This window comes from Streptomyces sp. NPDC045022 (genome assembly GCF_056432605.1).
The window spans coordinates 70,869-183,663 of the sequence record NZ_JBWKIR010000012.1 but is presented as its reverse complement, the minus strand read 5'-3'; the positions used below and the strand labels follow the sequence as shown (position 1 = coordinate 183,663).

General features: G+C 72.3%; 105 protein-coding genes and 3 pseudogenes (1 of these 108 running past the window's edge). 49 read left to right on the top strand and 59 right to left on the bottom strand.

The genetic code is table 11. The features are described 5' to 3' along the window. Positions 1–348: the final stretch of a LacI family DNA-binding transcriptional regulator gene (locus tag AC07C1_RS22815; RefSeq protein WP_478941600.1), read on the top strand. 714 nt of this gene lie to the left of the window's left edge; only the last 348 of its 1,062 coding nucleotides appear in the window; its start codon lies beyond the left edge, outside the window; its stop codon occupies positions 346–348. 180 nt (positions 349–528) lie between these two features. Then, positions 529–1,443 (top strand): NAD-dependent epimerase/dehydratase family protein, encoded by a 915-nt coding sequence (locus AC07C1_RS22810; RefSeq protein WP_478941598.1) that lies wholly within the window; start codon positions 529–531, stop codon positions 1,441–1,443. A 77-nt stretch (positions 1,444–1,520) separates the two neighbouring features. Here AC07C1_RS22810 and AC07C1_RS22805 read toward each other — a convergent pair whose 3' ends face one another. Continuing rightward, entirely contained in the window at positions 1,521–2,408 is an 888-nt protein-coding gene (locus AC07C1_RS22805; RefSeq protein WP_478941596.1) for an SDR family NAD(P)-dependent oxidoreductase, read from the bottom strand. Between the two features lie 42 nt (positions 2,409–2,450). On the opposite strand from AC07C1_RS22805, the gene AC07C1_RS22800 reads away from it, so the two are divergent. Then, positions 2,451–2,963: a MarR family winged helix-turn-helix transcriptional regulator gene (locus AC07C1_RS22800; RefSeq protein ID WP_478941594.1), complete on the top strand. Its 513-nt coding sequence runs from the start codon at positions 2,451–2,453 to the stop codon at positions 2,961–2,963. 99 nt (positions 2,964–3,062) lie between these two features. On the opposite strand, the gene AC07C1_RS22795 is transcribed toward AC07C1_RS22800, so the two are convergent. The 4 genes from AC07C1_RS22795 to AC07C1_RS22780 form a co-directional block, all read right to left on the bottom strand. Beyond that, the gene (locus AC07C1_RS22795; protein WP_478941592.1) at positions 3,063–3,209 is read right to left on the bottom strand and encodes a hypothetical protein; all 147 of its coding nucleotides are present in this window, start codon (positions 3,207–3,209) and stop codon (positions 3,063–3,065) included. Positions 3,210–3,392: 183 nt separating this feature from the next. Continuing rightward, a complete protein-coding gene (locus tag AC07C1_RS22790; protein ID WP_478941590.1) occupies positions 3,393–5,228 on the bottom strand; it encodes a GMC family oxidoreductase in 1,836 nt (611 codons plus the stop codon). After that, on the bottom strand, positions 5,225–6,661 hold the full coding sequence (locus AC07C1_RS22785) for a hypothetical protein (RefSeq protein WP_478941588.1): 1,437 nt from the start codon (positions 6,659–6,661) through the stop codon (positions 5,225–5,227). Before AC07C1_RS22785 ends, AC07C1_RS22790 begins: the two co-directional genes overlap by 4 nt. Continuing rightward, entirely contained in the window at positions 6,658–7,344 is a 687-nt protein-coding gene (locus tag AC07C1_RS22780; protein WP_478941587.1) for a FadR/GntR family transcriptional regulator, read from the bottom strand. Before AC07C1_RS22780 ends, AC07C1_RS22785 begins: the two co-directional genes overlap by 4 nt. A 478-nt stretch (positions 7,345–7,822) precedes the next feature. Here AC07C1_RS22780 and AC07C1_RS22775 point away from each other — a divergent pair, with 478 nt between their 5' ends. Beyond that, positions 7,823–8,563, top strand: coding sequence for an SDR family oxidoreductase (locus tag AC07C1_RS22775; protein ID WP_478941585.1), 741 nt, complete (start codon positions 7,823–7,825; stop codon positions 8,561–8,563). A gap of 253 nt (positions 8,564–8,816) precedes the next feature. On the opposite strand, the gene AC07C1_RS22770 is transcribed toward AC07C1_RS22775, so the two are convergent. Continuing rightward, positions 8,817–11,264, bottom strand: coding sequence for an ATP-binding protein (locus AC07C1_RS22770; protein WP_478941583.1), 2,448 nt, complete (start codon positions 11,262–11,264; stop codon positions 8,817–8,819). 187 nt (positions 11,265–11,451) lie between these two features. Between AC07C1_RS22770 and AC07C1_RS22765 the strand changes: the two genes are divergently transcribed. The 4 genes from AC07C1_RS22765 to AC07C1_RS22750 all read left to right on the top strand — a co-directional run bounded on the left by AC07C1_RS22765 (position 11,452) and on the right by AC07C1_RS22750 (position 14,568). Further along, a complete protein-coding gene (locus tag AC07C1_RS22765) occupies positions 11,452–11,907 on the top strand; it encodes a carboxymuconolactone decarboxylase family protein (protein WP_478941582.1) in 456 nt (151 codons plus the stop codon). A 187-nt stretch (positions 11,908–12,094) separates the two neighbouring features. After that, the gene (locus AC07C1_RS22760) at positions 12,095–12,490 is read left to right on the top strand and encodes an iron chaperone (RefSeq protein WP_478941734.1); all 396 of its coding nucleotides are present in this window, start codon (positions 12,095–12,097) and stop codon (positions 12,488–12,490) included. Between the two features lie 556 nt (positions 12,491–13,046). Next, entirely contained in the window at positions 13,047–13,286 is a 240-nt protein-coding gene (locus AC07C1_RS22755) for a hypothetical protein (protein ID WP_478941581.1), read from the top strand. Between the two features lie 202 nt (positions 13,287–13,488). Beyond that, the gene (locus AC07C1_RS22750) at positions 13,489–14,568 is read left to right on the top strand and encodes a protein kinase family protein (RefSeq protein WP_478941580.1); all 1,080 of its coding nucleotides are present in this window, start codon (positions 13,489–13,491) and stop codon (positions 14,566–14,568) included. 540 nt (positions 14,569–15,108) lie between these two features. Here AC07C1_RS22750 and AC07C1_RS22745 read toward each other — a convergent pair. Next, positions 15,109–17,229, bottom strand: coding sequence for a SpoIIE family protein phosphatase (locus AC07C1_RS22745; RefSeq protein ID WP_478941578.1), 2,121 nt, complete (start codon positions 17,227–17,229; stop codon positions 15,109–15,111). 431 nt (positions 17,230–17,660) lie between these two features. Here AC07C1_RS22745 and AC07C1_RS22740 point away from each other — a divergent pair, with 431 nt between their 5' ends. Together AC07C1_RS22740 and AC07C1_RS22735 are read left to right on the top strand one after the other, a co-directional pair. Further along, positions 17,661–18,476, top strand: a complete 816-nt coding sequence (locus AC07C1_RS22740; protein ID WP_478941576.1) for a DUF427 domain-containing protein — start codon at positions 17,661–17,663, stop codon at positions 18,474–18,476. Between the two features lie 120 nt (positions 18,477–18,596). Next, complete coding sequence (locus AC07C1_RS22735; RefSeq protein WP_478941574.1) at positions 18,597–19,088, top strand: hypothetical protein; 492 nt, start codon at positions 18,597–18,599, stop codon at positions 19,086–19,088. 9 nt (positions 19,089–19,097) lie between these two features. Here the strand turns inward: AC07C1_RS22735 and AC07C1_RS22730 are convergent, their stop codons facing one another. Next, positions 19,098–19,697: a TetR/AcrR family transcriptional regulator gene (locus AC07C1_RS22730; protein WP_478941572.1), complete on the bottom strand. Its 600-nt coding sequence runs from the start codon at positions 19,695–19,697 to the stop codon at positions 19,098–19,100. A 123-nt stretch (positions 19,698–19,820) separates the two neighbouring features. Here AC07C1_RS22730 and AC07C1_RS22725 point away from each other — a divergent pair, with 123 nt between their 5' ends. From AC07C1_RS22725 to AC07C1_RS22715, 3 genes are all read left to right on the top strand, one after another. Further along, a complete protein-coding gene (locus AC07C1_RS22725) occupies positions 19,821–20,612 on the top strand; it encodes an SDR family NAD(P)-dependent oxidoreductase (RefSeq protein ID WP_478941571.1) in 792 nt (263 codons plus the stop codon). 135 nt (positions 20,613–20,747) lie between these two features. Continuing rightward, a complete protein-coding gene (locus tag AC07C1_RS22720; RefSeq protein ID WP_478941569.1) occupies positions 20,748–24,557 on the top strand; it encodes a WD40 repeat domain-containing serine/threonine protein kinase in 3,810 nt (1,269 codons plus the stop codon). Then, a complete protein-coding gene (locus tag AC07C1_RS22715; RefSeq protein ID WP_478941567.1) occupies positions 24,554–25,798 on the top strand; it encodes an FHA domain-containing serine/threonine-protein kinase in 1,245 nt (414 codons plus the stop codon). The genes AC07C1_RS22720 and AC07C1_RS22715 overlap by 4 nt, the downstream gene beginning before the upstream one ends. Before the next feature lie 41 nt (positions 25,799–25,839). Here AC07C1_RS22715 and AC07C1_RS22710 read toward each other — a convergent pair whose 3' ends face one another. From AC07C1_RS22710 to AC07C1_RS22700, 3 genes are all read right to left on the bottom strand, one after another. Beyond that, positions 25,840–26,505 carry a hypothetical protein gene (locus AC07C1_RS22710; RefSeq protein WP_478941566.1) on the bottom strand — a complete coding sequence of 222 codons (666 nt, stop codon included), beginning with the start codon at positions 26,503–26,505 and terminating at the stop codon, positions 25,840–25,842. Positions 26,506–26,579: 74 nt separating this feature from the next. Next, positions 26,580–27,218 carry a DUF7019 family protein gene (locus AC07C1_RS22705; RefSeq protein ID WP_478941564.1) on the bottom strand — a complete coding sequence of 213 codons (639 nt, stop codon included), beginning with the start codon at positions 27,216–27,218 and terminating at the stop codon, positions 26,580–26,582. Between the two features lie 50 nt (positions 27,219–27,268). Continuing rightward, positions 27,269–27,601, bottom strand: a complete 333-nt coding sequence (locus AC07C1_RS22700; protein ID WP_478941733.1) for a LysR substrate-binding domain-containing protein — start codon at positions 27,599–27,601, stop codon at positions 27,269–27,271. Between AC07C1_RS22700 and AC07C1_RS22695 the strand changes: the two are divergent. Next, a pseudogene (locus AC07C1_RS22695) lies at positions 27,563–27,720 on the top strand (helix-turn-helix domain-containing protein); the annotation flags it as partial. The gene AC07C1_RS22700 and the pseudogene AC07C1_RS22695 sit on opposite strands and share 39 nt — an antisense overlap. Before the next feature lie 170 nt (positions 27,721–27,890). Here AC07C1_RS22695 and AC07C1_RS22690 read toward each other — a convergent pair. The 4 genes from AC07C1_RS22690 to AC07C1_RS22675 all read right to left on the bottom strand — a co-directional run bounded on the left by AC07C1_RS22690 (position 27,891) and on the right by AC07C1_RS22675 (position 31,392). Further along, entirely contained in the window at positions 27,891–28,559 is a 669-nt protein-coding gene (locus tag AC07C1_RS22690; RefSeq protein ID WP_478941562.1) for a hypothetical protein, read from the bottom strand. A 10-nt stretch (positions 28,560–28,569) separates the two neighbouring features. Next, positions 28,570–29,535 (bottom strand): GNAT family N-acetyltransferase, encoded by a 966-nt coding sequence (locus AC07C1_RS22685; RefSeq protein WP_478941560.1) that lies wholly within the window; start codon positions 29,533–29,535, stop codon positions 28,570–28,572. A 488-nt stretch (positions 29,536–30,023) separates the two neighbouring features. After that, positions 30,024–30,446, bottom strand: a complete 423-nt coding sequence (locus tag AC07C1_RS22680; protein WP_478941558.1) for a DUF6003 family protein — start codon at positions 30,444–30,446, stop codon at positions 30,024–30,026. Positions 30,447–30,534: 88 nt separating this feature from the next. Then, a complete protein-coding gene (locus tag AC07C1_RS22675; protein WP_478941557.1) occupies positions 30,535–31,392 on the bottom strand; it encodes an MBL fold metallo-hydrolase in 858 nt (285 codons plus the stop codon). Positions 31,393–31,545: 153 nt separating this feature from the next. On the opposite strand from AC07C1_RS22675, the gene AC07C1_RS22670 reads away from it, so the two are divergent. The 4 genes from AC07C1_RS22670 to AC07C1_RS22655 all read left to right on the top strand — a co-directional run bounded on the left by AC07C1_RS22670 (position 31,546) and on the right by AC07C1_RS22655 (position 34,811). Beyond that, entirely contained in the window at positions 31,546–32,412 is an 867-nt protein-coding gene (locus AC07C1_RS22670; protein ID WP_478941555.1) for an alpha/beta fold hydrolase, read from the top strand. A gap of 104 nt (positions 32,413–32,516) precedes the next feature. Beyond that, positions 32,517–33,077, top strand: coding sequence for a DUF2243 domain-containing protein (locus AC07C1_RS22665; RefSeq protein ID WP_478941553.1), 561 nt, complete (start codon positions 32,517–32,519; stop codon positions 33,075–33,077). Beyond that, complete coding sequence (locus tag AC07C1_RS22660) at positions 33,077–33,907, top strand: cytochrome c oxidase assembly protein (RefSeq protein WP_478941551.1); 831 nt, start codon at positions 33,077–33,079, stop codon at positions 33,905–33,907. Before AC07C1_RS22665 ends, AC07C1_RS22660 begins: the two co-directional genes overlap by 1 nt. A gap of 505 nt (positions 33,908–34,412) precedes the next feature. Then, positions 34,413–34,811 carry an ACT domain-containing protein gene (locus AC07C1_RS22655; protein ID WP_478941549.1) on the top strand — a complete coding sequence of 133 codons (399 nt, stop codon included), beginning with the start codon at positions 34,413–34,415 and terminating at the stop codon, positions 34,809–34,811. A gap of 132 nt (positions 34,812–34,943) precedes the next feature. On the opposite strand, the gene AC07C1_RS22650 is transcribed toward AC07C1_RS22655, so the two are convergent. Continuing rightward, on the bottom strand, positions 34,944–35,792 hold the full coding sequence (locus AC07C1_RS22650; protein ID WP_478941547.1) for an RNA polymerase sigma factor SigF: 849 nt from the start codon (positions 35,790–35,792) through the stop codon (positions 34,944–34,946). A 530-nt stretch (positions 35,793–36,322) separates the two neighbouring features. On the opposite strand from AC07C1_RS22650, the gene AC07C1_RS22645 reads away from it, so the two are divergent. The 3 genes from AC07C1_RS22645 (at position 36,323) to AC07C1_RS22635 (ending at position 38,512) form a co-directional block, all read left to right on the top strand. Next, entirely contained in the window at positions 36,323–37,192 is an 870-nt protein-coding gene (locus AC07C1_RS22645; RefSeq protein WP_478941545.1) for a class II glutamine amidotransferase, read from the top strand. Between the two features lie 133 nt (positions 37,193–37,325). Then, positions 37,326–38,105, top strand: coding sequence for a DUF1206 domain-containing protein (locus AC07C1_RS22640; protein WP_478941543.1), 780 nt, complete (start codon positions 37,326–37,328; stop codon positions 38,103–38,105). A gap of 173 nt (positions 38,106–38,278) precedes the next feature. Further along, entirely contained in the window at positions 38,279–38,512 is a 234-nt protein-coding gene (locus tag AC07C1_RS22635; RefSeq protein ID WP_478941541.1) for a hypothetical protein, read from the top strand. Positions 38,513–38,559: 47 nt separating this feature from the next. Here AC07C1_RS22635 and AC07C1_RS22630 read toward each other — a convergent pair whose 3' ends face one another. The 4 genes from AC07C1_RS22630 to AC07C1_RS22615 form a co-directional block, all read right to left on the bottom strand. Next, positions 38,560–40,269, bottom strand: a complete 1,710-nt coding sequence (locus AC07C1_RS22630; protein ID WP_478941540.1) for an LCP family protein — start codon at positions 40,267–40,269, stop codon at positions 38,560–38,562. A gap of 206 nt (positions 40,270–40,475) precedes the next feature. Next, on the bottom strand, positions 40,476–40,838 hold the full coding sequence (locus AC07C1_RS22625; RefSeq protein ID WP_478941538.1) for an ArsR/SmtB family transcription factor: 363 nt from the start codon (positions 40,836–40,838) through the stop codon (positions 40,476–40,478). Between the two features lie 171 nt (positions 40,839–41,009). Continuing rightward, positions 41,010–41,669 carry a formylglycine-generating enzyme family protein gene (locus AC07C1_RS22620; RefSeq protein WP_478941731.1) on the bottom strand — a complete coding sequence of 220 codons (660 nt, stop codon included), beginning with the start codon at positions 41,667–41,669 and terminating at the stop codon, positions 41,010–41,012. Positions 41,670–41,742: 73 nt separating this feature from the next. Continuing rightward, positions 41,743–42,192, bottom strand: a complete 450-nt coding sequence (locus tag AC07C1_RS22615; protein ID WP_478941536.1) for a hypothetical protein — start codon at positions 42,190–42,192, stop codon at positions 41,743–41,745. 165 nt (positions 42,193–42,357) lie between these two features. Here AC07C1_RS22615 and AC07C1_RS22610 point away from each other — a divergent pair, with 165 nt between their 5' ends. Continuing rightward, positions 42,358–42,621 carry a GlsB/YeaQ/YmgE family stress response membrane protein gene (locus AC07C1_RS22610; protein WP_478941534.1) on the top strand — a complete coding sequence of 88 codons (264 nt, stop codon included), beginning with the start codon at positions 42,358–42,360 and terminating at the stop codon, positions 42,619–42,621. A gap of 176 nt (positions 42,622–42,797) precedes the next feature. Here AC07C1_RS22610 and AC07C1_RS22605 read toward each other — a convergent pair whose 3' ends face one another. Together AC07C1_RS22605 and AC07C1_RS22600 are read right to left on the bottom strand one after the other, a co-directional pair. After that, positions 42,798–43,670, bottom strand: a complete 873-nt coding sequence (locus AC07C1_RS22605) for a trypsin-like serine protease (RefSeq protein WP_478941532.1) — start codon at positions 43,668–43,670, stop codon at positions 42,798–42,800. 284 nt (positions 43,671–43,954) lie between these two features. After that, entirely contained in the window at positions 43,955–44,464 is a 510-nt protein-coding gene (locus AC07C1_RS22600; RefSeq protein WP_478941530.1) for an ATP-binding protein, read from the bottom strand. Between the two features lie 182 nt (positions 44,465–44,646). Between AC07C1_RS22600 and AC07C1_RS22595 the strand changes: the two genes are divergently transcribed. Then, positions 44,647–45,018 (top strand): STAS domain-containing protein, encoded by a 372-nt coding sequence (locus AC07C1_RS22595; RefSeq protein WP_478941528.1) that lies wholly within the window; start codon positions 44,647–44,649, stop codon positions 45,016–45,018. A 19-nt stretch (positions 45,019–45,037) separates the two neighbouring features. Here AC07C1_RS22595 and AC07C1_RS22590 read toward each other — a convergent pair whose 3' ends face one another. From AC07C1_RS22590 to AC07C1_RS22570, 5 genes and pseudogenes are all read right to left on the bottom strand, one after another. Beyond that, on the bottom strand, positions 45,038–45,823 hold the full coding sequence (locus AC07C1_RS22590; RefSeq protein WP_478941527.1) for a LamG domain-containing protein: 786 nt from the start codon (positions 45,821–45,823) through the stop codon (positions 45,038–45,040). Positions 45,824–46,215: 392 nt separating this feature from the next. Further along, the gene (locus AC07C1_RS22585; protein ID WP_478941526.1) at positions 46,216–46,812 is read right to left on the bottom strand and encodes an Rv1733c family protein; all 597 of its coding nucleotides are present in this window, start codon (positions 46,810–46,812) and stop codon (positions 46,216–46,218) included. Between the two features lie 2 nt (positions 46,813–46,814). Continuing rightward, a pseudogene (locus AC07C1_RS22580) lies at positions 46,815–47,063 on the bottom strand (BON domain-containing protein); the annotation flags it as partial. A gap of 494 nt (positions 47,064–47,557) precedes the next feature. Then, positions 47,558–48,292: a TIGR03943 family putative permease subunit gene (locus AC07C1_RS22575; protein ID WP_478941524.1), complete on the bottom strand. Its 735-nt coding sequence runs from the start codon at positions 48,290–48,292 to the stop codon at positions 47,558–47,560. Beyond that, positions 48,289–49,326 carry a permease gene (locus tag AC07C1_RS22570; protein ID WP_478941523.1) on the bottom strand — a complete coding sequence of 346 codons (1,038 nt, stop codon included), beginning with the start codon at positions 49,324–49,326 and terminating at the stop codon, positions 48,289–48,291. The genes AC07C1_RS22575 and AC07C1_RS22570 overlap by 4 nt, the downstream gene beginning before the upstream one ends. Positions 49,327–49,520: 194 nt before the next feature. Here AC07C1_RS22570 and AC07C1_RS22565 point away from each other — a divergent pair, with 194 nt between their 5' ends. From AC07C1_RS22565 to AC07C1_RS22555, 3 genes are all read left to right on the top strand, one after another. Continuing rightward, a complete protein-coding gene (locus AC07C1_RS22565; RefSeq protein WP_478941522.1) occupies positions 49,521–50,339 on the top strand; it encodes a serine hydrolase in 819 nt (272 codons plus the stop codon). Between the two features lie 146 nt (positions 50,340–50,485). Beyond that, on the top strand, positions 50,486–50,947 hold the full coding sequence (locus tag AC07C1_RS22560) for a HEAT repeat domain-containing protein (protein WP_478941520.1): 462 nt from the start codon (positions 50,486–50,488) through the stop codon (positions 50,945–50,947). 151 nt (positions 50,948–51,098) lie between these two features. Next, positions 51,099–51,512 (top strand): SRPBCC family protein, encoded by a 414-nt coding sequence (locus tag AC07C1_RS22555; protein ID WP_478941518.1) that lies wholly within the window; start codon positions 51,099–51,101, stop codon positions 51,510–51,512. Between the two features lie 30 nt (positions 51,513–51,542). Here AC07C1_RS22555 and AC07C1_RS22550 read toward each other — a convergent pair whose 3' ends face one another. From AC07C1_RS22550 to AC07C1_RS22535, 4 genes and pseudogenes are all read right to left on the bottom strand, one after another. After that, a complete protein-coding gene (locus AC07C1_RS22550) occupies positions 51,543–55,634 on the bottom strand; it encodes a molybdopterin-dependent oxidoreductase (protein WP_478941516.1) in 4,092 nt (1,363 codons plus the stop codon). Positions 55,635–56,037: 403 nt separating this feature from the next. Further along, positions 56,038–56,211: pseudogene (locus AC07C1_RS22545) on the bottom strand (sugar phosphate isomerase/epimerase); the annotation flags it as partial. A 179-nt stretch (positions 56,212–56,390) separates the two neighbouring features. Beyond that, entirely contained in the window at positions 56,391–57,965 is a 1,575-nt protein-coding gene (locus tag AC07C1_RS22540) for a hypothetical protein (protein ID WP_478941515.1), read from the bottom strand. A gap of 417 nt (positions 57,966–58,382) precedes the next feature. After that, a complete protein-coding gene (locus AC07C1_RS22535; RefSeq protein ID WP_478941514.1) occupies positions 58,383–58,757 on the bottom strand; it encodes a VOC family protein in 375 nt (124 codons plus the stop codon). Between AC07C1_RS22535 and AC07C1_RS22530 the strand changes: the two genes are divergently transcribed. The 9 genes from AC07C1_RS22530 to hypA all read left to right on the top strand — a co-directional run bounded on the left by AC07C1_RS22530 (position 58,747) and on the right by hypA (position 65,790). Beyond that, positions 58,747–58,905 carry a hypothetical protein gene (locus AC07C1_RS22530; protein WP_478941513.1) on the top strand — a complete coding sequence of 53 codons (159 nt, stop codon included), beginning with the start codon at positions 58,747–58,749 and terminating at the stop codon, positions 58,903–58,905. The two genes, AC07C1_RS22535 and AC07C1_RS22530, sit on opposite strands and share 11 nt — an antisense overlap. A 270-nt stretch (positions 58,906–59,175) precedes the next feature. Further along, entirely contained in the window at positions 59,176–60,720 is a 1,545-nt protein-coding gene (locus tag AC07C1_RS22525; protein ID WP_478941511.1) for a hypothetical protein, read from the top strand. Positions 60,721–60,888: 168 nt separating this feature from the next. Next, positions 60,889–61,977, top strand: coding sequence for an NADH-quinone oxidoreductase subunit B family protein (locus tag AC07C1_RS22520; protein ID WP_478941509.1), 1,089 nt, complete (start codon positions 60,889–60,891; stop codon positions 61,975–61,977). Between the two features lie 63 nt (positions 61,978–62,040). After that, positions 62,041–63,834 (top strand): nickel-dependent hydrogenase large subunit, encoded by a 1,794-nt coding sequence (locus AC07C1_RS22515; RefSeq protein ID WP_478941507.1) that lies wholly within the window; start codon positions 62,041–62,043, stop codon positions 63,832–63,834. Continuing rightward, positions 63,827–64,396 (top strand): NifU family protein, encoded by a 570-nt coding sequence (locus tag AC07C1_RS22510; RefSeq protein ID WP_478941505.1) that lies wholly within the window; start codon positions 63,827–63,829, stop codon positions 64,394–64,396. Before AC07C1_RS22515 ends, AC07C1_RS22510 begins: the two co-directional genes overlap by 8 nt. Then, positions 64,393–64,989 carry a DUF5947 family protein gene (locus tag AC07C1_RS22505; protein WP_478941504.1) on the top strand — a complete coding sequence of 199 codons (597 nt, stop codon included), beginning with the start codon at positions 64,393–64,395 and terminating at the stop codon, positions 64,987–64,989. The genes AC07C1_RS22510 and AC07C1_RS22505 overlap by 4 nt, the downstream gene beginning before the upstream one ends. A 20-nt stretch (positions 64,990–65,009) precedes the next feature. Continuing rightward, positions 65,010–65,216, top strand: a complete 207-nt coding sequence (locus tag AC07C1_RS22500; protein WP_478941502.1) for a hypothetical protein — start codon at positions 65,010–65,012, stop codon at positions 65,214–65,216. Positions 65,217–65,233: 17 nt separating this feature from the next. Then, on the top strand, positions 65,234–65,425 hold the full coding sequence (locus tag AC07C1_RS22495) for a hypothetical protein (RefSeq protein ID WP_478941729.1): 192 nt from the start codon (positions 65,234–65,236) through the stop codon (positions 65,423–65,425). Between the two features lie 8 nt (positions 65,426–65,433). Then, positions 65,434–65,790, top strand: a complete 357-nt coding sequence (gene hypA / locus AC07C1_RS22490; protein WP_478941500.1) for a hydrogenase maturation nickel metallochaperone HypA — start codon at positions 65,434–65,436, stop codon at positions 65,788–65,790. 23 nt (positions 65,791–65,813) lie between these two features. On the opposite strand, the gene hypE is transcribed toward hypA, so the two are convergent. The 9 genes from hypE to AC07C1_RS22445 form a co-directional block, all read right to left on the bottom strand. Then, positions 65,814–66,803, bottom strand: coding sequence for a hydrogenase expression/formation protein HypE (gene hypE / locus AC07C1_RS22485; protein WP_478941727.1), 990 nt, complete (start codon positions 66,801–66,803; stop codon positions 65,814–65,816). A gap of 139 nt (positions 66,804–66,942) precedes the next feature. Continuing rightward, positions 66,943–68,085 (bottom strand): hydrogenase formation protein HypD, encoded by a 1,143-nt coding sequence (gene hypD, locus AC07C1_RS22480; protein ID WP_478941498.1) that lies wholly within the window; start codon positions 68,083–68,085, stop codon positions 66,943–66,945. Then, a complete protein-coding gene (locus AC07C1_RS22475; RefSeq protein ID WP_468605840.1) occupies positions 68,082–68,372 on the bottom strand; it encodes a HypC/HybG/HupF family hydrogenase formation chaperone in 291 nt (96 codons plus the stop codon). Before AC07C1_RS22475 ends, hypD begins: the two co-directional genes overlap by 4 nt. 3 nt (positions 68,373–68,375) lie before the next feature. Beyond that, entirely contained in the window at positions 68,376–70,721 is a 2,346-nt protein-coding gene (gene hypF, locus AC07C1_RS22470) for a carbamoyltransferase HypF (protein ID WP_478941496.1), read from the bottom strand. After that, on the bottom strand, positions 70,718–71,443 hold the full coding sequence (gene hypB, locus AC07C1_RS22465) for a hydrogenase nickel incorporation protein HypB (RefSeq protein WP_478941494.1): 726 nt from the start codon (positions 71,441–71,443) through the stop codon (positions 70,718–70,720). The genes hypF and hypB overlap by 4 nt, the downstream gene beginning before the upstream one ends. A gap of 57 nt (positions 71,444–71,500) precedes the next feature. Next, the gene (locus AC07C1_RS22460) at positions 71,501–72,082 is read right to left on the bottom strand and encodes a hydrogenase maturation protease (protein ID WP_478941493.1); all 582 of its coding nucleotides are present in this window, start codon (positions 72,080–72,082) and stop codon (positions 71,501–71,503) included. Further along, positions 72,079–73,794 (bottom strand): enoyl-CoA hydratase-related protein, encoded by a 1,716-nt coding sequence (locus AC07C1_RS22455; RefSeq protein WP_478941491.1) that lies wholly within the window; start codon positions 73,792–73,794, stop codon positions 72,079–72,081. Before AC07C1_RS22455 ends, AC07C1_RS22460 begins: the two co-directional genes overlap by 4 nt. 66 nt (positions 73,795–73,860) lie before the next feature. Continuing rightward, entirely contained in the window at positions 73,861–74,229 is a 369-nt protein-coding gene (locus AC07C1_RS22450; RefSeq protein ID WP_478941489.1) for a hypothetical protein, read from the bottom strand. 446 nt (positions 74,230–74,675) lie between these two features. Next, a complete protein-coding gene (locus AC07C1_RS22445; RefSeq protein WP_478941487.1) occupies positions 74,676–75,203 on the bottom strand; it encodes a hypothetical protein in 528 nt (175 codons plus the stop codon). A gap of 230 nt (positions 75,204–75,433) precedes the next feature. On the opposite strand from AC07C1_RS22445, the gene AC07C1_RS22440 reads away from it, so the two are divergent. From AC07C1_RS22440 to AC07C1_RS22415, 6 genes are all read left to right on the top strand, one after another. Next, positions 75,434–75,925, top strand: a complete 492-nt coding sequence (locus AC07C1_RS22440) for a DUF1360 domain-containing protein (RefSeq protein WP_478941485.1) — start codon at positions 75,434–75,436, stop codon at positions 75,923–75,925. Positions 75,926–76,148: 223 nt separating this feature from the next. After that, positions 76,149–76,580, top strand: coding sequence for a DUF2267 domain-containing protein (locus tag AC07C1_RS22435; RefSeq protein WP_478941484.1), 432 nt, complete (start codon positions 76,149–76,151; stop codon positions 76,578–76,580). A 135-nt stretch (positions 76,581–76,715) separates the two neighbouring features. Continuing rightward, the gene (locus tag AC07C1_RS22430) at positions 76,716–77,081 is read left to right on the top strand and encodes an ANTAR domain-containing protein (protein ID WP_478941482.1); all 366 of its coding nucleotides are present in this window, start codon (positions 76,716–76,718) and stop codon (positions 77,079–77,081) included. A gap of 289 nt (positions 77,082–77,370) precedes the next feature. After that, entirely contained in the window at positions 77,371–78,483 is a 1,113-nt protein-coding gene (locus tag AC07C1_RS22425; protein ID WP_478941480.1) for an AI-2E family transporter, read from the top strand. Positions 78,484–78,568: 85 nt separating this feature from the next. Next, a complete protein-coding gene (locus tag AC07C1_RS22420; RefSeq protein ID WP_478941478.1) occupies positions 78,569–79,051 on the top strand; it encodes a GNAT family N-acetyltransferase in 483 nt (160 codons plus the stop codon). 99 nt (positions 79,052–79,150) lie between these two features. After that, on the top strand, positions 79,151–80,290 hold the full coding sequence (locus AC07C1_RS22415) for an FUSC family protein (RefSeq protein ID WP_478941725.1): 1,140 nt from the start codon (positions 79,151–79,153) through the stop codon (positions 80,288–80,290). A gap of 10 nt (positions 80,291–80,300) precedes the next feature. On the opposite strand, the gene AC07C1_RS22410 is transcribed toward AC07C1_RS22415, so the two are convergent. The 13 genes from AC07C1_RS22410 to AC07C1_RS22350 all read right to left on the bottom strand — a co-directional run bounded on the left by AC07C1_RS22410 (position 80,301) and on the right by AC07C1_RS22350 (position 95,229). Then, a complete protein-coding gene (locus tag AC07C1_RS22410) occupies positions 80,301–80,855 on the bottom strand; it encodes a hypothetical protein (protein WP_478941476.1) in 555 nt (184 codons plus the stop codon). A 166-nt stretch (positions 80,856–81,021) separates the two neighbouring features. Next, a complete protein-coding gene (locus tag AC07C1_RS22405; protein ID WP_478941474.1) occupies positions 81,022–81,525 on the bottom strand; it encodes a molybdenum cofactor biosysynthesis protein in 504 nt (167 codons plus the stop codon). A 373-nt stretch (positions 81,526–81,898) separates the two neighbouring features. After that, the gene (locus tag AC07C1_RS22400) at positions 81,899–82,747 is read right to left on the bottom strand and encodes a lysozyme (protein ID WP_478941472.1); all 849 of its coding nucleotides are present in this window, start codon (positions 82,745–82,747) and stop codon (positions 81,899–81,901) included. Between the two features lie 135 nt (positions 82,748–82,882). Then, a complete protein-coding gene (locus tag AC07C1_RS22395; protein ID WP_478941471.1) occupies positions 82,883–84,739 on the bottom strand; it encodes a M1 family metallopeptidase in 1,857 nt (618 codons plus the stop codon). 250 nt (positions 84,740–84,989) lie between these two features. Beyond that, the gene (locus AC07C1_RS22390; RefSeq protein ID WP_478941470.1) at positions 84,990–85,643 is read right to left on the bottom strand and encodes a maltokinase N-terminal cap-like domain-containing protein; all 654 of its coding nucleotides are present in this window, start codon (positions 85,641–85,643) and stop codon (positions 84,990–84,992) included. A gap of 37 nt (positions 85,644–85,680) precedes the next feature. After that, complete coding sequence (locus AC07C1_RS22385; protein ID WP_478941469.1) at positions 85,681–86,352, bottom strand: spherulation-specific family 4 protein; 672 nt, start codon at positions 86,350–86,352, stop codon at positions 85,681–85,683. Next, complete coding sequence (locus AC07C1_RS22380; protein WP_478941467.1) at positions 86,349–87,257, bottom strand: NAD-dependent epimerase/dehydratase family protein; 909 nt, start codon at positions 87,255–87,257, stop codon at positions 86,349–86,351. Before AC07C1_RS22380 ends, AC07C1_RS22385 begins: the two co-directional genes overlap by 4 nt. A gap of 7 nt (positions 87,258–87,264) precedes the next feature. Continuing rightward, the gene (locus AC07C1_RS22375) at positions 87,265–87,978 is read right to left on the bottom strand and encodes a nucleotidyltransferase family protein (protein WP_478941465.1); all 714 of its coding nucleotides are present in this window, start codon (positions 87,976–87,978) and stop codon (positions 87,265–87,267) included. A gap of 39 nt (positions 87,979–88,017) precedes the next feature. After that, positions 88,018–89,019, bottom strand: coding sequence for a GDP-mannose 4,6-dehydratase (locus AC07C1_RS22370; protein ID WP_478941463.1), 1,002 nt, complete (start codon positions 89,017–89,019; stop codon positions 88,018–88,020). Positions 89,020–89,062: 43 nt separating this feature from the next. Then, positions 89,063–90,457, bottom strand: coding sequence for a hypothetical protein (locus tag AC07C1_RS22365; RefSeq protein ID WP_478941462.1), 1,395 nt, complete (start codon positions 90,455–90,457; stop codon positions 89,063–89,065). Continuing rightward, positions 90,454–91,965, bottom strand: a complete 1,512-nt coding sequence (gene pelF, locus AC07C1_RS22360; RefSeq protein WP_478941460.1) for a GT4 family glycosyltransferase PelF — start codon at positions 91,963–91,965, stop codon at positions 90,454–90,456. The genes AC07C1_RS22365 and pelF overlap by 4 nt, the downstream gene beginning before the upstream one ends. A gap of 141 nt (positions 91,966–92,106) precedes the next feature. Beyond that, entirely contained in the window at positions 92,107–94,317 is a 2,211-nt protein-coding gene (locus AC07C1_RS22355) for a hypothetical protein (protein ID WP_478941458.1), read from the bottom strand. 399 nt (positions 94,318–94,716) lie between these two features. After that, positions 94,717–95,229, bottom strand: coding sequence for a hypothetical protein (locus AC07C1_RS22350; RefSeq protein ID WP_478941457.1), 513 nt, complete (start codon positions 95,227–95,229; stop codon positions 94,717–94,719). 524 nt (positions 95,230–95,753) lie between these two features. Here AC07C1_RS22350 and AC07C1_RS22345 point away from each other — a divergent pair. Both AC07C1_RS22345 and AC07C1_RS22340 read left to right on the top strand, forming a co-directional pair. Then, positions 95,754–96,011, top strand: coding sequence for a DUF5133 domain-containing protein (locus AC07C1_RS22345; RefSeq protein WP_478941455.1), 258 nt, complete (start codon positions 95,754–95,756; stop codon positions 96,009–96,011). 172 nt (positions 96,012–96,183) lie between these two features. Next, on the top strand, positions 96,184–97,101 hold the full coding sequence (locus AC07C1_RS22340) for an SGNH/GDSL hydrolase family protein (protein ID WP_478941454.1): 918 nt from the start codon (positions 96,184–96,186) through the stop codon (positions 97,099–97,101). Between the two features lie 57 nt (positions 97,102–97,158). Here the strand turns inward: AC07C1_RS22340 and pgm are convergent, their stop codons facing one another. The 3 genes from pgm to AC07C1_RS22325 all read right to left on the bottom strand — a co-directional run bounded on the left by pgm (position 97,159) and on the right by AC07C1_RS22325 (position 101,551). Further along, positions 97,159–98,799, bottom strand: coding sequence for a phosphoglucomutase (alpha-D-glucose-1,6-bisphosphate-dependent) (pgm, locus tag AC07C1_RS22335; RefSeq protein WP_478941452.1), 1,641 nt, complete (start codon positions 98,797–98,799; stop codon positions 97,159–97,161). A 218-nt stretch (positions 98,800–99,017) separates the two neighbouring features. Continuing rightward, positions 99,018–99,857, bottom strand: coding sequence for a chitosanase (locus tag AC07C1_RS22330; RefSeq protein WP_478941450.1), 840 nt, complete (start codon positions 99,855–99,857; stop codon positions 99,018–99,020). Between the two features lie 149 nt (positions 99,858–100,006). Beyond that, positions 100,007–101,551, bottom strand: a complete 1,545-nt coding sequence (locus tag AC07C1_RS22325; protein ID WP_478941449.1) for an MFS transporter — start codon at positions 101,549–101,551, stop codon at positions 100,007–100,009. Between the two features lie 178 nt (positions 101,552–101,729). Between AC07C1_RS22325 and mgrA the strand changes: the two genes are divergently transcribed. The 4 genes from mgrA to sph all read left to right on the top strand — a co-directional run bounded on the left by mgrA (position 101,730) and on the right by sph (position 105,412). After that, complete coding sequence (gene mgrA / locus AC07C1_RS22320; RefSeq protein WP_478941447.1) at positions 101,730–102,770, top strand: L-glyceraldehyde 3-phosphate reductase; 1,041 nt, start codon at positions 101,730–101,732, stop codon at positions 102,768–102,770. A gap of 163 nt (positions 102,771–102,933) precedes the next feature. Beyond that, entirely contained in the window at positions 102,934–103,116 is a 183-nt protein-coding gene (locus AC07C1_RS22315; RefSeq protein WP_478941446.1) for a hypothetical protein, read from the top strand. Positions 103,117–103,640: 524 nt separating this feature from the next. Beyond that, positions 103,641–104,261, top strand: coding sequence for a DedA family protein (locus tag AC07C1_RS22310; RefSeq protein WP_478941444.1), 621 nt, complete (start codon positions 103,641–103,643; stop codon positions 104,259–104,261). A 164-nt stretch (positions 104,262–104,425) separates the two neighbouring features. Next, positions 104,426–105,412: a sphingomyelin phosphodiesterase gene (gene sph, locus AC07C1_RS22305; protein ID WP_478941442.1), complete on the top strand. Its 987-nt coding sequence runs from the start codon at positions 104,426–104,428 to the stop codon at positions 105,410–105,412. A gap of 78 nt (positions 105,413–105,490) precedes the next feature. On the opposite strand, the gene AC07C1_RS22300 is transcribed toward sph, so the two are convergent. Next, entirely contained in the window at positions 105,491–105,661 is a 171-nt protein-coding gene (locus AC07C1_RS22300; protein WP_478941440.1) for a hydrophobic protein, read from the bottom strand. 157 nt (positions 105,662–105,818) lie between these two features. On the opposite strand from AC07C1_RS22300, the gene AC07C1_RS22295 reads away from it, so the two are divergent. Then, entirely contained in the window at positions 105,819–105,992 is a 174-nt protein-coding gene (locus tag AC07C1_RS22295; protein WP_478941438.1) for a CsbD family protein, read from the top strand. A 243-nt stretch (positions 105,993–106,235) separates the two neighbouring features. Continuing rightward, the gene (locus AC07C1_RS22290; RefSeq protein ID WP_478941437.1) at positions 106,236–106,685 is read left to right on the top strand and encodes an ATP-binding protein; all 450 of its coding nucleotides are present in this window, start codon (positions 106,236–106,238) and stop codon (positions 106,683–106,685) included. A 13-nt stretch (positions 106,686–106,698) separates the two neighbouring features. Here AC07C1_RS22290 and AC07C1_RS22285 read toward each other — a convergent pair whose 3' ends face one another. Next, positions 106,699–109,050 (bottom strand): PP2C family protein-serine/threonine phosphatase, encoded by a 2,352-nt coding sequence (locus AC07C1_RS22285; RefSeq protein ID WP_478941723.1) that lies wholly within the window; start codon positions 109,048–109,050, stop codon positions 106,699–106,701. A 181-nt stretch (positions 109,051–109,231) separates the two neighbouring features. After that, positions 109,232–112,795, bottom strand: a 3,564-nt coding sequence (locus AC07C1_RS22280; protein ID WP_478941436.1) for a HAMP domain-containing protein, incomplete at its 5' end; no start/stop codon positions are given.

Genomic DNA, 112,795 nt, shown 5'->3' with positions numbered 1-112,795 from the left:
TTGCTGAGTCTGCGGGAGCCGCCCACCGCTCTCTTCGCCGAGCAGGACGAGCTGGCCGTGGCCGTCATCCACACCCTGCGCCGGGCCCGGATCGAGGTGCCGGAGCGGATGTCCGTCATCGGCTTCGACGACCACCAGGTGGCCGAGTGGTTCGATCTGTCCACGGTGGCCCAGTCACCGTCGGACATGGGCCGGCTGGCAGGAGAACTGGCTCTGCGGCTCATCGACGACTCCGAGGCGGAGGACACGAGGCACATCGTCCTGCCCACCCAGCTGATCCCGCGGGGCACCACCGCCCCGCGGGCAGCACCCCAGGAGGACGACGAGACCCCGCGCCCACCCGCGTGAGTGCCTTCACCCTGCCTCGAGCCGCCCACGGCGCTCGCGCGGAGCACCGGGGGGATCCAGCCAGGTGCCCGATCATGCCGACGCCCTTCCCACCTGCGTCTTCCCTCCCATGTCACAGGGGGCCGGGCCGTCTCGTCCCAGGTCTCGGAGACAGACTTCGGGATCAGGAAGGTGATGGTCATGCGGGTGTTCGTGGCAGGCGGGAGCGGGGTCCTGGGGCGGCGGCTGGTGGCGCAGCTGGTGGCGCGGGGCCATCAGGTGACGGCCACGACGACGAGTCCGGCCAAGCTGGACCTGCTGACGCAGCTGGGCGCCGAAGGGGTCGTGATGGACGGGCTGGACGCGGTGTCGGTCGGCGAGGCGGTGGCCGGGGCCCGGCCGGACGCGATCGTGAACCAGATGACGGGCCTTTCCGAGGCACACGCCGGCAAGCCCAACCCGAGGAAGGCCGACCGCTTCTTCGCCGCCACCAACCGGCTCCGCAGCGAGGGGGTCGACCATCTGCTGGCCGCCGCCGAGGCGACCGGCGTCTCCCACGTCGTGACGCAGAGCCACGCCAGCTTCAATGGAATCCGCGAGGGTGGATGGGTCAAGACCGAGGAGGACCCGCTGGAGGTGGTGGAGGGGACGAAGGCGATCAGCCATCTCGAGGAGGCGGTCGTCATGGCTGGTGGCGCGGCTCTGCGCTACGGCGCGTTCTACGGGGCCGGTGCCACCGACGATCAGATCGGGCTGGTGCGCAAGCGGTTCTTCCCACTCGTCGGGGGCGGCACCGGCTACTCCTCGTGGGTGCATGTCGACGACGCGGCGAGCGCCACGGTCCTGGCCGTGGAGCAGAAGGCCCGGGGAGTGTTCAACATCGTCGACGACGAACCGGCACCGGTCAGTGAGTGGCTTCCCTACCTCGCGGAGTGCGCCGGGGCCAAACCGCCGCGGCGGGTCCCGGTGTGGCTGGCCCGGCTGCTGGCCGGCGAGATGGTGGCGGGCATGATGACCGAGGGCCGTGGCTTCTCCAACGCCAAGGCCAGGCGGGAGCTGGGCTGGGAACCGCGGTTCCCGTCCTGGCGCCAGGGCTTCCGGGAGGAACTGTCCTGACCCGCCGCGGCCGCCGCCGCTCGCCATGATCCAGGGCGTCGGGCGGTCCCGCCCCGGAGCAAGCGGTTCCGGGGCGGTCAGCCGACCCAGGCAGCGGTGAGTCCCTGGACCGCGGAGCCGTCGACATCGGCCAGCTTGGTGCCGACGAAGGTACGGGCCCAGTCGGAGGTCTGGATCCGGAACCCGGGCCGGTCGGCGTCGAGAGCCTCCATGACCGCCTCCGCCGCCGCGGCCGGGGTCTGCGCACTACCGTCCAGGAACTGTTCCACGGTGCGGTCGATGTAGTGGCGCAGCGCGCCGGAGTACGGGCCGGCGGCGATGTCGGCTTCGATGTCGAAGCCGAGGTTGTTCACGAACTCCGTGGCCACGGCGCCGGGTTCCACCACGGACACGCTCACGCCGAGCGTCCGGGCGACGGGGGCCAGGCTCTCCATGTAACCCTCGACGGCGAACTTGGCCGCGCAGTACGCCTCGTTGAACGGCTGGCCGATGACGCCGCCGACGCTGGTGACGGTGATCAAACGGCCGCCGGTGGCGCGCAGGTGCGGGAGGGCGGCCTTGGAGACGTTCAGTACGCCGAAGAAGTTGACCTCCATCACCTTCCGCACGTCCGCGACGGTGTCGTTCTCCAGGGTGCCCAGATGACCGGCGCCGGCGTTGTTGACGACGGCGTCCAGACGGCCGTAGTCGGCTGTCACGCCGTCGACGGCGGTGGCGACGGACGCCTCGTCGGTCACGTCGAGCTGACGGATGTCGAGTTCGACGCCCGCTTCGGCGGCGGCCTTGCGCAGCGCGTCGGCGCGGGTGGTGTCACGGAGGGTGGCGACCGTGCGCCAGCCGCTCTTGGCGGCGGCGATGGCGGCGGCGAGGCCGATACCGGAGGAGGTTCCGGTGATGAGGACGGTGCGAGGGGTGGCAGACATGACAGAGCCTTTCGAGCATTTATGTGCGTGCACACACAACATAGCTTTATGTGTGTGCGCACGCAACCCGCCTATACTCGAACCATGCCGAAGAAGCTGACCCAGGCCGAGATGCCCGCCACCGATTACGCCTTCTACGGGCTGGTGTGGGCCGGCACCGTGATGACGGAGCGCGTCGACCGGGCCCTCACCAAGGCGCACGACCTCCCTGTCTCCTGGTTCGAGGTCATGCTGTGGCTGGCCTCCAGCCCCGAGCCGGTTCCCGCCTCCGTCCTGGGCAACAGCACCATGCTCAGCCGCAGCCAGGTCTCACGTGTCGTGGACGCCCTCCGGGCACGGGGCCTGGTGACCCGGACCCCGTCCACCCGCGACGCGCGGTCGGTCGAGGTCTCGCTCACCGCCGAGGGCCGCCACGTCTTCGAGCAGGCCGACGCCACACGCCGCGAGGCGCTGGCGCCGGTCTTCACCGACCTCCTCGACGAGCAGGACATCGAGGCCCTCGGCACGGTGTGGCGCAAGCTCAAGGCCGAGAAGGAACGACTGGCACACGAACCGGCGGCCACGTCCCACCCGGCCACGCCCGAAAGCCATGGGTGACGTGGGTGTTCACCCGCGCCGGCGAAGCCCACGATCGATCTCCTCGGCTCCCCCGGTCCCGTGACCTGCCGCCTGTTCGGTACGGCGGGACCCGGGCGGTCACCGGCGGGCGCGCCACCGCGCGACGAGCTGCTGAGCCTGAGCACGGCGGCGTGGGTCGGACGCGGTACGGCGCACCTGATCGATCGTGCGCCGTCCCTGAGGGCTCCTGGCGAACTGCTTGATCCGCTCCAGTACTCCGGACACGGCACTCCTTCCCGTCGGGGCTGTCCCCGGCTCGATACCGGGGCTCCGTCCAGTTCCGGCTACCCGGTGGCCGGGGGTCCAGACCGGCAACGAGAGAGGCCGTCCGGACCCTACGCGGCCTCGTCGCCGCCCACGCACCCTGGCTGCGCATCCGGTACGCCTTCTGAATTCCGGGGTCCGCTCTCATGCCCGAAGGTGTGTCCTGGTGATCGTCAGGGCCGCCGCCATGATGGTCAGTTGTGGGTTCACCTCGGGGCAGCCGGGGAGTACCGAGGCGTCGGTGATCAGTACTCCGCGGACTCCGCGCAGACGTCCCAGCGGGTCGGCCGGGAAGCGCTGGGGGTCTGCGCCCGCGGCGACCGTCCCGGTGGGGTGGTAGGCCGACAGGTGGAGCTGGCGTGCGCTGGTGCGCGCGAGGACGGTGTCCAGTTCCGTGAGGCTGCGGACACGGGGCGCGCGGGGGACGCCGGTAAGTACTTCCTCGGCGCCGGCGGCGAACAGGAGCCTGCCCATGGCACGGACCGCCCGCATCAGACGGTCTGCGTCCCGGGGATGCAACTGGTAATACGGCAGCGTACGGTCGCGGCCCAGGACACGGCCGGAGGGCCGGTCGGCGATCATCGCGCCGAGTGTGGCGAGCCGGTCGGCGTTCTCCAGTTCGTGGCGCAGTTCGGCGCCCGCCCCGGGGAGGATGAACGAGCCCATGCCCGGCGGGGTGGCGGTGGCCTCGATGAGGATCCCCGCATCCTGGTGGTGCTCGACACCGACGCTCTGCAGCACGCCCTCCCAGGCCGTGACCGGTTCGGCGAAGCGACCGGCGACGCTCGTGGCCGGGTGGACGCTGAGGTTGCGGCCGAGACGCGGGTGGCCGCCGAGGCCGGAGCGGCGCAGGAGGGCCGGCGACTGCAGCGCACCCGCGGCGACGACGATCAGGGGCGAGAGGATTTCGAACGCACCGCCCTCCTCCCGTCGTACCCGTACCCCGGCGGCGCGTGGCCCTCCGGGGCGGTCCGGATCGACGAGGATGCGCTCGACCCGGGCTTCGGTGACGATGCGGGCGCCGGCGGAGCAGGCGTCGGGCAGTACGGACAGCTGCACACTCTGTTTGGCACCCGTCGGACAGCCCACGACGCACTGGCAGGAGCCCGCACAGCCGGGCGCGTTTCGGCGCAGGGGCGCGGCCTGCCAGCCGAGTTCGCGGGCGCCGGCGAGCGCGATCCGGCCGTTGGTACCGAGGACGTCGAGGGGTTGGGTGGCCACCCGCAGGATGCGTTCGACCTCGTCCAGGTGACGGTCGAGGCCGTCGGCGAGCGTGAGACCGAACTGCTTGCTCCAGCGTGCGATGACGTGGTCCGGAGTCCGGTAGCAGGTACCGGAGTTGACGACCGTGGTACCGCCGACGGCTCGGCCCACCGGCAGGAGCAGTGGCGGGTTGCCGACCGCGACGGTCGCCCCGCCGTCCCGGTAGAGCTGGGTGAACCGGTCGAGGGGCGGGCGCCGGCCGAATGACTCGGTGGAGTGGTGCTGTCCTTCTTCGAGGACGACGACGTCGAGCCCGGCACGGGCCAGGGTCTTGGCGGCCAGCGCTCCGCCCGCCCCCGAGCCGATGACCACGGCGTCGGCGGTGGAGCGAGCGGGCCAGGCGCGGGCCGGCGTCAGGTCGAGCGGCGGATCCTGGCGCGCCAGGCCGCGTGGTACGCGGCCGTGGTGCAGCATGCGTTCTGTTCCGGCCGACAGCAGGACCGGGACCTTGAGCAGGTCCAGGAGCGGGGCGAGTGCGGGGCGTGCGGCCAGTTCGGCGACCAGGGACTGCCGTTCGCGTGTGTCGAGAGCTGCCAGGGTGCGTCCGGTACGGGCCATGGCGTAGGCGTCCGCTCCGTGCGCCACCGCCCGGATGCCCGCCCGGGCGGCGAGCGGCATCGTGGACAGCACCTTCTCGAGTCGGGCGGGCACGCGGCGGGGCCAGTCGGTGGTGCCGTCGTCGGCGATGAGTGCGGCTACGAGACCGGTGAGGCTCATCGTGTGCCCACCTCCGCGTGGGCCGTGCCGTCGAGCGTCCACTCTGCCTCCGTGCGCCAGCCGCCCAACCACCAGCGCTCCAGCAGGACGTGCACGTCAGCGCGTTCGCTGTTGCGGCACGTCGCGTGGCCGCCGTCGGGGTCGGTGTAGTCGAGGGTGAGGGTGCGGTCGGCGGGCTGGGTGACCTCGACCCGGATCCGGCGCAGGCCGCTGCGGCCGGTGACCGTCCATGTGGGCAGGGCGATGTCCGCGTGGAAGCGTCCCGCTCCGGCCCAGCCGACGGCCGGGCGCTCGGGGCGGCGGGGCCAGCTGCGGCCGCGCCGGCGCAGCCGGAGGAAGACCACGGGGGGCAGGCTGCGCAGACCCGGGCGGGTGGAGACGGCGGCGACGATCTCCAGGACGTCTCCGCCGCCGAGGTCGGCGTGCAGCCAGGACCAACGGCGCGCGTTGCCGTGCCCGTAGATCCGGGCCGACGCCCCTGGGGCCGCGGTGAACGACAAGGTCCTGCCGTCATGGGTGAAGGTGCCGTCGTAGACGGCCCGCGCGGCGGGGAGCATCTGGGCGGCCGGCAGCAGGGGACGGCGCCACGCCCAGCGGGGGAAGGTGAACAGCGGCTCGTCGACGGGTCGTTCGGCGATGTCCCAGTGCAAGGCACCGCCCGCCGCCGTTCCGGACAGGCGTCCGGGGCGGACCGTGACCCCGTCGGCGCTGAAGCCCGGCTGCCGGGGAGTCCACGGGGCGGGGCCGAAGCGGGCGTGCCGCACCGGGCCGTCGTGCGGGAACACCGCGGCCCAGCCGTGTGCGAACGGCTCGGATCCGTCGGCCGGTGAGGTCAGTTCGTGGTGCAGCCACAGTCCGCTGCCGGTGTCCGGGTCGGTGACGGTGGTGTACCAGACTTCGGTACGGCCCGGCTCGCCACGCCAGCGGGGCGTGAGGTACGCGGCGGGGTCCTCCCGTCGTGGGAAACGGAAACCGGCGAGGAACGGCAGGAGTTGCGTGCCGAGCGGGAAGCGAAGGGTGCCGGTTCCGATCCGTGCGCCGTCCTCGCAGAGGGTGTACGGCAGTACGGTCATCGAGGCAACGGGCCCGCGCGGGGTGATGGACTTCCAGCCGTCGAGGGTGAGTCGGCGGCCGTCGGCGGTGAACGTGACGCGGTAGCGGACACGGCGTCGGGCGAGCGGTGAGATCTCCAACTCGCCCTCGGCGTCGGGGTCGTCGGCCCAGCCGGTGATCCGTAACCGGCCGGTGGCCCGGGCTTCGGTCGTGCCGAGCAGCCGCAGGACGCGGTCGGCCGAGACCGTCAGATCGAGGCGGACCCGGCGGGTGCGGTCCTCGTCGTCCAGCCGCAGAGTGCCATACATCGTCTCGCTGAAGACGGTGCCGCGTCCCGAACCGCTGCTCGGAGCCGGGCGCGTGGTCGTCACGGCGTTCATGCGAGGCCCTCCAGCATGATCCGTTCGGTCACGGTCAGATACCGCTCGGCCGCCCGCCGGGCTCCGGGCTCGTCACCGGCCTCCACCGCGTCGACCACCGGCGCCAGGCGTTCTCGGGCCGCCTGAGCGTCCGTGAACGGTCCCCTGAGTGCGGCGCGCACGGGCAGGTAGGCGTTGAAGAGGGTGTTGGTCAGCAGGACGTAGACACGGTTGCCGGTGGCGCGGGCCAGGGCCCGGTGAACCTCGATGTCCGCGAGTTGTACGGCATCGGCGTCCGCCGCGTCGCCCACGGCTGTCAGCAGCGAGCGCAGCTCGGCGCGTTGCCGGTCGGTCGCTCGGGCCGCCGCGCGTTCGGCGATCAAGGCTCCGATGGCGCGCCGTACTTCGAAGACCTCACCGATCCAGTCGGGGCTGTGCCGTACGAGCATGGGCAGCAGGTCGGCGCCGCCCAGCCGCAGGTAGTCCCGGACGCGGGTGCCGACGCCGTGCCGGGTCTCCAGCAGTCCGGCCTGCATGAGACGCCCGAATGCGTGCTTGAGGGTGGTGCGGGTGACGCCGTAGCCGTCGGCGAGCGTGCGTTCGGGGGGCAGGTAACTGCCCGCCGGGCGGCGCCCGGTGAGGATGTCCTCACGCAGACGGGTCTCCAGGACATCGACGATGGTTTCGCGGGGCAGTGCCTCCACGCCGTACCTCCCAGTGGCTCAGTGGATGAGCCACTCAACCAATGTGCTGTCGTGGAGTCAATGGGCATGGACGGGCAAGTCGAGCGGATCGGAGCCCCGATCGTTGGTGGCAGCCGGGCTCGCCGCCGGTGCCGCGGGTTGCGGGGCGGCGGCGAGTCGGTGCACGGATGAGACGGGTGCGGGGCTGCGGCGTGGCACAGCCGATCGAGCCGAGCGGAGACCTGCGAGGCGCGTACCGCCTGCCGGGCCAGGGACCGGTGCGCGGCCGACCCCACCGTCGCGGTGTAGGAGCGGTCGGTCAACGGCCTCCCGAACAAGGACGTCGACCGGGCCATCGACCTGTCCACGCTCTGACGAGCGCGGGTCGGCTGTCACAAACCCGGATGCTGCCCTGTCCTGCTGATGTGCGTGTCGACGCACGGGTCCGGCGGGATCGCCGGTATCCCTTGACAAGGGGAATCAGCGAACGGAGACAGTGATGAAGATCGTGGTCGTCGGCGGTACCGGACTCATCGGATCACAGGTGGTGGCGCTTCTGCGCGACCGTGGTCACGAAGCTGTGGCGGCCTCTCCCTCCACGGGCGTCGACACCCTCACCGGCGAGGGACTGGCACCAGCTCTGGACGGCGCCGACGCGGTCGTGGACGTGTCGAACTCCCCGTCCTTCGAGACGGAGGCGGCGCTGGACTTCTTCACCCGCTCCGCGCAGAACATGATCGCGGCCGAGCGGGAGGCGGGCGTCCGCCACCACGTCACGCTCTCGATCGTCGGTGCCGACCAGGTACCCGACTACGGCTACTACCGCGCCAAGGTCGCCCAGGAGGACGCCGTCCGGAGCGGCGGCGTCCCCTACAGCATCGTGCGCGCCACCCAGTTCTTCGAGTTCATCGCCCCGGTGATGGACATGTCGACCGAGGGCACGGAGGTGCGCCTGCCGTCCACGCGACTGCGTCCGATCGCGTCCGCCGATGTCGCCGCGGCCGTCGCCGACGCGGCGCAGGGGGAACCGTCGTACGGCGTGCGCGACATCGCGGGCCCCGAGGTCCAGCGGCTCGACCGGCTCGGTGAGATCACCCTGGCGGCTGAGCCGGACGGCCGCTCCGTCGTCACCGACGAGGCCGCCGGCCCGTTCGCGGGCATGCCCGACGGGGTTCTCCTCGGGGACGACACGGTGCAGGTGGCAGCCACACGTTACGAGGACTGGCTCGCGCGGCACTGACCGGAGTCCCGTGGCCGGATCGTGCGCGCGTGTCCCGCGTGTGTCACGGACGGCCGGCGAGCCTGTGTGCCGACCGCTCGTGCGCCCTCAGCTTCCCGGGGGCCAGCACCCAGTGGAGCCCGTCGATACCGTCCGGTCCCCCGGTGACGCTCGCCAGGCCGACGGCGGCCCCGTCCTGGTACGGCCCGCCGGCTGTGATCCTACGGCGGCCACGCCGGGACACCGGGTACGCCCGCCCCGTGGCCGACTCGGGTCAACTCCGGGCGTCGAGCTTCTGCAGGACGGCCTGCCCCGCCGCACGATGCCGGGCGGCCCCGGCCGGATCCGTCTCGGCGAGCACGGTCGCGATGCCTTCGTGGGCCAGCGCTTCCTCGTACCGGTTTCCGAGCCGGGGGGCCAGCTCGAGGGCCTGCCGGTGGAGCTTCAGGGCCTCGCCGGGGAGGCCGGCAAGCCGGCAGGTCTCGCCATAGCCGTTGAGAAAATGGATCTTCCAGTGCTCCTCGAACAGCTCCTCGAGCAGCGCGAACGCCTCCCGGTGGCTGGCCAGCGCCTCCTCGTACCGGCCCATCTCCCGCAGTGCGACGCCCTGGCAGTTGAGGCACCACGCCTGGTTGTGCAGGTGTCCGTCGCCGCGGGCCAGCTCCAGCGCCTGGTACAGGTGATCCGCCGCCTCGTCGGGTTCCTCCCGGGCGATGGCCACGCCGAGCGTGATCCGCGCCGTCAGGGCGGGCGGCCACGCGGGGTCGGTGTGGGGGACGCCCAGCACCTCCCGGGCCCGGTGCGCCGCCTCCTCACGGTGCCCGAGCTGCAGCATCGCCCAGGCCTCCGAGGCGGCCGCGTGGGCCGCGCCCGTCGGGCAATCGGCCTTCTCGTACAGCTTCCCCGCCTGCCGGAAGAGTTCGAGCGGCTCCTCGACGTGGCCCGCGTCCCAGCTCAGATAGCCGCGGCGCATGACAAGCTCGGCTTCCGCCCGCGTATCCCCCGCGTGGGCCAGCCGGAGTCCGGCCGCCTCGTACGCGGCGGCGGCCTCGGCCATCCGGCCCGCGTTGTAGCGCGCGAAGCCCAGATCGCTGTGCGCCTCGGCCAGTCGCAGCGGATCGCCCAGGCGCTCGGCGGCGGCAAGCGACCGCTCGAAGAGGACGTTGAGATGCGTCGTGCCGCAGCGCCGCGCGAAGTAGGCCCGCAGGAAGCGCGGAAGCTCGCACACGTGCGCGTCGGCCCGGACGGCGGCCGCCGTCTCGAACGCGGCCATGAGATTGCCGTACTCGGTGACGAGCCAGGCGAAGCCCGCGTTCCTGTCCGCGAACCCGGGCAGCTCGGCCGGGGGCGGCCCCGCCGAGGCCGCCCGGCTGGGCGACACGAACGGCATCGCGGCGTCGGCGGCGGCCGCCGCGTGCACGTAGTAGTCGAGCACCCGGCCCAGTGCCCGCTCCCGCTCGGCCGCCGGGTCCTGTTCCACCGCGGCCCGGCGTGCGTGCTGGTGCACCAGGTCGTGCAGCCGGTAACGGCCCGCCGTCGGCTGCTGGACGAGGTGCGCGTCGAGCAGGTCCTCCAGCATCGCCTGGGCGCTGCGCAGCGGCACGTCCGCCAGCGCCGCCACCACGTACTCGTCGAAGGACGCCCCGGGGAGCAGGCCCAGCATCCGGAACAGGCGGGCCTGGGACCGGTTCAGCTGCCGTACGGACATGGCGAACGCGGTGTCGAACTCGCTCGCGCCCTGTGCCAGCCGCTCCACGAGGATGCCCACCGTCCAGCCCGGCCGGTGCCGCAGCCGTGCCGCGGCCAGCCGCACGGCCAGCGGCAGATGACCGCACAGCCGCAGCACCTCGGCGGCGGACTCCGGATCGCGGGCCAGCCTGCTGTCGGGGCCGCGGGGGTCACCGCTGGCACGGGCCAGCAACTCGGCGCTCTCCTGCGGGCTCAGCACGTCGAGCGAGACCGGCGGGACCTCGTCCAGGCCGAGGAGCCGGTTGCGGCTCGTGATCAGGGCGACTGCGGGGCCGGCGCCGGGCAGCAGCGGGCGCACCTGGTCGGCGTCGGCGGCGTTGTCGAGGACCACGACGACGCGTCGGCGGGCCAGTTCCGACCGCCAGCAGGCGGCCAGTTGTTCGAGACCCTCCTGCGGGACCTTCTCGGACGGGACGTCGAGTGCGCCGAGCAGCATCCGCAGCGCGGAGTCGGGGTCGAGCGGGGGCCGGCCCTCGGTGAAGCCGTGCAGGTCCACGTAGAGCTGGGCGTCCGGGAAGCCGGTGGCGAGCCGGTGCGCGGCGTGCACCGCCAGACAGGTCTTGCCGACGCCCGCCATGCCGTCGACGGAGACCACCCGGTGGCTGTCGATCGCGGCGAGCACGGCGGCGAGCTGCTCCTCCCGTCCGGTGAAGTCGGGGGCGTCGCGCGGCAGGTCGTTGCGGGGCAGCGGCCGGACCTGGCGGCTGCTCTTCGGAGGCGCCGGCAAGGGGTTCGAGATCCGTTCCCACAGGAGGCGCAGGGGGCGTGGGTCGCGCTTGACGAGGCGGCAGAGGGCGACCACCGCGGGCCAGGGGGGCACGGTCTGCCCGTTGAGGTAGCGCGACAGCGACGAGGAGCTGAGGCCGGTGTCCCGCGCGAGGGCCCGTACGCCGAGCCCGGACAGTTCCTGGAGCCTGCGTAGCCGGGCCGCCAGCTCGTCCTGCGGGTCGCCCTGTGCCGTCCGTTCGTGCATGTCCACCGTTCCCCCGTCTTCGCGTCCCGCTGCGGCAGCAGTCTCCCGAGCCAAGTAGCCGCTGGTCAAGGCCGTTTCAGCTGTCCCACGGTGTCCCATCGCCGTGGTGGTGGCGGGCCGGCCCGGCTGTCATGGAGTCACGCCCCGAGGAAAACGGGGCACCGACCGGGAAGAGGAGCGGACCGAGATGCAGTCCCGCATGCAGAACCCCGCCGTCGTGCTGTCCGGCGCGATGCAGCCCATTCAGGAGATCCTCAAGGCCGTGCACTCCGGTGGCGTGGACGGGCAGACGCTGGAGCTGGTGCATCTGCGCGTCAGCCAGATCAACGGTTGCAGTGCCTGCGTCGACGGCGGTGCCAAGGCGGCCCGCAAGGCCGGAGTCGGCGACGAGCGGCTGGCCACGGTCGCCGCATGGCGGGAGGCCCCGTACTTCACCGAGGAGGAGCGGGCGGCCCTCGCGCTGGCCGAGGCCGCGACCCGGCTGGCCGACCGGCCCGACCCGGTGAGGGACGAGGTGTGGGACACGGCCGCCACCTACTTCGACGAGAAGCAGCTGGCCGCGATCGTCATGATGATCGGCGTCACCAACCTGTTCAACCGGCTCAACGCCACGACCCGGCAGATCGCCGGCGCGTGGGGATGACGTCCGCCGGCTCCCGCCGGCGGGGACTGATCCGCCGGCCGGGGCCGTTCCTGCCCAGCTACCCGTAGACCCGGAGGAAACCGCTGTGAAAGCCGCGCACAAGCCCGCCGAGACCGCCACCGCGAACGACTGGACGGCTGAGGGAGACAAGACGTCCGAGGGCTTCACGGACGAGGAGCGAGCCGCGATGAAGGAGCGCGCCCGGGAGCTGAAGGCCTCGGCGCGCCGCGGATCGCCTACCGGCAAGGCGGCGCAGGACGAGGCCGCCGTGCTCGCGAAGATCGCCGAGATGCAGGAATCGGACCGGATCATGGCCGAACGGCTGCACGCCGTCATCAAGGAAAGCGCGCCGGACCTCGCGCCGAAGCTCTGGTACGGCATGCCCGCGTACGCCAAGGACGGCAAGGTCGTCTGTTTCTTCCAGAGCGCCCAGAAGTTCAACGCGAGGTACGCGACGTTCGGCTTCAGTGACAGGGCGAACCTCGACGAAGGCACCATGTGGCCGGCTTCCTACGCGCTGAAGGAACTGACCGCCGCCGACGAGGCGATGATCGGGTCGCTCGTGAGGAAGGCTGTGGACTGAGACCCGTGTGACGCCGGTCGCGACGGCCGGGAGACGGTGCGCATGCAGCTCCCGTCCGAGCCGGCCACGCAGTTCTTCGGCGCGGAGAGCCCGCCCCCGTCGCCGCCCGAGCCACCACTCAGCGCTCAGGCCCTACCGGCACAGCAGAGCACTCAGGCGACACGTCCCCGCGGGACAGTGGTGCGGCGCCTGAGCCGGCAGGCAGCACTTCGTGCGGTGCGTGCGGTGGGCGCGGTGGGCGCGGTGGCGCACTGGACAAGGCCTCCCTCCCAGGCCGGGGCCCTCCCTCCCAGGCCGGGGCCCTTGCGGTCCGAGATGCTGGGTGGCCGAAGGGCGGCTAGCGTGGAAGGAAAGGGCCGCGCTCCGGGGGTACGCCCGCCGCCGCAGGCCAGGGCCCTGTGCATCGGGTCCGACAGCCCGCCTGACGCGAGCCGTACCTCTCGTCCCGACGCGGCAACATCCGTGGCCGCGTCTTCCCACCGCGGCCCCGGCCAAGCCCCTCGTCCCGGAACCCCACGAGGGGTGGAAAGAAGGTAGGCCCATGAAAGGTCAACGCGTGAGGCGTCTCTTCGCAACGTCTGCGGTCGGCGTTCTCCTGGCCGGTGGCGCCGCCGTCGGCCTGGCAGGCACGGCCTCGGCATCCACCCCGGCGAACGCCCCCACGAACAACGGCTGCTTCTACCGCGCCGACTGGTGGTCCGGCCACTGCGACGGCTTCGGTGACCGAGGCGACCGTGGAGACTTCTTCCGCAGCGGCGTCTTCAACCCAGGCGTCGTGGTGATCGTGGTGGGCTGAGCCGGTAGGAAGGAACAGCAGCAGCAGTGATACGACCGCCCTCCCCGCGCCGCCCGGTCACTACCGGCGGGCCCGGCGAGGGCGGCCGTCTTCGTGGTTCCGCACGGCGTCCTCAGCGCCCCGCTGACGGCAACTTCCCTGGGCGGGCCGGGACTTCTGGCATGATCGTCAGCGTCTGCTCCCCTGTCTGCCGGAGTCGCCGATGGATGAGACCGAGCCATTGCCTGCCACGCGCAGGGCTGCTCACGCGACCGTGGGAGCACGGCTCGCCCTGTTCGGCGACCGCAGGCTCGGCGATGCGGTGGCCGCCGCGCCGGCGCTCGGTTCGGGCATCGGTGGCAGGAGGGCGGAGATCGAGATCGAGGGGACACCCGTCTTCGTCAAGCGGGTCCCGCTGACGGACATCGAGTTGCGGCCGGGACACGTGCGCTCGACCGGCAACCTGTTCGGCCTCCCCCTCTTCTACCAGTACGGGGTGGGATCCGCCGGATTCGGGGCCTGGCGTGAACTGGCCGCGCACATCATGACGACCTCGTGGGCCCTGGGGAACGAATACGCGGGTTTCCCGCTGCTGTATCACTGGCGGGTCCTGCCGGATCGTCCTCCTACCGACTTCGCCGACGCGTTCGGAGGCGTCGACGGGGCCGTCGCGCACTGGGAGGGATCGCCCGCCGTGCGCCGTCGGCTGGAGGCCATCGGCACGTCCTCCCACAGCCTGGTGCTCTTCCTGGAGCACGTTCCCCGGACACTCGGTGCCTGGCTCAGCGACACCCGAGAGGCGGCCTGGGCGGAGCCGGGAGGCGACTCGTCCTACCGCTGGGTGGAGGACGCGGTGCTGCGCGGGACCGCGTTCATGAGTTCACGCGGGCTGGTCCACTTCGACACGCACTTCGCCAACCTGCTCACCGACGGCCGGCAGGTGTACTTCGCGGACTTCGGGCTCGCGCTGAGCCGCGACTTCGAACTCTCGGCGCAGGAGGCCGCGTTCCTCACCGACCACCTGGTGTACGACCGCAGCTACGCGCCCGGCCATCTGCTGCGCCACCACCTGCCCGAGGCCGTGCGCGGCGGCACGGAACACGGGACCTTTCTCCACGACTGGGTCGCCGGCCGCCGCCCCGACGGCGTTCCCTCCGGGATCAGCGCGATCATCGACCGGCACGCCCCGCACGCCGTCGTCCTGGACGACTTCCACCGCCGACTGCTCACGGAGAGCAAACGCACACCGTTCCCCGCGGCCGAGATCCGGCAGGCCCTGGCCGGCCCCTCGGCGGCGGAGTGAGCAGAGGCCGCCGCTCCCGTCCGGTCCGCGGACCGCGACGCGTTCGGCCTGCGCGCGAGCACGGGTTCCGCTGCGACACGTCCGCCGACAGGATCGCCCTGCGACCCGGGGAAGGTGCCGGGCCACCGGTGCAGCTCGACCGACACACCCGCCCCAGCGGGCGTCGCCCATCGGTGATGTCGACGTCACGGTGCGGACAGAACTACGCGGTGGCGATGGGGGCGCGGGCGGACCGGACCGATCGGTGGCGCGCGCCGGTGCGGCGTACGGCGTGCCGGGCGCGGAGCCCAAGTGGTGCCGCCACGCTGCGACCACATGGTCCCGGGCTCCGCCGAGCGTCCCGGCGAACTGCGCGGGCCACCATGTCTCTTGCCGGTCGTCCAGCCCGGGCCGATTGAGCAAACGGCAGTGGATCGGCGGCACCTGTTCGTCGCGCCCCCGCAACGCCATCGCGGCGATCCGGTCGGTGATCGCGGGAAGGCCTGATCCCCACCGTCTGCCGGACATCTCCTCGCTCAAGCCCCCGCAGCCTGTCCGTTGTCAGTGGCGCGCCGCGTGGTGCAGTACGAGCAGTGCGATGTCGTCGGTGCGCTGGCCGCCCGGACCCGCCTTCCCCACGAGGGTGTCGATCAGCACGTCCAGGTCCTGGTCGTCGGCGTGGGCGAGGTGGTGTGCGAGGGCGGCGATGGAGTCGTCGAGGTCGACTCCCGGCGTTTCGATGAGGCCGTCGGTGTAGAAGGTGAGCATGAGCCCGGGAGTGAGCGGCAGCTCGGTCACCGGGAAGACGGCGTGGGGGTCGATGCCCAGGAGCGGCCCGGGCGTCACGGCGAGGGGTCCGGTGACCCGGCTGGGCAGACGGACGATCGGTGGTGGGTGACCGGCGCTGGCCAGGGTCACACGGCCGCCGGCGAGGTCGAGGTGGGCGTAGAGGCAGCTGGTGAACAGGTCGGTGCCGAGATCGATGAGGAGCCGGTTGGTCCCGGAGAGGACCTGGTCGGGGGGCGTGCCCAGCGCTGAGTGGGCGTGGACGGCGGTACGGACCTGCCCCATGAGGGCGGCGGCGGCCGTGTCGTGCCCCTGGACGTCGCCGATGACGGCCGCGACGACCGTGTCGCCGAGCGGGATGAGGTCGTAGAAGTCGCCGCCGATGTCCATGCCCCGGGTGGCGGGCAGATAGCGGGCGGCGACCCGCAGGCCGGTGACCGTGGGCAGGGCACGCGGCAGCAGCGCCTGCTGCAGGCCGTGCGCGAGGTCGTGTTTGGTGTCGTACAGGCGGGCACGGTCGAGGGCCTGGGCGATGAGGCCGGCGAGCGAGGTCAGGACGGCGCGGTCCTCGGCCGGGAACTCGTGGGGCCGGTCGTAGGACAGGATGCAGCAGCCGACAGGACGGCCCGAGACGATCAGTGGCAGGAAGGCCCAGGCCTCCTTGTCGCTGACCAGCGAGGCGTCGGGGTAGACGCGCCGCATCTCGTCCGGGTCGTCGAAGAACGCCGGGATCCCGCTGCTGAGGACCTGCCCGGCCGGGGTGAAGGCGGTGTCGATGGGCAGGCCGTCGAGACGCTCGATGGTGAGGGGGTCGTAACCGCGATACCCGGTGATCCGCAGGCGGCCCTCCTCGGCGCTGGACAGGACCAGGGCCTGGGCACCGAATGCCGGCATGAACTGGTCGGCGACCAGATCGATGACGTCCCGGACGCTGACCACCTCGGTCAGCGCGGCGGCCAGGTGCGTGAGCTGGTACAGCCGGCCCGCGCGGGCCGCTGGGGCGGTGCGGCTGGTATGCCGGGAGGCCGGTGTGGGCGGCCCTTGCGCTCCGCTGCGGACGATCCGGACGCTGATGCCGCTGGCGTCCGGGTACATGTGGAAGTCCAGCCAGCAGTCCGGCGGGCGGCAAACCGTGAACGCGACGGACTCGCGGCTGATCACCGCCGCCCGGTAACGGTCCTCGTAGACCGGGTCGTCGAGCCAGCGCAGGGACTGCCACGGAAGGGTGCCCAGCAGCTCGCCGGCGTCTCGGCCCAGCAGCTCGCCGGCACCTGCGCTGACGTAGGAGAAGCGCCCTTCGAGGTCCAGCGCGCAGCTGCCGCCGGGCAGCCGCTCGACGAAGTCGGCGGCGGCCATCACCGGGCTCGCGGAGCGGTGACCCGTTCCCACGGGGAGCACGCGCGGCTGGGCGCCGGGGGAAGGGAACGTTCCGTTCTCCACGGCCTCCTCGAGCAGCCTGGCGAGCTGTCCGCAGCTGGACGTGATGTGCCCTCGCTCCCGCTGGGTCATGTACGGCGGACGGGTGGCCGGCCACATCAGCAGCAGGGCTCCCCACCGCCGGACGCCGGTGACCGGTGCTGCGACCAGCGCCAACGGGTACGGCAGCGCCATCGCGGTGCGTGGATAGGTGCGGGCCAGCTCCTCCTGGCTGCCGACCCAGACCATGCGGTCCTCCCGTACCGCCTCGGCCACCGGCGCCGGAGCGGTCAGCGGAATCGTCGCCCACGGCGCAGCGAAGTCGGCCGGGGCCCCGCACATCACGTCCAGCATCAGCTGCCGCTCGTCGGGTGCGAGAACGTACAGAGCGCCGATGGAAGCGCCCGTCCGGCGCATCGTCTCGGCGAACGCGGCATCCCGCGCCTCCGCGTCCGTGGCCGCATCACCCGCTCCGGTCACGCGGCACCTCCAGCCTGGCGTGGGCGGCTCCCGGCACCCTCATTCGAGTCTTCTGCCCGCGCCGCCCGCTGCGGCCGCGCCCGGCGCAGCCCGACCTCGCTCATATCGGGACGCTACGCCCCTGCGCAGCGGACGGCACGCGGTCTGCTCCGGCGTGCCCCGGCAGGGGGGACGTACCCTCTCGTCCGATCGGACGGGGGAGGCAGAACCGGCTCCGCGGCGTGGCCGCCTCTCATGCGTGCCCCGGTTCGGCGGTGCCCGGCGATCGACCGATCCGGCCCCACGACGCTCACGTGGCTCACCTGGCTCAGGAGGAGCACCGTCGAGGAGTATGTGAGGGTGTTGGGACGCCCGGCCGGCTCGTGGCCCGGCCCAAGAGACGTCCTTCGCCGGTGAAGTCACTTCTGACCGAGGAAGAGGGAGAACCGGACATGACCACACTGAGCACGGCCGAGTCTCTTCGCGGCACCCCGGAAGGCCTCCGGTGGGAACCCAGCGAACGCTGGGTACGCGGCCGCAAGGGCGAGGTCACGGTCGTCGACAGCCGTCATCCCGTCCTCGTGTGGGAGCCGGGCGTCCCCGTGCCGCTGTATGCCTTCCCGCGCCAGGAGGTCCGCGAGGATCTGCTGCGCCCTGCGCGGAACCCGCTCACCGGCGCCCACACCGGCTCGACGGTCTTCTACGATCTCGAGGCCGACGGCGAGCTGCTGGAGAACGCGGCCTGGACGTTCCCCGCCGCCGAGCTGGCCGGACACATCGCCTTCGAGTGGTTCCAGCGCACCGGCAAGGGCCTCGACCACTGGTACGAGGAGGAGGAAGAGATCTTCGTCCACCCTCGTGACCCGCACAAACGGGTCGACGCGATCCCCAGCAGCCGGCACGTCCAGGTCGGGATCGACGGCACAGCCGTCGCCGACACCCGCCGCCCGGTGCTCCTCTTCGAGACGGGGCTGCCCACCCGCTACTACATCCCCCGCGGGGACGTCCGTCTCGACCTGCTCACCCCTACCGACCACCACACCCGCTGCCCCTACAAGGGCATCGCCGAGTACTGGTCCTGGGACGGTGAGGCGGACGTCCCGCCCGGCATCCTGTGGAGCTACCCCGATCCGCTGCCCGCGGTGGCCGCCGTCAAAGGACTGCTCGCCTTCTACAACGAGGCGGTCGACATCACGGTGGACGGCGAACGCCTTGCGCGTCCGGTCACGCACTTCAACGAGGCGCTGTCCTCGCCCTCGAGGCGCTGACGACCACGATCCCGGCCACGGCCGGTCCGGGGCGTCCGAGCCTCTGGCCTGCGGCGCCACCGGGTCGGGCGAGGGATATCGGCGTGCGGATCACACGCGAAGGATGCGACAGTCACCGACGTGACGTTGACAGATCTGCTCGTCGAGTTCGCCCGAAGCGGTCGGGTCGGTCCGCTCCACTGCGGGATGCCCTTGGCCGAGGCCGAGGATCTCCTCGGTCCGGGGTGGCCCCATCCTGCCATCCGGATGAAGGGGCCGGACATCGACGGCTATCCGTATTCCTGGGGCAGCCTGGAGCTCGTGGTCACCCGGCGGCACGTCAGCGGGATCTGGATCCGGCTCTGTCCCGGATCGACGGTCGAGCTTCCGCCTGTCGTCCTCGCCGGAGCGGAGTCGTACTCGGCGACCGTGCTGCGAGAGGACCTGCTCACCGCCCTGGACACCGCTGGGTGCCGGCATGAGATCAACAGCGCCCTCACCTTCGGTGAGCAGTGGAGCATGCGCAGCCGGCCCGCGGATGTCTGTGCGGTTTTCACCCGGCGAGGGCGCGACCGTCCCATGCCCGGTCACGATCGCTTCCACCTGAGCGTGCTCCACAAGCACAGCGCATGACGTGCACCGTCACGTCGGCGGGTTCTGCTGGGGCGGCCGGTCGGCAGCGCCGCGTACGACCAGCAGGAGGGCGTCGGCCAGGTCGTCGACGGGGTTGCCCGTGGCCAGATGCCGGAGCTGAAGACCCATCACCAGGGCGACGGTGGTGGCGGCCAGGCGTTCCGCGTCCGGGACGCCCAGAGCGGTGAGGATCTGGGTCGCGAGGCGGTCGTAGGCGCGAAACGCCTCCGCTGCCGCCACCCGCAGCCGCTCGTCGCGCCCGGAGTGGATGTACAGCTCGAACGGGGCGAGATGGGCGCTGCCGAGTGCCGTGCCGCAGGCGACCTGGCCGGCCAGCGACGCCGCGTCCTCGATGTCGAGGCCCTCTGCCTGGCACTGGTCGGCCAGTTCGGTGAAGTGCCGTGCCTCCTCGCGTACGAAGTGCAGCAGGCTCTCCCGCAGCAGATCGTGCTGGGTCTCGAAGTGGTAGGTGACCGAGCCGAGTGACACTCCGGCTTCCCTGGCGATCCGCCGGTTGGTGACCGCCGCGACCCCGTCCTCTCCGATGATCCGCAGGACGGCTTGGACGATGCGCTGGCGCGTCGGGGCGGTGAGGGCGGCGTTCGGCATGGCGTTCATTCTTCCATCAGCGCTCTCCCGCCCGGGCCCACCCGCCGGCTGCTCGATGTGCTTGCCGGAGTTCCCGTCCCCCCCCTATTGTTCGTTCGAACGAACAGGAACTGGAGGGTAGCCGTGCACATTGCTGGGGCCACTGTTCTGCTCACCGGAGTCACGGGCGGGATCGGCAGCGCACTCGCCGCCGGACTGTCCGCTCGCGGCGCGCGCCTCGTGCTCACCGGCCGGCGGCGGGAGGCGCTGGAACCCCTCGCCGACCGCTACGGTGCGCGGACGATCCTGGCCGATCTCGCCGACCCCGGCGATGTACGACGCCTCGCCGAGGAGGCGGCCGGCACCGACATACTCATCGCCAACGCGGCTCTCCCCTCCAGCGGCGACGTGCTGGACTACACGCCGGAGCAGATCGACCGGGCGCTCGCGGTGAACCTGCGGGCCCCCGCGATGCTCGCCCGCCTGCTCGCTCCGGAGATGGTGGCCGCCGGGCGCGGGCACATCTGCTTCGTCGGATCGCTGTCGGGGATGGCCGCCACCAAGTCGTCGTCGATGTACACCGCGGCGAAGTTCGGGCTGCGTGGCTTCTCGCTGGCCTTCCGCCAGGATCTGCACGGCACGGGTGTCGGTGTCTCGATCGTCCAGCCGGGCTTCGTACGCGACGTGGGGATGTTCGCGAGCACGGGTGCACCGACGCCCGGCAAAGTCCGCACCGTGTCGCCGGAGCAGGTCGTCAAGGGCGTGACACGGGCGATCGAACGCGATGTCGCCGAAATCAACGTGGCGCCCGTCGAGTTGCGGTTCCTCACCAGGGTCGCGTCGCAGTTCCCGGGTTTCGCGGAGCGGGTGCAGCGACTGGCCGGGGCGGAGTCGACCATGAACGCGATCGTCGCAGCACAGCGAGCGAGCCGCTGACGGGCCGGGGGTCAGGCCCTCGGCCGCGCCAGCCGGCGGCTGTTGCCGTCCGCCTGTGGCACGCGGACCGGGCGGGGCCTGAGGGGGTGGCGTGTCGAGGTTGTCAATTCGCCTCTGTCCGCGCATCGTTGCCCCATGGCGATGGGGTACTGGCGGCGCGGGGACGTCCTCCTCGACCTGTACGAGGTGCTCGATGTCCTCGACGGCGGCGGCATGGGCCTGGTGTACCGCGTCCGGCATCGCGGCTGGAACACGGACCTCGCGGTCAAGGTTCCGCGTCCCGAACTCGTGGCCACCGCGGCCGGGCGCAGCGGTTTCGAGACCGAGGCGGGTACCTGGGTCGGGCTGGACCTGCATCCGCACGTCGTCGGCTGCGCCTACGTCCGCCGGGTCGAGGACCTGCCGTGTGTGTTCGCCGAGTGGGTCGAGGGCGGCTCGCTCGCCGAACTCGTGCGGAACGGGAGGCTGTACGAGGACGAGGAACCGGGCTCGGCCGGTGTCCTGGCGCGGATCCTGGACATGGCCGTACAGATCGCCTGGGGCATCGACCACGCACACCGTCAGGGCCTCGTCCACCAGGACGTCAAACCGGCCAACGTCATGGTCGACACGAGTGCCGCCTGGACGGCGAAGGTCACCGACTTCGGTCTTGCGGGCGCCCGCGCCGCGGCCGGCGAGCGCCCGGTCGCGGCACCGGAGAGCAGCCTGGTCGCGGCACCGGAGAGCAGCCTGCTGGCCAGCTACGGCGGGATGACACCGGCGTACTGCTCACCGGAGCAGGCCGACGCGTGGTACGGCGCGCGGGCCCCGCTCACCCGCGCCACCGATGTCTGGTCCTGGGCGCTGTGTGTGCTGGAGATGTTCGTCGGCTCCCCGCCGTGCCTGTACGGTCAGTCGGCACCGGAGGTGTTCACGGGCTTCCTGGAGTACGGGCGGCCCGGGCCGGGGGCGCCCCCGCTGCCGCCGGCCCTCGCCGATCTGCTGTGGCGGTGCTTCGAGGTCGATCCGGCCCGGCGCCCGCGCCGTCTTGACGAACTGGCCGCGGCCGTGACGCGGCTCTACGAGGATGCCGTCGGCACGCCGTACCCGCGAGTGGCTCCGCAGGAGGCGCACCTGCTCGCCGCCGGCCTGTCCAACCAGGCCCTGTCGCTCCTCGACCTCGGCCGGAACGGCGAGGCCGAGGAGCTGTGGCGCACGGCCAAGGACATCGACCCACATCACCTGCCCACGGTCTACAACTGGGCCCTGTACCGCTGGCGGCAGGCCTCCCTGTCCGACGAGGACGTCCTCTCCGACCTGCGTACGACGCGGTCCCTGCACAGCGAGCCCGCCCAGGTGGACCAGCTGCTCGCTCTGGTGCATGCCGAGCGGGGCGACGACGAGTCGGCCCGCGCGCTGCTCGCGGAGGCACCGGACGTGTCCGAAGTGGCGGCCGTGCGTGCCGAGCTGGCGCGGCGGGGGCCCGCTCGGCCGTGCGAGCGGCTGGAGGGGCATCAGGGCTCGGTGCGTGCCGCCGCTGTGAGCGCCGACGGCTCGGTGGCGCTGACCGGCGGGCAGGACGGCCGCCTGCGGGTGTGGGAGCCGGCCGGCAACCGCTGCCGGTATGTGCTGCCGCCCGAAGCGAGCGACGACACGCAGGCACGGGACACCGCCGCGAGGACAGCCTCGGGAGGCGAAACGCCCGGGACGGCGGCACGCGCGTCCGCGGCAGCGGCGGACGGCGAGACGCTCGCGCCCGTCACCGCCGTCGCGCTCACTCCGGACGGGCGCACCGCGCTGGTCGGGCGCCGCACGGGAGCCGTCGAGTTGTGGGACGTGACGGCCGGACGGCGCCTGAGCGTGTTCGGCAGACGTCGCTCGGCGGCCGTCGCGGTCGCGCTGAACGGCGCCGGCGGAGCCGTGGTCGCTTGTGCCGACGGACCGATCGAGGTCTGGGACCTGAGATCCGGACAGACCGGCCAGGGCGGGGAGGGCGGAGAGGGCGGACGTATGGTGCGCGAGCTCGAGCACCCGCCCGCGACCTTCCAGAAGCTGGACCCCGGCACCCGGCGGATCCTGCCCGAGATCCACAGCAGGCCTTCCGTCGTCTCCGCCGTCGCGCTCGCCGAGGACGGGCAGGTCGTGGTGTCGGCGTCGGACGAGGAGGGCAGCGTGGTCTCCTGGGAGGTGGCCACCGGCCGGTCGCTGTGCCGCCTCGTGAAGTCGGCGGACATGCGCAACACCGGCGTCGACCTGATCGCGCTCAGCACGGACGGCACCTACACCCTCCTGAGCGGCCGGCACCTGGCCATGGTGCGTGTCTGGGAGACCCGGACCGACCGGGTCAGGGACACCGTGCCCGACACGCTCGGCTCCTACTGCCGGGTGGCGCTGAACAGCGACGCCACCATCGGCGTCTCGGTACCGTCCGGGCGTACCGACCAGCCCGTGCGGATCTGGGAGACGCGCACCGGCCGCTGCGTCCGCACCATCGAACCCGAGGCCGTGGTCGAGCCGGTGACAGGGATGACCCTGCCGATGGACATCGACTGTGTGGCCCTCAGCGGTGACGGCCGGGTCGTCGTGCTGGGCGACCGGTGGGGCGGTGTCCAGTTCCACCACCTCGCCCCGGGCGGGTACCGGGCCCCCTGGAGCTATGCGCGTCCGCGGGCCGCGGTCGCCCTCACGGACGACGAGATGCGCGTCGACGGCATGGTCCAACGCGCGGCGGAACTGGCCGAACAGGGCAGGGTGGCGGCCGCGGCCGAACAGGTGCGGGCCGCGCGCGCCGTTCCCGGCTTCGAGCGCCACCCCGAACTGCGCACGATCTGGGCGCACCTGGGCCGGTCGGCGGGCAGGCGCACGGACCTGCTGAGCATCTGGCACCGCTACGACCTCAGCGGCGGCCTGGCCCTCACCCCGCAGGTGAGCCTCGGACTGAGCGCCGACGGGGAACTCGTTGTGACCGGCGGGGCCGACGGGCACGTGCGGGTGTGGGAGCTGCAGACCGGGCAGCAGCTGCACACGTTCGCCGAGCGGGTGGACAGCACCCACACCGTGCTGATCGCGGAGGACTGCCGCCTCGCCGTCACGGCCGACTGGGGCGGGGAAGCCCACCTGTGGGACTTCGAGAGCGGCACGAGACACACCCGGCTGTACGGCGACCAGGGGCACGTGACGGTGGCGGCCATCGACCGGAAGGGCGAACACGCGCTGATCGGCGACCACGGTGGGGCTCTGTGCCTGTGGCACCTCCGAGGGGCCGGCCGGGATCGCACGAACGTCGCGCCTCACCACGGTCGCACCATGCTGGCGCACGACGGTCCCGTCGGGGTCGTCCGGCTGAGCGCCGACGGGCGGTTCGCCGCGTCGGCCGGGCGGGAGGACCGCACCGCCCGACTGTGGACGACGGGAACAGGCGTTCCGCTGCTCACGTGCCCGCTCGGCGGAGTCGACGCCGAACTGAGGTTCTCCCCGGACGGCAGCCGGTTGTTCGTCAGCTGCGTCGGCACACTGTCCGTATGGGACGTGAGGACCCGGCGGCACCTGTACGACCGGGAGACCGGCCACGGCCCGCTGGCGCTGAGCGGGGACGGACGCATCGCCGTCAGCCCCGGCCTGTCGAAGGTCGAGGTCTGGGACACCCGGTCAGGGAGAACCGTGTGCGAACTGCCCGAGCGGGGCTCGACGTTCGACGTGAGCCCCGACGGGCACTACGTCGTCACCGCCGGCCGTGACCGGAGCCTGCGGATGTGGGACGTGCGGACGGGCCGGTGCCTGCACACCCTCGAAGGCCACCCCGAGGCCCTCACCCTGGTGACCTTCACCGCCGACAGCCGCAACCTCGTCTCCGCCGACCTCCGGCCGGGCATCCGGCTGTGGGAGCTGGACTTCGACTACGACTTCACGGGCGAAGGCTCCGGGGACCACACTCTCCCCGCGCAGGAGGAGGTCGAAGGCCGGTGACCGCACGAGTGACCGTCTCCGTGCACACCGGCACCGGGATCGTGGAGTACGGGTTCAGCGAGCCGGTGACGTGTGAGGTGGGCCGATCGGCGGAGTGCCGGATCCGCGTTCCCGAGGGGCATCGTGGCGTGTCCCGACGGCACTGCCGGCTGGACGTGGACCCGCCGCGGCTGCGGGTGCGCGACCTGAGCAGCAGCTACGGCACCCACGTCAACGGCGAGCGTCTGGGCCCCCTCGTCGAGCAGCCGCTCACGGACGGCGACGAGATCCGCATCGGTGACGTCCGGCTGCTGATCACGGTCACCGAGCCGCCGGAGGCCGCCACGGCGGCCGATCCCGAGGAGCCGGCCCTTGGTCCGCCGGTGCGGATCCCCGGCTACGACCTCGTCCGGGAGCTGGGCCGCGGCTCCCAGGGGATCGTCCACCTGGCCCGGCACCTGGCATCGGGTGAACTCGTGGCGCTCAAGCAGGTCCTGGTCCCTCAGCCGGTCGACGACAACGCGCGTTTCGCGTTCCGCCGCGAACTCGCCGGCATCCGCGCCCTGCGCCATCCGCACATCGTCGCGTTCCGCGCCGACGGCGACGAGGAGAACGCGTTCTACTTCGCCACCGAGTACTGTCCCGGTGGCAGTCTCGAGCAATGGGCCGCCCGGTACGGGGGCGCGGTGCCGGTGGACCAGGCCCTGGCGGTCGTCCGGCAGGTACTCTCGGGCCTGTCCTACGCCCACCAGGCCGAGCTGCCTTCCCCGCGGCAACCGGACGGCACGGTCACGATGGCGCATGGCCTGGTGCACCGGGATGTGAAGCCGGCCAACATCCTCGTGGCGGGGACGACCGCCGACGGCCGTCCCGTGGTCAGGCTCGCGGACTTCGGGCTGGCCAAGGCGTTCGAGCGCGCGGGGCTGTCCGGGCACACCCGGACCGGCGCGCTGGGCGGGACGATCCCGTTCACGGCACGCGCCCAGCTGCTCGGCTACAAGTACGCCGGCCCCGAGGTCGACGTATGGGCCACGGCGGCCTGTCTGTACTGGATGCTCACCGGTGCCACACCGCGCGACTTCCCGGCCGGCCGGGATCCGGTCGCGGTCGCCCTGCGCGAGCCGGTCGTGCCGGTCCGGCACCGCGCCCCGTCCGTGCCGCGGCGCCTGGCGGAGGCGATCGACGAGGCGCTGGTCGACACCCCGGGCATCAGGGTGCGGACGGCGTCCGCACTGGCGCGGTCCCTGGAGGAGGCCGTGTGACGGGCCATCGGCGTCACGCGGTGCCCGGTGTCTGACGTATCTCAGCCACCGCTGTCCCGGACGTACGCTCCACCGGCGTTCATGGTGAATCCGGTGCGGCCCAGCTTTTCGAATCCGCCTCTGAACGTGGCGGCCCGGAGGGCCTCGTCGTGCACCGCCCGCTGCTTGGCCGAGAATCCGCTTCTGTCGATGTCGAGTGTGGGAACGACGGGCACCACGGCATGCCGGAGGTCCTCGGGGAACCGCGCCAGATTGGCCTCGTACTCGGGGTCGTCCGGGTAACTCAGCGACACGGTGAGGGGCGGTTCGGCGCCGAGACGTTCAGCCACGGTACGCAGGGAGTCCGCCAGCTTCTCGAGCGCCATCCTGAGCGCTCCGCTCAGGTCCATGTCGCCGGGTGCGCGCACGTACACCGGCGGCGCGGCCTCCGGCACGACATAGCGCACCAGCACCCGGCTGTGCTGGAACCGCACCAGCAGGGAGGGCCAGGGGCCGCCTCCCTCGACCGTGAACGCGGGGCGCTCCGGGTTGTGGTACAGCCGCAGCATGACGAGGTCGACCGTCTCCATCGCCTCGGGCGGCAGGTTGTCCGGCGTGTACGGCCCCCGGCTGCGCCGGCGCAGAGAGGTCTCGTCCATCATGGCGACGATGCGAGCGGTGTCGGCGTCGACCTCCAGCATCAACGGGTCGATCACCAGCTCCGTCATGAGCTGACAGGCCGCGTCGATCCGCGACGCCACCGTCGGCCCGGTGCCGTCCGTCCGGCTTCCGCCGCGCCACCTCATTCGGCCAGGGCGACGTAGAGCGGGCTGCCGAGGAGGACGGCCCTGTCCTCGCCGGAATACAGCTCGGGGTAGGGGCAGGGCCCGTGGAGCATCCGCTTCGCCACGAACTCCACGAGCTGTACGGGGCCGCGCAGCGCGGAGTTGGCCCGGACGACGGCGCCCAGCGCGTCCGGGCCGGGGGCGTCTTCACCCGAGGCCATGGTGGCCAACTGCTGCAGCAGTGCGGGCATGAGCGAAGCGCTCATCCGGTGTCCGGCCGGCGTCTCGCCCGGAGCCGTGCTCAGGACGTGCCTCGTCGAGCCTCCCAGGCCGACGACCGTCCGCTCGCTGTGCCCGCCGAAGTACACGGCGTCCCCGTCGCCGATGGAACCCCACTGCATCGGAAGCACTCCTTGCACGTACTGCCCGGGCTCGTCCACGTCTCCCAGGTCGCCGTGGTCCGCCAGGTGCTGCAACACGCGCTCCAGACGCGCGAAGCGGTCCGGGCCCCCGCTCTCGACGCTGTGCCGGGCGCCGACCATCCTCAGCCCGAGACTCAGCTCCGTGACGCGTTTGCGCGCCCACTTCGGGTCGATCTGTGACAGCAGCATGTCGACCTTGACATCGCTGATGTACAGGTAATAGCGGAAGGACACATCCGCCCCTCTCCCCCGTGCCGACGCCCCTGATGGTACCCGGCCGACGGTCACGTGAGCGCGAAACGGCCGTCCACGTCCCACTCCCCCAGCAGTCCGGCGAACTCCCGTACGGCGGACAGGGGGTTCGTCCGGCAGTGCCACGTGGACCTGCCGGGTGGGGCGTGCTCGAGCAGTGGTCGCAGCACCGGATCGGCCGGTACGGCGCGCGCGGCCGGCTCGGGCACCAGTGTCACACCGAGACCGGCGGCGACGAAGCCGAACTTGCCCGTCCATTCCGCCACCCGGAGCCCCGTGCGCGGTGTGAACCCGGCCGCGGCGCAGGCCGCGGTGAGCCGCGTGGGCCGACCGCTCGGCGCCGCGTGGTCGCGCTCAAGTTCCAGCTCGACTGCCCGCGGCCGTCCGGCGGCTGCTGCACCGGCAGGGCTGGTCCTGGCAGAGTCCCGCCCGCCGGGCGCTGGAACGCGACGAGCACGCGGTCGAGCCGTGGGAGAAGGACGTGTGGCCGCAGGTGGAACGTCTGGTCGCACGCGTCCACATCCAGCTGGGCGCCCCCGTTGTTCTGGTCTGGGACGAACGCAGATCGAGGGACCGCCTTGCACCCCGGCTGACCGCTCTGGAGACGGTTCAGTCAACGGCGTCGCGCAGCAGGTCCCGCACTCCCGACCGACGTCAGACGCTGATCGCGTGCAGAAAACGCTCGGCGTCCTCGGCATCGGCCAGCCGCCCGAGGTTGAGCCAGGATCCGTCGCCGAAGCGCAGGAAGAAGTGACGTCGGCCCGGCTCGCGATGAAGCCGGGCCTCGCCCCGTGGGAACTCGCTGACGATCTCGAAGTCGTCCGCCTTGGTGGGCGAGAGGCGACGCCCCGGCGAGGCGGCGACGCAGATCCGTTCACGGGTCAGCAGGAGCAGGCGCCTGGAGTTGGGCGACTGCGCGTACCAGCGCAACAGCAACTGCCCTGCGGTCAGCGCCCAGTCGCCGTCGAACACGTCGTCGGACGGCTCCGGTACGCGCGGCCGGTCGGCGCTCGTGCGCCGCGTTCCGGCCGCACGCCCGGCCCGTGCGCGGGACTGCTCCTCGCGGGTCTCCTTCCACAGGAGCCAGTCGACCTTCTTCAGAAGCTGATCGGCCAGGAACCAGGGGATGACGACGGCACCGGCGAGGGTCAGGCCGGCGTAGTACAGCCAGTGCCGCCCCGGTTTCAGACGGCCCTTGCCCGCCGCGCGGTGAACGTCCTTCGGCGGCGCCGGAATGGCCTTGCGCAGGCCGCACCAGACCAGGGCCACGGGCTCCTCGCCGAGGATCTTCCGTGCCCGCCGGTGCACCTTCCGCTTCGCCATGCCGAAAATCCTAGAGAACCCCGGGCGGCGGTGCTCCGGCAGGTCCGGGCGGACGCCGTTCGACGGTGAGCGCCTTGCTGTAGACCGTGGAGCTGCGCTGGACGGTCATGCCGATCCGCTCGTAGAGCGAGAGCGCGCCGGTGTCCGTGTGCGTCCACAGCGTGCAGGTCCGCTTCCCCCGGTGGTAGAAGGTGCGGAACGCCTCCCGCAGCAGCAGGCGGGCGATCCCCCGGGTGCGGTGGTCGCTTCGTACCGCGACCCGCTCGACGTACCCTTCGTCGCTGCCGGGGACGTCCGAGGACAGGACCACACCGACCATCTGGCCGCCGGCGAACGCCACGGGGGATGCGGCCGGCTCGAACGTCGCGGGTTCGACCGTGAGACGGGCCCACTCCGCGTAGGTCTTGCGCCGCTGCTGCCACTCGTCGAACGCGTCCTCGGTGACCTGGTACGCCGCTTGTTCGTCACCGGGGCGGAACGGCCGGACGGTGACACCCGCCGGCGGCTCGGGCACCTCCGGTTCGTCGGGCATCGCGATCGCCAGCAACCACTCGGTGACCAGCGGCAGGTACCCGCTGGACCGCAGGAGCGCGCCGGCCAGGTGATCGCTGTCGGGAACCGACTGGGAGAGCCGGTCGGCCCCCAGCTGCCCGGCCCGCGCCTCGGCCCAGTCCAGGAGCGAACGGCCCAGGCCCCGCCCCCGGTGATCAGGGTGTACATGGACCCTGGCCCGCCGCCCCTTCACTCGGCTCCAGCCGGCCAGGTCGCCCTTGGCGTCGCGTACGAGCACCGTGTCGGACATCGGTTCCCGGCCCATCGGACCGAGATCGGCGGCGATGCGGTCGAAGCCGGTCACCGCGCGGCCGAGCAGCTCGAGCTCGCACTCGGTGACCATGCGGTGAACCGCCTGCGCATCGGCCGTGGTCGCCGATCGGCTCCGGTAGCCGGCCGGCCACGGCTCGGGGAGATCAGACATGGGTGAACCCTGCGCCATTCCGGCCGCCATGTCGACCTGGCGTCGACCTGGCAACGGTCGGCCGGTTCCGATCAGGGCCGCGGTCGCCGCGCTCCGCACGCACGTCCGCGCTCTTCGCCCCTTCGCCCGCGGGCCGACCCGGACGCGGGCCCTCGCGGGCACGCCTGGGCGGCGTGCGGCCCCGCCACGCCGCAGCGGCGGGGACCACCTCCCCGCCGCCTGGGACGACACCCGGCCACCCGCCGGCCGCCGCGGCCGAGAAGCCGTCCTCGCCCGCCGCAGCGGCGACCACCGGTTCCCGGTGGCTATACACCGGCGCCCGGACGGCCTGAGTGCCGCTGTCCACGACGCCGCCGCCGAGCGTGCAGCCGGCATTCGGGCCCCCCACCCGAACCGCTGAGATCCGGCCGCCCTCGGCCGTCCACGGGTCAACGCGCTCCTGACCTGGGAACCGGTCCGATCGCGCCGGTGGCAGCGGAGCCGTTCTCTCAGCGGCCCGCGGCTGTCACCGCGGCCAGGTCCTCGCCGGTGAGTTCGGCGATGCGGTGCGGGGCGACACCTGCGGCCAGCGCCCGCGCGAGCAGTTCGTCGCGGCCGTCCGTGCAGTCGCGGTAGGCGAGCAGCTCGTTCTCGACCGCGGCGGCGGCCTCCGGAGCCGTCCGGTGCCGCAGTCGGCTCAGTTCCTCGTCGCTCAACGGGACCGGCAGCCGCTCCGCGTTCCCGGGAATGTCCTGCGTGGCTTCCGGAGGCACCACCCGGAGCTGCGGGGACGTCGCCGGCACACCCTGGGCGTCCAGCCAGGCACGCACCGAGGCCGTCTCCATACAGGACAGCTCACCCACGGCGGCCGGTGGAACGCCCAGCGGCGTGGCCGGGTCCTCGACGAGAAACAGATAGGCGTCATCAGTCATCAGCGGCTCCTCGTGACAGTTCGTCGGCCCGTCGCCGTTCCGGTTACCCCGTCCACGTCCGCATACCGCACGTGCGTCTCGTCGTCGGTCACAGAACCACGGGAACCGCTCCCGGCGCGGCCGCAAGCCGGGCCCGCCCGCCATGACCGCAGTGGACTATCCGGTCGCCGAGTCCCAGTCTGTCGGCCTCGGCCAGGAAGGCGGACAGCGGCGAGCGCATCACCGTGTAGTCGTCGTAGTGCACGGGCAGGATGCTGCGGGGCCCGAGGCGCCGGGACAGTTCCGCACCCTGCGCGCCGTCCATGGTCACCACGAATCCGCCGGGGAGCCGGGTGCCGCCCAGGTGCAGGACGGCGAGATCGGCCGCGGGAAAGCGCTCGGCGATCTCGTCGAGGCCGTCGTACACCAGCGTGTCGCCTGAGATGTAGAGCCGCAGCCGCGGCGGACGCCCGACGGGGCCGAACTCGACCATGCTGCCCATCACCGGAGGCAGGAGCCCTCGCAGCACCCGGTCGCCGGCATGCCGGCCGGGCAGCGCGGTGATCCTGGCCTGCACCCCGCCCCGCGAGAGGGTGATTCCCTGCCAGGTGCGCAGTCCCGCGGTCCGGCCAAAACCGTGGAACACCTTGAGCCGGCGCGCGGCATGGGGTGTGGTGAGCACCGGAACGGTGCGGTCCAGGTGCCGGCGGGCCTGACGGTCCCAGTGGTCACCGTGCAGATGGGACAGCACGATCCCGTCGAGACGGGGCAGTTCCCGCGGTCCGACGGCCGGCTCGGTCAACCGCCGGCTCACCAGGCCGTGGCCGAGATAGGCGTACTGGCCGCGGTGCAGGAAGTTCGGGTCGGTGAGCAGGGTCAGCGGCCCGTGCCGCAGGAGCACGGTCGCGTTGCCGATGAAGTGGATGTCGACCGCGTCGCCGCTGAGGTCGTCCTCGGTCCTGGGCATGGTCACCCGCCCTTCGCCTGAGCCGGAGGCACCACCGCCGCCGGGCGCAGGTGCTCTCTTCGCAGGGCGGGGTACCCCTGGGCGGGCGGAGCCACTCCACCTCGAATCCACGGGGGGGCCGGCTCGCCATGTCGGCAACGCGGAGGTGTGCTCGTGTTCGAGGGGTTCGAGGTCCGGCAGGTGCAGACGGACGACGCGTCGATTTTCGTGCGCTACGGCGGCGAGGGCCCACCGGTGGTGCTGCTGCACGGCCATCCGCGCACGTCCGCGACCTGGCACCGGGTCGCCCCGCGGCTGGTCCGGCGCGGCTTCACGGTCGTCTGCCCGGACCTGCGCGGCTACGGTCGGTCCCGGGGGCCGGAGCCCACGCCCGATCACAGCGGGTACGCCAAGCGAGCCGTCGCCGAGGACGTGATCGCGGTGCTGCGTGCCCTCGGCCACGACCGGTTCGCCCTCGCCGGGCACGATCGCGGGGGCCCGGTGGCACTGCGGCTGGCCCTCGACCATCCCGCTGCGGTCTCCCGGGTGGCTCTCCTCGACTGCCTGCCGCTGAGCGAACACCTGTCCCGTATCACGGCCGAGTTCGCCACGCGGTGGTGGCACTGGTTCTTCTTCGCCCAGCCGGACATCCCGGAGCGGGTCATCAACGCCGATCCGGACAGCTGGTACCGCGGCGATCCGCGGAGCATGGGACGGGAGAACCACGACGAGTGGCGGCAGGCCACCCGGAATCCCGCGGTCGTGCGGGCGATGCTGGAGGACTGCCGGGCCGGCCTGACCATCGACCGGCAGCACGAAGAGGCGGACCGGGCCGCAGGAGCACGGATCCGGTGCCCCGCGCTGATCCTGTGGTCGCTGCGGGACGACCTGGAGGAGCTGTACGGGGATCCGCTCGAGGTCTGGCGGCATTGGGCCGTCGACGTCCGTGGCCACGGCATCGACTCCGGCCACCATGTGGCGGAACAGGCTCCCGAGGCGCTCGCGTCCTCTTTGGGGGACTTCTTCGCCGGGGCCGCATGAGGGGCATCTCAGGTGTCCGCATATGGCCGAGGGTGGTACGGCGCTGGGGCCGGGGAACTGGTAGTTCCTCATAGGGACGGCCGACACCGACGGAGACGAGGGTCATGGCAACCAGCGTGAGCGGAACGAGGGCCGAAACCGCGCCGACCAGCCTTCAGCTGCCGGGGATCGTGCTGGGGGTGGGGCTGGGCGGGTTCGTCGACGGCATTCTGCTGCACCAGCTCCTGCAGTGGCACCACATGCTCACCAGCACGAACCACGATCGTATCGGTGTGAAGTACTACGACCCGCACACCGTCTCCGGGCTGGAGATGAACACCGTGTGGGACGGCGTCTTCCACACCGTGTGCTGGATCGCCGTACTCACCGGCCTGGCGATCCTGTACTCACGGGTGACGGCCGACCGGCGCCGGGTGTGGGCCTCGCGGGTCCTGTGGGGCTGGATTCTGGCCGGCTGGGGCATCTTCAACCTTGTCGAGGGCATTCTGGACCACCAGATCCTGGGCATCCACCACGTCCGCGGCGGGCCGCACCAAGTGTGGTGGGACATGGGCTTCCTCGTCCTCGGGGCCCTGCTGCTCGCGGGCGGCTGGCTGCTCCAGCGGGGTGGACGGCCGGTCGGCTACGCGATCCCGGACGCCGGGCGAGCGGGGCGCGTCGGCTGATGCACGAGGACACACCGCACGTGCATCACCCGGCGGACGGCAGCCCGCTGGAAATCCTGCTGCCGACGGCCGCCCTGCTGTTCTGTGCCGTCGGCTATGTGTTCCTGGCCCACCGGGCGCGGCAGCGCAACCCGGTACTGGGCTGGAGCCTCTGGCGCGGCGCCGGTTTCCTCGCCGGCCTCGCCCTGCTGTCCGTGGCGCTGCTCCCGCCCGTCGCGTCCCTGGCCCACAACGACTTCCGCGCACACATGGCCCAGCACCTGCTCATCGGGATGTACGCCCCGCTGGCACTCGTGCTCGGTGCCCCGGTGACCCTCCTGCTGCGCACCCTTCCCGTGTCCCACGGCCGCCGCCTGACCGCCTTCCTGCACAGCCGCCCGGCCCGTCTTCTCGCTCACCCCGCCGTGGCCCTGTCGCTGTCCACGGGCAGCCTCGCGGTCCTGTACTTCACGCCGCTCTTCGACGCGGCCATGGCCCACCCGGCCGGACACTGGCTGCTGCACGCGCACTTCCTGCTGTCCGGGTGTCTGTTCGCCCATGCCATCGCCGGTCCCGACCCCGCGCCGCGCCGCCTCGGCGTGCGTGCCCGACTGGTCTGCCTCGGCTGCGCCATCGCCGCGCACTCCGTCATGGCGCAGCTGATGTACGGCGGATTCTGGGTCGACATCCACGCTCCCGTCCCCCAGGTCCAGGGCGGCGCGGAGATCATGTACTACGGCGGCGACATCGCCGAACTCCTCCTCGCCGCGGCCCTCGTTGCCACCTGGCGCCCCGAACCGGCGTTGAGACTGGTGGGCTCGCATGTCGGGGCGTCACGTATTCGTGGCTGATGCCCGCACCTCCATGATGCTGAGTGAGCCGTCAGACGGCCGTCCATCGGGGTCACGTGAAGTCGTGGTGCCCTGCCCGGCCCTGACGCGGCAGTCTTCGATTGGTCCAGGATGTGCTCCGGAGTGTCGCCGCGCGCCTCGGACATGGAGACCACGGCGCTTCGCCTGCCGTCGTCGGTGACCCCGTTGATGGTGATGTAGCCGCCCTCGTGGCCCCAGTAGGTTCCTCCGCAGCTCAGGGGGCGTTCGGCCAGGCCGAGCCCGTATCGGCCGCCGGGCCACAGCCGTTGGACCTCCGCGCTCACGGGGACGGTTTGCTTCATCTCGGCCAGCTGCCGCGTCGGTCGCAGGCGACCCGCGAGCAGCGCGGCGTTCACCTTGTTGCGGGCCGGCACCTCCTGCGGCCCGTACCCGCCGGCCGCCGACCCGCGAGAGACGTCATGACGCCATGCCGTCACTGGCCGCATGCGCGTCCGTGGGGACCGACGGAACGTAATGTGAGGCCATGACCGGCGAGACTGATCTGCGAACACTCCTCAGCGGCATGCGTCCGGAGCTGAACCCGGGCCGCTATGTCTTCACCATGGCCGAAGGCGGTGTCCCCTCCGGCGTCACCCCCGTGGTCACGGTCGCCGAGCAGGAGGGTCTCACCCTCGTGGTGCCGCAGGCGGATGCGGACGCGGCGGCGATGGCGTACGACTACGTGGCCGGATGGATCACCCTGCGCGCCCACTCCGCGCTGGACGCGATCGGACTGACCGCCGCGGTCTCACGCGCCCTCGCCGACGCGGGCCTGAGCTGCAACGTCGTCGCAGGTTTCCATCACGACCACCTCTTCGTACCGTATGAGCAGGCCCACCGGGCGGTCGACGTGCTCCGGCGCCTGGCGGACAACTCCGCCTGAGACGACGGGGTTCGGCCGCCGCCCGCGAGACGGGCACGCTCCGGTGAGACCGCGCGGGGACGTAGGCCGGTTCTGCCGCACACGCTCGAAGCCCGCCGCACGAGCGGCGGGCTCCGTGGGCCGAAGGCTCTGTCAGTGGGTCGTCAGCAGTCCTTCCCGGAGCCGCTTGAGCGTGCGGGAGAGCAGTCGTGACACATGCATCTGGGAGACACCCAGGCGGTCGCCGATCTGAGCCTGCGTGAGTTCCTCGACGAAGCGCAGGTGCAGGATCAGCCGGTCCCGTTCGTCGAGTTCGGCGATCATCGGGGCCAGCGCGTGGAAGTCCTCGACCAGCTCCAGCGCGGTGTCCTCGGTGCCGATGAAGTCCTGCAGCGCGGTCTCGCCGTCCTCACTGCTGTTGATCGCGGCGTCCAGGGAAGCCGAGTTGTAGCCGTTGGCCGCCAGCCGGGCCTCGACGACCTCATCCTCGGTCAGGCACATCAGCTCCGACAGCTCCTTGACCGTGGGGGTACGGCCCAGCCGGCTGCGCAGTTCCTCGGTGGCGCGGGCCAGCTGGACGCGGGCCTCCTGCAGGCGCCGCGGGACGTGCACGGCCCAGGACGTGTCACGAAAGAACCGCTTGATCTCACCCACGATGTAGGGGACGGCGAAGGAGGTGAACTCCACCTCCCGCGACAGCTCGAACCGGTCGATCGCCTTGATCAGGCCGATCATGCCGACCTGGACGATGTCCTCCATCTCCTCCGGCCCACGGCTGCGGAAACGAGCCGCCGCGAAGCGGACCAGGGACATGTTCATCTCGATCAGCGTATTGCGGGCGTACTGGTACTCGGGGGTTCCCTCCTCGAGCAACGCCAGCTGGTCGAAGAACACCTTGGACAAGGCGCGGGCATCCCTGGGGGCCACGCTCGACGGGTCGGCGAGTTCGGGCAACTCGACTGCCGCCCGCGTGTCCTGGCCCGCCACGGTCTGCGCTGTCATGGGGTTCCCCTCCCGGATCGGTGCTGTTGCTGCCGGTGTCGTCAACGAAACGCCGTCTACCCGGACAGTCTGCATGCATGCCTGTTCCTCACGAGATCGTCGGCTGTCCGGGCCGGCCCGCCGGGACGTGCCGGCGGCAGGGAAGCGTCCGGACAGCCGGCAACCGTGCGGCGCTCACGGCGAGTTACGGCAGTCCCGCTGCCGCCTCTGCCCGTTCGCGTACCCATGGCCCGGCGATCGTGAGCCTGTGCTGCGGCATCGCCGGACTTGTCATCCTGGACATCGTCCCCGGGTCCGCCGGCCATCGTCTTCGGCGTCGTCGCCCGGCGTCGGGCGTGGGCGGCGGCGGGCGGCGTCGGGCGGCGTCGGGCGGCGGTCGAGAACGGCGCGGCCCGCGTCTGTGCCGCACGGCTGCGGGGCCGGCGCAAGTCCTGCCCCGGCGCACGCCGCATGCGAGGGTGCGCCGTGCGCGGGATCATGGTGGTGGAGCCGTCGGTCTCCGATGCCGGTCCGAGGCGAAGGAGGATGCCGTGTGCCGTCTTTTCGGGCTGAGCAGCTCTCCCCTGCGTACGTACGCCACGTTCTGGCTGCTGGACGCCCCTGACAGTCTCAGCGCACAGAGTCACCGCGAACCCGACGGCACGGGGCTGGGCTACTTCGCCGTGGACGGCGCCCCGGAGGTGCACAAGGCCCCGATCGCCGCCTACGAGGACCGTGACTTCGCCCAGGAGGCCCGGGAGGTGGAGTCGGCCACCTTCCTCGCCCACATCCGTTACGCCTCGACCGGTGGTCTGGACCTGCGCAACACCCACCCCTTCGAGATGGAGGGTCGGTTGTTCGCGCACAACGGCGTGATCGAGGGCCTCGACGCACTCGACCGCCGGCTGGGCGCGGACCGCTCACTGGTGCGCGGCGACACCGATTCCGAGCGGTTCTTCGCCCTGGTGACCCGGGAGACCGCGGCGCACGGCGGCGACGTGTCCGCGGGCATCGTCTCCGCGGCCCGCTGGACCGCCGCGAACCTGCCCCTGTACGCCCTCAACATCATCCTGGTCACTCCCACCGATCTGTGGGCCCTGCGTTATCCCGCCACCCACGAGCTGTACGTGCTCCAGCGTCCCGCGGGCGGTCATCATGGATCGCGGCATCTGGATCACAGCGGCCGCCACGGTCGGCTGCGCGTACGCTCGGCGGCCCTGGGCGATCGTCCCGCGGTCGTCGTGGCCAGCGAGCCCCTGGACGAGAACCCGCACTGGCGGCTCATGGAACCGGGCGAGCTGCTCCACGTCGACCTCCGCCTGCACACCACGTCACGCCTCGCCCTCCCCGACCCTCCGGTCCATCCCCTCACCCTCGCCGACCTGCGCCCCACCGCGGCCGCCTCGCAGCGGCCCGGGTAGCACGGCGTGCGCGGCGAGGGAGGCATCGAGCAGGTGTCGGACAGTGGCGCGGGGGCATCGGCGATGTATGGGCACACAGGCATGGGCACTGCATGGACGGTTCCGGGCCCGCCGGGCGGCTGACAGCACGGCGATGGCCACCGCGGCCCGGGCGGGCTTCGCCGCCCGGGGGCTGATCTACGTACTGGTGAGCGTCATCGCGCTGCAGATCGCCTTCGACGGTGACGGCGGAGGTCAGCAGGCCGATCGCGGCGGTGCTCTCGGGGAACTGGCCGGCAAGCCGTTCGGGTCGGTGATGCTGTGGATCGTGGGGATCGCGCTCGCCGGCATGGGCCTGTGGCGGCTGTCGGAGGCGGTCTTCGGCGGCACGGGCCCCGCCGGTTCCAAGCTCACCAAGCGGGCGGCGAACGCCGGCCGTTTCCTCTTCTACGCCTTTGTGTCGTACTCGGTGCTGTCCTATGCGGCCGGGGACCGGGGCAGCGGCAGCGGCTCCTCCGACAAGCACACCGAGGATGTCACCGCCCTGATCCTGAAGTGGCCCGGCGGCCAGTGGATCGTCGGCATCGCGGGTGCGGCCGTGGTGATCGCCGGACTGTGGATCGCGGTCCTCGCCGTGCGGAAGAGGTTCCGGAAGGAGCTGCGGACCGAGGCCATGTCACGGCGGGCGGAGCAGGTCTCCGACTTCCTCGGGGTGACGGGCGGTACGGCGCGTGGGATCGTGTTCGCCGTCGCCGGTGTGTTCGCCGTCGTCGCGGCCGTCCAGCACCAGCCCGGCAGGGCCAAGGGCATGGACGACACCCTGCGCTCCTTCCGGGATCTGCCCGCCGGTCCGTGGCTGCTCGCCCTGGTCGCGCTCGGCCTCGCCGCGTTCGGTGTCTTCTCGTGGTGCAACGCACGCTGGCGCAGGATCTGAGCGGCCCGCGCCCTCGCTGACGGATCGCGGGTTCCGAAAGCGTCCCACCCGTCCGCCGGCGCCCCCTGCCTGTCACGGCTCCCGCCGGTGGCGGGCCTGTCGGGTGATCGTCCACCGGCCACCCGTGACCCGCCTCACGCGGCGGATACTTGCGCAACCCTTAAACTGTCGCCGTGGAGACGACCGAGGTGACCGGCTGGGAGCTCGCGGTGCTCGACGGAGGGCCCGCGGACGGACTGCGGATGAAGGTCTCCGACCGGCCGCGCGTGATCCAGGTGACGTACCCGTGCGAGGTGGAGGCCGAGTCGCCCGGCGGCGTGCGCGTGGAAGCGGTGTACCTCTACCGCCGCGACTACACCGTGACCGACGGGCCCGTGCGGTACGGCTTCGACATCGCCAGCCCCTGACACCGAGTCCCCGGCCCGCGCGCCGACGGCCGGCCGGGACACGTTCCTCATTCGTCGGAGTCGGGCTTGCTCCGTGCCGCCGCGTAGGCCTGGGCCGGTGTCATGGAGACGCCGTTGAGGCTGACCGTCCGGTAAGGGCTGACCTTGGCGCAGGTCTTGGCCTGGTCGGCGGTGGAGGCGTGGGCGTTGGAGACCGCGGCCTCGGTGTCGGCGGGCGTGGACGAGGGGCCGCCGCCCGGATAGCTGGTGCCGCCGGGCCAGTCGCTGCCCACCACCAGGGTCAGGCCCGGGCCGGTGCCCTGCGTCAGATGCGAGTCGGACAGTCCGAGCGCCTTGGCGACCGTCCGGGCCTCGGTCTTCCGGCCGGTCCCGTAGGTGAGGGTGGTGGTGGCCGCGGGGTTCGGCGCGTTGGCCGTGGTCGTGGCGGAGCTGAAGCCCTGCCCGGTCAGGGCGGTGGCGACGGCGGAGGCGCGGCCGGTGATGGCGGTGCCGTTCTCCACCGTCACGGCGATCTGGGCCGGGGGCACGGCCGAGGCGGTGGCCGTGGCCTTCGCGGTCGCGGAGGCCGCGGACTTCTTGCCGGAGCCGCTGGTCAGGGGCTGGTCATGGGCGATCGTGGAGAACAGGGCCTTCGCGCCGGCGCCCACCACCACACGGTTGTCGTCGGTGGGGTCCGGGGCCGTCTGCATCGTCGTGAAGGTGATCCGCTTGGTGGGCACCTTGTTCACATCGGCCGCGAGCGCGGCCAGCTTCTTCACCGTGCTCAGGCCCTCGTCCACGGTCAGCGCCTTGGTGGCGGCGTCGGCGAGGGCGTAGACCGCGCTGGGGTCGGTGAGCGTGCCCGCGCTCTTGAACTTGCGGATCATCGCGCTGAGGAAGATGTGCTGCGAGATGGTCCGGCCCAGGTCGCTGCCGTCGCCGAAGCCGTGCCGGGAGCGGACGAACTCCAGGGCCGCGACGCCCTTCAGGGTGTGGGTGCCCTTGGACAGCTTCAGGTGCGAGTAGGTGTCGTAGACGTCGTCGCTGACGCACACGGGGACGCCGCCGACCGCGTCGGACATCTTGACCACGCCGGAGAAGTCGAGCTTGACGAAGTGGTCGACGGGGACGCCGGTGAGCTGGTGGACGGTGGCCACCTGGCAGGCGGGACCGTACTCCAGCGCGCTGTTGATCTGCCCGTAGTAACCGTGGGTGGACTGGCCCGACTCGCTGTCCTTGCAGGCCGGGACCTTGGTCATGGTGTCGCGGGGGATGCTCATCACGGTGGCGTTGGAGCGGTCCGCGGATATGTGCAGCACCATCTGCACATCCGCGTTGCTGCCGGTCTGCACGCCGGTCTTCGAGCAGCCGCCGCCGAGCTTGCAGTCGCTCTTGCTGGTACGGCCGTCCGAGCCCATCACCAGGATGTTGATCGGGGTGCGGCCGAAGGCGTCGGCCTTCTCCGTGCCGCCCTTGCCGTCGAGCGAGACGCTGTGGATGTTGCCGTTGAGGTGCTGGTAGAACCACCAGCCGGCACCGGCGGTGACCACGATGATCGCGGACAGGCATGTCCCGAGGATCTTCAGCACCCGCCTGCCGCGGCGCACCGGACGGGCCCCGGCCGCTCGCCGGCCGCCACGCTGGCGGGCGGCCGCACGGGTCGCGGCCCGGCCGTCGGGCGGACGCGTCCCGGCAGGCTCGGGCATACGCGGGCCTGGCACCCGCCCGTCAGGGCTGCGCGTTGCCTGACCTGCGGGCCCGTCCCACGGGTCGCTCATCTCCCACTCCCATGAACGGTCGGGCTCGTCAGGCCGGGGCGTCCGATGGACAGCCAGGCTCGCGCGGCGGTGGACAGGCGGGTGAAGCGGAGGTTCACCTCGATTGCGTAGTTGCGCAATCTAACAAACCCGGGGCGCGAACAGGACAGACCACACGCGATTCACAGGTGAGGCATCTCATGGCACGGCCGCGCCGGGTTCCGCCGTCAGCCGCCGATCCCGCGCAGGTGGTGCAGCGGGGCGGCGGCGGGCCGCGGGCGTGCGGTCAGCTGGCCCACCATCGCACGGACCAGGGTCACGACGTCCGGGTCGTCGAGGTAGTAGACCTGCCGGCGACCCTCGCGGCGGGAGCGGACGAGTCCGGCGAGTTTGAGTTTCGCCAGGTGCTGGCTGACGGCGGGCAGCGCGCCGCCCACCCGGACGGCGAGGTGCGTGACGTCGCTCTCGCCCTGTGACAGGGCCCACATCAGGTGCAGCCGGGCGGTGGAGGCGAGGAGTCCGAACGCGGCGGCGGCCTGCGCGAGCACCTCGGCGGGCGGATCCTCGAAGCCGGCGGCGTTCTCCCTCACGACCCTCTCCCCTCCGCCCTCGTCACAGTCGACGCACACGCGCCCACCCAGTGTAGGCGCGCGCGGACCGGCCGATGCGTCTACCGGGCGAACGAGCCGATCGTGCGGACGGTCCGGTCGAGGTGTCGGCGCCGCGCCCGCGGAAACAGTACCGACCGCTCTGACGGGGTGTCACCGACCTGCCGTGGGCGTGGAGCGCACGACCCGGAAACCCACGTCGTCGATCCGGAACGTGGGATGGCTACGCCGCCGTACCGACGCGCGGCAACTCCAGTGCTCGTCCGACCAGCCTCCGCCACGCAGCACCCGATAACCGCCGTAGACCTCCGCGTCGTAGACGTCCCAGCACCAGTCCCATACGTTGCCCAGCATGTCGTAGAGCCCCCACGCGTTGGGCAGCTTGCCGCCCACCGGGTGGATCCGCTCGTTGGAGTTGCCCCGGTACCAGGCGACCTCGTCCAGCCGGCCGTACCGCGGGCCGGTGGTACCGGCACGGCAGGCGTGCTCCCACTCGGCCTCGGTCGGCAGCCGGAAGCCGTCGGCGGAGGTGTTCCAGTCGGCCGTTCCGACGTCCTCCCCCAGCTGGTACGCGGGCGTCAGCCCCGCACGCCGGGACAGGGCATCGCAGAACCGGACCGCGTCCCACCACGACACGCCCTCGACGGGCAGCCGGTCTCCCCGGGCGGTGCTCGGCCGCCGACCGGTGACCTCCGCGTACCACGCCTGAGTGACCGGGAAGGCGGACATCTCGAACGACGCCACCTCGACCGGCCAACTGCGTTCCGTCCGCCGGTCCGACAGCGTCACGCGTCCCGCGGGGACGGCCACCATGTCCTGCCCTGAGTGCGTGTCCACGACAGGCCACACTATCGGCGTCCGCGCGGCGGGCCGATCGCTCGTCGGCTCAGCCCCCGGCCGGGGGCGTTTCACGGTCGGGGCCGGTCGGGGGCAGGGAGGTGGTGAAGGTGGTGCCGTGGAAGTCCCGTCCCTGCACCACCGGTCCGGAGAAGGTGCCACCGCTGATCACGTTGTGTACGTCGCCCTCACCGGTGCGCACCTCTCGCGCTCGCTCGTGCCAGTCCCGCAGCCCGGCGCAGAAGCCGGCGTCGACGGCGGCGCGCACCGCCAGAGCCGTGCTCAGCGCCTGTGCGCGCGCCGGGTCGGCCGGGGTCTCCCGCAGACGGGCCAGCTCCACCTCGCCGGAACTCACTTCGGGAGGATCGGCTGCCCCGACCCGGCCGTGCCGGAACGGGCGCCGCACCAGCGCGCTCAGCCCCGCCCAGGCCTGCCGCCCGGCCTCACCGCCGGCACCGCCCGCCAGCGCCCCCAGCAGCGCCACAGAAATGGGATCCACCGCGCACCGTCCTTCCCGCCGCGCCCTCACTGACGGTGGACACCTTACGAGCGCCGACGGTTGCACCTGACACTCCCTCAAGGTTGCCCCGTGCAGCGGCAGGCGTGGCGCGATTTCGAACGGGCACTCGTACGCCACCGACGACAGAGGAGTGGCCTACCCGTCATGGAGATATCCGGAATCATCAGCGCGCTCGTCATCGGCATCGTGATCGGCGTCCTCGGACGGCTCGTCGTGCCCGGCCGCCAGCACATCGGCATCCTGTGGACGGTCGTGGTCGGTATCGTCGCCGCACTCATCGGAACCGCCATCGCGGCCGGTATCGGTGTCGCGGACACCAAGGGCGTCGACTGGATCGAATGGCTCCTGCAGATCGCTCTCGCGGCCCTCGGTGTGGCCGCGCTGAGCCGGGTGAAGGTACTGCACTGACGACACGACACCCGACGGCACCCGTCATCGTCCGGTCCGACCCCGCGGCCCCCGCCAGATGATCCGGCGGGGGCTCTGTGCGCGCGGGGGCCGTGCCGCGAGGCGGCCACGAGGGCGTGACTCCTGTGATGCGGGTGGCTCAGTGGTGCTGCCGGGTCCGGTCCGGCGCTGCGGCGCTAGGGCAGTCTCACGAAGGGGGCCAGGAAGGCTCGGGCTCCGGGAGTGTCCAGGCGGTAGGTGACGTTGGTGGCGTAACAGGGCGTGTCCCCGGTGATGGTGGTGGAGACGAGGACGTTCCTGCCGTCGATGACGGCGAAGTCGGGCCCGCCGGAGTCGCCGTAGCAAGCGCCGCCGTTGCCCTGGGGAGCCGTCATGCCCAGCCGTACCCAGGCGGCGTTGAGGGCGTTGAACGTCACGGGCGCCTTCATGCGGACGCCTCCGCCGGGGTGGGTCTGGCCGCCGGGTCCGTTGGCCGCCTCCTGCGTGCCGTAGCCGGCGACGAACCAGTCGGTGGAGTTCAGCCCCTGCGGGGCGAGGGCGCCCAGTTGGTTCGCGGTCGGCAGGACGGCCGGGGTGAAGGACCAGCGGGAGGCGACCTTGGCGGCGGGCAGCTCGACGACCGCGATGTCGTGCGGATCTGAGGCGGGGCCCGGGTAGTCGGGGTGCGTGTGCGCGATGCCTTCGACGGCGACGGCGTTCGCCTGGGCGGCCGGGTCCCCCGGGTATCGACTGGCAGCGGCGTCGAGCCCCGCTTGCACGTCCTGGTCGAGCGAGACGTAGAAGCGGACGCCGGCCGGCCAGTCGCTGGTGCAGTGTGCGGCGGTCAGAAAGGTGTTCGCGTCGATCATCGTGCCGGAGCACACCCAGTCGACGCGGTCCGGGGTCGCCGGATCGTTGTCATGGTCCCAGGTGGCCACGAGCGCGCCGACCTCGGTGCGTTCGGGTGCCGGTGTGGCGTTGTACGAGTTGATCGCGGAGGAGGGCAGCACCGCGGCGAGCACGGTGGCGCAGGCCGCGGCGGTGACGGCGGTGGCGCGTACGGCTGTCAAGAAGAACCCCTTCACGTGGGTGTTGTGGGTCAGGTGTTCTCCTGTGGGAGGTAGGGAGCATTGAAGTGCGTCCGGCGGTCCGGGACAAGACGCCGCTCAGCGGGTGTCGGCGGGCCCCGGGAGGAACTCCCCGGCGATGCTGGGGACTCGGGCCACCGCGCGCCGACCGGCGGGTGAGTCCCCACCAGGGCGCGCGCGTGGTACGTGCCGCGGTCCTCCGCGCCCGCGCCCAGCACGATCCGGTCTTCGGGTGACCGCGCGCCGGATCCTCAGCGTTCGGCGCGTCAGCGGGAGCCGGGCGCCGTGAGGCCGCCGACGGGGTCGTCCCACAGGGCGATCCGGGCGGTGATGCGCTTGCCGACCGGCTCCCGTCGTGCCTCGAAGCCCTGGACGACGGCCATCACGATCTCCAGACCGTGCTGGCCCACCCGGCCCGGTTCCGCGGCCCTGGCCACGGGCAGGACGGGATCGCTGTCCCAGACCTCCAGCTCCACCGCCCCGTCGGCGATCCCCACCCGCAGCAGTATCGGGCCGGGCGCGTACTTGCAGGCGTTGGTGACCAGCTCGCTGACCACCAACCGCGTCAGATGCATCGTGCGAGCCGTCACCGGCACTCCGTGGACCGCCTGCGCGCGGGCGAGGAAGGATCCCGCCCGGTCGCGGGCCTCGGCGATGCATCCGCCGTCGCCGCCGTCCAGCTCCACCGCGATGTGCGGCGGCTCGCGGTCCGCCGCCAGGGGCCCTTCGGCGAGGGCGCCCGTTTCCCTTCGGACTTGCTTCGTCACCCCGTTCACGCACGGGCTTGTACCCGCGTTCGCCCCCCACATGCCTGCCGATTTCGCACGCGCGGGAACGGTGGCGCACGGGTCCGGTGACAGGCGGGGAGGCGCGGGTATGCATCCTTCGCGTGATCCGGGGCAGCCACCCCGTGGGGGAAGCTCTGGTCAAAGATTCATCGAGCATTGTCGAGGGACGCGTGGGAGACACTTCAGACACCCAGGAACCGGCAGAACCGGACCGGTTGGCGATCAGCCGTGCCGTCGTCCACGGCGTCACCGTGGTCACGGTGACCGGGGAGATCGACCACCACACCTCCGGCCTGCTCCGCCAGGCCCTGGCGCCCGCGGAGTCCGCGGCGGCAGCGCGCACCGTCGCGGACTTCGCCGGCGTGGCCTTCATGGACTCCAGCGGTATCAACGCGCTCATCGCCGCCCATCAGGCCCACATCGCGACCGGTTGGCTTCGGCTGGCGGCCGTCACCAGGCCTGTCCTGCGCACCCTGGAGATCGTCGGCCTCACCACCCTCGTCGACTGCTACCCGAGCGTCCGCGACGCCCTGGAGGCCTGAGCGGGCCTGAGGGGCCCGCTCATCCGGCTGCGCCGTCCGGGGCCGCCGCCTCCCCTGCCCCGCCGGACGCCACGGTGCCCGGCGGGCTCCCGTCCGCTGCCGGACGGCGTACGACCAGACCGCTCACCTCGAACGACATCTCGGCCGTCTCCGGAGCGGGGGCCGGATGATAGCGGCCTGCGCAGACCGACAGGTTGACGATGAGGTAGGCGTGCCAGCGGCGTCCCACGCCCCGCCGGTCCGAGAAGGCCTGCGAGCCGTTCACCCACCAGACGACGGAGTGGGCCCCGAACTCGGTCCGCAGGTCGACCCAGGCGCCGGGGCGGACGGCGTCGTCGCGGAAGGAGGAGCCGGTGCCGCGCACATGGTTGCCGAACTCCAGGAGGTCCGGATGGTCCGGGTGGTATTCGAAGACGTCGATCTCCTGGTCGCCGTCGCGCCAGGTCCAGATCGCCGGCCACGCTCCGACCTCGAGCGGCAGTCGCACCCGGGCTTCCAGCACGTCGCCCGTCCGGAGCCGGAAGTCCTGCTCGCTGCCCTCGGTGGTCAGCAGGCCCGTGTTCCACCTGCCGTCCGGCCGCCGGACGGCTTTGAAGACTCCGGAGCGGCAGTAGGCGGGGTCGGGCACGAGGTAGTCCAGTTTGTCGTCGCCCGGATTCACCGGGCCCCCGTCGGGATAGGCCCATGACCGGCCCGCCACCCACTGTCCGGCGTCCGCGAAGTCCGCGGTGAGGACGGCCTCGGTCGGCGACGGGGAGGAGAGGCGCTGAGCGGGGAACGGGCTGCCCGGAGTCGGTTGCTGCATGCCCGGATGTCTCACCGGCCCCGCTCCGGCCATGCGCCGGGGAGCCTCGTGAAGCCCGCTGAACAACCCCTTCGGGGGATGCGGGGGTGAGGGGGATCCGGATGTGAGCCGGCGCCGCCCGCAGCTCACGCACGGCTGCGGGTCCAGGGCCGGTGGGCCCTGGTGGGCCGGCGATTTCCGTGGTGTGCTGGTAGTGGCGGGAAGGACCCGAGACAGACGCGGGGAAGCGGACGGGAACCGCGCACCGCGCAATCAGGATCCGCGAGAAGCGGATGGCCCTTCCCGTCCTTTCATGTCATGACGTCCTCGACGTGCCGTTCCCGGCCCCGGGCCGCGCTGCCGACTTCGTCGCGGCCGGCGCGGAGTGACAGCACCGGCCCGACAGCGGTCGGTCAGGTGCCGCTGAGGTTTCCCCACCGGGGCCCGATCTGCTTCCACTCCTCGTCCCACTCGGCCATGCGCCGCCGGATGAGCCGGCTGCGGAGGACCCAGCCCGCGCCCCAGACGGCCGCAGCGGCCGACGGAGCCACCAGGGCTCCGGTGAGGGCTGCCTGCAGGTCGGCCGCGGCTCCGGTGACGGGTGCCGAGACCACCCGGTCCGCCCGGTTCGTCCACACCGTCATCCGGCTTCCGGCGGGGGCGCCCGGGAGGACCTTCGCCCGGTCGGTGTGCACCGAGCCGTCCGCGTCCGTCCAGCGCACGGTGGCCCAAACCCGCCCGTCGTCGTATCCGGTCCCGGCAGGCGGTGTCCTCGCCGCGTCGTCGGTGAGGGCGGCGGACACGGCGTGCAGCTTGGCCTGGCGTGCCGAGAACGCCGCGGCGGAGGCGTGTGCCGCCACGACGCCCGCGAAGGCCCCCCCGACCAGGACGAGCACCCAGGTGGCCAGGACGATCCAGGCCTCGACGACGTCGCTGTGCCGTCGAAGCGGGTTGCGCCGCCAGCGCCACAGCCGTTTCGCGGTGACCGTCGTGGGAGGTGTCCGGGTCATCGTCACCGCCTCCTCTCGTGCGCCGGCGGCTTGGCCTCCCGGCGTTGTGGTCCGCTCGGTCGTCCGGCACGTCCGGGTCGAGGTCCGGGTGCCGCGGCCGGTCCGGTCAGCGCGTACCGCACGTCCTCCACGCCCGGCACGGAGGGCGCGAGCCGGACGGCGAGCGGCACCAGGACGGTCTCCCGGACCCGGCCACGGACTCGGCCACCGAGGGTCACAACACCATCGTGCACCTCCCTCCGGATCGCGGCTGTGTGGAGGCCGAAAAGGCCTACGGCGACCCCGCGCCGGACCTCCTCGGTGACGACCCGCGTCGTCCCGCAGCGACATCGCCTTCAGCAGGTCCGAGTGGCTGACGACGCCCAGCGGCGTGCCGTCGGGTGCGCGCCGGGTGGCACTGTGGCGGCGGGACCGGTCAGCGGCTCGCCCGCGGTCGTGGAGTCCGTTGCGGAAACCGGCGGCGCGCCGCACCCGGCTGTGGCGGTGGACGGCGCCTTCAGCCCGGGCCGGCGGCCCGTACGGGACCGTGGGCCGAGTGGGCCCGGCCGGTCAGTCCACCGGGCTCGCCAGGTTGCGCGGGCGGCTCTCGTTCGGCGGTGGCGAGGCGGGGACGCCGGGGGGACTCGGGCTGGCGGGCGCAGAGCACCGGGCGCCGGTGCCGGCACCGGCGAGGACGCGCCGGCTCACGGCCCGGCGGACCGTCTCCACCGTGGCTTCCGGCATCACGCAGGGCGGGGGGCGTGGGTCAGGACGGACGCAGTGGCAGGTCGTCGGTGTAGGCGTTCACCGGCTGGGCGATGGGGCGGACGTCCATGACGTCGAGCGCCGCCTCGGCGGCCCGGGTGCCGAGGGCGCCGTGGGGATGCCAGGTGCCGGTCACCGCCAGCCAGGTGTCGGCGGGTGGCGCCTCGGTGCCGTACATCCGCACCTTGACCGTCTGTGAGTCCGCGGCGCAGCAGGTGAAGATGATGCGGGTGAGGTACCAGCTGTCGTCCTCCTCGGACGGGGTGACGAAGCCCGTCAGCCGGACGGGGCGGCTCCTGATGGCCAGGCTGCGGTCCTGCTGGACGCGCTTGGTGAAGTCCGTGAGGGTCAGCGGCAGCGGCGAGGTCGCGGGCAGCGGAGCGAATCCCCGCTGCACGGTGACCGGCTGGTCGCTCGAACGCGCCGCGGTGTAGGCGCCCAGGGCGGGCGGGGCGTAGAAGAGCAGGCTCAGTGCCGGCAGGAAGAGCAACCAGGCGATGCGCGGGGTGCCGGAGTGGTCGTGGCCGTGCTCGTGGCCCGCGTCCGCAGCGTCCCGGCGCCCGCCCCGGGTGGCCGCTCCCGCCAGGCCGAGCAGCAGCAGTACCGCGCCGGAGACGATCAGCGGGGTACGCAGCCCGGCCTTGACGTACCGCAGGTAGGCGTCGGTGAACAGGGCCGCGTGCAGCAGGCCGATGCCGGTCAGCGACAGGAGCAGTGACTGAACTGGGCGTTTCACAGCAGCGCGCCCCCGATCAGGGCACTCGCGGCGACGGCCACGACGGTGGTCGCCGTGGAGAACCGCCAGGCGAAGGCACGCCCGAAGGTGCCCGCCTGCAGGGCGATGAGCTTCAGGTCGACCATCGGGCCGACGACCATGAAGGCGAGCCGGGCGGTGGGTGAGAAGCCGGCGAGCGAGGCCGCGACGAAGGCGTCGGCCTCCGAGCAGACCGCCAGCAGTACGGCGAGCGCGGCCAGGAAGAGCACCGACAGCCAGGGCGAGCCGGAGAAGGTGTCGAGGACGGAGCGCGGCACGGTGACGTTGAAGGTGGCGGCGGCCATGGCGCCGAAGACGAGGAAGCCGCCGGCGTGCAGGAAGTCGTGCTGGAAGCCGAGGCGGAACTCGCTCCAGCGGCTGTGGCCGTGCTGGTGGCCGGTGTGCCGGTGGCGCAGGGCGGGCCGCAGCCACTTCTCCCTGCCCAGCCAGAGCCACAGCCAGCCCATCACGGCCGCCGTGGCGAGCGAGGCGAGCAGCCGGGCGGCCACCATCGCGGGACTGCCCGGGAAGGCGACGGCGGTGGCCGTCAGCACGACCGGGTTGATGGCGGGCGCGGACAGCAGGAACGCGAAGGCGGCGGCCGGGGTGACGCCCTGGCGGATCAGGCTGTGGGCGACGGGTACGGAGGCGCACTCGCAGCCCGGCAGCACCGCGCCCGCGGCTCCGGCGACGGGCACGGCGAGAGCGGCCCGGCGGGGCAGCACCCTGGTGAACAGGTCGGCCGGTACGAAGGCGTTGATGGCGCCGGACAGGGCGGTGCCGAGGAGGAGGAAGGGGAGCGCCTGGATGGTGATCGCCAGGCAGACGGTGCGCCAGGCCTGGACGGCCGGCTGGTTCAGCCACTGTGTGCCGGTGAGGAGGAGCACGACCGTGGCACCGGCCGCGATCGTGAGAGCGGCGCCCACCGACCGCGGCCGGATGCGGCGCAGGGGCGGAATGACGGGTACGACCGCCACACCCTCGGCCACACCAACCAATTCATCCGTTTTTTTCATTATCACTCCGGATGTCCGTGTCCGGCCGACGATAAGCGAGGACGGCGACCCGGCCGCGTGTACACGCCGCCCCGGGAGCGACCGGGCCACGCGATGCGCCCCAACGGTGGCTCTTCTCACAATTCGGGCTGAACCGGGTTCGGAGTGACGGGAGCCACGTCGCCGGGGGCACATTTTGTCTACGTTCATGACCCATGTCGTCCCACCCCTCCCCCACCGCACGCTCCAAGGCCGGCGCCCTCGCGGCTTCGGTGGCAGCCCTGCTCTCCCTCGGCCTGCTGTCCCCGGCACCGGCGGCCGCCGCCGGTACCCCGCCCGGCCAGGGGAAGGCGGCGCACGCGACGGCGGCCGTTCTCGACCTGGACGGCGCCGGCCGCACACCTGTGATCCACGGGGCGGACACGGCGTACGACACCGCCAGCATCGTCAAGGTCGACATCCTCGCGGCGCTGCTGCTCAAGGCGCAGGACGCGGGACGGCACCTGACCGCCGAGGAACGCGGGCGCGCCGAGCCGATGATCCAGCGCAGTGACAACGCGGCTGCCAACGCCCTGTGGCGGGAGATCGGCCGCTCACCCGGTCTGGCCGCGGCAAACAAGCGGCTGGGGCTGACCTCGACCACCGGCGGCCCGGGCGCCAAATGGGGGCTGACCCGGACGACCGCGAGTGACCAGATACGGCTGCTCCGCGCCGTCTTCGACAGCGGGAAGACGGCGAACGCGGGCTCCGCCGCGCTGAACTCCGGCTCCCGGGCCTACCTCCGCACCCTGATGAGCCAGGTCGCACCCGAGCAGACCTGGGGAGTCTCGGCGCTCTCCGGCCCCGGCTCCCAGCGGGCACTGAAGAACGGCTGGCTGCAGCGCAACACGACCGGCCTGTGGGACGTCAACAGCGTCGGACAGGTCACCGTGAAGGGGCACCGCTGTCTGGTCGCGGTCCTGTCGAACGGCAGCGCGTCCATGAGCGACGGCATCTCGCTGGTGGAGCGGACGGCGCGCGACGCGGTGGCGTAACGGCGGCCCGGGCCGGACCGCCCGGTGCCGGCCTCGGGGCACTAATGCCGCGGCAGGCAACGTTCGCCCCGTCGCGACGCCCGGCACGCTCCCCCAAGCTCTTCGAGCAGGGGGGACCCCCCACTCGCCGCACCGGCCGAAAGCGCGTGCGCCGCGAGGTGCCCTACGCCTTCTCGTCGGCCGACGGCCCCCTCCCGCAGGCCATCACCGCCGCACTGCTGAGCCTCCTGCGGGACCCGGACGCCGAGGTACGGATCAGGACGTGCAACGTCCTGCGGTACGCCTCGGCCTTCTTCCCCGAAGCCGTCCCGGAACTGATCCTCCGGACCGGGGACGCGCATACCGAGGTACGGCGCGAGGCCGCCGGCACGCTGGCCCAGTCGGCGGACCGCACGCCCGCCGTCACCGAGGCGTTGGCCGCCCTGGTCGGCGACGAGGATCAACGCGTGCGTCTCGAGGCCGCGTACGGACTCGTCCGGCGTGGGGACCCGCGCACGAAGGAGGCGGTAGACCGGGTCGGGCCGCTCGGTGCCGACTTCGAGCACGACCACCGGGCCCACGCGCTGGCGCAGTGGAGAGGGCGGAAGACACAGCCGGCCACGCGGTGAGGGCCTGGGCGTCCGCCGGCGGGCGCATGCTCCGGCAGCACGGGCGTCGCCGGTCGGACGCTCCCCCGCTGCGCGACGTGGGGCCTTTTCGGTCGCTGTCGATGGGGCACGCGGTCGGGGTACGACTTCCCACCGGAGGGGCGGTACGACCATGACAGAGTACGAATGTTCCCGCACGATGCCCGCACAGCCCGAGCAGGTCTTCGACCAGGCGGCCAACGTCACCCAGTTCGACGCCTGGCTCCCGGAGGCCCTGCACGTCGATGTGGAGGACCCGCCGGCCGTCACCGTGCACGAGGACCGCTCCGGCCAGGACATGCCGGCCCTGCTGCGGTCCGAGCCGGACCAGATGCGTCTGGAGTGGGGCAGCCGGGGGCAGGGCAGCTACGCCGGCTGGCTCCAGGTGGCCGGCATCGGCAGCGGTGCCAGCGAGGTGACCGTGCACCTGTCCTTCTTCGAGGACGGTCACGACCCGGGCGAGCAGGCGGTGTCCGACGCGCTCGACGGCAGTCTGCGGCGCCTGGAGGAGCAGGTGCGGATGCGCGTGGACAACGCGGCCGGCTGAGACGCCGGTGAGCCGCGTGACCGGCGGCGGTCAGTACACGTCGCGCACGTACCGCTTGTCGGCGGCGAGCTGTTCGACGTACGCCGCCGCCTCGGCCTCGTCCAGGCCACCGTGGGCGGCCGCGATCTCCCGCAGGGCCCGGTCGACGTCCTTGGCCATGCGGGAGGCGTCGCCGCAGACGTAGAAGTGGGCGCCGTCCCGGAGCCAGGACCACAGCAGCGGACCGTGTTCGCGCATCCGGTCCTGGACGTAGACCTTGGCGCGCTGGTCGCGGGAGAAGGCGGTGTCCAGGCGGGTGAGCGTGCCCTCGGCGAGGAAGGCGGCCAGCTCCTCCTCGTAGTAGAAGTCCGTCGCGCGGTGCTGTTCGCCGAAGAACAGCCAGTTCGGGGCGCGGTGGCCGCGGGCCCGGCGTTCCTCCAGGAAGCCGATGAAGGGCGCTATGCCGGTGCCGGGGCCCACCATCACCGCCGGCGTGGCAGGGTCGGCGGGCGGGCGGAAGTGCGGCGCCCGCTGGACACGGACCGGCACCGGGGTGCCGGGCTCCGCGTCGGCGAGGAAGGGCGAGCACACCCCGTGGCGGGGGCGGCCGGCCAGGTTCTCGTAGCGGACGACGGAGACCGTGAGCGACACCAGGTGGGGGTCGCTCAGCGGGCTGGAGGATATGGAGTACAGGCGGGGCTGCAGGCGTCCCAGCGCATCGGCCCACTCCTGCGCCCCGGCCCGGACGCCGAACTCGGTGACCACGTCCACCGCCTGTCGGCCCCAGGACCACTGTGCCAGCCGGCCCTTGTTGTCCGGGCGCAGCAGCTTGCGCAGTTCGCGCGGGTCGTGTGCGCGGTCGGCGACGAAGCGCAGCAGACCGGGAGTGAGGCGGGTGATGTCCAGGTGGCGGAGCAGGGCCTCGGCGAAGGGCACGTCCGCGACGCCCTTGACCTGAACGGTCGCGTCCGCGTCCAGGCCGGTGACCGCCAGCCACTCCGTCACGAGGTCCGGCCGGTTGACCGGGTGCACCGCCAGCGCGTCGCCGGCCTCGTAGACCACCGGGGTGTCGCCGTCACGGGTGTCGAAGGTGAAGCGCCGGACCTCCTTGCCGGCCCCCGGCAGGCTCAGCAGCCGGTTGCCGGTGAGCCGAGCGGTGACCGGGGCGGGGCGGGCGGGCCGGGGAGCAGCCGGGGCGGCGGGGGCCGGGCCGGGTGCCCGCCGCTCGGTGCTCCGCAGCGCGGTGAGTACCTGGTTCAGCCAGGCTTCGGCCTCGGTCTCGTAGTCCGGTTCACAGTCGGTTCGGGGGGCCAGCCGTACCGCGTCCAGCTCTCGCATGCGCCGGTCGAGGCGGCGGCCGTGGCCGCAGAAGTCGCCGTAGGAGGAGTCCCCGAAGGCCAGGACGGCGTAGCGCCTGCCGTCCAGGCGCGGGGCGCCGGGCGCGGCGAGGGCGTCCCAGAACCCGGCACCGTTGTCCGGGGCGTCACCATCACCGAAGGTGCTCGTGATCAGCAGCAGGTCGGCACCGGACGGCAGCGCGGCGGGGTCGGCCTCCGCCATGGGCAGCAGGGAGGCGGGGTGGCCGTCCGCGGTGAGCCGCTCCACCGTGGTGGTCGCGAACTCCTCCGCGTTCCCGGTCTGCGAAGCCCAGAGGATCACCACCTGGCGGCGAGGGGTGTCCGCGGGCGGGGCGTACGGCCGCGGGGCGCCGCCGGGGCCGTACGTCGGGGACGGCGTCGCCTCGGTCCTGGAGTACATGCCGGCCAGCACGCCGTTCACCCACAGGGCGTGCTCCGGGCTGAACGGGGCGTCCGGCGGGAGCACCGGTACACCCCGAGCGCCCGACGGGATGCCGGCCAGGAAGCCGGTCAGGTACTGGCGTTCGTGTTCGGCCAGGACCGGCGGCGGCGCGGGTTCCCACCCGAACGGGGCGGGAACGGACGCGGTGGGGAGGGGGGTGGAGGGAAGGGATGCGGGCGGCAGCGGGGCCACAGCGCGCGCCGTCGGCGCCGGAGCGGTGGCCGGTGCGGCCACCGGGGCCGGAGCCCGCACCGTCACCGGGGTGGCCACCTTGGTCAGCGACACCGCGCACACCTTGAACTCGGGCTGGAACGACAGGGGGTCTACGGCGTCGCTGGTCACCGCGTTGACGCTCAGGTACTCCCCGAACAGGTCGTTCCAGTGGAACGGCGCGAAACAGCAGCCCGGCCGCACCCGGTCGGTGACGACGGCCGGCAGCACGGCCCGCCCGCGCCGCGAGGCGACCTCCACCGAATCCCCCTCGGCCAGGCCCAGCGCGGCCGCGTCCTCAGGGTGCACCTCCACGAAGGGTCCGGGGTCGAGCTTGTTCAGCTTGGCCACCTTGGCCGTCTTCGTCAGCGTGTGCCACTGGTGCTGGAGGCGGCCGGTGTTGAGCACGTACGGGTAGTCGTCGTCGGGCATTTCGGCCGCCGGTATGTGCGGGCGGGCGTAGAACACGGCACGGCCGCTCACGGTCGGGAAGCTCGGCGAGCCGTTCTCGTCGAGGTACCGGATCGGATTACGGTCGGGCCCCTGCGTACCGGCCGCCGGCCACTGCACCGGGGTGGAACGCAGCCGCTCGTAGCTCACCCCGCGCAGGTCCCAGCCGGTCGCCGGGTTCCAGGCACGCTTGATCTCCTCGAAGATCTCCTCGGCGCTGTCGTACGCGAAGCCCTTCTCGTATCCCATCGCGCGGGCCACGGCGGCGATGATCCGCCAGTCCGCCATCGCCTCGCCGGGCGGATCCGCGGCCCGCTGGGCGAGCGTGAGGTTGCGCTCACTGTTGATCAGCACGCCCTCGCTCTCGGTCCACAGTGCGCCGGGCAGTACGACATCGGCGTACGCGTTCGTCTCCGTCTCGGCGAACACGTCCTGCGTGACGATGAACTCGGCGGCCTCCAGGCCCTCGATGACCGTCTTGCGGTTGGCGACGGACGCGACCGGGTTGGTGCAGATGATCCAGCACGCCTTGATGTCCCCGTCGGCCATCTTCCGGAACATCTCGATCGTGCCCTGGCCGACACCGTCGGCGCGCAGCGTGCCGGGCTCCAGCTCCCACAGCTCCTCGACGAAGGCCCGGTCGGCTTCGGCGAGCACGGACCGCTGTCCGGGCAGCCCCGGCCCCATGTAGCCCATCTCCCGGCCGCCCATGGCGTTGGGCTGCCCGGTGAGGGAGAACGGCCCGCTGCCGGGGCGGCAGATCGCGCCGGTTGCGAGGTGCAGGTTGACCAGGGCGTTGGTGTTCCAGGTGCCGTGCGTGGACTGGTTCAGGCCCATCGTCCAGCAGCTCGTCCACTCCCCCGCCTCGCCGATCAGCCGGGCGGCCTCGCGGATGTCGTCCTCGGGGATGCCGGTGATGTCGGCGACGGTCGCGGGCGGATAGTCGGCGAGGAACTCGGGCATCGCCTCCCAGCCCTCGGTGTGCGTGGCGACGAAAGCGGCGTCGGTGTGGCCGTTCGCGTGCAGCAGCTGCAGCAGCCCGTTGAGCAGGGCGAGATCCGTGCCGGGCTTGATCTGCAGGAACAGGTCGGCCTTGGCCGCGGTGGCGGTGCGCCGGGGGTCGACGACGATCAGCTTGGCACCCGCCGACTTCACCCGGTCCATCATCCGCAGGAAGAGGATGGGATGGCAGTCGGCCATGTTCGAGCCGATGACGAAGAAGACATCGGCCCGGTCGAAGTCCTGGTACGAACCGGGCGGCCCGTCCGCGCCGAGCGACAGCTTGTAACCGGTACCGGCGCTCGCCATGCACAGCCGGGAGTTCGACTCGATCCGGTTGGTCCGGACGAAGCCCTTGGCCAGCTTGTTCGCCAGGTACTGCGCCTCCAGGCTCATCTGCCCGGAGACGTAGAGGGCGACCGCGTCGGGGCCGTGCTCGTCGATGATCGCGCGCAGGCGGCGGGCGGTCTCGGCGACGGCGGCCGCCAGGGGCGCGGGCTGTGGCTCCTCGCCGCGGTCCGCCCGGACCAGCGCGGTGGTCAGCCGGCCCGGGGCGGCGAGCATGTCGGCGGTGGTCGCGCCCTTGGTGCACAGCCGGCCGAAGTTGGCCGGGTGCTCCTTGTCCCCGGTCGCCTTCAGGACCGTACGCCGCCCGTCCGGTCCCCTGCCGACGTCGAGGACCATGCCGCAGCCCACCCCGCAGTACGAGCAGACCGTCCGCACCGTCGTCGTGCCCTCACTGCGCGAGCCCGGCGCGGCCACGGGCGTCTCCCTTCCGCTGTACTCGACCTGATCCCACCCTTCGTGACCGTACGAACCGCTCATTACACGGGTGTCTCCGTCCCTGCTCACCAGGGGTTAAGCCCACCGCACACAGCCTGGCGGGCAGGTGTGAGCACCGGGCGGGCAGCCGGCACGGCACCACCCGGCACAGGGGCCTCCCCGGTGTCCGCGGGAGGCCTCTGTGCCGGGTGGTGCCGTGCCCCTAGTCCCGCAGCGCCGCCAGGTTGCGGTAACCGATGGCCGCGTGTTGCAGCGACCGGGCCGGGTCGGTGGCGCTCGGGGCGTTGTCCTGCTCGATCATCGGGTCGTAGGCGATCTCGCTGGGATGGCCCTCGTGCGCGAACCGCACACCCTCGGAGTCGAAGACGTCGAGGATGGGGTTCCAGCGTGTGGCGAAGTCCCCGTAACCGCGTTCGATCATGGACTCGGGAGCGGGTGGGAACATCGCGACCAGGTGCCAGATCGCGGAGCCGGTGAACAGGGGCAGGTCGGCCCACTGGCCGGTGAACAGGGTGAACGGGCGCGGCATGGGCGGGCCTCCTCAGTCCCCGATGGGGGTGGAGACGGAGTTCTTCTCGGCGCTCTCCTCCACCGCCGCGAGGACGCGCTCGAATCCGACGTGCTCGTCCAACGGCTGGGCGGCCGGTGCCCTTTGCGCTAGGAAGTGGAGCCCAGGGTCTGGGTCGTGTAGGCGCACTCCGTGTAGATGTATCCGGACCGGAGCTTGGCGGTGTCCGAGGCCGGGGTGGCGGTGCTGCTGCCGTTCGGCTTGTGCACGAAGTACGTGGTGCCGACCGGGAGGCTGATGGTGCGCTGCGGGTAGTCCTTGCCGCTGTCGTTGCACGGCTTGAAGCCGATGATCAGCGTGCTGGCGAGCGAGTACGACTTGCAGCTGCCACAGCCCTTGAGGGTGAAAGTGCCGGTGACCGGGCCGGTGTAGAGCACGGTGACGTCGTCGGGACTGTCGTTCTTGACGGTGACGGAGATGCTGCCGCCGGAGGCGGTGGTGGGCAGCTTCTTGCCGGCCGCCGGGAGCGTCTGGGCGACCTCGGCGGCTATGGCGATCTTCTTGGCGCGGTCCCGGTTCTTGCCGTGCTTGTCGTCCGAGACGAACTGCTCCATGGTCTTCTGCGCCGCGTCGAAGTCGCCGTCCTTGTACTGGTCGACTCCGCAGGCGTATTCGCCCGCGTCGCCGCTGGTCTCCGCGCGTCCGGCGGCCTTCGCCAGTCCGCCGTCCGTGTCGCCCGACGACGTCGACAGGGCGCTGATCCGGGTGTTCAGGTCGCGCAACCGCTCGACGGCCGCGCAGGGTTCGTTCCCGCCGACGGCCTTCTGCGCCTTCCGCACCGCCGAGTCGACGGCGGGCACCACCTTGGTCGCCGACCCGGAGTCCGGGAAGGTGTCCAACAGGTCACCGAAGCGCGTGGGCCAGTCCGCCTCGCCCGCGTCGAGGCCCTGCGACCCGCACTCGTACAGCGAGGTCGCGAGCCGGTCGTCGGGCCAGCGGGCCAACGATCCGAGCTGCTCCTTCGGGAACGTGCGGGGCACCGAACGCAGGTACTTGAGCGGTTCTATGGCTTCGCAGTACTCCTGGTGGCCGTAGGCCGCGCCGACCGTCGCGTAGTAGGTCCGCAGACTGTCGGGGAGCTGTCGGGCCGCGCGGGAGCCGGAGTGGTTCACCGCGAGGTCACGGTAGACCTCCAGGGCCGTCCGGTAGTCCGAGGTGGCGGCGGTGAAGGCCTGCCGGCCGCTTTTGGCGACCAGCTGATCGGCCTGGTCCAGACGGTCCACAAGCGCCTGTTCCACGGCTTCGTCATGGGCGTCCTCGTACCAGAGGCCGCCACCGGCCGGTACGGCGAGCAGCAGCACGCCCAGCAGTGCCGCGAGGGGTGCGTTCCCCAGCCAGGTCAGCCGGGTGCGCAGTCCGACGAACCCGCCGTGGACGGCCGCGAGCAGCAGGAGGACGGCGTAGGCGACGACCGCGACTCCCGGGACGCCGTCGGCGTCGGCGGGCAGCGCCACGAGCAGCAGAATGCCGGTCGCCACCCAGCAGGCGGCCATCGGCAGCCATCGCCGTACGAGCGCGTACCCGAGCCCCAGACCGCTCAGGTTCAGCAGCGCGACCGCGACGGCCCGCAGGGCGTCCGGCGGCGCGGGCGGCGGGCTCGCCGGCATGGGCGGCAGTGGCGGCCCCGCGAACCCCTGGCTCGGACCGTACGGACCTCCGGACATGATGGCTCCCCCCATCGACCGCGCCCCCATGACTGCGGACCCGCAGTGTACGGGCGCGAGGCCGCCGTTGTCAGAGGAACGAACACCGGTTCGGTTGTTGAGGTTTGAACAGGCTGCCCGGTCCCGGGGCGGGGGCTCCGGGACCAGGCGGAACGGCTGGACGAGCGGGCCAGGACCGCCGTGGCCGGTTCCACGACCTCGCCGCGTGCGTACGGGCGCACACGGCCCGTCCGCTGAATGCGATGGTGGGAGTGCTCCGCCATGATCTCTCGCGCCACGTCCACGGCGACCTCGGCGACGACGCGGCCCTGGTCACGGTGGAGCGCCTGCCCGGCCCGCCACAGGACGGGCCGCGCCGGCCTCGGAGGTGCCTGGGCGGGTGCCGCGTTTCGGATGCCCGCCCAGGCGTTCCCCCGGTTACAGGTAGGGGCGGGTGATCAGCTCGATCGCGTGACCGGCCGGGTCCTTGAAGTACACCCCGCGACCGCCGTGCTCGGTGTTGGTCTCGCCGGCGCGGCGCATCTGCGGATCCGCCCAGTGCTCGACGCCGCCGTCACACAGCCGCCGATACGCCCGATCGAACAGCTCGTCGTCGATCAGGAACGCGTAATGCTGCATCTGGATCTCCACCGGCGGCTCGGCGAACTGAAGCAGCACGCCGTCGTTCAGCTGGATGTTGGTGAACGGTCCCCAGGACGGTGCTTCCGGAAGTTCCAGCAACTCCCGGAAGAACCGAGCCGACTCGTTGCGGTCCTTGGCGGCGATGATGGTGTGGTTGAACGTGACTGTCATTCGGTTGACCTCGCTGTTGTTCGACACGATGAACGGGCTCGCGATGCGCGAGCGCTGGGAGGTCCGCGTGCCGAACGGAGGGGGTGCCTTCTCCGCACCCGCCCTGCGGTCAGCCGTCCACCGGATCGCCGATCTCTGCGTGGCGTAGTGCCGGTCCGGTGTTCACGGCCGGTGACTCTACTCGACCTGCCCGGCAGCCACAACGCCGGCCGGGGATCGCGGGTACGCCCGGCGCCCGATCCGCCGCGACGGTCGCCGCCGATGGCGTCCGCGCCCGCTGACCGACGTTTTCCGGTGCCCCGAACCCGCTCGATTCCCCTGGGCGGCCCAATGCCGGTGCGCCGGAGGGGCGAGGGTCCGTGAGGGGTGTGACCGTGGTGGAAGTAATGCCCGGGTGCACCGATGGCGAGGAGGCGGCATGGCGGACGGAGCCGGCGGGACAGGCACGGTGAGCGCTGCCGTGATGGACGGCGCCGACGCGGCGTACGGGTCGCCCGGTGGTGCCTTCGGGCAGGTGAGTGCCGTCGCGGACGCCGTGCTGTACGAGGGCTACCTGCTCTATCCGTATCGCCGGTCCTCGCCGAAGAACCGGGTCCGCTGGCAGTTCGGGGTGCTGCTGCCCCGGAACTGGGTGGAGCGGGACGGGCCGGTCACGCCCGGCATCTCCGGCTCCGCGGACTCGTGGTACCAGCAGACGGAGTGTCTGCTGCGGGTCCGGCGCGACGACGCGGTCGTACGGGTGCGGGTGCGGTATCTGCAGATGCAGGACAAGCAGGTTGAGGCGGCCGACGGGGACGGGAGGCACCACCCGGTCGAGTCCCTGCGGACGGACGACGGCGTCACCCATCTGTCGTTCGAGGAGGCAGTACCGCGCGAGACCGAACTGGCGCTGCCGCTGGAGGAGCTGCTGCGGGGCGGACGTACCGTCGCGGTGGGGGCGCCCGCCGGTGCGGAGTACGAGCCGTTGCCGTCGGCGGCGGGGCGGACGGTGCGGCGGCGCCGGGAGGTGCGGGCCGGCATGACGGTCGTGGCCGAGCCACTCGCACCGGACCTGTGCCGGCTGCGGGTGCGCACCGAGAACGCCGCGGACGCGGCGGACCCCGGGGCGCCTCGCGGTGCGGCACTGCGGCACGCGCTGCTCGCCACGCACACCCTTGTCGGCGGGGACGGCGTGGAGTTCGTGTCGCTGATCGATCCGCCCGCGGCCCACGCGGAGCAGGTGCGCAACTGCCGCAACGCCTTCACGTTTCCCGTGCTCGGCGGCGCGCCTCAGGAGAGCGGGACGGGTGCCGTCATGCTCTCCGCCCCCATCATCCTCCCGGACCATCCGCAGGTGGCGCCGGAGAGCCCCGGTGATCTGCACGACGCTGCCGAGATCGACGAGATCCTCACGCTGCGCACGATGCTTCTGACCGACGAGGAGAAGGCCGAGGCGCGCGCCACCGATCCGCGGGCCGCGCAGATCCTCGACCGGGTGGACAACATGCCCCCGGAGGTCTTCGCCCGGCTGCACGGCACCATCCGCTCCCTGACCCCCACTCAACCCTCGACGGCCGGGCGGCCCGCCTGGTGGCAGGAGGGCGGTGACGACGGGCTGTCCCCGGCGACCGACACGGTGCTCGTGGGCGCGGTGCCCGTCGGAGCCGGCAGCCGGGTGCGGCTGCGTCCGCGCGGCCGGGGCGCCGATGCCCAGGACATGTTCCTGGACGGGCGGACCGCGCAGGTCGCCGCGGTCTTCCACGACGTGGACGGCAGCGTCCAGCTGGCCGTCACCGTCGAGGACGACCCCGCGGCCGAACTCCACGGCTGGTACGGCCGCTTCCACTACTTCCGGCCCGACGAGCTCGAACCGCTCGCAAGCGCGGACGCGCCCGGTCCGGTCCGACCACCCCGGCCGCAGTCCCCGCGGCCCGCGCGTCCGGCCGACCGGTCGGAGAAGGGACGGTTCGATGGACGCTCCTGAGGCGCCGGCGCACCGGCAGCGGATGACCGGGCAGTTGTGCCGCGACTACGGCGGGGCCGGCTCCGGCCGCCGGCGGTGGCGCGGCGAACCCCTGGCACCGACCCACGCGGCCCCGTCGGCCGCGGTCCACGACCGACTCCCAGACCGGCTGCAACGGAGGCCGCAGACATGACGACACAGAGCGGTACGACCGAGGTCCGCGGCGAGCCCAGCAGGGCCGAGGCGCGGAAGGGAATGGACGAGATCACCATCCTCTGGATCTCGGAGGGCATGAGCTGTGACGGTGACACCGTCTCGCTCACCGCCGCGGGCCAGCCCTCCATCGAGGACGTGGTGCTCGGCCTCATCCCGGGCCTGCCCAAGGTGAATCTCGTCAACAAGGTGCTGTCGCCGAGCCTGGGCGGCGAGGACTTCCTGGCGCCGTACCGGGCGGCCGCGCGGGGCGAACTGGCCCCGTTCATCCTCGTCATCGAGGGTTCGATCCCGAACCAGAACATCATCGAGGGCGACGGCTACTGGACGTCGTTCGGCAACGACCCGGAGACCGGGGAGCCGCAGACCCTGAACTGGTGGATCGACCAGCTCGCGCCGAAGGCCTGGGCGGTGGTGGCGGCCGGGACGTGTGCCACGTACGGCGGCATCCACGCGATGGCCGGCAATCCGACCGGCTGCATGGGGCTCGCGGACTATCTGGGCTGGGACTTCACGTCGCAGGCCGGGTTGCCCGTGGTCAATGTGCCCGGCTGTCCCATCCAGCCGGAGAACTTCATGGAGACCCTGATCTGGGTGCTCCAGCATGCGGCCGGTGCCGCTCCCGCGCCGCCGCTGGACCACATGCTGCGCCCGCAGTGGCTGTTCGGGAAGACCGTGCACGAGGGCTGCGACCGGGGCTCGTACTACGAGCAGGCCGACTTCGGCCTCGACTACAACTCGCCCAAGTGCCTGGTGAAGACGGGCTGCTGGGGTCCGGTCGTGAACTGCAACGTGCCCAAGCGGGGCTGGATGGCCGGGATCGGCGGCTGCCCCAACGTGGGCGGGATCTGCATCGGCTGCACGATGCCCGGCTTCCCCGACGCGTTCATGCCGTTCATGGACGAGCCGCCCGGCGGCACGCTGTCGTCGATGGTCATCAAGCCGTACGGCGCCGTCATCCGCCGGCTGCGCGGGATGACCAACGACATGGTGAACCACGAACCGAAGTGGCGCCACAACAAGCCCAAGCTGACCAGCGGTTACGACCCGCACTGGCGTGCCTGACACCGCCCTTCCCGCCTCCCCGATCCAATCGCCCGACCCGAACAGCGAGGGGCATCACCACACATGACCACCACTGAATCCCGGTCCACAGGACGCAAACCCGCTCAGATCGTCGACATGTCCTGGGATCCGATCACGCGGATCATCGGCAACCTGGGCATCTACACGAAGATCGACTTCGCCAACCAGGAAGTCGTCGAGTGCCACAGCACCTCGTCCCTCTTCCGCGGCTATTCGGTCTTCATGAAGGGCAAGGACCCGCGCGACGCCGGTTTCATCACCTCGCGCATCTGCGGGATCTGCGGCGACAACCACACCACCTGCTCCAACTACGCCCAGCAGATGGCCTACGGCGTCAAGCCGCCGAAGCTGGCCGAGCACATCACCAACCTCGGCGAGGCCGCCGAGTACATGTTCGACCACACGCTCTTCCAGGACAACCTGGTGTTCGTGGACTTCTGCGAGGCGATGGTCAAGGCCACCAACCCCGGAGTCCTGGCCCGCGCCGAGCGCACCGACGCGCCCCGCGGGGACATCCACGGCTACCGGACCATCGCCGACATCATGAAGGCCTTCAACCCCTTCGAGGGCGAGGTCTACAAGGAGGCCCTGAAGGTCAGCCGGGTCACCCGGGAGATGTTCTGCCTGATGGAGGGCCGGCACGTCCACCCGTCCACGCTGTACCCGGGCGGTGTCGGCACGATGCCGCAGCCGAACACCTTCACCGACTACCTCGCCCGGCTGATGCGCGTCATCGACTTCGTGAAGAAGGCGGTGGCCATGAACGACGACGTCTTCGACTTCTTCTACGAGGCCCTGCCCGGCTACGAGGAGGTCGGCAGGCGCCGCATCATGCTGGGCTGCTGGGGCGCCTGGCAGAACCCGGACGTGGTCGACTACCGCTACGAGAACATGAACCGGTGGGGCAAGGCGATGTACGTCACCCCGGGCATCATCGTGGACGGCAAGCTGGTCACCAACGACCTCATCGACATCAACCTCGGCCTGCGCATCATGCTGGGCAGCTCCTTCTACGAGGACTGGGTCAACGAGCAGCCGTTCGTCACCCACGACCCGCTCGGCAACCCCATCGACATGCGGCACCCGTGGAACCAGACGACCGTCCCGGTGCCGCAGAAGCGGGACTTCGACGGCAACTACAGCTGGGTGATGAGCCCCCGCTGGCACCACCCGGAGACCGGTCAGCATCTGGCCCTGGACACCGGCGGCGGGCCCCTCGCCCGACTGTGGTCGACCGCGCTGAGCGGCCTGGTCGACACGCCGTACGTCAAGGCCACCGGCAGCAGCGTGCGCATCTCCCTGCCCAAGGGCGAGTCGCTGCCGGAGACCACCTTGGAGTGGCACATCCCGAAGTGGAGCAACACCATTGAGAGGGACCGTGCCCGGCCGTACTTCGTCGCCTACGCCGCCGCCATGGCCCTGCAGTTCCTCGAGGAGGCGATGGGCATGCTCCGCGACGGCGACACCAAGGTCTACGAGAACTTCGAGGTGCCGGACGAGGCGATCGGCTGCGGCTTCCACGAGGCGGTGCGCGGTGTGCTCTCCCACCACCTGGTGATCCGGGACAAGAAGATCGCCAACTACCACCCGTACCCGCCCACGCCGTGGAACGCCAGCCCCCGCGACATCTACGGCACCCCCGGCCCGTACGAGGACGCCGTCCAGGGCCAGCCGATCTTCGAGGAGAACGGGCCCGACGACTTCAAGGGCGTCGACATCATGCGCACCGTCCGCAGCTTCGACCCCTGTCTGCCGTGCGGGGTCCACATGTACATGGGCAAGGGCAAGACGCTGACCACGGTGCACTCGCCGACGTACGGAGCCAACCATGGCTGACGCCGCCGTACGGCTCCCGGACCCCGCCGTGGAGGTTCGGCTCGCCCGGCTCGACGAGGTGCTGGCCGAGCTGGAGTCCGTGCGCGGTCCGGCGGTGGAGGCGGTGACCCTGCTGACCGAGGTCTACGGCGAGGCGCTCGCCCGCGTACTGGACCACGCCGACGCGCCGCTGGTGGAGCGCCTGGTCGAGGACGAGCTGCTGGGGCATCTGCTGGTGCTGCACACCCTCCACCCCGAGCCGCCGGAGCGGCGGGCCGCCCGTGCGGTCGAGCGGCTGCGGCCCGCGGTGCGCGAACGCGGCGGTGACCTGGAGTGGGCCGGCGTCGACGGGCAGGTGGCCCGGGTGCGGCTGAGCACAGGCGGCGGATGCGGCAGCGGGTGCGGCAGCGGCGGAGCCGCCGACGTCGTCGAGGCGGTGCGGGCGGCGGTGCTGGCCGCCGCGCCGGAGCTGACGGCGGTGGAAACGGTGCCGGCCGCGGAGGAGCGCCGGCCGGCTCCGGCGTTCGTCCCGCTGACCACGCTCACCCGCCGGACCGCAGCACAGCCGCAGGGGGCGGGGTGACCGCGAACGGAGCGTTGGCCCGGGTCATCCGCTCCGCCGCCGGCCGGGCGGCGGCGGCCGAGGCCGAGCGCTGCGAGCTGTGCGCCGCCCACGTGCCCCGGGAACACCCGCACCTGTACGACACCGGAGCCGCAGAGGTGCGGTGTGTGTGCGGGCCGTGCTCGGTGCTGTTCGCCGAGGACGGGGCGGGCCAGGGCCGGTACCGGCTCGTGCCCCGGCGCCGGGTCCGGCTGCCGTCCGTGGACACCGAAGTGCTGGGCGTACCGGTGGGCCTGGTGTTCTTCGTGCCGCGCTCCGACGGCACGGTCACCGCCCAGGGGCCGAGCCCGGCCGGGGCCATGCGGTGGGAGGTGGACGGGGCGGCCTGGCAGCGGATGACCACCACGTTTCCCCAGCTCGCCACCATGGCACCCGATGTGGAGGCACTGCTGGTGAACACCGTGCGCGGCCTCGACGAACACTGGATCGTGCCGGTCGACGACTGCTACCGGATGGTCGCGCTGCTCCGCCGCGAGTGGCGGGGGCTGTCCGGTGGCGGCCGGGTGTGGCCGGCCGTGGAACGGTTCTTCGCGGAGCTCACCGAGCGGTCGTGAAGACCTGGAAGGAGAACGACATGGGCAGCATCCGAGTGGGCCGGCCCCAGGCCAAGCCCGACATGCTCTCGCACGTGCGCGGCCTGCACCAGGGCAACAGGGGCCCGCACAGCCATCAGACCGGATTCCACGAGGACGGCACCTCCGACGCCCGCCGCTCGACCGGGATCCACTGGAAGCGGCACGACGCCCTGCTGGACGTCATGCCGAACATCTCACCGGGATGAGAGGGCGGAAAGTGACCATGATGAAGCGCTGCCGAACGGCGCGGACGACGAGGTCGGCGATCTCCGGCCGTCAGGTGCTGATCGCACAGGCCGGCCTGGTGGGCGGTCTGCTGCTGGCCCTGTTCGCCAAGGAACTGCCCGGCATGGTACGTGAAGTGCGGATCTACCGGATGACCGGCGGGCTCCGCGCGCACCGCCGGTATCCCTGAGCCCGGCCGTGCACGAGTTGTCGATCGCGACCGCGATCGTGGAACAGGCTCAGGAGATCGCCCGCTCGGACGGCGCGGACGGCGTGTCGTCGGTGACCGTCCGGGTGGGCGAGCTGGCCGGTGTCGTGCCCGACGCGCTGCACTTCGCCTTCGAGGTGGCTCGCGACGGCACGGCGCTCGCCGGAGCGCGGCTCGTCGTGGAGCAGGTCACCGCGCGGGCCTGGTGCGGTGGGTGTGCCGAGGAGTTCGCGCTCGGCATGCCGCCGTTCTTCTGGTGCCCGCGCTGCGACCGCCCGTCGCAGGAGCTGCGCAGCGGACGCGAGCTGGAGATCACGGGCGTCGAGCCGGTCCCGGCCCCGACCTGACGGGGCCGGGACCGGGGGGCGGTTCAGCAGATACGCGGCAGCTGCTCCCCCAGGGGCAGGTCCACCACCCGGGTGCCACCGAGACCGGTGGCGACCACGACCATGCCCGGGTGGTCCGCCACGCACTCCCCGATGAGAGCGGCGCCGGCACCCTGGGGGTGCGCGCGCATCGCCGCGAGGACGGCCTCGGCGTGCTCCGGGGGCACGAAGGCGACGAGCCGGCCCTCGTTCGCCACGTACAGCGGGTCCAGGCCGAGGAAGCCGCAGGCGTTCGCGACCTCGTCCGGGACCGGGATGGCCCGCTCCCGCAGCCGGACACCGGTGCCGGAGGCGCGGGCGATCTCGTTGAGGGACGCGCCGAGACCGCCCCGGGTGGGGTCGCGCAGGACATGGATGTCCTTGGTGACCGTCAGCATGGCGGCGACGAGGTCCGCCAGGGGTGCGGTGTCGGAGGCGATCTCGATCCCGAACTCCAGGCCCTCCCGCACGCTCATGATGGCCACGCCGTGCAGGCCGATTGGGCCGCTGACGATGACGGCGTCGCCCGGCCGGGCGCGCTGCGGGCGGATGTCGACTCCGTCGGGTACGAGGCCGACACCGGCGGTGGTGACATAGACGCCGTCGCCGTGCCCGGACTCCACGACCTTGGTGTCGCCGGTGGCGACGATGACGCCCGCCGCCTCGGCCGCCGCGCCGACGGCACGCGCGACGCGCTCCACGACGGCCAGTTGCACGCCCTCCTCGAGGATGAAGGCGGTGGACAGGTACGCGGGCCGGGCGCCGCTCATCGCCAGGTCGTTGACGGTGCCGTTGACGGCGAGGTCGCCGAGGCTGCCGCCGGGGAAGAACAGCGGCCGTACGACGTAGGAGTCGGTGGAGAAGGCCAGCCGCGCGCCGCCCAGGTCGAGGACGGCCGAGTCGGTGAGGGCGGCCAGGGTGGGGTTGCCGTAGGCGGGGGCGAAGACGTGCTCGATCAGTTCGGCGGACAGGGCACCGCCTCCGCCATGGCCCATGACGACGACCGGCTGGTCGCGCAGGGGCGCGGGGCAGCTCCAGCCGGCGGGGTCGACGGCCGTCGCGGCGGGCACGGCGGCTCGGGTGGTGTCGGCGGCTCGGGTGGTGTCGGTGGCTCCGGGAGCTTCGGTGGCGAGGTCAGCCAACGGGGTTCATCTCCTCCTGCGGGATCCGGGATCCCTGCGGTACCGGGGCGCTCATGCGGCGGTACAGGTAGTAGGCCGCGCAGGCCCCCTCGCTGGAGACCATGGTGGCGCCGAGCGGGGTGCGCGGGGTGCAGGCCGTGCCGAACGCCTCGCACTCGGTCGGTTTGATCAGTCCCTGCAGGACCTCACCGGCCCGGCACACGGCGGGTTCCTCGGTGCGGATGCCGGTGACGTCGAAGCGATGTTCGGCGTCGTAGGCGCGGAAGGCGTCGGTCAGGCGCCATCCGCTGGCCGGGATGCGCCCGATCCCGCGCCAGTTGCGGTCGGTGACCTCGAACACCTCCTCGATCATGCGTACGGCGGCCGGGTTGCCCTGGTCCTGTACGGCACGCGCGTAGGCGTTGTCCACCCGGTGCTCGCCGCGCTCCAGTTGGTGGAGGGCGCGGCGGATGCCTTCGAGGATGTCCAGCGGCTCGAAGCCGGTCACCACGATCGGCACGCGGTGCTTCTCGGCCAGGTCCGGGTACTCGGCGATGCCCATCACGCTGCACACGTGCCCGGCGGCGAGGAAGCCCTGCACCCGGCAGCTGGGTGCCGTCATGATGGCCTCGATCGCCGGGGGGACCCGGACGTGGCTCACCAGCAGGCTGAAGTTGTCCAGGCCGAGGCGGCGGGCCTGGTGCACGGCCATGGCGTTGGCGGGGGCGGTCGTCTCGAAGCCGATGGCGAAGAACACGACCTGGCGGCCCGGGTTCTTGCGGGCGAGCTCCAGGGCGTCGAGCGGTGAGTACACCACGCGTACGTCACCGCCCTCGCCCTTGACCCGGAACAGGTCACGGTCGGTGCCCGGCACCCGGAGCATGTCCCCGAAGGAACAGAAGATCACGCCGGGCCGGGCAGCGATCTCCAGGGCCTGGTCGATGACGTCGAGCGGCGTGACGCACACCGGACAGCCGGGGCCGTGGATCAACTCCACCTCTTCGGGGAGGAGTTGGTCGATGCCGTGGCGGATGATGGAGTGGGTCTGACCGCCGCACACCTCCATCAGGGCCCAGGGCCGGGTGACCGTGGCGCGGATCTCCTCCAGCAGCCGGCGCGCCAGATCGGGGTCGTTGAACTCGTCGATGTACTTCATCGGGCCTCACTCCCGCTCTCCTGCCGGGCCGCCTGCTCCCAGGCGTCGCCGAACTCCTCCTCGAGAAGCCCCAGTTGCTCGAACAGCTCCAGGGAGGCTCGGGCCGACTCCTCGTCCAGACGCTGCAGCGCGAACCCGACGTGGACGATCACGTACTCCCCCACCCGTACGTCGGGCAGGTACTCGAGACACGCCTGTTTCTGCACTCCGCCGAAGTCGATCAGCCCGGTCAGGGGGTCGGCGCGATGGTCGATGGACACGACCTTGCCGGGCACTGCCAGACACATGGGTCACTCCGTCTCTTGGTGGTTTGCTGTTCCCGCGACCATCAGCTGGCCGAGTGCCAATCCGCCGTCGTTCGGCGGCACTTCGCCGTGCCGCAGCACCGTGAAGCCGTCCGCGGCGAGCAGGGCGGTGCTGTCCTCCTCCAGCAGGGCGTTGGCGAAGACGCCGCCGGTGAGGGCGACCGTGTTCAGGCCCGTCGCCGTACGGGCCTGGCGGCAGATCTCCGTGACGGCCCGTGCGACGCCCCGGTGGAAGCGGGCCGCGAGCACGGGGGCCGGGGTGCGACGGCGCTGGTCGTCGAGCAGCGCCCTCAGCATCGGCGTGGGGCTGACGGCGAGGCTGTGCGCACCGCTGAGACCGAAGGGATACGCCTTGGCGTCCTCGTCCCTCGCCTCCAGCGCAGCCGCCTCCAGCTCCATCGCGGCCTGCGCCTCGTGTCCCGCGCGCTGGCAGACACCCACGAGGGAGGACACCGCGTCGAAGAGCCGGCCCATGCTGGACGTCGGGACACAGGCCACCTGCCGCTCCAGCTGCTGCCGCAGTACCGCGCGTTCGGTGTCCGAGCAGGCGCTGACGCTCGGCAGCTCCCGCTCCCACGGCAGACCCGCCGCCCACAGCCGGGCCAGCGCCAGCCGGCAGGGGTTGGCCACTCCGGCGTCGCCGCCGGGGAGCGGGGCGGGGGTCAGGTGGGCGAACCGCCGGTAGCCGGTGTAATCGGCGAGCAGGATCTCGCCGCCCCACACCGTGCCGTCGTCGCCGTACCCGGTGCCGTCGAAGGCGACGCCGATCACGGGCGTGGTGCCGTCGAGGCCGTGTTCGGCCATCGCGGAGGCGATATGGGCGTGGTGGTGCTGGACCAGCCGCAAGGGGATCCGTGCGGCGCGCCGGCGGGCCCGGCCGGTCGAGTGGTATCCCGGGTGCCGGTCGGCGGCCACCAGGGCGGGTGTGACGCCGGTCAGCCGCGAGAGGTGCAGCTCCGCCCGCCGGGCGGCTTCCAGCGTGGCCAGGTCGCCCATGTCACCGATGTGCGGCCCGAACCAGGCGTGGTCGCCCTCGCCCAGGCAGGGGGCGTTCTTGAGGTCGCCGCCGACCGCGAGCGTCGGCCGGACCGGGAGGGGCAGGCGCAGGGGGCGGGGGACGTATCCGCGGGAGCGGCGCAGTACCTGTTCGGTGCCGTCGGGGCGGATCCGGAGCAGGGAGTCGTCGCAGGGCGAGGCGATGGGCCGGTCGTGGGAGAGCCAGGCGTCCGCCAGACCGGCCAGCCGGGTGAGCGCCTCGGCGTCGTCGGTGACGATGGGCTCGCCGGAGCGGTTGCCGCTCGTCATGACCAGCGTCCGGGGGCCGGGCGGATCACCGGGCAGGCCGAACAGCAGGGTGTGCACCGGGGTGTAGGGCAGCATCACACCCACGTGCGGGCTGCCCGGGCAGACCGGGTCGGCGAGGCGGGGGCCGGACGCCGGTGAGCGGCGGCGCAGCAGGACGATGGGGCGGCGGGCGCTGGTGAGCGCGGCCCGTTCCGCGTCGCTCAGGACGGCGATCCGCTCGGCTGCGGGCAGGTCCGCGCACATCACCGCGAAGGCCTTGCCGCCCCGTTCCTTGCGGCTGCGCAGAGTGGTGACGGCCCGGGCGTCGGTGGCGTCGCAGGCCAGGTGGTAGCCGCCGACGCCCTTGACGGCGACGATCCGCCCGGTGGCGAGCAGGGCCCGGGCGGCGGCGAGGGCGTCGGCGTCGCGGGCGGGGGGGACCCCGATGCCGTCGGCCGCGACGAGGCTGAGCCTCGGTCCGCAGTCGGGGCAGGCGACGGGCTGGGCGTGGAAGCGCCGGTCGGCCGGATCGCCGTACTCCCGGGCGCAGGCGGGGCACATCGGGAAGCCGGCCATGGTCGTGGCCGCGCGGTCGTACGGCATGCCGGTGGCGATGGTGAAGCGGGGGCCGCAGTGGGTGCAGGTGAGGAAGGGGTGGCGGTGTCGGCGGTCGGCGGGATCGGACAGTTCGCGCAGGCAGTCGGCGCAGGTCGCGGTGTCGGGCGGGAGCTGGGTGCGCCCGGTGACCCGCTCGGTGGAGCGGATGGTGAAGGGGCCGGTGTCGCCCGTGGCGGGCAGGGTCTCCCCGGCGATTCCGGTCACGGCGGCCAGTGGCGGCGTTTCGCGAGCGAGCCGGTCACAGAAGCGGTCCACCTCCCGCGCCGGGCCCTCGACCTCGATGAGCACGCCGTCGCCGGTGTTGCCGACGAATCCGGCGAGGGAGAGCCCGGCGGCCAGGCGGTGCACATGCGGGCGGAATCCGACGCCCTGCACGGTGCCGTGCACGGTGAGCCGGCGGCGCACCCGGCCGGTGGCGGGGGCGGTCACGCGACGGGGGCGGACGCGGGGTGGTGGTGGCCGTGCGGGTGCGGGGCGAGGGGCGGCCGGTGCGGCGGGGCTCCGTCCCGGGCGGCGAGGGCGTGGTCCAGGAGGGTGCCGACGCCGACGCCGGTGCGGGCGCAGGACCGCACGATCTCCACTCCGGGGTTGACCCGGTGCACGTTGGCCAGGAAGGCGGCCTCGTCGAAGCCGGCCGGCTCGGCGAGGTCGGTCTTGGTGATGACGACCAGGTGGGCGGAGCCGAAGGCGGTGGGGTACTTCAGCGGTTTGTCCTCGCCCTCGGTGACGGCCATCAGCACGATCCGCAGGGTCTCGCCGAGGTCGTAGGCGGCCGGGCAGACGAGGTTGCCGACGTTCTCCACGAAGAGCACGGAGGTGTCCGGCGGCAGCCAGCCCGCCAGTTTGGCGCGGACCTGACGTGCCTCCAGGTGGCAGAGTCCGTCGGTGAGCAGTTGCTGGACGGGCGCGCCGGAACGGGCCAGCCGGACGGCGTCGTTCTCGGTGGCCAGGTCGGCGGTCAGCGCGGCCACCGCCACACCGCGTTCCACCGCGCGGGCCAGGACCCGGCCGAGGAGTTCGGTCTTGCCGCTGCCGGGGCTGGACAGCAGGTTGACCACGGTCACGCCCTGCCGGGCGAGGTCGCCGCGCAGGTTCGCGGCCAGGTCGTCGTTCTTCGCCAGGATGGCCTGTTTGACGTCGGACCGGCACATGGGCACTGCTCCTCGGGTGCGGCGGTGGAGCCCGGGCCGTGCGTACGGCCCGGGGTCTCACCGATCTTCGGCTCCGGCGGGCCCCGTGCCGGGCAGCGCAGCCGGGGGCGGGGTCCCGGATTCCATCGGGCGGCCCAACGGGGGTACCGGCCCGGCGGGATCGGCGAGCAGGGCGGGCATCAGCGAGTGCAGCGCGTCCACGGCCCGGCCGACGGCTTCCCGGACCGGTGTGCTCAGGTCCGGCAGGAGTTCGTCGTCGCTGATCGGCAGCGCTTCGGGCTCGCAGGCCAGGACGAGCACCCGGGGCAGGGGCTCGTCGCCCAGGTGTGTGGCCAGGGCCAGTACCTTCGCCGGGTCCATGCCGTGTGCTTCCGGCGGGACGGTGCCGTCGGGGGGTTCGGCCTCGATCAGGGAGAGGGTGCCGGGGAGGTGGCCGCGCGGGGCCGCGTCGACCAGGACGGCGGTGGCGTAGCCGTCCAGCAGGTCGTAGGCGAGGTCCATGCCGCGGATGCCGTAGTCGTGCACCCGGATCCCGGGCGGCAGCGGGCGGTGTGCGAGGGCGCGGATCACCTCGGGGCCGAAGGCGTCGTCGCCCAGGAAGATGTTGCCGACGCCGGCCACCAGGAGCCGCGGTGTCAACGGATCTCTCCGGCGGGTGCGGCGAGCGGCCGGGGTGAGCCGCTCGGCGTCTTGCGGACGAAGGCCGAGCGCAGGGCGTGATAGGGGGCCTGGGGGTCGAAGAAGATGGCGTGCATGCGGGCCAGCTCGGCCTGCCGGTGGTCGGCGAGGGGACGTCGCCGTTCGTCCGACGCACGCGCGGCGGCCTTGGCGGTGATGCGCCGGTCCAGGTCGGGGGCGGCGGCGAGGCCGGCCGCCAGTCGCTCGATCTCGGTCATGAAGTCCGCTGGGGCGGCCGGTACGAGCTGGTCCACGAGTCCGAGCCGTTCGGCGGCGGCCGCGCTGACGGGCAGGGCCTCGGTGGTCAGCCGGTGGGCGTGTTCCGGGCCGACGCGGCGGGGCAGGGTGTACGTCCAGAACTCCGAGCCGTACAGGCCCATGCGGCGGTAGTGCGGGTTGAGGACGGTGCCGGAGCGGCACCAGACCTGGTCGGCGGCGAGGGCCAGCATGGCGCCGCCGGCGGCGGCGTTGCCGGCGAGCGCGGCCACCACCAGCCGGTCGGTGGTCCGCAGCACCGCCTCGACGAGGTCGTCCATGGCGTTGAGGTTGGTCCACGACTCCTGGGCCGGGTCGGGGGCCGCCTCGATGACGTTGAGGTGGATGCCGTTGGAGAAGAAGTCGCGGGTTCCGCCGAGGACCAGGACGCGGGTGGGGCGGGTGAGCGCGAACTCGTAGGCGGCGAGCAGCCGGCGGCACTGGTGGGTGCTCAGCGCGCCGCCCGGAAAGGAGAAGGTCAGGAAGCCGACGTCGGCGCGCTGCCGGTAGCGGATGTCGGTCCAGGTGCGCCGGTCCGGTGGCAGTTCGAACGGGACGGAGGCTTCCGGCAGGCGCGGTGTGCTGTCGCCCGTGAAGGCGGCGAGGACGGAGGCGGCCGGGCGCCGGAAGGGGGCGGGGTCGCCGGAGTTCTTGCGGGGGCGGAGTTCCGGGATCCACACCGCGCCGTCCCGGGTGGCCCGGCAGACGGCGCCCGCGCGCTGTGCCAGCAGCTCGCCGGGGCGGCCGCGCAGCCGGTCCTCGGGGTGGCCGCCGTGCAGGAACACCTCCCGGCCGAGGAGTTCGTCCAGGACGCCGGGCTGTGAGTCGGCGCCGCGGAGCTTGCGCAGGACCGTCGCGGTGTCGTCGTGCTGCCAGTCGATGCGCCGCCGCTCCTGGCGGAAGGGGCCGCGCCAGACCACGCTGATCGACTCGTCGGTCTGCGCGAGCGGCTTGTGGGAGCCCTCGGCGTAGCGTCGTACGGCCGTGAGGACGGCGGTCACGGCGGCGTCGGAGGCCTCGTTGCGGTAGAGGTCGCTCTTGCCGACGGGCGGCACGGGGAACGGCTCGGCCGCCCAGACGGCGCCGGCGTCCATCGCCGCCTCCGCCTGGAGCACGGTCACGCCCCATCGGGGTGCCTGTCGGTCGATGGCCCAGTCCAGCGAGGACGGCCCGCGGTCACCGGGCGGCCCCGGGTGCACGATCAGGCAGGTGTGCTCCCGCCACACGTCCTCGGGCAGGGCCGTCCTGAGCATCGGCGCCACGACCAGTTCCGGCCGCAGCTCGCGTACGGCCTCCCGGACCGGGCCGGGACCGTGCGAGGCGAGTACGACGTCCACGTGGTGCCCTCGGTCCGACAGTTCGGCGTACAGGCGCTGGGAGAGGCTGTTGAACGCGCTGGCGACGAGCAGAATGTCCATGACACGGCATGTTCGTCCCTGTAGGGGGCGCCGTGAAGAACCGCGGCGGCGTTTCGTCCGCCCGGCTCAGGTCTCTTCCTCCATCCGGATCGCATTGCGCAGATCCTCGAACGCCTGACCCCCCTCGTCCATGTGCGCCTCCAGCAGGGCCCCGGCGATCGCGTCGAGCTTGCGCTGGATGGCGTGCTCGGCGCGCATCTCGGCGTTCTTGAGCAGCGCGAGGAGCAGCAGCGTCACCGCGGTCATGGCGTCGCCCGCGAGCAGCAGCAGTTCGAGCCGCAGATGCGCGGCGTGGGCCGCGAGGAAGAAGCCGACGAGGAGCAGGCAGAAGAGGAAGAAGACCGGGGAGCTGGTGAAGTTGGAGGCGTACTCGGCGAACTGCTCGAACCGGCCGCGGCGCGAGCCGCCGCGCTGCACGGGATTCTTGAAGGTCATGGCCGAGCCTTACCCCGCGACGGCCGGCCCGTCGGCCGCCGTCCGGGCGCCGCACGGCGACCCGGCCGCTGCCGAGGTCCGGGTCGGGGCCGCTGCCGAGGTCCGGTCGCGGGACGCCTCTCGCCGGCCAAGACCGGTCGCGGGACGCCTCTCACCGGGCAGCCGCCCGTTATCCGGTCACGGCCGCCGCCCTGGTCTGATCACGGCCCACCACCCCCGGCCCGGTCACCAGCACCGGCACCGGCACCGGCACCGGCAACGACCACTCGCGCGCCACCGGCCCACATCCGGTCACCGGCACTGTCCACTCCCGCGCCACCACCCACACCCGATCGCGGGCCGCCGTCCCGTGTGCCGGGCCGCCGGACGTGTGTCCGGGGGACGGCTCCCGCGTCAGCTCGGCGGTACTCCTGCGGCGGGCACGGCACCGGGCGACGTGGGCGCGGTCAGGCGGCGAGGGCGCTGCCCGGCCGAAGCCGGTCGAGGAGCTGGTCGTGGTGGATGCCGGTCACGGGCGCGACGAGGTCGGGGTGGCGCAGCAGAGCGGCGGCGCGCCGGTCGCCGTCGTCGGGGTCGAGCAGCCGCCGGAACTCCACCGGGGTGCCCGAGGCGTGCTCGCCGTCGGCGAGTGCGTCCACGGCCAGTCCGGCCAGCTCGGGGTCGGCCAACAGGCCCGCCGCCCAGCTGGCCACGACCTCGTCCACCCAGGTGCGCCAGGCCCACTCCTCGGCCGGCTCGTCGCCGGCCGGCTGGGCTCCGGTGATCCAGTCGAGGCGGGCCGTGCCGCCGGGCCCGGCCATGGTGACCAGGGCGGCGTCGATCTCGGTCGGGTACCGCAGCCACGCGGCGACGGTCACCGCCTGCCGGGCCTGCGCCTCGCAGAGGGCGGAGGCCAGCGGACCGCCGCACGGCGGGTAGGCGACCGTCAGCCAGCGCGCCGTCGCGGCGATGAGGGGGGACAGATCAGTGAGCACAGCCGGGCCGTCCGAGGTGCGAGGGGAAGAGGGCTCCGCGCAACGGTAGCCCGGCACCCGGCCGCTCAGGGAGGGGCTGCGAACCAGGTCATATGTGGCATCGCCCACGTCGTTCCCGGTGCGGCGTCCGTTCCCGGGGCCGCCGGCCTGGTGTCGCCCCCTCGCCCCGGGGAACTCGATGCGGGCCCGCCGCACGGCTGGACACGCACCGGGGAGGTCTGGGAGGTCTCATGACGACGGACGCCACACGCTACGACGACCAGGACGAAGTACCGCTGGGAGGCTACGCCGCCCTCGCCTCCGTGTTCGCCGCGAGCGCCGGCACCTTCGCGCTGCTGGCCCGGCGCCGGGGGGTACGGCTGCCGCAGGAGGTGCCGCCCTGGGACGTGGCGCTGATGGGCACGGCGACGTACAGGGCGTCGCGACTGCTGGCCAGGGACAAGATCACCAGCTTCGTCCGGGCGCCGTTCACGCACCGTACGGACCAGGGTGAGGGGAGCGAGGTCCTCGACGAGCCCAGGGGCAGCGGGGTCCGGCGGGCGGTCGGCGATCTGCTGTCCTGCCCGTTCTGCATCTCCGGCTGGGCGGCCGGGGCCTTGGTCTGCTCCTACGCGACGGCGCCCCGGTTCACACGGCTGGTCTGCGGCGGCCTGGGCGCCCTGACCGTGGCGGACTGGCTGCAGTACGCCTGGACGTGGACCCAGCAGAAGACCGAGGGCTGAGCCGGGCCGCGGCAGCAGCGGGCGTTCGTCGTCCGTCGCCGCGGTCGGCTCGACGCCGGGCACGCCCTCGTCCGGGGGGCTCGAGCATCCGCCGGTGTGCGGGGCCTCGGGCGGACCGCCCAGGGCGGGGCGGGTCCGGCGGCGGCTGAGCGGCAGGGGGCGAGCGGGGCGGGGTACTCGGCCGAGCGCGTCGAGAGGACTTCCTGACGAAGGGACCGGCCTCATGCATCACGACGAGATGATCGGAAAGGTGCAGGCCCTCGCCCAGCTGCCCGACCGGGGTTCTGCCGAGCGGGCCGCGCACGCGGTCGTGACCACGCTGTCGGAACGGTTGCCGGCTGGGCTGGCCCGGCATGTGGCCGCCCAGCTGCCGCCCGACATGGCGGCGGCGATGCGGGAGGTGGCCGACGCGTCCGGGGCCGACTCGGGCACGGCGGGCGAGCGGTTCGGGCTGACCGCCTTCGCCGGACGCATCGCCGACCGGACGGGCACCGACGAGGACGCGGCGCTGCGGGAGGCCGCCGCCGTGCTGGAGGTGCTGGACGCCGCCCTCGCCCCGGAGCTGACCGAGCGGATGGCCGGCGCGCTGCCCGCGGACATTCGCGAGCTGCTGCCGGTGGGCCGCGCCTCCGAGAACATGGAGGAGCCCGGCTGAGCCCATGGGACGGGTGCTCACGCACGGTGCGACCGGCACGACGTGACGGTGATCCGCATAGCTGGTTCAATGCGTGTGCAAGCGTTCACTGGGGGCAGACGAAGCAGTGATGCCCCCACCCGGAAAAGGTGCTCCATGGCCTTCTTCGCCCTCTCGCGGCACCGGCCGCTGGTCCTGCTGTCCGCCACCGATCTGGCCGCGGGGTACGACCGGCTGGCGGACGAGAATCAGCAGTTGCAGCGCGCGGTGTCCTCGCACGCCGTCATCGACCAGGCCATCGGGGCGGTCGTCGTACTGGGGCAGATTCCGCCGGAAGAGGCCTGGCGGGCGTTGCGGGACGTCTCCCAGCGCACCAACACCAAACTGCGTACGGTCGCCGAGCACATCCTCGACTACGCACAGGGCGGCCCGCTGCCCGAAGCGGAGCGCGTCGAACTCGGCAGGGCCGTCACCCGGTACCGCCGGTGTCCCGCTCACCAGGTCGCGCAGCACGGTCAGTGACGGCCCGCCCTCGTGCGGCGGCGTCGGCGGGGGCGCGCGTGCCGGGAGGCCCGCGGCCGGGCGACCCAGTGGTCCTCGACCTGGTAGGTAGCCACGCGAGCCGAAGTCCGCCGTCCGCCGGAACCCGTGCGCGGGCGCGTTGCGCGGGCCGCTCCCCCGGCTTGCGCTTACCGTTCTCTCGATGTGACCGACCGTCAGCAACCTGGGCGGAGAGCAGGCGGGAGCAGTGGTGGGCGATGCGCGTCGGCGGGCGGCCGGGCCTGGAGGCGGACGCCGGGCAGGGGGCGCGGTGCTGGGCAGCCGGCCCGCGTACTCCGTGCGGCTCCCGGCCTCCCCACGCCCCGGGCCGAAGACGGCTGCGGCCGAGCGGACGATGCCGTGGCTGCGGATCGGCGCGGCCTACGCCTGGCGGCTCATTCTCGTCGGCATCGTCGTCTACGGCGTCTTCAGCATCCTCGGCAGCTTCCAGCTCATCGCCGTCGCCCTGTTCCTCGCGCTGATCGTGACGTCCGTGCTGCGGCCGGCGGTCGATCTGCTGGACCGCGTGCTGCCGAGGCCGCTGAGCGTGGCCGTGGCCCTCGTGGGCAGTCTGCTCGTACTGCTGGCCCTGCTCGCCCTGGTGGGCAACGCGGTGGTGGGCGAGTGGCCCCGGCTGGTGGGTGACTTCGGCGGCGGCGTGCATCGCATCGAGCAGTGGCTGCGACGGCCGCCGTTCCGGCTCAGTCCCGGCAAGCTCTCCGATGTACAGAACCAGCTGACGCGCTATGTCACCGCGCACCGGTCGGCTCTGCTCAGCAGCGCGGTCAGCGAGTTCGGCCGGGTGGTCGAGGTGATCACGGGCGGGGTACTCGCGCTGTTCGCCTCGGTCTTCTTCATCCATTCCGGCGAGCAGCTGTGGGCCTGGGTGCGCGACCGGTTGCTGCCGAGCGGCGCCCGCCCCGCCTGGGACCGGGCGGGGCGCGCGGCCTGGCGGACCTTCGCCGGGTACACGCGCGGCATCATCATCGTGGCCGCCACCAACGCCGTGCTGGTCGGTGTGGTCCTGCTCGTGCTGCGGGTGCCGCTCGCGCTGCCGCTGACCCTGCTGGAGTTCTTCGCCACGTTCGTGCCGCTGGTGGGCTCGCCGGTGGCGCTCGGGGTCGCCACGATCGTCGCGCTCGCCGGGCGCGGGCCGCTCACGGCCGCGGCCGTGCTGGTGCTCATCGTCGTGATCGGCCAGCTGGAAGGGCATGTACTGCATCCGCTGGTGCTGAGCTGGGCGGTACAGCTGCATCCGCTCGTCGTCGCGGTGTCCGTCATCGCGGGAAGCATCGTCGCGGGGGTGATCGGTGCGGTGGTGGCCGTTCCGTTGGTCTCGGTGGTCTGGGCGGTACTGTGCGCCCTGCGCGCGGAACCGCCGTGACCGATCCGCGTCGCCCGGCCAGAACTCCGTTCCGCCGTACGGGCCTTGTCCCGGCGGAAGAGGGGCGGCGCGTAGCCTGGCGAGCATGGCGGACTGGGAGGTTCGACAGGCTTCGGCGGGGGATGCCGAGGCGGTGGCGGAGTTGCGGGCCGTGGTGCTGCGGGCCGATCTGGAGCGGCTCGGGCGGTACGACGAGCACCGGGTCCGGCAACGACTGCGGGACGGCTTCGGACCGGCGCACACCCGGGTGATCGAGGTGGGGGGTGTGTTCGCCGGCTGCGTGGCGCTGCGGCCGGCCGAGGGCGCCCACTGGCTGGAGCACTTCTACCTGGCCCCGCACCTGCAGGGCGGCGGCATCGCTACGGCCGTACTGCGGCGGCTGCTGGAGCAGTGCGACCGCGACGGCACCCCGGTCCGGCTGAACGTGCTCCAGGGCAGCCCGGCACGGCTGTTCTACGAGCGGCACGGGTTCACAGCGGAGACCGAGGATCCGGTGGACGTGTTCATGCTGCGCGAGCCCGCCACTGCCGGTACCGCCGGACACGGCTCAGCGGTAGGTCCCGGATAGCGAGGGGCACGCCGGGGCCGCAGGTGTCCCGGGCGGTATGTGACGTGGTGGGTGGCATGGGGTGGGGCCCCGGGTGGCACCCGGGACGGTGTGCGTGGGATACGAGTGACGGGGCAGGCGCTGTGGCGTGATCTGACGGCCGCGGCGAACCGTGTGCGCCGGGCCTGGGCCGGCCCGTGCCGGGAGCGGGATCTGGTCGTCCAGGCGGTGAAGGCGGCGCTGGCCGCCTGGGTGGCCTGGGCGGTGTCGGGCTGGTGGCTGCACGCGCCGGTGGCGTTCGTCGCGCCGTGGGTGGCGGTGGTGCTGGTGGAGTCGACCGTGTACCGGTCGATCGCGCACGGCCTGCAGCAGCTGGGGGCGATCGCGGTCGGCACGATCGTGGCCACCGCGGTCGGGCTGCTGCTGCACGACACGGTCAGCGCGATGGCGGTCGTGCTCCCGCTCGCGGTGCTGGTCGGCCAGTGGGGAAGGCTCGGCAGCCAGGGCATCTACGCGGCGACCGGCGCCCTGTTCGTCCTGACCAACGGGTCCGTCAGCGTCGCCACCTCCACGGCCCGGCTCTGCGAGGCGCTGTTCGGGGCGGTGGTCGGCATCACGGTCAACGCGCTGGTCCGGCCGCCGCTGTATCTGCGCGACAGCCGTACCGTGCTGCAGGACGCCACCGAGGAGGCCCACGACATCCTGCGGGACGTGGCGGACGGGCTGGCCGACGGACGCTGGGACGCCGAGGAGGCCGGCGCCTGGCACGAGCGGGCCCTGCGGCTGCACCGTCTTGTGGAGCATGCGCACTCGGCGGTCGAGTGGAGCCGGGAGAGCCTGCGCGGAAACCTGCGCCGCCGCCGCACCGGCACCGTGCCGCCGGTCGGCAAGGAGTACGACGACGCGGTCGTGGTCCTGGACTACGCGGCCGTCCACACCGCGGGAGTGACCCGGACGGTGCTGGAGGCGGCCGCCGAGGACCGCTCGGCGCGCCGGCCGCTCCCCGAACTCGCCCGCCGTTACGCGGAGTTCCTGTGCCAGACCGCCCGTGCCCTGCGGCTCTACAGCCACAGCCGGTTCGCCGACGAGTGCGACGACGCGCTGCGCGAGGCCGTGGCGGAGCTGCGCGGCACGCTGCAGGACCTGCGCCGGGACCTGGCCGCCTCCACGACGGACGACCCCGACGAGGTCGCCACCTACGGCGCGCTGCTCGCGCAGGCCCACCGGCTGGCCGATCAGCTGGTCACCTCGGGTACCTGACCGCGCCCGGTCAGGAGACGGTGGCGCCGGCGAGGACGTCGTGGACGGCCGCGGTGAGCGCCGGGTCCGATGCGCCGGTGGTGAGCCCGAGCAGGAAGGAGGTGCGCTCGCCGTGGACGGTCACCAGGGTCATCTCCAGTCGCGCGTCGCCGCCGTCGCCCTGGACACGCAGCACGGCGGTGTGCGCCGGCTGGCCGTCCACGACGGCGGCGTGCGACTCCTCCAGGGTGGCCGGCTGGTCGGGGAAGAAGAACTCGGCGTTGGAGCGGGCGGCCGACTCCGTCACCCGGCGCAGATCGGCGCGGGCCACGGGCCGGTCCGCCGGGCCCGCGAGGACGGTGCCGCCGGCGGACGCGCCGTGGTTGCCGCCGGTGATCTGCGAGGAGAACGCGCCGATCAGCCCCTTGTCCTTGGCCGGGTCGTGCTTCCAGCCTTCCGGGATGCCGTAGGAGAGACCGGCCCGCGTGTCCGTGACCCGGGGGCGGCCCGCCGACGGGCCGGAGTCCCCGCCGCGCGTCCACCAGACGGCCGCCGCCGCACACACGACGACGAGGAGGAGTGCCATGAGCCCGGCCACCCGTCCGCGGCGCGACCGGGCAGGCGCGGGCCGTGGTACGAAGGGCGGCTGGGGCGGACGGGTCATCGGCGCGGGCGTTGTCATGTCCCCAGCCTGATGATCTTCGGAGTGCGGCGCCTGAGTAGCCGTACTCATCCGGCCCTGCGTCGTGTCCCTACGCCGGATCCGGCTCCCGTACTCCGAACACGGCCGGGCCCACGGTGAGGACGCCGTCGGTCAGCGGGCGGCAGCGGACTCCCCCGCCGCCGCGCAGGGCGCGTTGCGCGCCGGGCCCGAGGGTGGTGTCCATCCAGGCGCAGGGCCGGGCCGCGGTGCGCACCGCCAGTTCGACCGGACCGCTGCCGCAGTCGAGAAAGACGGTCGCGCCGATGTAGGCGTCGATGTCGATCCCGCGCAGCAGGACGTTGCGCCGGGTCCGCAGCAGATCCGCCTGGTGTGGCCCCCGCCGCGGAATCCGTTCGGCCGCCATGAGGGTGATCGACGCGTTGCGGTGGGCGGGGTGGTTGAAGTACCGGTCGCCGACGATGCCGAGTCCCGCGCGCACCTCGGCCGTCGTCACCAGTTCGTCGCGCGGCAGCTCGGGCACGCCGTCGCCGGGCCGGCCCGCGAGCCGGTGCACCGGGGAGACCAGCAGCTGGAGGATTTCGACGTGCGGCACGCATCGAGCCTACCCAGCGCTCCGCATCGCTCGGGCCGCCGGGCCGGACGGGGAACCGGCGGAGGGTCGGTGAGCGGCACGAGATGACGCTGCTGCAGGTCGGCCAGGTACATCACGGCGTGCCGCGGGCCCAGTGACTTCGCGCAGTGGGCCACGGCGCTCGCCAGGTCCAGGGTGCGGTGGGCGGGATCGGCGAGGAACTCCTCCAACGGCGCCCCGCCCGTCACTGCCGTCACGTCTCCACCACCACCCTGGACCGGTCGTCTTCCCAGCAGTCTCACATCGCCTTCCGGACGCGCAGTCCGCGTTCACCCGCCAGGGTTGCGGGGGAGCCACGTACTTCTCCGGCCCGCGTGGTCAGGCGGGTTCCGCGTCAGCCGGTGGCGAAGTCCCGCAGCTGGGACACGGAACCGTTGAAGCGGTCGTGGTCCCCGACCGTCTTCCCGGTGGAGGTGTACTGCCACATCGTGTACGCCGTCCAGCCCGACGGGAGCGTCCCTGCGGTCGCGGCGTAGCGGGCGATCCAGAGCGGGTTGCTCGCGCCGAAACCGGCGTGGTCCCCGGTGCACTGGGTCCACCAGCTGGTGGCCGTGTAGATGACCGCGTGGCGGCCGGTGCGGGCCTTGTAGCGGTTCAGGAAGTCGCGGATCCAGCTGACCATCCCGCTCTTGGACTTGCCGTAACAGGCGCCGCCATAGGGGTTCCACTCGATGTCGAGGACACCGGGAAGCGTCTTGCCGTCCTTGGACCAGCCGCCGCCGTGGTCGACGAAGTAGTCGGCCTGCGCGGCACCGCCTGTGGTGTCCGGAGTGGCGAAGTGGTAGGCGCCGCGGATCATGCCGACGTCGTACGCACCGTTGTACTGCTGGGTGAAGTAGGGGTTGGCGTAGTACGTCCCCTCCGTGCCCTTGGTGTAGGCCCATCTGGTGCCGCTGCTCCACAGCGTCGGCCAGGCGACGTTGCCCTGGTGGCTGGAGACGTCCACGCCTTCCGTCTGGGTCGCGCGGCTGACATCGGGAGGGGTCTCGGGAACGGCGCCCCTTCCGTCGTGGGCGAGGACGCCCATGCCCATGTAGGCACTGCCCCGTTCGGGCGTGCCCGGGGCCGACGCGGGCAGGGCCGCTGGTATGGAGAGGGAGAGGAGGAGGCCGGTCAGGGCGGCCGTGACGGCCGGGCGTGAGCGGCTGCGGTGAAGGAATAGGGAGCTTCGCACGGAATCCATCTGACCCGCGGTCGGGCCGCACCGCACTCCGGATACCGCCCAACGAAGCCGTTCGGGCCCGCGTTTGGTCCGTCTGGGTGGCTCCGGCCGGCCGGGAGCGACGCCGGGCGCCTCCCCCGGCCGGCCGTCTCCGGGTCAGCCGTCGATGCGGTGCTGGGTCCAGAAGGAGGTGAGGTCGGTGGTCGTGGCGGCCTGGGCTGCCGCCTTGAACTCGGCCGTGGTCGACACGCCGTACCAGTGCGCGGTCGCGTAGTCCTTCAGCAGCTTGGTCATGGCGGTGTCGCCGACGAGGCGCCGCAGGTCGTGCAGGGCGCACTTGCCGTAGCCGTAGACGACGGTGGAGTAGCGCGAGGAGTGGGCGTCCCAGTAGGCCATCGAGTTGGTGATCTTCTCGGCGCTGGAGGCCCAGGAGACGCTGCTCCAGCAGTTGCTGCCGGTCTTGCCGAGGGCGAGGTCGGTGGCGTAGTCGGTGAACGCCTCGTCCAGCCAGGGGCTGTTGTACTCGTCGTCGCCGACGATGCCGTACCACCACTGGTGGCCGATCTCGTGGGTGAGGGCGGTGGTGCTGACCAGGTCCAGGACGAACCCGGGGTACTCCATTCCGCCGAACCAGTAGTTGTTGTCGATGACCGCGTCCAGCTCGCCGTACGGGTAGGCACCGAAGCGGGCCGCATGGGCGTCCACGGCGGTCTTGGCGGTGCTGAGCATGGACTGGGCGCTGGAGGAGCTGATGCCCGAGACGGAGTAGACGTTGATCGGGACGCCGGCGGCCGAGGTGCCGGAGACCTTGGTGAAGGGGCCGGCGGCCCAGGCGAAGTCACGGACCTTGGAAGCGGTGGCCGTGGTGACCGTGCGGCCGCTGGAGTCGGAGGTGTCGGTGGAGGTACCGGTGGCCGGGACCAGGAGGGAGCTGGGGTGGTCGAGGGTCACCTTGAAGTCGGCGGCCAGGGAGTAGAAGGACTCACCGTTGTTGGTGTACGGGTCCAGGTGCCAGCCGGCGCTGTCGCGGACCGCGAGGACGGGCAGGGCGTTGCCGATGAAGCTGAACGCGCCGTCGTGGCCGAAGCGGTCGGCGCCGCTGGGCACGGTGATGCCGAGGTCGAAGCCGATGGTGGTGCTCTGGCCCTGGGCGAGCGGGGACGGCAGGTCGACCTTCAGTGCTGTGCAGGCCACGGAGAGGGCGCCGGCACTGCCGCCGGTGACGTTGCCCACCTTGATCGGCATCGCGTCGCAGGTGCCGTGGTAGTTGTCCCAAAGCCGCAGGTACACCTCGCTGAGCGCGGTGGCGGAGGCGTTGGTGAAGGTGACGCTCTCGTGCCCGGTCCAGACGGTGCCGCTGGTGTCGCCGCTCAGGTTCACGGTGTACGAGGGTGCCGCCGGGGTGCGGGTGGAGTCGGCCGGCGGTGGCGTGGTGCCGCCGGAGGTGGCGAGGGCGATGTCGTCCAGGACGAAGCTCGTCTGGAGGCTGGAGTCCTCGGTGCCGGTGAAGGACAGGTTCACGGTCTGGCCGGCGAACGAGGACACGTCGATCGACTTCTGTACCCAGCCGGTGTTCTTGTCGAGGTTCGAGTAGGTGGCCAGCGTCGTGCTGCCGAGTTTGGCCGTCAGCTTGTCGTACGCGGTGGACGAGGTCGTCTCGGCGGTGTCGATGTGCAGCCAGAAGGCCAGGGTGGCGGTGGCGCACCCGGCCGGGATCGTGACGCTCTGGCCGAGGGTGTCGGTGTGGGTACCGCCGACTCCGTCCAGCCAGGCGTAGGAGCTGCCGCCGTGCGCGGTCTGGCCGGAGCGGCTGGTGATCACGGTGGACGAGGACGGCGTCCACGGCGAGGTGCCGCTCTCGAAGCCGCCGTTGGTGACCGCCTGGGTGGGAGTGCAGGCGGCGGGGGACGACGCCGGCCGGGCGGCGGCGGGCGTGCCGGGGAGCAGGAGGGCGGCCACCACGGCGACGGTGAGCGCACCGATGCCGAGGGCCTTGTGGGGGGTCGGTCTCACACGCTACTCCTTTGTGGCGGCCGGGATTCCGGCCTGCTCTCAGGCCGCCCGGTCGGCTGGGGTGCGCCGGGGCGGCCACGGATGGGGCTTGCGCGTTCGTTGTGCCGAGGAGCCGGTCGGGCCCTCATGGGGGCAGGGCGACGACTGCCGAAAGAGTGACAGATATGACCGGTACATGCCAGACCGATAAGGGGCGTACGCCCGGGACGGTGCTGTGGGCGCCGCCCGGGGCCGGCGGGCGGCGCCTGGATCAGGCGGTGCGCAGCGTCACGAAGACGGCCCGCAGCCGGGTACCGTCGGGGCCCGCCCAGCCGGTGGCGACATGGCCGAGGGCTCCCTGGGGCGGCAGCGGCGGGTTCCCGGCGGTGGGGCCGAGCACCCGGTGGACGTGGAGGACCGTGCCGTGCGGGGTGGGCAGGCGCGTGCCGTCCTGGTCGTCGGTCGGCTCGGGGGCGAAGACGCCGGGGGCGAAGGGGGCGCCCGTGCCGGCGCGGATCACCTCGTGGTCGGGGGTGTCGGTGACGCTCTGGGCCATCGCCTGCGCCCTGCCCTCGATCAGCGACAGCAGCTCGGTGACCAACACCGGGTCGTGGCAGCCGTCGTAGACCCAGCGCTTGCCCAGCACCCCGTGCTCCATCGTGCCGACGAGGGCCTGATCGGCACCATGGAGCGGCGCCCCGCGGTAGGTGAGCGGTACCAGGTAGGCCGTCCGCTCGGGGCTCGTCATGTCGGTGGCCACCATGAACTCGATACCGACCTCGCCCTCGGGGTCGTCCAGCCGGAAACCACCGGACTTGGCCAGCACGGGTGCGGCGGCGCCCCGGTACCAGGGGCGGGTGGGCAGCCAGTCGGTGAGCAGTTCGAGCTTGGTGGGCCTCAGGGTGGTGTGGTGGATGACGGCCATGCCGGTGGTTGCCTCCCGTGCGCGGTTGCGGACCGCCTCAGCCTTGCACACCGTCCCCACCGGTCAAGGCCGGGCTCAACGCGGCCCAGGGGTTGGGTGGTTCGCCCGTCACCGGGCCGCACACCGTCGCGCCCCGCTCGTGCGCGGTGCGGACGGCGAGCGGGACGAGGGCCTCGGGGACGCCGTACACGAGGTGGCAGAGCCGGTCGGGCGGATGGCGTGCGGTCCAGGCGGGCCGGGTGAACGCGGAGACGTAGGTGGCCCAGTGGCCCTCGAAGGTGACGGTCAGGTCGGCGAGCCGGGCATAGCCCGGCGCCGGGTGGACTCCCGGGTTGAGGACGACGGTGGCCGCGCCGAGCCGGCGCAGCTCCCGGACCAGACGGCGGCAGGCGGGCAGGCCCGCCGGGTCGGCGGTGACGCGGTCGAGGAAACAGCCGTCGGTCCCGTACCAGGCCTGGTGCCGGTGCATGTCCGCGGCGATCTCCGCCCGGTCCCGCACGCCATAGTCGGTGTCGACGTAGCCGAGCAGGCGGGCGCCGGCCGCGCGCAGGGCCCGGGCGGCCGCCGCGAACGCGGGGTCAGGGGCCGTGCCCGGTCCGCTCGCGGGGTTGAGGACGACGGCGTAGGTGCGGGCGGCCGACGTGATCAGGCGGTGCCAGGCGCCTGGGTCCTCGGCCGGGTGCACGTACAGCGGTATCAGCAGGCTCACGGCACTCGCCCGCTCTCCGCCGTGGCCGCCGCCCACAACGCATCGAGGGCGTCGTTCAGGTCGTGGGCGGGGCGCCAGCCGAGGGCCCGGCCGGCGGCGGTGATGTCGGAGCACTGCCACGACACCCGGGCCGAGCGGGCCGAGCCGCCCGTACTCTCCTCCAGCTTCCCCCGGAACCCCGCCCGGCGGGCCAGTCCGCGCACCAGCTCCCGCACGGCTACGGCCGTTCCGCCACCGATGTTGAGGACGGGCGGCAGGTGTCCGGGAGCCGTGGCAGCCAGGCTGACCGCGCCGGCGACGTCCCGTACGTCGACGAAGTCCCGGTACGCGGACAGGTCCCCGAGCCGCAGCACCGCCTCGGGGCCGGTGCCGGCCGAACGGAGGAGAGCGGCCATGCGGCCGGGCAGGCCCGCGACGGGTGCTCCGGGACCCACCGGGTTGCCGACCCGGAGGACCACGCCGTCCAGGGCGGCGGAGGTGACCGCGATCGTGCCCGCGAGCTTGGTCACGCCGTACGGGGTGACCGGGCAGGCGGGTGCCGACTCGGCGACCGGCACCTCAGGGATGCCGGGCCCGTACTCGGCGGCCGAGCCGAGGTGCACCAGGCGGGCCGTGGGGGCCGCCTCGCGCAGCGCGGCGCACAGTACGGCGGGGCCGCGGGCGTTGACCTCGGCCAGGGTCACGGGGTCGCCGCCGGTGACGCCCGCGCAGTTGACCACGGCGTCGGGGGCGGCCGCCGTCAGGGTCTTCGCGAGCCGCTCCGGCCGGTCGGTGGCGAGGTCGATGCGGAACTCGGCCGCGCCACAGCGGCCGGCGGCGAGGATCCGCGCGCCCGGAAGGGCGCGCAGCCGCTCGGCCACGTGGCGGCCCAGGTATCCGGTACCGCCCAGGACGAGAATGCGCATGCGGTACTCAGGCTCCCTTGAGCAGTAGGGACTTGCGGCTGGTGAACTCGGCGTTGGCCCGGTCGTAGTCGTCGGGCCGGCCGATGTCCAGCCAGTAGCCGTCGAACTCGTAGGCGTGGGGCGGGTTCTGGGCTTGGAGGAGATCGAGGACCAGTTCGTCGAAGCCCAGCGGCAGGCCCGGTGTGTAGCCGTCGAGGGTGGAGCGGTGGAGGCCGTAGACGCCCATGGAGACGCGGTAGTCCATGCTGGGTTTCTCGGTGAAGGCGACCACCTTGCTGGCTTCGGTGGTGAGGACGCCGAAGTCGATGTGGACCTTGCGGGCGTAGGTGGCGATGGTCAGCGGCGCGCCCGACTGCTCGTGCCGGCGCAGCACGTCGGCGTAGTCGAGGTCGGTGAGGATGTCGCCGTTCATCACCAGGAATGTCTCGGGCAGCCGGTCCCTGAGGTTGAGCAGGGGGCCCATGGTGCCGAGCGGGCTGTCCTCGGTGGCGTAGTCGACGCCCATGCCCCACTGCGAGCCGTCGCCGACGTACGCGCGGATGATCTCGCCGAGGTGGCCTATGGCGATGGTGCAGCGGGTGAAGCCGGCCGCCGACAGCTGGCGCAGCACGATCTCCAGGATGGCGTGCTGGTCGCCGATGGGGACGAGCGGCTTGGGCAGCGCGGTGGTGTAGGGCCGCAGCCGAACGCCCTTGCCTCCCGCCAGGATCACTGCGTGCATGGGGCTCCTCCTTCGTTGAGCGGGGACGTGCCGGACGGGTCAGACGTTGTAGATGCCGGTCTTGTAGCGGGCCAGGTTGGCCGGGTCGCGGAAGAACTCCACGGTGTGCGCGAGGCCCTGCTCCAGGGTGTGGGCGGGCTGCCAGCCGGTGGCCTCGGCGAGCCGGGTGGCGTCGGCGACCAGCCGCATGACCTCGGAGCCGGCCGGCCGGATGCGCTCGGGGTCCTCGCGTACGTCGAGGGCGCTGTCCATGACCTTCCCGATCAGTGCGACGAGGTCGCCGACGGAGATCTCGCCGCCCGTACCGGCGTTGAAGGTGCGGCCGACGACCCGCTGGGCGGGCGCGGCACCGACGGCGAGGAAGGCCTGCGCGGTGTCCTTGACGAAGGTGAAGTCGCGGGTGGGCCGCAGGTCGCCGAGGGTGAGGGTGCGCTCCCCCGCCGCCACCTGGCCGATGACGGTCGGGATGACCGCGCGCATGGACTGGCGCGGGCCGAAGGTGTTGAACGGCCTGAGGGTGACGACCGGGGTGCCGAAACTCGCGTGGTAGCTGTCGGCCAGCCGGTCCCCGCCGGCCTTCGAAGCGGCGTACGGGGACTGGGTGTTGATGGGGTGGTCCTCGGTGATGGGCACGGTCCGCGCGGTGCCGTAGGTCTCGCTGGTGGAGGTGTGCACGAGCCGGGGTGTGCCGAGGGAGCGCACGGCTTCCAGCACGTTGAGGGTGCCGGTGACGTTGGTCTCCACGTAGCTGTGCGGGGCCCGGTAGGAGTACGGGATCGCGATCAGGGCGGCCAGGTGGTAGGCGACGTCGGCGCCTTCGAGGAGGCCGCGGACCGAGCCGGGGTCGCGGACGTCACCGAGGACGATCTCCACGTGGTCGAGGACGTCCGGGGCGAGGGTCTCCAGCCAGCCGTAGGAGGAGAAGGAATTGTACTGGGCCATGGCTCTGACCCGGTGTCCCGAGGCGACCAGGGCCTCGGTGAGGTGAGAGCCGATGAAGCCCTCGGCTCCGGTGACGGCGGCGAGCGGTGCGGAGGTCAACTGCGGTGTCCTTCCGGTGGGTCGATCGGGGCAGGGAACGGCATCAGGCGTGCCGGGTGGGGCGGCCGAGCAGCCGCAGCGCGCACGCCACGAGAGCCAGGGCGGCGGCGCCGCAGCAAAGCGGCAGCGCGGCCGGGCCCGGTGGCAGGTGCAGCAGTGTCACCGCGCCGGCCGCGCACGCGGCGGCCAGACAGATCGCGGCCGGTGGCCAGGCGGTCCCGAACGCCTGGAGCAGCAGCGCGGTCCACAGGGTGCCCGCGAGCGGGAGCAGGGTGGCCGGTGCGGCGCCGATGACGTACGCGGCGGGCAGCAACGGCAGGAGATAGGCCAGCAGGCACAGGCCGAGGACGGCCGCCGCACGCAGCCGGAAGCCGGCGGGCGTGGCGGTCGCGCGGAGGGCGGCGACGGACAGGCCCCGGTAGCGGTACAGCAGCCATTCGGCGGGGCCCATGCTGACGGTCAGCACGATCATCGCGTACGGTTCGCGGCGGCCTGCCAGCAGCACGAGCAGACCGGCGGCGAGCCCGAACAGCCCGTACGGCAGGGACCACCACAGCGGGGGCCGCTTGCCGTCGGCCGCGGCCGGGGAGTCCAGGGCACCGCGCAGGGCGTATCCGGTCACGGCGAGCGTGGCCTGCAGCGCCAGCAGGGGCAGTCCGGTGCGCAGCGCGGTTCCGGGCTCCCACCAGGGCAGTACGGCGGCGCCCGCGATCAGCGGGGTGAGCGCGGCCAGCAGCAGCCGTTCCCGGGCCAGGACGAGCAGGACGCCCGCCGCCGCGAGATACAGCGACTGCGCTGCCGCCGCCAGGAGCACCGTACCGCTCCCGGCGAGCGGTACGGCGGCGGCCGTGGCGAGTGCCGCTCCCGCGGAGGCACCGGTCAGCAGGGTACGGGCGGCCTCCCGGCGTCCGGTCGCCATCCGTAGGTGGGCGCGGTGGCCGAGCGCCTGGCCCCACGCCCAGGAGACGAGGCCCGCGACGATCAGCGCCGCGGCGTGCCGCCCGGGGTGCCACAGGGGCGCGGTGAGCAGGTAGGCCAGTCCCGGCAGGGCGAACAGGATGCCGCGCAGGAGGCAGCGGACGTGGTCCGGGCGCCAGGGGTCGGCCGCCGGCGCGGGCTCCGGGAAGGTCCGGGGCACCTGCTCATGGAGTGCGGTGGCCAGCGCGAAGAGGTTCGAGTGGCCGTACCGTTCCCTGATCTGGTCGGCCGTCAGGCCCTCGGCCTCCAGCAGGGCGGCCACCTCGTAGGGGTGGACGGCCGGGCCGATGCGGTCGGCGAGTTCGGCGGCCAGCCGGCTCACCGCCCGCTCGTCGGGTCCGTGGCCGTGCGGGAGCGGGGCCGGTGTGCGGTCGTCGCGGCGCACGGGTGTGCCGGCGAGCCGCAGCGCGAGGGTGTCCCCCTCGGCGCCGCCCGGTTCGAGAGCCATGGGTCCGCTCATCCGGCCAGACTCCCCGCGGCGATCCGCGCGGGCTGCCCCGGCCCGGCCGGCGCGGTGAACGTCCGGGTGTGCGCCGGCAGTTCGAGGTAGATGGCGCGGAAGGTGTCGATGGTCTGGCGCAACGTGAACTGCTCGATCACCCGCAGCCGGGCCGCCTCCCCCATCGCCCGCCGCCGCTCGGTGTCACCCAGCAGCTCCAGCGCGGCGGCGGCCATCCGGGCCGGGTCGCGCGGCGGGACGACGAGCCCGGTGTCGCCGACGGCCTCCCGTACGCCGCCCACATCGGTCGAGACGGTCGCCCGTCCGCAGGACATGGCCTCGATGAGGGTGAACGGGAACCCCTCGCTGATGCTGGAGAGCATCACGACGTTCCCGGCCGCGTAGGCGTCCTTGATGTCGTCGACCCGGCCCTCGAAGGTCACGGCGTCCGCGTGTCCCAGCTCGGCCGCCAGCGCCTCGCAGCGCTCCCGGTACGCCTCTCCGCCCCGCGGGGTTCCGCCGAACAGCCGCAGCCGGGCCTCGGGTACCCCGGCCCGGACCAGGCAGAAGGCACGGATGAGGGTTTCCAGGTCCTTGATGGGGTCGACACGGCCGGCCCAGCTGAGCGTGGGCACGTCCGGCTCGGGTCCGGCCGGCGGGAAGGCGGCGGGATCCACGCCGTTGTAGACGGTGCGGATCGCCTGCGGATCGGCGCCGCCCTCTTCCTCCCAGAGCCGGTTGTAGCGGTTGCCCGGGGTGATCAGGGCGGCCCGGCGGTAGCTCTCCTCGGCCAGCAGCCGGAAGAACCCCAGCACGACGGCTTTCACCGGCCAGCGGTAGGGGGCGGTGCGGTAGCCGAGGTAGCGCTCGCGCAGATAGACGCCGTGCTCGGTGAGCAGCAGCGGGACCCCGTACCGTTCCAGGCCGGCGAGGCCGGGCAGGACGGCGACCCCTCCGCTGACCGCGTGGGCGACGCCGTGCCGGGGTGTCGGTGCGGCGAGAGGGCGCAGGGCGTGTTCGAGCAGGGCGGTGGCGGTGACCGCGTCGTGCAGGGTGGGCCGGGCCTCGTGGACGGCCAGCCCCGGGCGGTTCCACACCGCGGCGAGGATGGTGATGGCCCGGTCACCGCGCAGGAACGGGCTCAGTGTGCCGTCGGCGGCGGCCCGGGCCATGGTGTACAGCGCGGGTGCGAACCGGTCCTCGGCGTGCGGGTCGAGCAGCGCGGTCAGGAAGTGCTCGTAGGCGGCGGCGAGCCGGTTCCGGGCGCGTCCCCGGGGCGGACGGCCCTCCGGTGGGGCTCCCCACATGGGCACGGAGAGCACGCTGGCGATGTGGCCGGGCAGGTCCCATACGACGGGTTCGCGTCCGGTGCCGGTGACGGCGATGACGTCGAAGCCGAAATCGGGCATGCCCTGGACGAGTTGGTCGCACCAGACGCTCACGCCGCCGTGGCTGTGCGGGTAGGTGCCTTCGGTGAGCAGGGTGACGTGCGCCGCGCCGGGGCGGCTCACGCCGTGGTGAACGTGCATCGATTGTGCTCCACGGCCGAGGTGTGGGGTGGTCGTGCGGGTCCGGTGCCGATGGGCGGCCAGGCACCCGGGCCCGTCCGGTCGGCTCCCGTCACAGGGTGGGCGGGAGGCGCCGGGCAGGCCCCCGGGTCGGTGCGCCGTTCAGTTGTCCGGGGCGTACGGGACCTGCTCGGTCACGCCCGTCGGGACCTTGGTGCGCGGGGCCGGGGCGGTGGCCGCCGCCGTGCCGCCCGTGGTGTCGGCCGGGGTGGCCGCCGCCGTGCCGCCCGTGGTGTCGGCCGGGGTGTCGGCCGGGGTGTCGGCCGGGGTGTCGGCCGGGGTGTCGGCCGGGGTGTCGGCGGAGGGCAGGGTGAAGGTGAGCGCGTTGCCGGAGGAGGCGGTCCAGCCGGACACCTCGCCCGCGTAAGCGCTGCCGAAGGCGCTGCCGCCCAGGGTGGTGCCGGTGGGCAGGGTCGCGGTGACGGCGGTTGTGTCCGGTGCCTGGACGGTCACCGAGTCGCCGATGCGGTAGGCGGTGACCTGGCCGGCGTTCAGGGCGCTCTTCCACGCGGCCCGGCGCTTCAGTTCGGTGCCGATGTCCTTCATCCGCAGGTTCACCACCGGGGTGTTGTCGGCGAAGAGGGCGTCGTAGCCGTCGAGTACGCCGTCGAGCACCGGGTAGGCGATCCGGTCCTCGGCGAGGTTGGACTGGTGGATGAAATGCGGCTTGGGGTCGTTGGACAGCACGTGGCCCAGCGCGATGCGGGTCTCCAGCGGCACGATGTAGTCGTGGTAGCCGGTGCCGGTGTCCAGCGGGTCCGGGAGACAGGTGGTGGTCGCGGGGTTGTCCTCGCAGATGCCGCTGCCGCCCTGGGCGCGGCCGGTGTACAGCCAGTTGTACTCGTCGACCTGCTCGGCGGCCTTGCCCGCGTTGTAGAAGACGTTCATCGGGTAGCGGGAGACCGTGGTGGCGGGGCCGACCTGGCGCTGTTCGGGGTCGCGGGAGTTGTCCGAGGCGAGCCACCTGACGTTGTCGCCGGCGAGCGCGAGCGCCAGGTTCGGGTTGTCCTGGGGCTGCTGCGGCAGGATCCTCAGCCCGGAGTGCTCACCGGTGACCAACTCGTCCGTCTCCAGGGGGAGTCCGGCGGCCTGGCCCCAGGCGCGGTTGGTGGCGATCTCGTAGTCGATCGTGCCGCGGCCGACCCACTTCGTGCTGCCGTCGGCGTTGGTCGCGCACGTCCAGGGGACGACGGTGACGTTCTGCTCGCAGCCGAGGAAGGCGTGCGTGTACGTGTGGTTGATCCAGCGGAACTGGTTCCGGTCGGTGATGAGCCGGTCGGCGAGCTGGTCCACGCCGTCGTTGTCCTGGCGCTGGTCGACGCTGCCGGCGCCGTTGTACACCAGGTCGAGGGTGAAGTGGTGGCTGTTCTGCCAGGCGGTGGCCTGGCCGGCGTCCGCCGGGGTCATCCGGATCGGGCTCGGTGTGCCCGTGCCGTCGGCGCAGTCGACGTCGCCCGGTGTGCAGTTGAGCCGGGTGTCCCAGCGGTCGTCGGCGGCGAACACGTCGTCCACGTGCACGGCGAAGTAGTTGCGTGAGGCGCCGAGGTGCACCCCGCCGGTCATCCACTCCACGATGCCGCGGGCCAGCAGCCGGAACTGCTGCTGGTACTGGTTGTAGACGAAGGTGACGACCAGCTCGCGCCGTCCGTCGTGCCGGTATTCGCCGACCAGGGACCCTTGCCTGGACGTACCGGGGATGGGGGCCTGGACGTACGGGGTGAAGTCGGCGCCCGCGGCCGGAGTCGACAGGTAGGCGTAACTCTCGCCGACGGACGGCGAGTTGTCCTCGAACGGCACGGTGCCGTCGAGGTAGCCGAAGGGCCCGGCCCGGCCGGCGGTGGTGACCTGGGCCCGCACGCCGTCGACACTGCCCGAGTAGCCGCCGTAGACCGGGTACTGCAGGCCTGCCTCGGGGCGGGCGTAGGTGTAGGCGTCGACCTGAGGGATCACGTACGTCTTCTCGTAGTCGGAGAGCGCGGCCATCTCGGCGGAACCCGCCGCGAAGGGGTTGTCGTTGGGCAGGACGACGGCCTGGAACTTCGCCTGAGGCCGGCCGTCGACGGTGTCCGCGAGGAAGGCGGAGTCGATGGTGGGCCGGTCGGAGCGGGTGAGGTCGACCTTCGTGTACGGCGTTCCGGCGGCGTCGAGTTCGGCGGCGATGGCGTCGGTGGCCGGACCGCCGTCGCTCACCACCAGGACTCTGAGGTCGATCCGCGGTGCTGTGGTGTCGGCCTGTGCCGGGCCGGCCTGGAGGCCGAACGCGGCGATGAGCACGCCCACCGTCAGCGCGGTGGTGCGTATGGTCCGCTTCATGCGGTGAAGTCCCCTCCCCGGGCAGGGGTGAGCACGGCTCCCATGGAGCGGACGCACCCCCTCGCGTGACGCCGGCGTCCCCCTCAGAAGCCGGTCGTCAACGCATCCGTCGCGTCACATGGTGATGCCTCTGTGTAGCTTTTGTGGGCGAGTTGCGAAAGTTGACGGAAAAGTGTGGGTGTCCGGCGTTTCTTGAAGCAACCTGACGGCCCGTTTCTCCGTCGCCGCCGCGAGGGGCCCGCGGCGCACAGACGGCTTCATTAGCTGGTCCGGCCGCTCTACGGCGCACCGGCGGACCGTGGTGGTCCGCCGGGCGACGTTCCGGGGATCCGTGCGGCGGCGCGGGTCCGGCGGGGAGGCCGACTTCAGGTCACCCGGGCCGCGGAACCGGGCGGTCCGTCAGGCGCAGAGCACGCGGGTCTCCGGCAGGTAGACGGGACCGCCGCTGGAGTTGGTGCTGTCGCTGAACTCGGCGTAGTAGTACGAGTAGAAGCCGATGTTGCCGTTGCAGCCGGAGTCGGCGGCGACCTGGAGGGTCAGCGTGACGGTGCGGCTCTGGCCGGGCGGGATGGTGGCGCCGTAGTTGGCACCGAGGTTGTTCGGGCCGGTGCCGGAACAGGGGGCACTGCCGGCGGCGGTGGCCAGACTGCAGCCGGTGAAGCTGTACTTGAGGTCCGGGCGCTGGGTGGTCAGCCAGGTCGGGTCGATGGTCTGGTACACGAACCAGATGTCGTAGGACTTGTTGTTCGTGAGCGTCATCGACAGCCGCACCGTGCCACCGGGCGTGGTGGTGGCGCTGTCGGTGACGAAGGTGAGCGCGGCCGGCGCGGGTTCGGCGGCGCCGGCGCCGGGCGTGAAGCCGAAGACGGCGAGGAGGACGGCGAGGACGGCGGTGAGACCGAGTCGTCTCATCAGAGGTGATCGCATGGCCCGGGAGGCTAGGCAGCCGCCCGGCACGGCGTCTGCCCCGCCGGGCCGGTCGCGGTCACCGATCGGCCGAAAGTGATCGCAGCGTGAAGAAATCGCGGGGAACCCGTAACGGTGCGTCGCGCGCCGCGTACGCGCATGCCCGGGAGCGCCGGCGAGGGTTCACCGGAGAGGTGGTCGGCGGGACGGTATTGGCGCGGACGAGTCCTGCCGGCGCCGACGGAATGGTGGCCACCGGTGGTGCGGTGGCCACCTTCTCGGCCAAAGGATGCCTTTCCGGCCGGGCGTCGCGAGCCCCGCTTGTCCGTCGCCCGCGGCGGACGCCCGTGACGCCAGGGGACCGGGCGGCGGCGTGCCCTGGCGTCCGGTGGGTGCGGTCAGTGTGCCGCGCGGGGGTGCGTCTGCTCGAAGGCGGTGAAGGCGGCCTCCTGACGTGGCATGCGGGACGCGCACGCGGGTATTCGCGCTGCGACTTCGTACATCGGCGCCACACCAGGGAGGCGGAACACATGCTGATGGCACACCCCGCGGTACTGAAGGACCTCATCGCCCAGTACGAGGCCCTCACGTTGCTCGGGGCCGAGGAGAGCACTTCGCAGGCGCGGCAGCGACTCGCGGACATCTCCTACACGCTGTGCGTGGCCACCGGCACCACGGACGTCGACATGGCCCTCATCGCCGCCCGCCACCGCCTCTCCGGGGCCCGCCCGGAGGACGATTCCCTGCTTCAGACGGCCGTCCCGGCGGAACCGGCGTCCGGAGTGTGACCGTCAAGGGACCCCTCCTTCGCACCCGTTGAGTGCGCACTCCCCCTGAAGTCGTTGCCTCCGGCGTCTGGTCCGCCGGACCTACCGGACGGTATACAGGCCCAGTCGATCGCGCGAGGGCCGCTTCCCGGTGCCGCCCGCGCGTGCCGCAGCGGCCTCAGGGGGAGAATCCATGGCGAACGACACGCGTCCGGCGGTTGGGGCGAGAGGCCGGCGACGGGCCGCCGTGCTGGCGGCGGCGCTGGGCGGATGCGCCCTGGTCGCCGCCTCCACGACTCCGGCCGTCGCACACCCCGGCGGATCCGGCCACGACGTCGCCTACGTGGCGCTCGGCGACTCCTACACCTCGGGCCCCGGCATTCCGCGTCAGGTGGACGCCGACTGCGCCCGCTCCGACCACAATTACCCCTCTCTCGTGGCGGCACAGCGGCAGGTGACCTCGTTCACGGACGTCAGCTGCGGCGGAGCCACGACGGCGGAGATGTGGCAGGCGCAGGGCACCAACGCGCCCCAACTCGACGCGCTGAGCCGCAACACGGACCTGGTCACGGTGCAGATCGGCGGCAACGACGTCGGCTTCGGCCCCGTCATCGGCACCTGTGCCCGCCTCGCCGCCCAGGATCCGACCGGCAACCCCTGCGAGCGCTCCTACAAGGCGTCCGGTTACGACCAGCTGGCCCTGGCCGTCCTGCGGGCCGCGCCGAAGGTCGACCTAGTGCTGCGGGCCGTGCACGCCCGGGCGCCGCACGCACGGGTGGTCGTCGTCGGCTATCCGGACCTGCTGCCCGACGACGGCAGCGGCTGCTTCCCGCAGGTGCCGTTCGCGCGGCAGGACTTCCGCTACCTGCGTGACACCGAGAAGCGGGTGAACCTGATGCTGCGCCTCGTCGCAGGCGTGAACCGGGCCGAGTACGTCGACACCTACGGCCCCACCGTCGGCCACGACATGTGCAAGGCACCCGCGGACCGCTGGATCGAGCCGCTGCAGCCGACCTCGCCCGCGGCCCCGGCCCACCCCAACGCCAAGGGAGAGGCGGCCATGGCCCAGGCGGTGCTGGACCGGCTGGCCGCGGGACGCGGCCGCGGCTGAACCGAGGGGCGGCCTCCGTGTCCGTGATGCAGAGACGGAGGCTGCCGTACGGTGCCGTCAGCCGCCGAGCGCCCCCAGCACCACCGCCTGGGCCTCCTCCTGCACCCGGGCGAGGTGGTCCGCGCCGAGGAAGGACTCGGCGTACACCTTGTAGACGTCCTCGGTGCCCGAGGGCCGGGCCGCGAACCAGGCGTTCGCGGTGCTGACCTTGATACCGCCGATGGCCGCGCCGTTGCCGGGCGCCTCGGTGAGGACCGACGTGACCGCCTCTCCGGCCAGCGTGTCCGCGGTGACCTGGGCCGGGGACAACTTGCCCAGCAGCGCCTTCTGTTCGCGGGTCGCGGGCGCGTCGATGCGGGCGTAGGCCGGTTCGCCGAAGCGTGCGGTCAGCCCGGCGTAGTGCTCCGAGGGCGTCCGGTCGGTGACGGCCGTGATCTCGGAGGCGAGCAGCGCGAGGATGATGCCGTCCTTGTCGGTGGTCCACACCGAGCCGTCCCGGCGCAGGAATGACGCGCCGGCGGACTCCTCGCCGCCGAACCCGAGGGCGCCGCTGACCAGCCCGTCCACGAACCACTTGAACCCGACGGGCACCTCGACCAGTTGGCGGCCGAGGTCGGCGGCCACGCGGTCGATCATCGTGGAGGAGACCAGGGTCTTGCCGATGCCCGCGTCGGCGGGCCACTGCTCGCGGTGCCGGTAGAGGTAGGAGATGGCGACCGCGAGGTAGTGGTTGGGATTCATCAGACCGGCGTCCGGGGTGACGATGCCGTGCCGGTCGGCGTCGGCGTCGTTGCCGGTGGCGATGCGGAACCGGTCGCGCTGCTCGATGAGGGAGGCCATCGCGTACGGCGAGGAGCAGTCCATGCGGATCTGGCCGTCCCAGTCCAGCGTCATGAACCGCCAGGTCGGGTCGGTGTACGGGTTGACCACCGTGAGGTCGATGCGGTGCTGTTCGGCGATCCGGCCCCAGTAGGCGACGGAGGCCCCGCCGAGCGGGTCGGCGCCGATGCGCACGCCGGCCGCGCGAACGGCGTCGAGGTCCAGCACGCTCGGCAGGTCGGTGACGTACGTGCCGAGGAAGTCGTACCGCTGGGTGGTGTCCGCGGCGAGCGCGCGGGCGTACGGCACCCGGCGTACGTCCTTCAGGCCGCCGGTGATGATCTGGTTGGCGCGGTCCTGGATCCAGGAGGTCGCGTCGGAGGCCGCCGGCCCGCCGCTCGGCGGGTTGTACTTGAAGCCGCCGTCGGCGGGCGGATTGTGCGAGGGGGTGATGACCACGCCGTCCGCTAGGCCGGTGGTGCGGCCCCGGTTGCAGGTGAGGATCGCGTGCGAGACGGCGGGGGTGGGCGTGTAGCCGTCCTCGCTGTCGATGAGCACGGTCACCTCGTTGGCGGCGAACACCTCGAGCGCGGTCACCTTCGCGGGCTCCGACAGGGCGTGTGTGTCCGCCCCCAGGAAAAGGGGGCCGTCGGTGCCCTGGGCCGCGCGGTACTCGCAGATGGCCTGGCTGGTGGCGGCGATGTGGTCCTCGTTGAACGCGGTCGCCAGGGACGAACCCCGGTGCCCCGAGGTGCCGAACGCCACCCGCTGGCCGGGGTCGGCCGGGTCCGGGTGCAGCGCGTAGTACGCCGTGACCAGCCGGGCCACATCGACAAGGTCCTCGGGGCCGGCCGGCCGGCCGGCTCGCTCGTGCGGCATGAGTTCCGTTCCTCCGCGTCGGTGGGGTCGTTCGCTCACCGCCCATCTTTCCTCGTCAGGGGCCTGCTGTGCGAGTGCGCCCCTCCGGCGGCGACGATCCTCGGCCTGGTCGCCGCCGTCCGGGCGATCACCGGAACGTCACGGCGACGGCAGGCCGCCGGGCGCGTTCCGGGGTACCGGTGTCCGCGCCCGCCGGCCTGCCGCGTGGCGCGGGCGGGTCAGCCGATGTGGTAACTGTCCCCGTACACCTTCCAGTCGAGCGGGGTGTTCAGGTCGAGGTTGCCCTTGCGCAGGAAGACCCGCTGCTCGGTGTCGACGCGGCTGGTGTCGCTGTGCGCCTCCTCCTGCTGCATCGCCCACACCCTGGCGTCGAGGAAGGCGTTCAGGTACGTCGTCTCGTTGCCGCCCTGCGCCGGCGGCTTGGCCTTGCGCAGGGCGCGCCCCCGGATGTTGCGGAAGCTGGTCGGGTCGTCGCCGTCGCCGTGCATGACGATGGCGTCGTAGTAGATGAACTGGCCGAGGGCGCGCAGCCCGTCGGCCTTGCCCTGGGCGACGGCGGGGTTGAAGTAGACGCGGTCGCGTTCGTCGTTCTGGGCCTGCTGGAACGCGGTGTCCTGGGCGGCCCTGCGCCAGTCCTTGGGGAAGTCGGGGTCCAGGCCGGCGTGCGAGTCGGTGCCGTTGACCTTGCGCAGGGCCGGCAGGTACTTGGCGAGGACGTTGCCGGGCTTGCGGTCGGCGTAGAGCTGGACCAGGTCGAGCATGTCACCCGTGCCCGAGCAGAAGCCGATGATCCCGGCGGTGTAGCCGCGGCCGTCGCCGATGTCCTCGATGTACTTGTACTGGGCCTTCCAGTCGAGCGAGGAGTTCTCCGCACTCGACACCAGCCGCATCGCTGTCTCCTTCTTGGCCGGGTCGTCGAGGCCCGGCGCGGCCGCCGGTGCCGCGGCGGCGTGCCGGGTTCCGAGCAGGGCGCCGGTGGCGACGGCGCCGAGCGCGGCGACGACGGTCCGGCGGGAGAGGCGGGCGGTGGCTGCTGTTTCGCGGTCTGCGTGCACCACAAGGACTCCAAGGGAGAGTGGGGGGTGGGAAGTTGGTCCGTACCGCACACTGATAGGAAAGTTTCCTATCAAACGCGGTGCGGGCCGGTAACCCAGCACGCGAGAAGTTCGTAGGATCGAACAGCTCCCGGCGAGCCCGCCCGGGGCGGTCAGCCGTGCCGCGCCTTCTCCCGCTCCCGCGTGAAGGCGTACAGCTCCTTGGAGGTGGTGATGAGTTCGCGCTGTTCCTCTCGCGAACCGACCATCGGCTGCGAGCCCGTGAGCGGCACCTGGGCGCTCTCGGGAAGGAACTTGACGGTCAGCAGGCCGATGACGCCGGCCAGCATCAGGTAGTAGGCGGGCATCAGATCGTCGCCGGTGGCGGTCACGAGCGCGGCGGTGACCAGCGGGGTGGTACCGCCGAAGGCGGCGACGGCGAAGTTGAAGCCGATGCCCATGGCCGCGTAGCGCACGGCGGTGGGGAACAGGGCAGGCAGGGTGGCCGCGCTGGGTGCCGCGAAACAGGCCAGCAGGGTGGACAGGAGCAGCACCCCGAGAATCGGCGGCCAGGTGCCGTGCGCCTTGATCAGCAGGAAGGCCGGTACGGCGAGCACGATCATCGCGGCGGCGGCGACGGCATAGAGCGGCCGCCGGCCGACGCGGTCGCTGAGCCGGCCGAGGAAGGTGATCAGTACGACGATCCACAGCATCCCGACGAGCACCAGAAGGTCGGCGGAGCCGCTGGAGCGGTTCAGGGTCTCCGTCTGGTAGGTCGGCAGATAGCCGGTGACCATGTAGTTGGTGACGTTGTAGAGCAGCACCAGGCCCATGCAGACGAGCAGCGGCCGCCAGTGGTTCCTGACGATGTCCTTGAACTCGCTGCCCGCCGACTCCTGCGCCAGGCTCTTCTCGTGTTCGTCCAGTTGCTGCTGGAAAGCCGGGGACTCCTCGAGCTTCAGCCGCATGTACAGGCCGATCACACCGAGCGGTCCGGCGATCAGGAAGGGAACGCGCCAGCCCCAGGAGAGCATCTGACTGTCCGTCAGCGTCAGATTCAGTAGGGTGACCAGGGCGGAACCGAGGGCGTAGCCACCGAAGGTGCCGAAGTCGAGCCAGCTGGAGAGGAAGCCGCGCCTGCGGTCCGGTGAGTACTCGGCGACGAAGGTGGTCGCGCCGCCGTACTCGCCGCCGGTGGAGAAGCCCTGGACCATGCGGGCCAGCAGGAGCAGCACGGGCGCGGCGATGCCGATGGTGGCGTACCCGGGGATGACGCCGATGGCGAAGGTGCCGACCGCCATCATGATCATGGTGGTGGCGAGCACCTTCTGCCGGCCGATCCGGTCGCCCAGCGGCCCGAACACCAGGCCGCCGACGGGCCGTACGACGAAGGCGGCGGCGAAGGTCGCGAACGAGGAGATGATCTGGGCGGCCGGGGAGGCGCCCGGGAAGAAGACCTTGCCGATGGTGGCGGCGAGATAGCTGTAGACGCCGAAGTCGAACCATTCCATGCAGTTGCCGAGCGCGGAGGCTCCGACGGCGCGCCTGAGCAGCGGGGGCTCGACGACCTGGACGTCGTCCGTGCCGAAGGCCCGGCGGTTGCGGCGCAGCCTGAGGATCAGCTCCTCACGCACCTGTCGCGGAAGCCCCGCGACGGCCCCGGGCACCCGCGGCCTGTTCCCGTCCCGCTGTTCCCCTTCGGACGTCGCACTGCTCATGAGCGCCTCCGTTCTCTCGCTGCACTGATCGCCACCTGCCCCGACGACCGATTGAGAAACGGAACCGCTCAATCCCATACGGGATGACGGTTGGACTTGCGTGCCCCTGGGACGCAGGGTGGACGGACCCTTGCGCACACGCGCGGGCACCCCTACGGCACCACCCGGAGAAGACCCGATGACGTACGTCGCGGACCCCGCTCGCTACGACGGCATGCGCTACCGGCGCACCGGCCGCTCGGGACTGGAGCTGCCGGTCCTGTCCCTGGGCTACTGGCACAACTTCGGCGACGACCGCCCCTTCGAGACCCAGCGCGAGATCGCCCTGCGCGCCTTCGACCTCGGGATCACCCACCACGACCTGGCCAACAACTACGGCCCGCCGTACGGAGCGGCCGAGCTGAACTTCGGGCGGCTCCTCGCGCGGGACCTGGCGCCGTACCGGGACGAGCTGGTGGTCTCCACCAAAGCCGGCTGGGACATGTGGCCCGGCCCCTACGGGCAGGGTGGCGGCTCGCGCAAGTACATGCTGGCCTCGCTGGATCAGTCGCTGCGCCGCATGGGCGTGGACTACGTGGACATCTTCTACTCCCACCGGCTGGACGCGAGCACGCCGCTGGAGGAGACGATGGGGGCGCTCGACACCGCCGTCCGCCAGGGCAAGGCGCTGTACGTCGGCATCTCGTCCTACGACGCCGAGCGCACCCGGCAGGCGGCCGCGATCCTGCGGGACCTCGGTACCCCCCTGCTGATCCACCAGCCGTCGTACAGCATGCTCAACCGCTGGATCGAGACCGACGGCCTGCTGGACGCGGCGCGGGAGGAGGGCTTCGGGGTGATCGGCTTCACGGCGCTCGCCCAGGGGCTGCTGACCGGCCGCTACCTCGACGGCGTGCCCCGGGACTCGCGGGCGGCACAGGGGAAGTCCTTCGACCCGGCGTGGCTCACGGACGACATGCGGCACAGGCTCCGCGCCCTGAACGAGATCGCGGCCAGGCGCGGGCAGACCCTCGCCCAGCTGGCGCTGGCCTGGGCGCTGCGCGACGAGCGGGTGACCTCCCTGGTCATCGGCGCCTCGCGCACCGAGCAGCTGGAGCAGAACGTGGCCGCGCTGGCGAACCTGGACTTCCGTGCCGAGGAACTGGCGGAGATCGACAGGCACGCCACGGAGGGGGGCGTGGACCTGTGGCGCGAGGCCCGGCTCGGCACGCTGGAGTGAGGGTGGCACCCGATACGCGGCGCTGATGGCACCGAGTGACATTGACCCTGGACATAAGGAAAAAGTAGGACATAATGGAGATGCGTCGGACAGCGTTGTCATGCTGTCCGACGGTCCTGACCCCCTTGCGCTTCCCCCGCGACTTCGAGGAGCCGCTCACCGCATGGCGTACGGAGCCCACCGCACCCCGCTTCTGCCTCCCCACCCCGACCTGATCCTCGCTCGCGACTGCGAGCAGTGCCTCGGCTGGGGAACCGTCGTCTCCCGCGACGGGGACCACGAACTGTGCTACACGTGCCAGCCCGCCGCCGGGGACGACGAGGACACGATCCGCTCCGACTCATAGCGTCCCTGCTGCCGTGCCGGGCCTCCGGTGAACGGCCGACGACTCGGTCGCGAACCCGGACCGCGGCGCCGGCCGGTCGCCTGGATCCCCTCCCTGGCGCCAGGCGCCAGAGTCCTCTGCGACCTCGGCACGGATCGGCAACCCGCGCCTCTGTGCGCCGGTCGTCACGGCGTCCACGGGGCTCACGGCGCCCCTGGGCGGCACGCCGAGCCGGGTTCTCGGCCGAGGGCCGGTGACGGGCCGACGGGTCGCCTGCGTTGGCCGACGGCGCCCTGATCGCCCGCGACAGAGTTCGCCGTCGTCAGCGCCTGGCTCGACGTCCCCGTCGGGGTCGTCCTCCGCCCGCTGCCCGCCCGCTGCCCCGAGCCGCCGGCGCTGCGGCTGACCGGCCGGCCGGGCGTACGGTGCCGGAAGCCGGCAGCGGCACGGCGTCGGCCGGCGACTCGGGAGCGTGCTGCGCGCCCCGGGCGGCGGTCGGGCCCTGACCGCCGCCCGCGCCGACAGCACCGCCGTACCGTGGAGACATGTCCCCTCCCCTCCCGGGGCCGCTGGCCCACCTGGCGCCGGTGCTCGGCCACTACGGCTACTGGGCCGTGGGGGCCGTGGTCCTCGTGGAGGACTTCGGGGTCCCCGCGCCGGGCGAGACGATCCTGCTGGCGGCGGGGGTGTACGCGGGGACGGGGCGGCTGAACATCGTGGCCGTGGCGGGCATCGCCTTCGCCGCGGCCGTTGTCGGTGACAACATCGGCTACCTGATCGGCCGGGCCGGCGGGCGGCCCTTCGTGCACCGCTGGGGCCGGTACGTCTTCCTGACGCCCAAGCGGTTCGCGGCCGCCGAGGCGTTCTTCGGCCGGCACGGCGGCAAGATCGTGACCATCGCCCGGTTCATCGAAGGCCTGCGCCAGGCCAACGGCATCATCGCGGGCACGACCGGCATGCGCTGGCGCCGCTTCCTCGCCTGCAACGCCCTGGGCGCCGCCCTGTGGGTGGGCCTGTGGGCGACCCTGGCCTATCTGGTCGGCGACCACATCACGGCGGTCTACGACGAGATCAGGCGCTACCAGCTCTACGTCGTCATCGCCGCCGCAGTACTGCTGGCGGCCCTCGTCGTACGGCACCTCGTACGGCGGCGGCACGAGTGCTGACGGCGGCCGGACCCGGCGGGCCGACGGGGATTCCGCCCGGACTCCCCCGTTCCTCAGCTGCCCGCCAACTGGTGCGCGCCTGGGTGTTACCTACGGGTAATCCCTGGTGGTTTGATGTGCGGCGCCACTCAGCTCTGCATCGACTCCATCGACAGGGAGATCCAGTGACGCCCTTCGCACCGCGCCGCGCCCTCGCCGCGGCCGCGCTCGCCCTCGCCCTGCCCGCAGCGGCGCTCGCCCTTCCGACGCCGGCGGCGGCCGCCGCCGAACCGGCACCGGCGTTGAGAGTACTGACGTACAACGTCTTCCTCATGAGCAAGAACCTCTACCCGAACTGGGGGCAGGACCACCGGGCCGTGGAGATACCGAAGGCGTCCTTCTTCCGGGGCAACGACGTGGTGGTCCTGCAGGAGGCGTTCGACAACTCCTCGTCGGACGCCCTCAAGAGCGCCGCCGCGAGCCAGTACCCGTACCAGACACCGGTGGTGGGGCGCGGCCGCACCGGCTGGGACGCGACCGGCGGAGCGTACTCGTCCACCACGCCCGAGGACGGCGGGGTGACCGTGCTGAGCAAGTGGCCGATCCTGCACAAGGAGCAGTACGTCTACAAGGACGCGTGCGGTGCGGACCGGTGGTCCGACAAGGGCTTCGCCTATGTGGTGCTGAACGTCAACGGCACCAGGGTGCACGTCGTCGGCATCCACGCGCAGTCCACGGACTCCGGGTGCGGCACGGGTGAGGCCGCGGCGATACGCAGCCGGCAGTTCCGGGCCGTCGACGCCTTTCTGGACGCCAAGAACATCCTGGCGGACGAGGAGGTCCTGGTCGCGGGGGACTTCAACGTCGACTCGCACGGCGGCGAGTACGCCGCCATGCTCGCCGACGCGGATCTGGCCGGAGCCGACGCGCGCACCGGGCACCCCTACTCGTTCGACACGCAGGAGAACTCCATCGCCCACGACCGCTATCCGGACGATCGGCGCGAGGACCTGGACTACGTGCTCAGCCGTGCGGGTCACGCCCGGCCGGCCGGATGGCGCAACGAGGTCGTGCAGGAACGGTCGGCCCCCTGGACCGTGACCAGCTGGGGTACCTCGTACACGTACACCGACCTCTCCGACCACTACCCGCTGCGGGCGTACGCGGGCTAGGACGAGGTGTGCGCGGGTTCCCGGCGCAGGACAGCGGGCCCCGGCCGAAGCCGGGGCCCGCTGCACCGACGGGGACGCCTACCAGCGGTACCAGCGGCCACGCCGGCCCCCTGTCCCGGCCGGGCGGACGAGGAAGCCCAGCAGCCACACCACGAGCACCACGACCGCGATCCACCACAGCGCCTTCAGCGCGAAGCCGGCACCGAAGAGAATCAGAGCCAGCAGAAGAACCAGAAGCAAAGGAACCATTTCTATCAACCTCCGGACCGGCGGGTGCCCGTAAATTCCGCGATCACCCCTCCCCTTTTCGCTCGGATGTTGGATCCGGCTTTCGGGTTTGGACGGCGGCACAGTGGCAAATCGGATGTCGAACGGACACCGCCGAGACGTTGGGATGTGAAACCCCATGGCTGGCAACAAGAAGGCCAAGGGCAAGGTGGAGCAGGCCAAGGGCAGGACCAAGGAGGCCGCGGGCCGCGCTGTCGGCAACGAGCGTCTGGAGGCCGAGGGCCGCATGGAAGGCGCGCGCGGAGACGCCCGGCAGGCCAAGGAGAAGACGAAGGACGTCTTCAAGCACTGAGCCGCCCTATCGGATGAGGAACGGGTCCGGGAAATTCCGCGGAAGCGGATTTCCCGGACCCGTTCCGCCGTATGTGGGCGGCCCCGGCCGGCGGCCTCCCACCAGGAGTCCGCGGGCAACCGGAGGATTCCTGGCGGGCGTCCCCTTGACCGGCGGTCCAGCGGGTAGCCGATGTGCTGGACGGCACGATCTCCGTGATCCCAGGAAGGGACCCTGACCCCCACAGGAAAAGGGCAACGAGGTATGGACATCACCCTCAGGACGCACGCGACGACGTTGGACGGCCCCGGGTCCCTGCGCTACAGCCGCACCTGGGACACCGGCGTCACCAGCATCGCCGACGCGAGAGACGCCGTCGCGACCGTGCTCTCCGGGGTGCGGCCCGCGCCCGACCGGCGCTCCGTGCAGGATGCCCAGCTGGTCGTGAGCGAACTCGTCACCAACGCCGTCCAGCACGCCCCCGGTCCGTGCGCCCTGCGGCTCGAGGTCCTGCCCGGTGCGTGCGCGGTGCGCGTCGCCGTGACCGACACGTCCGCCGAGCCGCCCCGGCGGCGCCCTCCCGATCCCCGTCGGGTCGGCGGGCACGGGCTGCACCTGGTGACGATGCTCACCACCGAGCTGGACGTGACCCGGCTGTCCCACGGCAAGCGGGTCACCGCCACTGTGCCGCTCAGCGGTGATCAGGCCGTGTGAGGCCGTCGCCGGCTCAGCCGACCCGGATGCCCACGATGCAGGTGTCGTCGTCGGTGTCCGACCTGCTGTAGGTGAGCAGCCGGTCCAGTTGCTGGTCAAGGGTTTTGGGCGCCGCGCGCGCCGTGTCCAGCAGATGGGTCAGGGACTCCTCGACCGAGCGGTCCCGGCGCTCGATCAGGCCGTCGGTGTACATCAACAGGGTGTCACCGGCGGCGAGTTGCATCTCGGTCTCCTCGTACACCGCCTCCGGCAGCGCGCCCAGCAGCAGGCCCCTGAGCGTGGGCAGGGCGGTGGCCTCCGCCTCCCGCACCAGGACCGGCGGCAGATGGCCCGCCCGGGCCCAGCGCAGGGTCCGCTTCTCCCCGTCGTACAGGCCGCAGACGGCGGTCGCGGTGACGGCGCCCGTCAGATGGTGGGCGACGATGTTCAGCCACGACAGCAGCTGTGCCGGGCCCGCCCCGGTCACCGCGAGACCGCGCAGCGCGTTGCGCAGGACGACCATGCTGGTCGCCGCCTCGATCCCGTGGCCGGCGACGTCGCCGACGCACAGCAGGACCATGCCGGAGGGCAGCACCACGGCGTCGTACCAGTCACCGCCGACCAGTTGCTCGGTCTCGGCCGGGCGGTAACGCACCGCCACCTGGAGCTCGGGCACCTGCAGAGGGGCCTGGGTGGGCGGCATGATCGCGTGCTGGAGCTGCAGGGCCAGCCGGTTGCGTTCGTCCGCCTGCTGTTCGGTGTGGGCCAGCTGGTCCCGGGTGGCGGCGAGGGCCACCTCGGTCCAGTGCTGGGCGGAGATGTCCTGGTAGGCGCCGCGGACGACGAAGAGCTGCCCGTCGGTGTCGAGGACGGGCTCGGCGACCACGCGCATGTGCCGGGTGACCCCGTCCGGACGCAGCAGCCGGAAGGCGGCGGACGCGGGCCTGCGGTGGTGCATGAGGGTGCGCAGGAAACGGCGGATCGAGACGGTGTCGTCGGGATGCGCGTGCGCGGGCAGGTCCTCCAGGGCGACCGGGGAGCTGGTCGGCGGGCGGCCGTAGAGGTTGAACAGCTGGCCGTTCCAGGTGATCTCGCCGGTGAGGAGGTTCTCCTCGAAGCCGCCGATCCGGCCGAGCCGCTGTGCGTTCTGGAGCAGGCTGGCCAGGCGTGCCGTCTCGTCCTCGATGCGCCAGATGAGCAGCACAGTGGAGCCGTGGCGGCTGACGCTGATGTCCGCGACGGCCGACAGCGGCACCTCGTCGACCAGGGCGGTCAGCCGAATGCGGCGGGCGCGGAACGGCTCGCCCGTGGCGTAGACGCGCTCCACGCGCTGGAACAGCTCGCTGGCCCCGGCGGCCATCGGATACGCCTCCAGCAGCAGGGCGCCGTTGACGACGGCCCGCGGCCGGCCCGCCGGGTCGAGGAAGCGGCCGTTGACGTGCTGGATGCGGAAGTCGACGAGCTGCCCGGCGTCGTCGAGGTACGGCACCAGCACCAGGGCAGGGTCGTGCAGCCCGTCCGCCAGGTCCATCAGCTCCACGACGTCGGGCAGCACCCGGGGTTCCTGTCCGGCCCCGGGCGGCAGCTCGGCGGTCTCCAGGGTGTGCGCGCACAGCTCGGCGAGGGCCTCGATCTGCCGGATCACCGGGCGCGGCAACGGGCCCTCGGGCTTGGGCCAGGCGATCTCCAGGACGCCGTGGATCCGGCCGCCGGTACCGGCGGGTACGGCGATCCGGGCGCCTTCGGTGTACTCCCGGCGGCCTATCGTGGGCAGCCCCGAGGCGGCGAGCGAGGGCAGCCACTGCCCGTCGGGCTCGGTCAGGCCGCGCCGGGCCACGGTGGCCACGTCCGGCGGGACGTACCGCCAGCGGGCCGCCTCGCCCGGCGAGAAGCCCGCGCTGCCCGCGAGGGTCAGCGAGGCGTCCGGGCCGGCCGCCCAGATCGCCACGGCCACCGCGCCGAGCGGCCGCAGGGCGTGTTCCAGCAGCGAGTCGGCCATCGCCTGGCTGTCGTCCGCGGCCAGGACGCCGCTCTCGGCGGCGCGCAGCCGTACGGCGGCGGACTCCTCGACGGACCCGGCCGGGTCCGCGGCGGCGGACAGGAACGCCTCGGTCACCTCCGAGACCCGGTCCCGGGCCGCCTGGTTGATGACCTCCACCGCGAACTCCAGTGGGGTCATCTGGGCCTGCTCGGTGAGTTCGGCGAGCTGGCGGGCGGCCTGGGCGGGGCCGCAGCCGAGGCGTTCGACCAGGATGCCCTTGGCCAGCTCGACCAGTGCCCGGCCCTCGGCCTCGGCCTGCGCCGCCCTTACCTCACGGCGCAGCCGATCCACGGTGGCGGCGAGCCGGCCGACCGGCGAGGTGGCCGGGACGTCGGTCAACGCCATGTCCACGTCCGGGAGTCGGACGGAGACGCCGTCGGCCGTGTCCGGTGCGGCGGGAGCGCCGTCGGCCGTGCCCCGCGCTGCGGGAACACCGTCGGTCGTGTCCGGTGCGGTGGGGGATTCGTGGGTGCTCACCGGGTCGGTACTCCTCGGCCAGTGGACGTGCGGGCGCGCCGTGGTGTCCTCATGCGGGGAGCCAGCGTCGGACGCAGGCGATGAGGTCATGGGTGTCCACCGGTTTCGTCACATAGTCGCTGGCGCCGGAGGCGAGGCTCTTCTCCCGGTCGCCCTGCATGGCCTTGGCGGTCACGGCGATGACCGGCAGGTCGGCGTACTGCGGCATTCTGCGGATCTCCGCCGTGGCCGTGTACCCATCCATCTCGGGCATCATCACGTCCATCAGGACGAGTTCGACGTCCGGGTTGTCCATCAGCGTCTCGATGCCCTTGCGGCCGTTCTCCGCGTGCAGGACGCGGAAGCCGTGCAGTTCGAGGATGCCGCTGAGCGCGAACAGGTTCCGGGCGTCGTCGTCGACGACCAGGACGGTACGGCCGCGGGTGTGCTCGTCGATCAGGTGCGGTGCCGTGATCTGCGGTTCTTCGTTGCGGACCAGCGTGAGCACTTCGCCGGGTTCCTCGGCCGACAGGTGCAGGGCGATCCGCTCGCGCAGCTCGTCGAGGCTGAACAGGTACTCCAGCGGGCCGTCGGAGCCGTCGGCGGCCTGCTCCGTGCGGTGGGAGCCGTGCACGAGCACGGGGACGCTCGCGAGGGCGGAGTCCCCGCGCAGGGCGTCCAGGAAGCGGGCGGACTCCCCGTCGGGCATACCCAGTTCGACGATGACGCAGTGGCAGGGCTCGGCGGCGAGGGCGCCCGCCGCCTCCTGGGCGCCGACCGCGGTGATGACGTCGACGGGCGCGCCGTCACCGTCGGCGCGGCTGTGCGCGAGGTCCCTGACCACGCTCTCGGCGACGAGCGTGAGCAGGCCGCGCGGGCGCTCCTCGACGACGAGGAGGCGACGCGGGCGCTGCCGCTTCGCGGTGACGAGCGGTGTCCCCACCACCAGGTCGTGCCCGCTCGTGCCGTCGGCCGTCACGTGTTCGGCGGGCTTCGGGATGGTACGTCCGGTGCGCAGGACCTCCTCGAAGTCCGGCCGGGCCACGGGCAGGAAGAGGGTGAAGGTGCTGCCCTTGCCGGGGACGCTGTCGACGGTGACGGCGCCGCCGAGGAGGTGGGCGATCTCCCGGGTGATGGACAGGCCGAGCCCGGTGCCGCCGTACTTGCGGCTGGTGGTGCCGTCCGCCTGCTGGAACGCCCCGAAGATGGTCTCCAGTTGCCGTTCGGGGATGCCGATGCCGGTGTCCTTCACCCGGAAGGCGACGACCGCGCCGCCCCGCACCACGCTGCCGGGCACCTCGTCGTCGGCGGCGGGCTCGACCCGCAGTTCGACTCCGCCCTGTTCGGTGAACTTCACCGCGTTGGACAGCAGGTTGCGCAGGATCTGCCGGAGCCGGGAGTCGTCGGTGAGCAGGTCGGCGGGGGCGCCGGGGGCGGTGGTCACGCTGAAGTCCAGGCTCTTCTGCGAGGTCATCGGCTGGAAGGTGGCCTCGACGTACTCGATCAGCTGGCGCAGCGGGACCCGTTCGGGCGTCACGTCCATCTTGCCGGCCTCGACCTTGGACAGGTCGAGGATGTCGTTGATCAGCTGGAGCAGGTCCGAGCCGGCGGAGTGGATGATGCCCGCGTACTCGACCTGCTTCGGGGTGAGGTTGCGGGAGGGGTTCTGGGCCAGCAGCTGGGCGAGGATGAGCAGGCTGTTCAGCGGGGTGCGCAGCTCGTGGCTCATGTTGGCGAGGAACTCGGACTTGTACTTCGAGGCGAGCGACAGCTGCTGGGCGCGGGCCTCCAGTTCCTGGCGGGCCTGCTCGATCTGCAGGTTCTTCGCCTCGATGTCGCGGTTCTGGTCGGCCAGCAGCGAGGCCTTCTCCTCCAGTTCGGCGTTGGAACTCTGCAGCTCCTCCTGCCGGGCCTGCAACTCGGCCGAACGGGACTGCAGTTCGCTGGTCAGGCGCTGCGACTCCTGGAGCAGTTCGTCGGTACGGGCGTTGGCGACGATCGTGTTGACGTTGACGCCGATGGTGTCCACCAGCTGCTGCAGGAAGTCCCGCTGGATCTGGGTGAAGTGCTTGACCGAGGCCAGTTCGATGACGCCGAGGACCTGCTCCTCGAAGACGATGGGGAGGAGCAGCAGCGCGGTGGGCTCGACCTGTCCGAGGCCGGAGGAGATGGTGACGTACCCGGGCGGCAGCTCGTCCACGGCGATGGTACGGCGGCTGCGCGCGGCCTGGCCGACCAGCGAGCGCCCGAACGGGATACGGACGGGCCGCTGGTCCTCGTCGGGCCTGCCGTAGGAGCCGACGAGCCGCAGTTCGGGCCCGGACTCGCCGTCCTCGGCGAGGTAGAAGGCGCCGTACTGGGCGGACACCTGCGGCACCAGCTCGTCCATGATCAGCTCGGCGACGACGGGCAGGTCGCGGTGGCCCTGCATGAGGCCGGAGATCCGGGCGAGGTTGCTCTTGAGCCAGTCCTGTTCCTGGTTGGCCTGGGTGGTCTCGCGCAGGGACTCCACCATGGAGTTGATGTTGTCCTTGAGGTCGGCCACCTCACCGGAGGCGTCGACGGTGATGGACCGGGTCAGGTCGCCCTCGGCGACCGCGCTGGCCACGTCGGCGATGGCGCGGACCTGCCGGGTGAGGTTGCCGGCGAGTTCGTTGACGTTCTCGGTGAGCCGCTTCCAGGTGCCGGAGACGCCCTCGACCTCGGCCTGGCCGCCGAGCCGGCCCTCGGTTCCCACCTCGCGGGCCACTCGGGTGACCTCGTCGGCGAACGCGGAGAGCTGGTCCACCATCGTGTTGATGGTCGTCTTCAGTTCGAGGATCTCGCCGCGGGCGTCGACGTCGATCTTCTTGGACAGGTCGCCCTTGGCCACGGCGGTGGTCACCAGCGCGATGTTGCGCACCTGGCCGGTGAGGTTGTTGGCCATGGAGTTGACGTTGTCGGTGAGGTCCTTCCAGGTGCCGGCCACGTTGGGCACGTGCGCCTGGCCGCCGAGCCGGCCCTCGGTACCGACCTCGCGGGCCACCCGGGTCACCTCGTCCGCGAACGCGGAGAGGGTGTCGACCATGGTGTTGATGACGTCGGCGAGGGCGGCGACCTCGCCCTTGGCCTCGACGGTGATCTTCTGGGAGAGGTCGCCCTTGGCGACGGCGGTGGCCACCTGGGCGATGGAGCGGACCTGGCCGGTGAGGTTCGAGGCCATCACGTTGACGTTGTCGGTGAGGTCCTTCCAGGTGCCGGCGACCCCGCGCACCTGCGCCTGGCCGCCGAGCCGGCCCTCGGTACCGACCTCGCGGGCCACCCGGGTCACCTCGTCCGCGAACGCCGACAGCTGATCCACCATCGTGTTGATGGTGCTCTTCAGCTCCAGGATCTCGCCCCGCGCGTCCACCGTGATCTTCTGCGACAGATCACCCTGCGCCACCGCGGTGGCCACCTGGGCGACATTGCGCACCTGCGCCGTCAGATTCCCGGCCATGAAGTTCACCGAGTCCGTCAGGTCGCGCCAGGTGCCCTTGACACCCTTGACATCCGCCTGCCCGCCGAGCCGGCCCTCGGTACCGACCTCGCGGGCCACCCGGGTCACCTCGTCCGCGAACGCCGACAGCTGATCCACCATCGTGTTGATGGTGCT

What these genes read in the sequence shown, in the direction of transcription:
- AC07C1_RS22475 (WP_468605840.1), bottom strand. Translation starts at nt 68,372, where the DNA reads ATGTGTCTGGCAGTGCCCGGCAAGGTCGTGTCCATCGACCATCGCGCC.
- AC07C1_RS22540 (WP_478941515.1), bottom strand. Translation starts at nt 57,965, where the DNA reads ATGTCCGGAGGTCCGTACGGTCCGAGCCAGGGGTTCGCGGGGCCGCCA.
- AC07C1_RS22450 (WP_478941489.1), bottom strand. Translation starts at nt 74,229, where the DNA reads ATGACCTTCAAGAATCCCGTGCAGCGCGGCGGCTCGCGCCGCGGCCGG.
- AC07C1_RS22315 (WP_478941446.1), top strand. Translation starts at nt 102,934, where the DNA reads ATGGCGTACGGAGCCCACCGCACCCCGCTTCTGCCTCCCCACCCCGAC.
- AC07C1_RS22775 (WP_478941585.1), top strand. Translation starts at nt 7,823, where the DNA reads ATGAAGATCGTGGTCGTCGGCGGTACCGGACTCATCGGATCACAGGTG.
- AC07C1_RS22420 (WP_478941478.1), top strand. Translation starts at nt 78,569, where the DNA reads ATGGCGGACTGGGAGGTTCGACAGGCTTCGGCGGGGGATGCCGAGGCG.
- AC07C1_RS22690 (WP_478941562.1), bottom strand. Translation starts at nt 28,559, where the DNA reads ATGGCGAAGCGGAAGGTGCACCGGCGGGCACGGAAGATCCTCGGCGAG.
- AC07C1_RS22515 (WP_478941507.1), top strand. Translation starts at nt 62,041, where the DNA reads ATGACCACCACTGAATCCCGGTCCACAGGACGCAAACCCGCTCAGATC.
- AC07C1_RS22660 (WP_478941551.1), top strand. Translation starts at nt 33,077, where the DNA reads ATGCACGAGGACACACCGCACGTGCATCACCCGGCGGACGGCAGCCCG.
- AC07C1_RS22790 (WP_478941590.1), bottom strand. Translation starts at nt 5,228, where the DNA reads ATGAGCCTCACCGGTCTCGTAGCCGCACTCATCGCCGACGACGGCACC.
- AC07C1_RS22510 (WP_478941505.1), top strand. Translation starts at nt 63,827, where the DNA reads ATGGCTGACGCCGCCGTACGGCTCCCGGACCCCGCCGTGGAGGTTCGG.
- AC07C1_RS22520 (WP_478941509.1), top strand. Translation starts at nt 60,889, where the DNA reads ATGACGACACAGAGCGGTACGACCGAGGTCCGCGGCGAGCCCAGCAGG.
- AC07C1_RS22375 (WP_478941465.1), bottom strand. Translation starts at nt 87,978, where the DNA reads ATGCACGCAGTGATCCTGGCGGGAGGCAAGGGCGTTCGGCTGCGGCCC.
- AC07C1_RS22390 (WP_478941470.1), bottom strand. Translation starts at nt 85,643, where the DNA reads ATGGCCGTCATCCACCACACCACCCTGAGGCCCACCAAGCTCGAACTG.
- AC07C1_RS22610 (WP_478941534.1), top strand. Translation starts at nt 42,358, where the DNA reads ATGGAGATATCCGGAATCATCAGCGCGCTCGTCATCGGCATCGTGATC.
- AC07C1_RS22495 (WP_478941729.1), top strand. Translation starts at nt 65,234, where the DNA reads ATGATGAAGCGCTGCCGAACGGCGCGGACGACGAGGTCGGCGATCTCC.
- AC07C1_RS22640 (WP_478941543.1), top strand. Translation starts at nt 37,326, where the DNA reads ATGGCCACCGCGGCCCGGGCGGGCTTCGCCGCCCGGGGGCTGATCTAC.
- AC07C1_RS22680 (WP_478941558.1), bottom strand. Translation starts at nt 30,446, where the DNA reads ATGACTGATGACGCCTATCTGTTTCTCGTCGAGGACCCGGCCACGCCG.
- AC07C1_RS22590 (WP_478941527.1), bottom strand. Translation starts at nt 45,823, where the DNA reads ATGCAGCAACCGACTCCGGGCAGCCCGTTCCCCGCTCAGCGCCTCTCC.
- AC07C1_RS22665 (WP_478941553.1), top strand. Translation starts at nt 32,517, where the DNA reads ATGGCAACCAGCGTGAGCGGAACGAGGGCCGAAACCGCGCCGACCAGC.
- AC07C1_RS22340 (WP_478941454.1), top strand. Translation starts at nt 96,184, where the DNA reads ATGGCGAACGACACGCGTCCGGCGGTTGGGGCGAGAGGCCGGCGACGG.
- mgrA (WP_478941447.1), top strand. Translation starts at nt 101,730, where the DNA reads ATGACGTACGTCGCGGACCCCGCTCGCTACGACGGCATGCGCTACCGG.
- AC07C1_RS22310 (WP_478941444.1), top strand. Translation starts at nt 103,641, where the DNA reads ATGTCCCCTCCCCTCCCGGGGCCGCTGGCCCACCTGGCGCCGGTGCTC.
- AC07C1_RS22455 (WP_478941491.1), bottom strand. Translation starts at nt 73,794, where the DNA reads ATGGACATTCTGCTCGTCGCCAGCGCGTTCAACAGCCTCTCCCAGCGC.
- AC07C1_RS22555 (WP_478941518.1), top strand. Translation starts at nt 51,099, where the DNA reads ATGACAGAGTACGAATGTTCCCGCACGATGCCCGCACAGCCCGAGCAG.
- AC07C1_RS22300 (WP_478941440.1), bottom strand. Translation starts at nt 105,661, where the DNA reads ATGGTTCCTTTGCTTCTGGTTCTTCTGCTGGCTCTGATTCTCTTCGGT.
- AC07C1_RS22650 (WP_478941547.1), bottom strand. Translation starts at nt 35,792, where the DNA reads ATGACAGCGCAGACCGTGGCGGGCCAGGACACGCGGGCGGCAGTCGAG.
- AC07C1_RS22730 (WP_478941572.1), bottom strand. Translation starts at nt 19,697, where the DNA reads ATGCCGAACGCCGCCCTCACCGCCCCGACGCGCCAGCGCATCGTCCAA.
- AC07C1_RS22760 (WP_478941734.1), top strand. Translation starts at nt 12,095, where the DNA reads ATGAAGGAGCGCGCCCGGGAGCTGAAGGCCTCGGCGCGCCGCGGATCG.
- AC07C1_RS22440 (WP_478941485.1), top strand. Translation starts at nt 75,434, where the DNA reads ATGACGACGGACGCCACACGCTACGACGACCAGGACGAAGTACCGCTG.
- AC07C1_RS22765 (WP_478941582.1), top strand. Translation starts at nt 11,452, where the DNA reads ATGCAGTCCCGCATGCAGAACCCCGCCGTCGTGCTGTCCGGCGCGATG.
- AC07C1_RS22430 (WP_478941482.1), top strand. Translation starts at nt 76,716, where the DNA reads ATGGCCTTCTTCGCCCTCTCGCGGCACCGGCCGCTGGTCCTGCTGTCC.
- AC07C1_RS22570 (WP_478941523.1), bottom strand. Translation starts at nt 49,326, where the DNA reads ATGAAAAAAACGGATGAATTGGTTGGTGTGGCCGAGGGTGTGGCGGTC.
- pelF (WP_478941460.1), bottom strand. Translation starts at nt 91,965, where the DNA reads ATGCACGTTCACCACGGCGTGAGCCGCCCCGGCGCGGCGCACGTCACC.
- hypE (WP_478941727.1), bottom strand. Translation starts at nt 66,803, where the DNA reads ATGGGCCATGGCGGAGGCGGTGCCCTGTCCGCCGAACTGATCGAGCAC.
- AC07C1_RS22565 (WP_478941522.1), top strand. Translation starts at nt 49,521, where the DNA reads ATGTCGTCCCACCCCTCCCCCACCGCACGCTCCAAGGCCGGCGCCCTC.
- AC07C1_RS22785 (WP_478941588.1), bottom strand. Translation starts at nt 6,661, where the DNA reads ATGAACGCCGTGACGACCACGCGCCCGGCTCCGAGCAGCGGTTCGGGA.
- AC07C1_RS22805 (WP_478941596.1), bottom strand. Translation starts at nt 2,408, where the DNA reads ATGTTGTGTGTGCACGCACATAAATGCTCGAAAGGCTCTGTCATGTCT.
- AC07C1_RS22740 (WP_478941576.1), top strand. Translation starts at nt 17,661, where the DNA reads ATGACCACACTGAGCACGGCCGAGTCTCTTCGCGGCACCCCGGAAGGC.
- AC07C1_RS22750 (WP_478941580.1), top strand. Translation starts at nt 13,489, where the DNA reads ATGGATGAGACCGAGCCATTGCCTGCCACGCGCAGGGCTGCTCACGCG.
- AC07C1_RS22800 (WP_478941594.1), top strand. Translation starts at nt 2,451, where the DNA reads ATGCCGAAGAAGCTGACCCAGGCCGAGATGCCCGCCACCGATTACGCC.
- hypB (WP_478941494.1), bottom strand. Translation starts at nt 71,443, where the DNA reads ATGTGCCGGTCCGACGTCAAACAGGCCATCCTGGCGAAGAACGACGAC.
- AC07C1_RS22500 (WP_478941502.1), top strand. Translation starts at nt 65,010, where the DNA reads ATGGGCAGCATCCGAGTGGGCCGGCCCCAGGCCAAGCCCGACATGCTC.
- AC07C1_RS22290 (WP_478941437.1), top strand. Translation starts at nt 106,236, where the DNA reads ATGGACATCACCCTCAGGACGCACGCGACGACGTTGGACGGCCCCGGG.
- AC07C1_RS22675 (WP_478941557.1), bottom strand. Translation starts at nt 31,392, where the DNA reads ATGCCCAGGACCGAGGACGACCTCAGCGGCGACGCGGTCGACATCCAC.
- AC07C1_RS22345 (WP_478941455.1), top strand. Translation starts at nt 95,754, where the DNA reads ATGCTGATGGCACACCCCGCGGTACTGAAGGACCTCATCGCCCAGTAC.
- AC07C1_RS22710 (WP_478941566.1), bottom strand. Translation starts at nt 26,505, where the DNA reads ATGACGGAGCTGGTGATCGACCCGTTGATGCTGGAGGTCGACGCCGAC.
- AC07C1_RS22410 (WP_478941476.1), bottom strand. Translation starts at nt 80,855, where the DNA reads ATGGCACTCCTCCTCGTCGTCGTGTGTGCGGCGGCGGCCGTCTGGTGG.
- AC07C1_RS22720 (WP_478941569.1), top strand. Translation starts at nt 20,748, where the DNA reads ATGGCGATGGGGTACTGGCGGCGCGGGGACGTCCTCCTCGACCTGTAC.
- AC07C1_RS22550 (WP_478941516.1), bottom strand. Translation starts at nt 55,634, where the DNA reads ATGGTCCTCGACGTCGGCAGGGGACCGGACGGGCGGCGTACGGTCCTG.
- hypD (WP_478941498.1), bottom strand. Translation starts at nt 68,085, where the DNA reads ATGAAGTACATCGACGAGTTCAACGACCCCGATCTGGCGCGCCGGCTG.
- AC07C1_RS22630 (WP_478941540.1), bottom strand. Translation starts at nt 40,269, where the DNA reads ATGAGCGACCCGTGGGACGGGCCCGCAGGTCAGGCAACGCGCAGCCCT.
- AC07C1_RS22770 (WP_478941583.1), bottom strand. Translation starts at nt 11,264, where the DNA reads ATGCACGAACGGACGGCACAGGGCGACCCGCAGGACGAGCTGGCGGCC.
- pgm (WP_478941452.1), bottom strand. Translation starts at nt 98,799, where the DNA reads ATGCCGCACGAGCGAGCCGGCCGGCCGGCCGGCCCCGAGGACCTTGTC.
- AC07C1_RS22435 (WP_478941484.1), top strand. Translation starts at nt 76,149, where the DNA reads ATGCATCACGACGAGATGATCGGAAAGGTGCAGGCCCTCGCCCAGCTG.
- AC07C1_RS22585 (WP_478941526.1), bottom strand. Translation starts at nt 46,812, where the DNA reads ATGACCCGGACACCTCCCACGACGGTCACCGCGAAACGGCTGTGGCGC.
- AC07C1_RS22365 (WP_478941462.1), bottom strand. Translation starts at nt 90,457, where the DNA reads ATGAGCGGACCCATGGCTCTCGAACCGGGCGGCGCCGAGGGGGACACC.
- AC07C1_RS22350 (WP_478941457.1), bottom strand. Translation starts at nt 95,229, where the DNA reads ATGAGACGACTCGGTCTCACCGCCGTCCTCGCCGTCCTCCTCGCCGTC.
- AC07C1_RS22620 (WP_478941731.1), bottom strand. Translation starts at nt 41,669, where the DNA reads ATGGTGGCCGTCCCCGCGGGACGCGTGACGCTGTCGGACCGGCGGACG.
- AC07C1_RS22295 (WP_478941438.1), top strand. Translation starts at nt 105,819, where the DNA reads ATGGCTGGCAACAAGAAGGCCAAGGGCAAGGTGGAGCAGGCCAAGGGC.
- AC07C1_RS22685 (WP_478941560.1), bottom strand. Translation starts at nt 29,535, where the DNA reads ATGTCTGATCTCCCCGAGCCGTGGCCGGCCGGCTACCGGAGCCGATCG.
- AC07C1_RS22400 (WP_478941472.1), bottom strand. Translation starts at nt 82,747, where the DNA reads ATGGATTCCGTGCGAAGCTCCCTATTCCTTCACCGCAGCCGCTCACGC.
- AC07C1_RS22325 (WP_478941449.1), bottom strand. Translation starts at nt 101,551, where the DNA reads ATGAGCAGTGCGACGTCCGAAGGGGAACAGCGGGACGGGAACAGGCCG.
- AC07C1_RS22380 (WP_478941467.1), bottom strand. Translation starts at nt 87,257, where the DNA reads ATGCGCATTCTCGTCCTGGGCGGTACCGGATACCTGGGCCGCCACGTG.
- AC07C1_RS22535 (WP_478941514.1), bottom strand. Translation starts at nt 58,757, where the DNA reads ATGACAGTCACGTTCAACCACACCATCATCGCCGCCAAGGACCGCAAC.
- AC07C1_RS22525 (WP_478941511.1), top strand. Translation starts at nt 59,176, where the DNA reads ATGGCGGACGGAGCCGGCGGGACAGGCACGGTGAGCGCTGCCGTGATG.
- AC07C1_RS22285 (WP_478941723.1), bottom strand. Translation starts at nt 109,050, where the DNA reads ATGGCGTTGACCGACGTCCCGGCCACCTCGCCGGTCGGCCGGCTCGCC.
- AC07C1_RS22655 (WP_478941549.1), top strand. Translation starts at nt 34,413, where the DNA reads ATGACCGGCGAGACTGATCTGCGAACACTCCTCAGCGGCATGCGTCCG.
- AC07C1_RS22810 (WP_478941598.1), top strand. Translation starts at nt 529, where the DNA reads ATGCGGGTGTTCGTGGCAGGCGGGAGCGGGGTCCTGGGGCGGCGGCTG.
- AC07C1_RS22355 (WP_478941458.1), bottom strand. Translation starts at nt 94,317, where the DNA reads ATGAAGCGGACCATACGCACCACCGCGCTGACGGTGGGCGTGCTCATC.